At 64.6% G+C, this 112767-nt stretch carries 108 protein-coding genes, 2 tRNA genes, 1 pseudogene and 1 riboswitch (2 of these 112 only partly in view); of the genes and pseudogenes, 38 read left to right on the plus strand and 73 right to left on the minus strand.

The features are described 5' to 3' along the window. Together V1261_RS02830 and V1261_RS02835 are read left to right on the plus strand one after the other, a co-directional pair. Positions 1–210, plus strand: partial view of a PhoX family protein gene (locus V1261_RS02830; protein WP_329769925.1) — the final stretch only. 1632 nt of this gene lie to the left of the window's left edge; only the last 210 of its 1842 coding nucleotides appear in the window; its start codon lies beyond the left edge, outside the window; its stop codon occupies positions 208–210. A 197-nt stretch (positions 211–407) separates the two neighbouring features. Then, positions 408–1319 carry a DUF808 domain-containing protein gene (locus tag V1261_RS02835; protein WP_329769926.1) on the plus strand — a complete coding sequence of 304 codons (912 nt, stop codon included), beginning with the start codon at positions 408–410 and terminating at the stop codon, positions 1317–1319. Positions 1320–1414: 95 nt separating this feature from the next. Here the strand turns inward: V1261_RS02835 and metF are convergent, their stop codons facing one another. The 4 genes from metF to ahcY are packed head-to-tail and all read right to left on the minus strand — an operon-like array spanning position 1415 to position 4744. Then, positions 1415–2245 (minus strand): methylenetetrahydrofolate reductase [NAD(P)H], encoded by an 831-nt coding sequence (metF, locus tag V1261_RS02840; protein ID WP_329769927.1) that lies wholly within the window; start codon positions 2243–2245, stop codon positions 1415–1417. A gap of 31 nt (positions 2246–2276) precedes the next feature. Beyond that, positions 2277–3029 carry a TlyA family RNA methyltransferase gene (locus V1261_RS02845; RefSeq protein WP_329769928.1) on the minus strand — a complete coding sequence of 251 codons (753 nt, stop codon included), beginning with the start codon at positions 3027–3029 and terminating at the stop codon, positions 2277–2279. Continuing rightward, entirely contained in the window at positions 3029–3292 is a 264-nt protein-coding gene (locus V1261_RS02850) for a helix-hairpin-helix domain-containing protein (protein ID WP_329769929.1), read from the minus strand. Before V1261_RS02850 ends, V1261_RS02845 begins: the two co-directional genes overlap by 1 nt. Positions 3293–3307: 15 nt before the next feature. Then, the gene (gene ahcY / locus V1261_RS02855) at positions 3308–4744 is read right to left on the minus strand and encodes an adenosylhomocysteinase (RefSeq protein ID WP_329769930.1); all 1437 of its coding nucleotides are present in this window, start codon (positions 4742–4744) and stop codon (positions 3308–3310) included. A gap of 73 nt (positions 4745–4817) precedes the next feature. Further along, positions 4818–4896: riboswitch (S-adenosyl-L-homocysteine riboswitch) on the minus strand. A gap of 198 nt (positions 4897–5094) precedes the next feature. Between ahcY and V1261_RS02860 the strand changes: the two genes are divergently transcribed. Both V1261_RS02860 and V1261_RS02865 read left to right on the plus strand, forming a co-directional pair. Continuing rightward, positions 5095–5415, plus strand: a complete 321-nt coding sequence (locus V1261_RS02860; RefSeq protein WP_329769931.1) for a DUF485 domain-containing protein — start codon at positions 5095–5097, stop codon at positions 5413–5415. After that, positions 5415–7094, plus strand: a complete 1680-nt coding sequence (locus tag V1261_RS02865) for a cation acetate symporter (protein WP_329769932.1) — start codon at positions 5415–5417, stop codon at positions 7092–7094. The genes V1261_RS02860 and V1261_RS02865 overlap by 1 nt, the downstream gene beginning before the upstream one ends. Before the next feature lie 107 nt (positions 7095–7201). Here the strand turns inward: V1261_RS02865 and ruvB are convergent, their stop codons facing one another. Both ruvB and ruvA read right to left on the minus strand, forming a co-directional pair. Further along, on the minus strand, positions 7202–8278 hold the full coding sequence (gene ruvB / locus V1261_RS02870) for a Holliday junction branch migration DNA helicase RuvB (protein WP_329769933.1): 1077 nt from the start codon (positions 8276–8278) through the stop codon (positions 7202–7204). A gap of 33 nt (positions 8279–8311) precedes the next feature. Beyond that, complete coding sequence (ruvA, locus tag V1261_RS02875) at positions 8312–8890, minus strand: Holliday junction branch migration protein RuvA (protein ID WP_329769934.1); 579 nt, start codon at positions 8888–8890, stop codon at positions 8312–8314. Between the two features lie 42 nt (positions 8891–8932). Between ruvA and V1261_RS02880 the strand changes: the two genes are divergently transcribed. Both V1261_RS02880 and ybeY read left to right on the plus strand, forming a co-directional pair. Further along, entirely contained in the window at positions 8933–9898 is a 966-nt protein-coding gene (locus V1261_RS02880; RefSeq protein ID WP_329770120.1) for a PhoH family protein, read from the plus strand. Next, entirely contained in the window at positions 9895–10386 is a 492-nt protein-coding gene (ybeY, locus tag V1261_RS02885; protein ID WP_329769935.1) for an rRNA maturation RNase YbeY, read from the plus strand. Before V1261_RS02880 ends, ybeY begins: the two co-directional genes overlap by 4 nt. Positions 10387–10417: 31 nt before the next feature. Here the strand turns inward: ybeY and V1261_RS02890 are convergent, their stop codons facing one another. The 3 genes from V1261_RS02890 to V1261_RS02900 form a co-directional block, all read right to left on the minus strand. Then, positions 10418–11281, minus strand: coding sequence for an EamA family transporter (locus V1261_RS02890; protein ID WP_329770121.1), 864 nt, complete (start codon positions 11279–11281; stop codon positions 10418–10420). A gap of 157 nt (positions 11282–11438) precedes the next feature. Next, a complete protein-coding gene (locus tag V1261_RS02895) occupies positions 11439–12734 on the minus strand; it encodes an acetyl-CoA hydrolase/transferase family protein (protein WP_329769936.1) in 1296 nt (431 codons plus the stop codon). Positions 12735–12896: 162 nt separating this feature from the next. Next, the gene (locus tag V1261_RS02900) at positions 12897–14243 is read right to left on the minus strand and encodes an acetyl-CoA hydrolase/transferase family protein (RefSeq protein WP_329769937.1); all 1347 of its coding nucleotides are present in this window, start codon (positions 14241–14243) and stop codon (positions 12897–12899) included. A 188-nt stretch (positions 14244–14431) separates the two neighbouring features. On the opposite strand from V1261_RS02900, the gene ilvD reads away from it, so the two are divergent. After that, positions 14432–16300: a dihydroxy-acid dehydratase gene (ilvD, locus tag V1261_RS02905; protein ID WP_329769938.1), complete on the plus strand. Its 1869-nt coding sequence runs from the start codon at positions 14432–14434 to the stop codon at positions 16298–16300. Between the two features lie 74 nt (positions 16301–16374). Here the strand turns inward: ilvD and V1261_RS02910 are convergent, their stop codons facing one another. The 6 genes from V1261_RS02910 to V1261_RS02935 all read right to left on the minus strand — a co-directional run bounded on the left by V1261_RS02910 (position 16375) and on the right by V1261_RS02935 (position 20987). After that, on the minus strand, positions 16375–16983 hold the full coding sequence (locus tag V1261_RS02910; protein WP_329769939.1) for an IMPACT family protein: 609 nt from the start codon (positions 16981–16983) through the stop codon (positions 16375–16377). A gap of 87 nt (positions 16984–17070) precedes the next feature. Next, a complete protein-coding gene (locus V1261_RS02915; RefSeq protein ID WP_329769940.1) occupies positions 17071–18507 on the minus strand; it encodes a solute carrier family 23 protein in 1437 nt (478 codons plus the stop codon). Between the two features lie 164 nt (positions 18508–18671). Then, entirely contained in the window at positions 18672–19112 is a 441-nt protein-coding gene (dtd, locus tag V1261_RS02920) for a D-aminoacyl-tRNA deacylase (protein ID WP_329769941.1), read from the minus strand. Continuing rightward, complete coding sequence (locus V1261_RS02925) at positions 19109–19741, minus strand: DsbA family protein (protein ID WP_329769942.1); 633 nt, start codon at positions 19739–19741, stop codon at positions 19109–19111. Before V1261_RS02925 ends, dtd begins: the two co-directional genes overlap by 4 nt. A 20-nt stretch (positions 19742–19761) precedes the next feature. Beyond that, positions 19762–20010: a DUF1289 domain-containing protein gene (locus V1261_RS02930; RefSeq protein WP_329769943.1), complete on the minus strand. Its 249-nt coding sequence runs from the start codon at positions 20008–20010 to the stop codon at positions 19762–19764. 38 nt (positions 20011–20048) lie between these two features. After that, positions 20049–20987: a hydroxymethylglutaryl-CoA lyase gene (locus V1261_RS02935; RefSeq protein ID WP_329769944.1), complete on the minus strand. Its 939-nt coding sequence runs from the start codon at positions 20985–20987 to the stop codon at positions 20049–20051. 136 nt (positions 20988–21123) lie between these two features. On the opposite strand from V1261_RS02935, the gene V1261_RS02940 reads away from it, so the two are divergent. After that, positions 21124–21199 (plus strand) — tRNA-Lys (locus V1261_RS02940). Positions 21200–21250: 51 nt separating this feature from the next. On the opposite strand, the gene V1261_RS02945 is transcribed toward V1261_RS02940, so the two are convergent. From V1261_RS02945 to V1261_RS02985, 9 genes are all read right to left on the minus strand, one after another. Then, complete coding sequence (locus V1261_RS02945; RefSeq protein ID WP_329769945.1) at positions 21251–23293, minus strand: acetyl/propionyl/methylcrotonyl-CoA carboxylase subunit alpha; 2043 nt, start codon at positions 23291–23293, stop codon at positions 21251–21253. A 30-nt stretch (positions 23294–23323) separates the two neighbouring features. Then, entirely contained in the window at positions 23324–24061 is a 738-nt protein-coding gene (locus V1261_RS02950; RefSeq protein ID WP_436231775.1) for a DUF4126 domain-containing protein, read from the minus strand. A 94-nt stretch (positions 24062–24155) separates the two neighbouring features. Further along, positions 24156–24938, minus strand: coding sequence for an enoyl-CoA hydratase/isomerase family protein (locus tag V1261_RS02955; RefSeq protein ID WP_329769946.1), 783 nt, complete (start codon positions 24936–24938; stop codon positions 24156–24158). 16 nt (positions 24939–24954) lie between these two features. Beyond that, complete coding sequence (locus tag V1261_RS02960) at positions 24955–25824, minus strand: alpha/beta hydrolase (RefSeq protein ID WP_329769947.1); 870 nt, start codon at positions 25822–25824, stop codon at positions 24955–24957. 15 nt (positions 25825–25839) lie between these two features. Then, a complete protein-coding gene (locus tag V1261_RS02965) occupies positions 25840–27462 on the minus strand; it encodes a carboxyl transferase domain-containing protein (protein ID WP_329769948.1) in 1623 nt (540 codons plus the stop codon). An 18-nt stretch (positions 27463–27480) separates the two neighbouring features. Then, positions 27481–29226 carry an AMP-binding protein gene (locus V1261_RS02970; RefSeq protein ID WP_329769949.1) on the minus strand — a complete coding sequence of 582 codons (1746 nt, stop codon included), beginning with the start codon at positions 29224–29226 and terminating at the stop codon, positions 27481–27483. Positions 29227–29380: 154 nt separating this feature from the next. Then, on the minus strand, positions 29381–30052 hold the full coding sequence (locus tag V1261_RS02975) for an HAD family hydrolase (RefSeq protein ID WP_329769950.1): 672 nt from the start codon (positions 30050–30052) through the stop codon (positions 29381–29383). Beyond that, entirely contained in the window at positions 30049–30486 is a 438-nt protein-coding gene (locus V1261_RS02980; protein WP_329769951.1) for a YchJ family protein, read from the minus strand. The genes V1261_RS02975 and V1261_RS02980 overlap by 4 nt, the downstream gene beginning before the upstream one ends. A 37-nt stretch (positions 30487–30523) precedes the next feature. After that, the gene (locus V1261_RS02985; protein ID WP_329769952.1) at positions 30524–31249 is read right to left on the minus strand and encodes a hypothetical protein; all 726 of its coding nucleotides are present in this window, start codon (positions 31247–31249) and stop codon (positions 30524–30526) included. 133 nt (positions 31250–31382) lie between these two features. On the opposite strand from V1261_RS02985, the gene V1261_RS02990 reads away from it, so the two are divergent. Further along, complete coding sequence (locus tag V1261_RS02990; protein WP_329769953.1) at positions 31383–32006, plus strand: hypothetical protein; 624 nt, start codon at positions 31383–31385, stop codon at positions 32004–32006. Positions 32007–32066: 60 nt separating this feature from the next. On the opposite strand, the gene V1261_RS02995 is transcribed toward V1261_RS02990, so the two are convergent. From V1261_RS02995 to V1261_RS03050, 12 genes are all read right to left on the minus strand, one after another. Further along, positions 32067–32867 (minus strand): HNH endonuclease, encoded by an 801-nt coding sequence (locus V1261_RS02995; RefSeq protein ID WP_329769954.1) that lies wholly within the window; start codon positions 32865–32867, stop codon positions 32067–32069. Positions 32868–32918: 51 nt separating this feature from the next. Further along, the gene (locus V1261_RS03000) at positions 32919–33251 is read right to left on the minus strand and encodes a type II toxin-antitoxin system RelE/ParE family toxin (protein WP_329769955.1); all 333 of its coding nucleotides are present in this window, start codon (positions 33249–33251) and stop codon (positions 32919–32921) included. Between the two features lie 8 nt (positions 33252–33259). Beyond that, positions 33260–33535 carry a type II toxin-antitoxin system Phd/YefM family antitoxin gene (locus tag V1261_RS03005; RefSeq protein ID WP_329769956.1) on the minus strand — a complete coding sequence of 92 codons (276 nt, stop codon included), beginning with the start codon at positions 33533–33535 and terminating at the stop codon, positions 33260–33262. Positions 33536–33646: 111 nt separating this feature from the next. Beyond that, entirely contained in the window at positions 33647–34072 is a 426-nt protein-coding gene (locus V1261_RS03010) for a DUF2442 domain-containing protein (RefSeq protein WP_329769957.1), read from the minus strand. After that, the gene (locus V1261_RS03015; RefSeq protein WP_329769958.1) at positions 34065–34343 is read right to left on the minus strand and encodes a DUF4160 domain-containing protein; all 279 of its coding nucleotides are present in this window, start codon (positions 34341–34343) and stop codon (positions 34065–34067) included. The genes V1261_RS03010 and V1261_RS03015 overlap by 8 nt, the downstream gene beginning before the upstream one ends. A 113-nt stretch (positions 34344–34456) precedes the next feature. After that, a complete protein-coding gene (locus tag V1261_RS03020) occupies positions 34457–35584 on the minus strand; it encodes an acyl-CoA dehydrogenase family protein (RefSeq protein ID WP_329769959.1) in 1128 nt (375 codons plus the stop codon). 57 nt (positions 35585–35641) lie between these two features. Beyond that, positions 35642–36316, minus strand: coding sequence for an SDR family oxidoreductase (locus V1261_RS03025; protein WP_329769960.1), 675 nt, complete (start codon positions 36314–36316; stop codon positions 35642–35644). Between the two features lie 66 nt (positions 36317–36382). Continuing rightward, positions 36383–37564 carry an acetyl-CoA C-acyltransferase gene (locus tag V1261_RS03030; RefSeq protein WP_329769961.1) on the minus strand — a complete coding sequence of 394 codons (1182 nt, stop codon included), beginning with the start codon at positions 37562–37564 and terminating at the stop codon, positions 36383–36385. A gap of 5 nt (positions 37565–37569) precedes the next feature. Further along, positions 37570–39393, minus strand: a complete 1824-nt coding sequence (aceK, locus tag V1261_RS03035; RefSeq protein WP_329769962.1) for a bifunctional isocitrate dehydrogenase kinase/phosphatase — start codon at positions 39391–39393, stop codon at positions 37570–37572. A 48-nt stretch (positions 39394–39441) separates the two neighbouring features. Then, positions 39442–40122 carry a carbonate dehydratase gene (gene can / locus V1261_RS03040; RefSeq protein ID WP_329769963.1) on the minus strand — a complete coding sequence of 227 codons (681 nt, stop codon included), beginning with the start codon at positions 40120–40122 and terminating at the stop codon, positions 39442–39444. Between the two features lie 67 nt (positions 40123–40189). Next, on the minus strand, positions 40190–41371 hold the full coding sequence (locus tag V1261_RS03045; protein ID WP_329769964.1) for an isovaleryl-CoA dehydrogenase: 1182 nt from the start codon (positions 41369–41371) through the stop codon (positions 40190–40192). A gap of 90 nt (positions 41372–41461) precedes the next feature. After that, positions 41462–41878 carry a MerR family transcriptional regulator gene (locus V1261_RS03050; protein WP_329769965.1) on the minus strand — a complete coding sequence of 139 codons (417 nt, stop codon included), beginning with the start codon at positions 41876–41878 and terminating at the stop codon, positions 41462–41464. A 238-nt stretch (positions 41879–42116) separates the two neighbouring features. Between V1261_RS03050 and V1261_RS03055 the strand changes: the two genes are divergently transcribed. Continuing rightward, the gene (locus V1261_RS03055) at positions 42117–42704 is read left to right on the plus strand and encodes a septal ring lytic transglycosylase RlpA family protein (protein WP_329769966.1); all 588 of its coding nucleotides are present in this window, start codon (positions 42117–42119) and stop codon (positions 42702–42704) included. Between the two features lie 71 nt (positions 42705–42775). On the opposite strand, the gene V1261_RS03060 is transcribed toward V1261_RS03055, so the two are convergent. From V1261_RS03060 to V1261_RS03095, 8 genes are all read right to left on the minus strand, one after another. After that, positions 42776–43588: a M48 family metallopeptidase gene (locus V1261_RS03060; RefSeq protein ID WP_329769967.1), complete on the minus strand. Its 813-nt coding sequence runs from the start codon at positions 43586–43588 to the stop codon at positions 42776–42778. Between the two features lie 20 nt (positions 43589–43608). Further along, the gene (gmhB, locus tag V1261_RS03065; RefSeq protein ID WP_329769969.1) at positions 43609–44229 is read right to left on the minus strand and encodes a D-glycero-beta-D-manno-heptose 1,7-bisphosphate 7-phosphatase; all 621 of its coding nucleotides are present in this window, start codon (positions 44227–44229) and stop codon (positions 43609–43611) included. 20 nt (positions 44230–44249) lie between these two features. Continuing rightward, positions 44250–46427 carry a glycine--tRNA ligase subunit beta gene (gene glyS, locus V1261_RS03070; RefSeq protein WP_329769970.1) on the minus strand — a complete coding sequence of 726 codons (2178 nt, stop codon included), beginning with the start codon at positions 46425–46427 and terminating at the stop codon, positions 44250–44252. 11 nt (positions 46428–46438) lie between these two features. Further along, positions 46439–47359: a glycine--tRNA ligase subunit alpha gene (gene glyQ / locus V1261_RS03075; protein WP_329769971.1), complete on the minus strand. Its 921-nt coding sequence runs from the start codon at positions 47357–47359 to the stop codon at positions 46439–46441. 70 nt (positions 47360–47429) lie between these two features. After that, on the minus strand, positions 47430–49070 hold the full coding sequence (gene lnt, locus V1261_RS03080) for an apolipoprotein N-acyltransferase (protein WP_329769972.1): 1641 nt from the start codon (positions 49068–49070) through the stop codon (positions 47430–47432). A gap of 28 nt (positions 49071–49098) precedes the next feature. Further along, positions 49099–49980 carry an HlyC/CorC family transporter gene (locus V1261_RS03085; protein WP_329769973.1) on the minus strand — a complete coding sequence of 294 codons (882 nt, stop codon included), beginning with the start codon at positions 49978–49980 and terminating at the stop codon, positions 49099–49101. Positions 49981–50089: 109 nt separating this feature from the next. Beyond that, entirely contained in the window at positions 50090–50770 is a 681-nt protein-coding gene (locus V1261_RS03090; protein ID WP_329769974.1) for a GNAT family N-acetyltransferase, read from the minus strand. Between the two features lie 242 nt (positions 50771–51012). Further along, positions 51013–51519, minus strand: a complete 507-nt coding sequence (locus V1261_RS03095; protein WP_329769975.1) for a hypothetical protein — start codon at positions 51517–51519, stop codon at positions 51013–51015. A 189-nt stretch (positions 51520–51708) separates the two neighbouring features. Between V1261_RS03095 and hemE the strand changes: the two genes are divergently transcribed. The 4 genes from hemE to V1261_RS03115 all read left to right on the plus strand — a co-directional run bounded on the left by hemE (position 51709) and on the right by V1261_RS03115 (position 57568). Next, positions 51709–52830: a uroporphyrinogen decarboxylase gene (gene hemE / locus V1261_RS03100; protein ID WP_405198025.1), complete on the plus strand. Its 1122-nt coding sequence runs from the start codon at positions 51709–51711 to the stop codon at positions 52828–52830. Positions 52831–53963: 1133 nt separating this feature from the next. After that, on the plus strand, positions 53964–56087 hold the full coding sequence (priA, locus tag V1261_RS03105) for a replication restart helicase PriA (protein ID WP_329769977.1): 2124 nt from the start codon (positions 53964–53966) through the stop codon (positions 56085–56087). A 48-nt stretch (positions 56088–56135) separates the two neighbouring features. After that, complete coding sequence (pip, locus tag V1261_RS03110; protein WP_329769978.1) at positions 56136–57128, plus strand: prolyl aminopeptidase; 993 nt, start codon at positions 56136–56138, stop codon at positions 57126–57128. Between the two features lie 89 nt (positions 57129–57217). After that, positions 57218–57568: a hypothetical protein gene (locus tag V1261_RS03115; RefSeq protein WP_329769979.1), complete on the plus strand. Its 351-nt coding sequence runs from the start codon at positions 57218–57220 to the stop codon at positions 57566–57568. A 9-nt stretch (positions 57569–57577) separates the two neighbouring features. On the opposite strand, the gene V1261_RS03120 is transcribed toward V1261_RS03115, so the two are convergent. After that, positions 57578–58555 carry an AEC family transporter gene (locus tag V1261_RS03120; protein WP_329769980.1) on the minus strand — a complete coding sequence of 326 codons (978 nt, stop codon included), beginning with the start codon at positions 58553–58555 and terminating at the stop codon, positions 57578–57580. Positions 58556–58693: 138 nt separating this feature from the next. On the opposite strand from V1261_RS03120, the gene V1261_RS03125 reads away from it, so the two are divergent. Next, positions 58694–60775, plus strand: a complete 2082-nt coding sequence (locus tag V1261_RS03125; protein ID WP_329769981.1) for an ATP-dependent helicase — start codon at positions 58694–58696, stop codon at positions 60773–60775. Here the strand turns inward: V1261_RS03125 and V1261_RS03130 are convergent. The 3 genes from V1261_RS03130 to V1261_RS03140 form a co-directional block, all read right to left on the minus strand. Continuing rightward, positions 60764–61702: a transglutaminase family protein gene (locus V1261_RS03130; RefSeq protein WP_329769982.1), complete on the minus strand. Its 939-nt coding sequence runs from the start codon at positions 61700–61702 to the stop codon at positions 60764–60766. The genes V1261_RS03125 and V1261_RS03130 overlap by 12 nt on opposite strands. Then, entirely contained in the window at positions 61699–64326 is a 2628-nt protein-coding gene (locus V1261_RS03135) for a circularly permuted type 2 ATP-grasp protein (RefSeq protein WP_329769983.1), read from the minus strand. The genes V1261_RS03130 and V1261_RS03135 overlap by 4 nt, the downstream gene beginning before the upstream one ends. An 83-nt stretch (positions 64327–64409) precedes the next feature. Then, complete coding sequence (locus V1261_RS03140) at positions 64410–65408, minus strand: quinone oxidoreductase family protein (protein WP_329769984.1); 999 nt, start codon at positions 65406–65408, stop codon at positions 64410–64412. A 107-nt stretch (positions 65409–65515) separates the two neighbouring features. Here V1261_RS03140 and V1261_RS03145 point away from each other — a divergent pair, with 107 nt between their 5' ends. Continuing rightward, on the plus strand, positions 65516–66439 hold the full coding sequence (locus V1261_RS03145; RefSeq protein ID WP_329769985.1) for a DMT family transporter: 924 nt from the start codon (positions 65516–65518) through the stop codon (positions 66437–66439). Between the two features lie 15 nt (positions 66440–66454). Here the strand turns inward: V1261_RS03145 and V1261_RS03150 are convergent, their stop codons facing one another. The 8 genes and pseudogenes from V1261_RS03150 to V1261_RS03185 form a co-directional block, all read right to left on the minus strand. After that, complete coding sequence (locus V1261_RS03150) at positions 66455–66775, minus strand: helix-turn-helix domain-containing protein (protein ID WP_329769986.1); 321 nt, start codon at positions 66773–66775, stop codon at positions 66455–66457. Beyond that, the gene (locus tag V1261_RS03155) at positions 66756–67130 is read right to left on the minus strand and encodes a type II toxin-antitoxin system RelE/ParE family toxin (protein ID WP_329769987.1); all 375 of its coding nucleotides are present in this window, start codon (positions 67128–67130) and stop codon (positions 66756–66758) included. Before V1261_RS03155 ends, V1261_RS03150 begins: the two co-directional genes overlap by 20 nt. Positions 67131–67362: 232 nt before the next feature. Next, positions 67363–68064, minus strand: coding sequence for an ABC transporter ATP-binding protein (locus V1261_RS03160; RefSeq protein WP_329770124.1), 702 nt, complete (start codon positions 68062–68064; stop codon positions 67363–67365). A 231-nt stretch (positions 68065–68295) separates the two neighbouring features. After that, a pseudogene (locus tag V1261_RS03165) lies at positions 68296–68721 on the minus strand (hemerythrin domain-containing protein); the annotation flags it as partial. Then, positions 68714–69475, minus strand: coding sequence for an ABC transporter ATP-binding protein (locus V1261_RS03170; protein WP_329769988.1), 762 nt, complete (start codon positions 69473–69475; stop codon positions 68714–68716). The pseudogene V1261_RS03165 and the gene V1261_RS03170, both read right to left, overlap by 8 nt. 2 nt (positions 69476–69477) lie before the next feature. Next, a complete protein-coding gene (locus V1261_RS03175; protein ID WP_329769989.1) occupies positions 69478–70416 on the minus strand; it encodes a branched-chain amino acid ABC transporter permease in 939 nt (312 codons plus the stop codon). Positions 70417–70419: 3 nt separating this feature from the next. Then, positions 70420–71292, minus strand: coding sequence for a branched-chain amino acid ABC transporter permease (locus V1261_RS03180; RefSeq protein ID WP_329769990.1), 873 nt, complete (start codon positions 71290–71292; stop codon positions 70420–70422). A gap of 218 nt (positions 71293–71510) precedes the next feature. After that, positions 71511–72743 carry an ABC transporter substrate-binding protein gene (locus tag V1261_RS03185; RefSeq protein WP_329769991.1) on the minus strand — a complete coding sequence of 411 codons (1233 nt, stop codon included), beginning with the start codon at positions 72741–72743 and terminating at the stop codon, positions 71511–71513. A gap of 452 nt (positions 72744–73195) precedes the next feature. Here V1261_RS03185 and V1261_RS03190 point away from each other — a divergent pair, with 452 nt between their 5' ends. Both V1261_RS03190 and paaX read left to right on the plus strand, forming a co-directional pair. Further along, positions 73196–74008 carry an IclR family transcriptional regulator gene (locus V1261_RS03190; protein WP_329769992.1) on the plus strand — a complete coding sequence of 271 codons (813 nt, stop codon included), beginning with the start codon at positions 73196–73198 and terminating at the stop codon, positions 74006–74008. Positions 74009–74096: 88 nt separating this feature from the next. Further along, positions 74097–75068, plus strand: coding sequence for a phenylacetic acid degradation operon negative regulatory protein PaaX (gene paaX / locus V1261_RS03195; RefSeq protein ID WP_329769993.1), 972 nt, complete (start codon positions 74097–74099; stop codon positions 75066–75068). Positions 75069–75082: 14 nt separating this feature from the next. On the opposite strand, the gene V1261_RS03200 is transcribed toward paaX, so the two are convergent. The 5 genes from V1261_RS03200 to V1261_RS03220 are packed head-to-tail and all read right to left on the minus strand — an operon-like array spanning position 75083 to position 79200. Next, positions 75083–75859, minus strand: a complete 777-nt coding sequence (locus V1261_RS03200) for a class I SAM-dependent methyltransferase (RefSeq protein WP_329769994.1) — start codon at positions 75857–75859, stop codon at positions 75083–75085. 33 nt (positions 75860–75892) lie between these two features. Next, positions 75893–76387 carry a DNA-deoxyinosine glycosylase gene (locus V1261_RS03205; RefSeq protein ID WP_329769995.1) on the minus strand — a complete coding sequence of 165 codons (495 nt, stop codon included), beginning with the start codon at positions 76385–76387 and terminating at the stop codon, positions 75893–75895. After that, positions 76384–77238 carry a TatD family hydrolase gene (locus V1261_RS03210; protein ID WP_329769996.1) on the minus strand — a complete coding sequence of 285 codons (855 nt, stop codon included), beginning with the start codon at positions 77236–77238 and terminating at the stop codon, positions 76384–76386. Before V1261_RS03210 ends, V1261_RS03205 begins: the two co-directional genes overlap by 4 nt. Then, on the minus strand, positions 77235–77954 hold the full coding sequence (gene lolD / locus V1261_RS03215) for a lipoprotein-releasing ABC transporter ATP-binding protein LolD (protein WP_329769997.1): 720 nt from the start codon (positions 77952–77954) through the stop codon (positions 77235–77237). The genes V1261_RS03210 and lolD overlap by 4 nt, the downstream gene beginning before the upstream one ends. Then, entirely contained in the window at positions 77947–79200 is a 1254-nt protein-coding gene (locus V1261_RS03220) for a lipoprotein-releasing ABC transporter permease subunit (protein WP_329769998.1), read from the minus strand. Before V1261_RS03220 ends, lolD begins: the two co-directional genes overlap by 8 nt. Positions 79201–79350: 150 nt before the next feature. Here V1261_RS03220 and bioA point away from each other — a divergent pair, with 150 nt between their 5' ends. The 4 genes from bioA to recJ all read left to right on the plus strand — a co-directional run bounded on the left by bioA (position 79351) and on the right by recJ (position 84283). After that, positions 79351–80718, plus strand: a complete 1368-nt coding sequence (gene bioA / locus V1261_RS03225; RefSeq protein ID WP_329769999.1) for an adenosylmethionine--8-amino-7-oxononanoate transaminase — start codon at positions 79351–79353, stop codon at positions 80716–80718. Beyond that, the gene (bioD, locus tag V1261_RS03230; protein WP_329770000.1) at positions 80715–81419 is read left to right on the plus strand and encodes a dethiobiotin synthase; all 705 of its coding nucleotides are present in this window, start codon (positions 80715–80717) and stop codon (positions 81417–81419) included. The genes bioA and bioD overlap by 4 nt, the downstream gene beginning before the upstream one ends. Positions 81420–81535: 116 nt before the next feature. Further along, positions 81536–82570 (plus strand): phosphoglycerate mutase, encoded by a 1035-nt coding sequence (locus tag V1261_RS03235; RefSeq protein WP_329770001.1) that lies wholly within the window; start codon positions 81536–81538, stop codon positions 82568–82570. Positions 82571–82573: 3 nt separating this feature from the next. After that, on the plus strand, positions 82574–84283 hold the full coding sequence (gene recJ, locus V1261_RS03240) for a single-stranded-DNA-specific exonuclease RecJ (protein ID WP_329770002.1): 1710 nt from the start codon (positions 82574–82576) through the stop codon (positions 84281–84283). Here recJ and V1261_RS03245 read toward each other — a convergent pair. The 4 genes from V1261_RS03245 to rsmD are packed head-to-tail and all read right to left on the minus strand — an operon-like array spanning position 84280 to position 86494. Then, complete coding sequence (locus V1261_RS03245) at positions 84280–84978, minus strand: 2'-5' RNA ligase family protein (protein WP_329770003.1); 699 nt, start codon at positions 84976–84978, stop codon at positions 84280–84282. The two genes, recJ and V1261_RS03245, sit on opposite strands and share 4 nt — an antisense overlap. Positions 84979–84981: 3 nt before the next feature. Further along, positions 84982–85287 carry a DUF1294 domain-containing protein gene (locus V1261_RS03250; RefSeq protein WP_329770004.1) on the minus strand — a complete coding sequence of 102 codons (306 nt, stop codon included), beginning with the start codon at positions 85285–85287 and terminating at the stop codon, positions 84982–84984. Continuing rightward, positions 85284–85772, minus strand: a complete 489-nt coding sequence (gene coaD, locus V1261_RS03255) for a pantetheine-phosphate adenylyltransferase (protein WP_329770005.1) — start codon at positions 85770–85772, stop codon at positions 85284–85286. The genes V1261_RS03250 and coaD overlap by 4 nt, the downstream gene beginning before the upstream one ends. Before the next feature lie 23 nt (positions 85773–85795). Then, on the minus strand, positions 85796–86494 hold the full coding sequence (gene rsmD, locus V1261_RS03260) for a 16S rRNA (guanine(966)-N(2))-methyltransferase RsmD (protein ID WP_329770006.1): 699 nt from the start codon (positions 86492–86494) through the stop codon (positions 85796–85798). A gap of 176 nt (positions 86495–86670) precedes the next feature. Here rsmD and ftsY point away from each other — a divergent pair, with 176 nt between their 5' ends. Together ftsY and rpoH are read left to right on the plus strand one after the other, a co-directional pair. Beyond that, entirely contained in the window at positions 86671–88044 is a 1374-nt protein-coding gene (gene ftsY / locus V1261_RS03265) for a signal recognition particle-docking protein FtsY (protein WP_329770007.1), read from the plus strand. A 278-nt stretch (positions 88045–88322) separates the two neighbouring features. After that, a complete protein-coding gene (gene rpoH / locus V1261_RS03270) occupies positions 88323–89204 on the plus strand; it encodes an RNA polymerase sigma factor RpoH (RefSeq protein ID WP_329770125.1) in 882 nt (293 codons plus the stop codon). A 65-nt stretch (positions 89205–89269) separates the two neighbouring features. Here the strand turns inward: rpoH and V1261_RS03275 are convergent, their stop codons facing one another. Continuing rightward, positions 89270–89926, minus strand: coding sequence for an SCO family protein (locus tag V1261_RS03275; RefSeq protein WP_329770009.1), 657 nt, complete (start codon positions 89924–89926; stop codon positions 89270–89272). Between the two features lie 52 nt (positions 89927–89978). Next, positions 89979–90893 (minus strand): biotin synthase, encoded by a 915-nt coding sequence (locus tag V1261_RS03280; RefSeq protein WP_329770011.1) that lies wholly within the window; start codon positions 90891–90893, stop codon positions 89979–89981. A gap of 215 nt (positions 90894–91108) precedes the next feature. On the opposite strand from V1261_RS03280, the gene V1261_RS03285 reads away from it, so the two are divergent. Beyond that, positions 91109–91741, plus strand: coding sequence for a ComF family protein (locus tag V1261_RS03285; protein WP_329770012.1), 633 nt, complete (start codon positions 91109–91111; stop codon positions 91739–91741). 30 nt (positions 91742–91771) lie between these two features. Further along, on the plus strand, positions 91772–92245 hold the full coding sequence (gene trmL / locus V1261_RS03290; protein ID WP_329770013.1) for a tRNA (uridine(34)/cytosine(34)/5-carboxymethylaminomethyluridine(34)-2'-O)-methyltransferase TrmL: 474 nt from the start codon (positions 91772–91774) through the stop codon (positions 92243–92245). A gap of 9 nt (positions 92246–92254) precedes the next feature. On the opposite strand, the gene V1261_RS03295 is transcribed toward trmL, so the two are convergent. Beyond that, positions 92255–93013: a sulfite exporter TauE/SafE family protein gene (locus V1261_RS03295; RefSeq protein ID WP_329770014.1), complete on the minus strand. Its 759-nt coding sequence runs from the start codon at positions 93011–93013 to the stop codon at positions 92255–92257. A gap of 29 nt (positions 93014–93042) precedes the next feature. Then, entirely contained in the window at positions 93043–93708 is a 666-nt protein-coding gene (locus tag V1261_RS03300; protein ID WP_329770015.1) for a ParA family protein, read from the minus strand. 204 nt (positions 93709–93912) lie between these two features. On the opposite strand from V1261_RS03300, the gene V1261_RS03305 reads away from it, so the two are divergent. The 7 genes from V1261_RS03305 (at position 93913) to V1261_RS03335 (ending at position 104644) form a co-directional block, all read left to right on the plus strand. Further along, entirely contained in the window at positions 93913–94350 is a 438-nt protein-coding gene (locus V1261_RS03305; RefSeq protein WP_329770126.1) for a DUF1841 family protein, read from the plus strand. A gap of 32 nt (positions 94351–94382) precedes the next feature. Beyond that, on the plus strand, positions 94383–95273 hold the full coding sequence (locus tag V1261_RS03310) for a PPK2 family polyphosphate kinase (protein WP_329770016.1): 891 nt from the start codon (positions 94383–94385) through the stop codon (positions 95271–95273). A 51-nt stretch (positions 95274–95324) separates the two neighbouring features. Next, complete coding sequence (locus V1261_RS03315) at positions 95325–96173, plus strand: AAA family ATPase (protein WP_329770017.1); 849 nt, start codon at positions 95325–95327, stop codon at positions 96171–96173. Positions 96174–96272: 99 nt separating this feature from the next. After that, complete coding sequence (locus V1261_RS03320; RefSeq protein WP_329770018.1) at positions 96273–96881, plus strand: GNAT family N-acetyltransferase; 609 nt, start codon at positions 96273–96275, stop codon at positions 96879–96881. A 3-nt stretch (positions 96882–96884) separates the two neighbouring features. After that, complete coding sequence (locus V1261_RS03325; protein ID WP_329770019.1) at positions 96885–98069, plus strand: vWA domain-containing protein; 1185 nt, start codon at positions 96885–96887, stop codon at positions 98067–98069. A gap of 69 nt (positions 98070–98138) precedes the next feature. After that, positions 98139–100229, plus strand: coding sequence for an autotransporter assembly complex protein TamA (locus V1261_RS03330; protein WP_329770020.1), 2091 nt, complete (start codon positions 98139–98141; stop codon positions 100227–100229). Then, positions 100229–104644 (plus strand): translocation/assembly module TamB domain-containing protein, encoded by a 4416-nt coding sequence (locus V1261_RS03335; protein WP_329770021.1) that lies wholly within the window; start codon positions 100229–100231, stop codon positions 104642–104644. Before V1261_RS03330 ends, V1261_RS03335 begins: the two co-directional genes overlap by 1 nt. A 39-nt stretch (positions 104645–104683) precedes the next feature. Here the strand turns inward: V1261_RS03335 and V1261_RS03340 are convergent, their stop codons facing one another. Then, positions 104684–105130 carry a MarR family winged helix-turn-helix transcriptional regulator gene (locus tag V1261_RS03340; RefSeq protein WP_329770022.1) on the minus strand — a complete coding sequence of 149 codons (447 nt, stop codon included), beginning with the start codon at positions 105128–105130 and terminating at the stop codon, positions 104684–104686. A gap of 268 nt (positions 105131–105398) precedes the next feature. Between V1261_RS03340 and V1261_RS03345 the strand changes: the two genes are divergently transcribed. The 5 genes from V1261_RS03345 (at position 105399) to V1261_RS03365 (ending at position 110300) form a co-directional block, all read left to right on the plus strand. Next, complete coding sequence (locus V1261_RS03345; protein WP_329770023.1) at positions 105399–106754, plus strand: MFS transporter; 1356 nt, start codon at positions 105399–105401, stop codon at positions 106752–106754. A gap of 81 nt (positions 106755–106835) precedes the next feature. After that, on the plus strand, positions 106836–108527 hold the full coding sequence (locus V1261_RS03350) for an FAD-dependent monooxygenase (protein ID WP_329770024.1): 1692 nt from the start codon (positions 106836–106838) through the stop codon (positions 108525–108527). Between the two features lie 12 nt (positions 108528–108539). Then, positions 108540–108734 (plus strand): DUF2783 domain-containing protein, encoded by a 195-nt coding sequence (locus tag V1261_RS03355; protein ID WP_329770026.1) that lies wholly within the window; start codon positions 108540–108542, stop codon positions 108732–108734. 80 nt (positions 108735–108814) lie between these two features. Then, positions 108815–110137 (plus strand): fumarylacetoacetase, encoded by a 1323-nt coding sequence (gene fahA / locus V1261_RS03360; RefSeq protein WP_329770027.1) that lies wholly within the window; start codon positions 108815–108817, stop codon positions 110135–110137. Between the two features lie 88 nt (positions 110138–110225). Next, positions 110226–110300: transfer RNA gene (locus V1261_RS03365), tRNA-Arg, on the plus strand. Positions 110301–110379: 79 nt separating this feature from the next. Here V1261_RS03365 and V1261_RS03370 read toward each other — a convergent pair. The 3 genes from V1261_RS03370 to V1261_RS03380 form a co-directional block, all read right to left on the minus strand. Further along, a complete protein-coding gene (locus V1261_RS03370; protein ID WP_329770028.1) occupies positions 110380–110841 on the minus strand; it encodes a hypothetical protein in 462 nt (153 codons plus the stop codon). Positions 110842–110843: 2 nt separating this feature from the next. After that, on the minus strand, positions 110844–111152 hold the full coding sequence (locus V1261_RS03375; RefSeq protein WP_329770029.1) for a DUF4258 domain-containing protein: 309 nt from the start codon (positions 111150–111152) through the stop codon (positions 110844–110846). Positions 111153–111227: 75 nt separating this feature from the next. After that, positions 111228–112767 carry the 3' portion of a heavy metal translocating P-type ATPase gene (locus V1261_RS03380; protein WP_329770030.1) on the minus strand. The gene runs 803 nt beyond the window's last position, so only the last 1540 of its 2343 coding nucleotides appear in the window; its start codon lies off the right edge, out of view; the stop codon is at positions 111228–111230.

The following is a 112767-nucleotide window of genomic DNA, read 5'->3' on the forward strand; positions in this document are numbered from 1 at the left end:
ACCGGTGTGGTGGTCACGCCGGACGGCAAGACGCTGTTCTTCAACGTGCAGCACCCGGGTGAGGACAAGGGCGACTTCGCGACCAACACCTTCACCAGCCACTGGCCGGGCAACCAGCCGGGCATCACCAGCCACCACAAGGGCCACAAGCGCCCGCGTTCCGCAACCGTGGTGGTGACGCGCAAGGACGGCGGCGTGATCGCCCTGTAATCCTGCGTACCTGAAGCTTCAGGTCTGGTAACGCCTGTGTCCCTGCGACACAGGCGTTTTTTCGTGTCCGTGACATCCTGCCGCACATCACGATTTCCGAAGCCGGCAAACACACTATCGGCGCTGGCTGACATGCGCAGCGGCCGCAATCTCCCTACAATTTCGCCAGCAACAAGAATTTTCCAGAAAGGTGCCCCATGGCCTCCAGCCTCCTGATCCTGATCGACGATATCGCCGCCCTGCTCGATGACGTGTCCGCCATGACCAAGGTCGCGGTCAAGAAGACCTCGGGCGTGCTCGGCGACGACCTGGCGCTGAATGCGCAGCAAGTCACCGGCGTCAAGGCCGACCGCGAGCTGCCGGTGGTCTGGGCGGTGGCCAAGGGTTCTTTCGTCAACAAGACGATCCTGGTGCCGCTGGCGCTGCTGATCAGCGCCTTTGCGCCCTGGCTGATCACGCCGCTGATGATGCTGGGTGGCCTGTTCCTCTGCTACGAAGGCGTGGAAAAGCTGGCACACAAGTTCCTGCACGGCAAGGAAGAAGCCGATGCGCATCACGCGGAGGTGGTGGCGCAGAATCAGGCCGTCGACGTGGTGGCAGCCGATCAGGAGAAGATCAAGGGCGCGATCCGCACCGACTTCATCCTGTCAGCCGAAATCATCGTGCTGACGCTGGGCTCGGTGGCAGGCGCCGCCATGAGCACGCAGATCCTGGTGGTGGTCGCCATGGCGATCCTGATGACGATTGGCGTGTATGGCCTGGTAGCCGGCATCGTCAAGCTGGATGATGCCGGCCTGTACCTGAGCCAGAAATCCGGAGCCTTCAGCCAGTGGCTGGGCAACGTGCTGCTCAAGGGCACGCCGTGGCTGATGCGCGGCCTGTCCTTCTTTGGCACGCTGGCGATGTTCCTGGTGGGTGGCGGCATCCTGGCGCACGGCATTGGCCCGCTGGTGAGCTGGCTGCATGAAGTCACGCTGGACTGGGGCGGCATGGTCGGCTCCATCACCGGCATGGTCACCAACCTGGTGGTCGGCATCATCGCCGGTGCCATCGTGCTGGCGGTGGTCACGCTGATCCAGAAGATGCGCGGCAAGCAGCCGGCGCACTGAGTCTGATCCGGCGCTGACCGCCCTCTCCCCATAAACAGACAGGCCGATCCCGTAACGGGATCGGCCTGTCTTCATGGTCGCTCAACCGCGGTGGCTCAGACGCCGACCGCCTTGCACAATTCCGTCACCGGCCCGCTCTGGTTCATGGTGTAGAAGTGCAGCGCCGGGGCTCCGCCCTGCAGCAGCTGGTCGCACAGCTCAGCCACGACTTCATGACCAAAGGCCTTGATGCTGGCGGTATCGTCGCCAAAGCTCTGCAGGCGCAGGCGGATCCAGCGCGGCACTTCGGCGCCGCAGGCATCGGAGAAGCGGATCAGCTGGCTGCTGTTGGTGATCGGCATGATGCCAGGCACGATGGGTGCGCTCACGCCCAGCGTGGCAGCCTCGTCCACCAGACGGAAGTAGGCATCGGCGTTGAAGAAGTATTGGGTGATCACACCATTGGCACCGGCATCGACCTTGCTCTTGAGTGCACGCAGGTCCGCCTCCGGGCTACGCGCCTGCGGGTGGATCTCCGGGTAGCCGGCGACTTCGATATGGAAGTAGTCACCGGTCTCGACGCGGATAAAGCTGACCAGGTCGCTGGCATGATGGAACTCGCCGCCCAGGCCGTGGCCGCTGGGCAGGTCACCGCGCAGCGCCACCAGGCGCTTCACGCCCATCTGGCGCAGCGTTTCCAGCTCTTCGCGCACGCTGTCACGCGTGGCGCCGACGCAGGAGAAATGACAGGCGGCTTCCATGCCTTCCTGCAGGATCTCCTGCACCGTATCGAAGGTGCCCTTCTGTGTCGAGCCGCCGGCACCATAGGTCACCGAGCAGAACTCGGGCTTCAGCGTGTAGAGCTGCTGGCGTGCCACGCGCAGCTTTTCGGCACCTTCGGGCGTCTTGGGCGGGAAGAATTCAAAACTGATGGATGGCGCAGTCATGGCGTCATTCCTTTCAACAAAAGATTCGGGTTCAGGCCTTGCGGCCATGGACAAAAAATTCGCGGTTGCCGTCGCCACCGGCGATTGGGCTATCCAGCCAGTGCAGCAGTTCCACGTTCAGCGCGCTGCAACAATCACGCATGCGCTGCTCCACCTCGGCATACAGGCGCGCATCGCGCACGATGCCGCCCTTGCCGATCTGGGCTGGCTGCAGCTCGAACTGCGGCTTGACCAGCATCAGCAACTGGCCGCCAGGCTTGAGCTGCGGCAGCACGGCCGGCCACACCAGCGTCTGCGAGATAAAGGACAAGTCCCCTACCAGCAAGTCAAAACCATCGTGCTCACCCAGTGCCGCTGCCACGGCAGCGGCATCGCGCGCGTTGAGCTTCTCATGCGCAGTGACGCGGGCATCGGCACGCAGCCGCGGGTGCAGCTGCGCCTGGCCGACATCGATACCGATGACGCTGGCAGCGCCGTGCTGCAGCAGGCAATCGGTAAAGCCGCCCGTGGACTGGCCAACATCGAGACAGCGCAGACCGGTGACATCCAGCCCCACGGCCTGCAAGGCACCTTCCAGCTTGAGGCCGCCGCGCGAGACATAACGCGCCTCGGCCGCGTCCTGCAGCTGCAGTTCGGCGTAGTCAGGCAACTCTTCGCCGTTCTTGCGCACCGCCTGCCAGGCTGCGCCCGGCAAGCGCCATTGCACGCCGGCGGCAATCAGGCGCTGGGCCTGGCTGCGGCTGGCGGCATGGCCGCGCTCGACGAGCAGCTGGTCGGCACGCATCAGGCTTGGCCTTCCTCGTGCAGGTGGTTCGCCAGCCCGATGGCGGCGCTGATGGCGCGGATCGCATGCGGGTTGTTCTTCCAGCAGGAGGAACGCATCATGGCGGCAATCTCGGCCACGATCTCGACCGGATCGGCATCAACCAGCGCGGCCAGTGGCGCGTGGCCAGTGTCTTCCAGCCGCTGGATCACGGCCGGACCGACCCCTTTCAGGGCCAGCAGCTGTTCACGTTCGGCAGCAGAAAACACGGCAACGGGCGACACGGCATGCTCCGGCGATCAGTAGCGGTAGCTGTCGGCCTTGTACGGGCCTTCCTTGGCGACGCCAATGTAGGCGGCCTGGGCATCAGTGAGCTCGGTCAGGTCGGCATTCAGCTTCTTCAGCTGCAGGCGCGCGACCTTCTCGTCCAGGTGCTTGGGCAGCACGTAGACCTTGCCGTTCTCGTAACGGTCAGGGTGGCAGTACAGCTCCATCTGCGCGATGGTCTGGTTGGCAAAGGAGGACGACATCACGTAGCTCGGGTGGCCGGTGGCGCAGCCCAGGTTCACCAGACGACCCTTGGCCAGCAGGATGATGCGCTTGCCATCCGGGAAGATCACGTGGTCGACCTGCGGCTTGATTTCTTCCCACTGGCAGTTCTTTTCCAGCTCGGCAACCTGGATCTCGTTGTCGAAGTGGCCGATATTGCAGACGATGGACTGGTCCTTCATGGCTGCCATGTGCTCGTAGCGGATCACGTCGCGGTTGCCAGTGGTGGTGACGAAGATGTCGGCCTTGTCGGCGGCATATTCCATGGTCACCACACGGTAGCCTTCCATCGCCGCCTGCAGTGCGCAGATCGGATCGATTTCGGTCACCCACACCTGAGCGCTCAGGGCACGCAGCGCCTGGGCACTGCCCTTGCCCACGTCACCGTAGCCGCAAACCACGGCGACCTTGCCGGCAATCATCACGTCGGTGGCACGCTTGATGCCGTCCACCAGCGATTCACGGCAGCCGTACAGGTTGTCGAACTTGCTCTTGGTGACGGAATCGTTCACGTTGATGGCGCGGAACTTCAGCGTGCCCTTGGCGGACATCTCGTTCAGGCGGTGCACGCCGGTAGTGGTTTCCTCGGTCACGCCCTGGATCTCGGCGCTCTTGCGGCTGTACCAGTTCGGGTCTTCTGCCAGCTTGGCCTTGATCGCGGCAAACAGGATGGTTTCTTCCTCGCTGCCCGGGTTGGCCAGCACAGACTGGTCTTTTTCGGCCTGCATGCCCAGGTGCATCAGGATGGTGGCATCACCGCCATCGTCCAGGATCATGTTCGGGCCTTCGCCAGCGGTATTGGCGGCACCAAAGTCGAAGATGCGGTGGGTGTAGTCCCAGTAGTCCTGCAGCGTCTCGCCCTTGATGGCAAACACCGGCGTGCCACCGGCGGCAATCGCGGCGGCCGCATGGTCCTGCGTGGAGAAAATGTTGCAGGAAGCCCAGCGCACCTCGGCACCCAGCGCCTGCAGCGTCTCGATCAGCACGGCGGTCTGGATCGTCATGTGCAGGCTGCCGGCAATGCGGGCGCCCTTGAGCGGCTGGCTGGCCGCGTATTCGTCACGGATCGCCATCAGGCCGGGCATTTCGGTCTCGGCAATGCGGATTTCCTTGCGGCCCCATTCGGCCAGGGAGATGTCGGCGATGGCGCAATCGGCCAGGGCCACGGCGGGTTGTTGTGCGTTCATGTGGTTCGCTCCAAAAGCAAGTTCGGAAAAAACCAGTGACGGGAGGACATAAAAAAGCTCACCGCACCGGATCAGGGGGTGAGCGTCGTTGCAAGATGGTGCCCAAGCCTCACGCCATGCTGTTTGATGGCGCTGCAACGCTCCTTGGGATGTGCCAATTATAGGCGATTCGCCACCATAACGCTATTTGCATTCTCTTACAAGTGCTTCTGATCAGGGTATTCCCTTGAATGTCTCACGACCCCCACAAGCAGGCAAATTTCTTTGCTGCAGTGCACAGTTAGCGCATATTTGAAGCCTATACTCCCGGCCAGCAACGACGCGATTTATATGTAACCAAGGAGAACCTGATGAGCAGTGAACTCTACCAACGGATGCGCTCGCATCCCAAATTCCAGGAGCTGGTGCAGAAACGCAGCCGCTTCGCCTGGACGCTGGCCGCCATCGTGCTGGTGCTGTTTTACGGTTTCGTGCTGCTGGTGGCATTCCGCCCCGAGGCACTGGGCCAGCCGCTCGCCGAAGGCTCACGCTACACCGTGGGCGTGGTCATCGAGCTGTGCATGTTCATCCTGTTCTGGGTGCTGACGGCGCTGTATGTGCGCCGTGCCAACACCGAATTCGATGCCCTGAACCAGGAAATCATCCGCGACGCCCAGAAAGGAATCAAATAATGCTGCGCCAGCTCTCCGCACGCCTGAGCGTGCTCGCCCTGACGGCCGCCCCTGCCCTGGCGCTGGCCAACAAGCCCGGCCTGACCGGTGAAATCCAGAAACAGCCGACCAACTGGCATGCCATCTTCATGTTCATGCTGTTCGTGGCGATGACCATGTGCATCACCTGGTGGGCATCGCGTCGCAACAAGTCGGCTGCCGATTTCTATACCGCCGGTGGCGGCATTACCGGTTTCCAGAACGGCATGGCGATTGCCGGCGACTACATGTCGGCCGCCACGCTGCTGGGCCTGACCGCCATGCTGTACACCTCCGGCTACGATGGCTACATCTACATGATGGCCTTCTTTGCCGGCTGGCCGATCATCCTGTTCCTGATGGCCGAGCGCCTGCGCAACCTGGGCCGCTTCACCTTCTCGGACATCACCGCCTATCGCCTCGACCAGGGCAAGATCCGCACCATGGCAGCCGTGTCTTCGCTGACCGTGGTCTGCTTCTACCTGATCGCGCAGATGGTCGGTGCCGGCCAGCTGATCAAGCTGCTGTTCGGCCTGGACTACAACATCGCCATCTTTGCCGTCGGCATCCTGATGATGGTGTACGTGACCTTTGGCGGCATGACCGCCACCACCTGGGTGCAGATCATCAAGGCCGGCATGCTGCTGTTCGGCGGCACGCTGGTGATGCTGCTGGCCTTCAGCCAGTTCGGCTTCTCCTATACCGATCTGGTCTCCAGCGCCATGAACGTGCACAAGCTGGGTGACAAGCTGATGTACCCGGGCAGCCTGCTGGCCGATCCGGTCACCGCGATCTCGCTGGGCCTGGGCCTGATGTTCGGTACCGCCGGCCTGCCGCACATCCTGATGCGCTTCTTCACCGTGACCGACGCCAAGGAAGCACGCAAGTCGGTGCTGTACGCCTCCGGCATCGTGGCCTACTTCTTCAACGTGATCTTCATCATGGGCCTGTGCTCCATCATCATCGTCGGTCAGAACCCGTCCTTCTTCGAAGGCGGTGACATCTCCGGCAAGCTGATCGGCGGTGGCAACATGGTCGCCATGCACCTGGCCAAGGCCGTGGGCGGCAACATGCTGCTGGGCTTCATGGCGGCCGTAGCCTTCGCCACCATCCTGGCCGTGGTGGCCGGTCTGGCACTGGCTGGTGCTTCCGCCATCTCGCACGACCTGTACGCCCGCGTGATCATGAAGGGCAAGGCTTCCGAAGCGTCCGAGCTGCGCGTGTCCAAGTTCGCCACTGTCGGCCTGGGCTTCCTGGCCATCATCCTGGGCATCCTGTTCGAGAAGCAGAACGTTGCCTTCATGGTGGGTCTGGCCTTCGGCGTGGCAGCGGCTGCCAACTTCCCGGTGCTGATCCTGTCCATGTACTGGAAGGGCCTGACCACGCGCGGCGCGCTGTGGGGCGGCTACGGCGGCCTGGTGTCTGCGGTGCTGTTCGTGGTGCTGTCCAAGTCGGTCTGGGTGGACGTGCTGGGCAACGCCAGCCCGCTGTTCCCGTACACGCAGCCGGCCCTGTTCGCCATGCCGGTGGCCTTCCTGCTGGCCTACATCTTCTCCAAGACGGACAGCAGCGTCCGTGCCAAGGACGAAATCGCGGCCTTCGAAGACCAGTACGTGCGTGCACAGACCGGTTTCGGTGCCGCGACGGCCTCCAACCACTGATCGTCACGCCTGCCCTGCGGCTCCGGCCGCAGCGGCACAAGTGAACAACAAGGCCCCTGCATGGCAACATGCAGGGGCCTTCTGCTTGCGGGATCAGTCATGCAGATTCAGCCAGCGTCGTCAAACAGGCCCTGCTTGCCCTGCGATGGCGTCACGCCCAGATGGCGGTAGGCCGCCATGGTGGCGATGCGGCCGCGCGGCGTGCGCTGCAGAAAGCCCTGCTGGATCAGGTAGGGCTCGATCACGTCCTCGATGGTGTCGCTTTCCTCGCCGATGCTGGCGGCGATATTGTCCAGCCCGACCGGGCCGCCATCAAAGCGGTGCACCACCGCCTCCAGCAGCTTGCGGTCCATCAGGTCAAAGCCCTGCGGATCGACATCGAGCATGGACAGCGCGCCCTGCGCCATCGCCAGCGTGATGCGGCCATCGCCCTTGACATCGGCATAGTCGCGCACGCGGCGCAGCAGGCGGTTGGCAATGCGCGGCGTACCCCGGCTGCGGCGCGCAATCTCGAAGGCGCCGTCTGCGTCGATCGGCGCGCCGAGCAGGCCGGCACTGCGGCGCACGATGCGCGTCAGTTCTTCCGCGGTGTAGAACTCCAGCCGCGAGACGATGCCGAAGCGGTCACGCAGCGGGTTGGTCAGCATGCCGGCGCGTGTGGTGGCACCCACCAGCGTGAACGGTTGCAGGTCGAGCTTGATCGATCGCGCCGCCGGGCCTTCGCCGATCATGATGTCGATCTGGTAGTCCTCCAGCGCCGGGTAGAGGATTTCCTCGACCACCGGCGTCAGGCGGTGAATCTCGTCGATGAACAGCACATCATTGGGTTCCAGATTGGTCAGCAGCGCCGCCAGATCCTTGGGCTTTTCCAGCACCGGGCCGCTGGTCTGGTGCATGCCTACGCCCAGCTCGTGCGCGATGATGTGCGACAGCGTGGTCTTGCCAAGGCCGGGCGGGCCAAACAGCAGCACGTGATCCAGCGCCTCGCCACGCTTGCGCGCCGCGCCGATGAAGATTTCCAGCTGCTCGCGCGCCTTCTCCTGGCCAACGTACTCGTCCAGCAGCTTGGGACGCAGGGCACGCTCCTGCACCTCCTCGCCCGGCGTGGCGGGAGCAGCCGACACCATGCTGCGCGCCGGCTGTGGTGCGGGGTTGGAACTCAGGTTGTCAGTCAGTATCGCCATGGCTGCATTATCCGGTCAGACTGCATCGCCTGCTCAGGCCAGCGCCTTGAGCGCCAGCTTGATGCCGTCGCTCACGCCGACGTCAGCCGGCAGCTTCTTGACCGCCGCCGTGGCCTCACGCTCGCTATAGCCCAGCGCGATCAGCGCCTGCAGGATGTCACTCTGCTGTTCGTTCTGCGCCACGGCGGCACCGGGCACCAGCGGCAGGTCGGCGCCGATCTTGCCCTTGAGCTCCAGCAGCAGGCGCTCGGCGGTCTTCTTGCCGATGCCCGGAACCTTGATCAGGCGCGCACTTTCCTGCTGCGATACCGCCTGCGCCAGATCCGCCACATTCATGCCGGACAGGATCGACAGCGCGGTACGTGCTCCGACTCCGGTAATGCGCAGCAGCTGGCGAAACGTGCTGCGCTCCTCGGCGGTAGCAAAACCGTAAAGCAGCTGGGCATCTTCGCGCACGACGAAGTGCGTCAGCAGCGTCACCGGCTGGCCGACCGCCGGCAGGTGGTAGAAGGTGCTCATCGGCACATCCACCTCGTAGCCGACACCGTGGCAATCCACCAGCACCTGCGGGGGTGTTTTTTCCAGAAGCGTGCCGCTCAGCCTGCCTATCATGGGGTATCCTTCTTTTGCATAACGTGTAAAACTTTTCCCCTGATTATCCGCGTGATCCTTCGACATTCCTTTACCCCGCCCAATAACACCCGGCTGGCCCACCTGTGCGGCCCGCTGGATGAGCATCTGCGCAGCATCGAGCGCGCGCTGGATGTCAAGATCGCGCACCGCCACGAGCAATTCAAGATCGATGGCCACAAGGCCAAGGCCGAGCGCGCCATGGAAGTCCTGCAGGCGCTGTACGAGCAGGCCGCGCGCCCGATCACGCCGGCCATGGTGCAGCTGATGCTGGTGGGCGATCCATCCGACCTGGGCACGCTCGAAGACACGCAGCTGAGCACGCGCCGCACCGACCTGCGCGCACGCACGGCAACGCAAGGCGTCTACCTGCAATCCATCGCCGCCAATGACATCACCTTCGGTATCGGCCCGGCCGGTACCGGCAAGACCTATCTGGCCGTGGCCTGCGCGGTGGATGCGCTGGAACGCGGGAGCGTGCAGCGCATCGTGCTGACGCGCCCGGCGGTCGAGGCCGGCGAGCGCCTCGGCTTCCTGCCTGGCGACATGATCCAGAAGGTCGATCCCTATCTGCGTCCGCTGTACGACGCGCTGCACGAGCTGATGGGCTATGAGCGCGTGCAGAAGGCCTTCGAGCGCAACGCCCTGGAAGTCGCGCCGCTGGCCTTCATGCGCGGCCGCACGCTCAACAATGCCTTCGTCATCCTGGACGAGGCGCAGAACACCACGCCGGAGCAGATGAAGATGTTCCTGACCCGCATCGGCTTTGGCAGCAAGGCGGTGGTCAACGGCGACATCAGCCAGATCGACCTGCCGCGCGGCCAGACCAGCGGCCTGATCGATGCCGAGCGCGTGCTGCGCCGCGTGCAGGGCATTGCCCATGTGCACTTCACCTCCGCCGACGTGGTGCGCCATCCGCTGGTGGCGCGCATTGTCGATGCCTACGATGCGGCAGGCACCAGCAGCCGCCGTGACCAGGATCCCGCATGAGCCGCGCCCTGCCCCCCTTGAGCCTGTCGCTGCAGTTTGGCGATTTTGACGATGCCGAGCAAAAGCAGCGCCACCGCGCCGTGCTCACGCGCCACCGCGTGCAGCGCAGCCTGCGCCACGCGCTGGAGCAGGACGTGGAACAGGCCGAGATCACGGTGCGCATCGTGGACAGCGCCGAAGGCCAGCAGCTGAACCATGGCTACCGCCAGAAGGACTACGCCACCAATGTGCTGACCTTTGCCTATAGCGAGGCACCCTTCGTTGCCGCCGATCTGGTGCTGTGCGCGCCGGTAGTCGAGCGCGAAGCCGCTGAACTGGGCAAGCCGCTGGCCGAGCACTACACGCACCTGCTGGTGCATGGCGCGCTGCACGCCCAGGGCTGGGACCATGAAACCAGCGACGAGGACGCCGACGCCATGGAGGCGGAGGAAATCCGCATCCTGCACGGCCTGGGCGTGGATAATCCCTACCAGCCGATCCCGGACTGAGGCTGTTCGCCGTCCCTGTCTCTGCGCGACATCAACGCGGCATCAGCGCGGCAATCGCCCCCAGCGCCAGCAGTACGCCCAGCAGGTTGAGCTTGCTCAGGCGTTCGCGGAACACCAGCGCCCCGACCAGCGTGCCGAGCACGATCACGCCCATGTTCATCGCCGAAAACACCAGCGAGGGGTTGCCCGGCAAGCTCTGGTGCGCGCGGATATAGGTGTAGATATTGGCAAAGTTGAGCGCACCCAGCAGCACGCCGGTCAGCAGGTGCGATCCGCCCCAGCGCACGCGCACCAGCAGCAGGTAGAGCAGCATCAGCAGGCCGGCCAGCACGAACACCGCCAGCAGGCCGCCCGAGAACGCCGCGCCGGCGCGCGCCATCTGCTTGAACAGGATATCGATCACGCCATAGCCGAGCAGCACCAGCAGCGGCCACAGCCAGCTGCTGCCATCTGCCGCGTAGTGACTTGAACGGCCTGCCGGCTTCCACAGCAGGCAGATCAGCGCGCCGAATGCCAGCCCCATGCCCAGCAGCTTCTGGCTGGTGAGCGCCTCGCCAAACAGGGCAAACGCTGCCAGCAGCGGAATCACCAGCGACAGGCGCTGCGCCGCATCGGTACGCACGATGCCGGCGGTCTGTACCGAGCGTGCCAGCGCCAGGAAGATGGTCGGCAGCAGCACACCCAGCGCCAGGAAGAACAGGACCGGCTGCCCCGGTGACAACAGCTTGCCCAGATCCGGCCGCAGCAGGCCCAGGCACAGCAGCGAGGCCACGATGTAGTTCATGAAAATCGCCTGGCGCACGTCCAGTCCGCGCGAGCGCCCGGCCTTGATCAGCGCGCCGACCGCCACGCTGCAAGTGACGCTGGCCGCCAGAAACATCAAGCCTGTTGTCAGTGCCATCCCGGCCTCCCTGTTCTTTTTCGTTGTCGGCCATTATCGGCACTCCGCGCCATCCGGCCCTTGCGCAAGCACAAAAAAGGCAGATGCGCACCGGGTGCGGCATCTGCCTGTATCAACCAGACCCGCCTTGCGGCAGGCCGGTTTGCGCTGCTTACAGCAGCTTCATCTTCTTCGCGTCTTCGGTCAGCTGGTCGCGGAACTTGGGGTGCGCGATGCTGATCAGCGCCTTGGCACGCTCCTTGGCACTCTTGCCGCGCAGCTGCGCCACGCCGTACTCGGTCACCACGTAGTTGACGTCGTTCTTGCCGGTGGTGACATGGGTACCGGCGGTCAGCGTCGGCACGATGCGGGAGATGGTGTCATCCTTGGCGGTGGACGGCGTGACGATGAAGGCCTTGCCGCCCTTGGAACGGTTGGCGGAACGCACGAAGTCGGTCTGGCCACCGGTACCGGAGTAGGCACGCGCACCCTGCGACTCGGAGCCGCACTGGCCGATGAAGTCGATCTGCATGGTGCCGTTGATGGCGATCAGGTTGTCGTTCTGGCCGGCCAGGTAGGGATCGTTGGTGAGGTCTACTGGATGCATTTCCAGCATCGGGTTGCGGTCCATGAACTGGTACAGCTTCTTGGAGCCCAGTGCAAAGGTGGCCACCATCTTGCCCGGCATGTAGTTCTTGCGGCGGTTGGTCACGCTGCCGGCCTCGACCAGGGTCATGATGCCGTCACCGATCATCTCGGTGTGGATGCCGAGGTCGCGCTTGTCGGTCAGCTGCATCACCACGGCATCGGGAATGGCACCGTAGCCGATCTGCAGCGTATCGCCATCGTTGATCATGTCGGCCACGTACTTGCCGATCGCCTGTTGCACCGGACCGATCTTGGGCAGGCCGACTTCCAGGATCGGGGTGTCGTCCTCGACCAGTGCCGCCACCTGGGAGATGTGGATCTGGTTGTTGCCGAAGGCATACGGCACGTTCGGGTTGACTTCCAGCACCACGGCGCGCGCCTTCCTGATGGCCGCCATGGTGTAGTCCGGGCCCAGGCTCAGGGAGAAGTAGCCGTGCGCGTCCATCGGCGACACCAATGCGAACACCACGTCAGCCGGCATCAGGCCACGGTCGATCAGGTCTGGCATTTCGGAGAAATAGCTCGGGATGAAGTCGCCCCAGCCCTCATCGGTACTGGTGCGCGAGGTAGCGCTCAGGAAGTACGGCTTGGGGCGGACGTGCTGTACGGTTTCGGGATCGAAATAGCCGAACTTGCGCACCGACAGGATCTGGGAAACCTTGACGTCCTGGTAGCTGCGGCGCTGCTCGGACAGTGCGTTCAGCAGTGCGGGCGGCTCGCCAACACCGGTGGGCACCACGATGGTGTCACCGTTCTGCACGACGCCCACGGCATCGGCGGCAGACAGGCGTTTCTCTTGGTACTGCGTCTGGAATGACATTCTGGCTCCTCATATTTCTTGTGTACTGGACAAGTAATCATCCTACTATGCAAATTGCACAGGACTGCCGATCCGCCCAGGCAATGGACCGTGCCATCGCAAAAAAGCCACGCCTGCCCGGAACGGGGCAGACGTGGCTGGCTGCAGGAGCCGTTACCGGCCTCAGGCGAGCTTGTTGGAACGACGCCAGATGCCCATGGCTTCGGCATCCTTGATCAGCTGCTCGCGGAAATCCGGATGGGCGATGTTGATCAGGGCCTCGGCACGCTCCCAGGTGGACTTGCCCTTCATCTGGGCGTAACCGTACTCGGTCACCACGTAATGCACCAGCGAACGCGGGCAAGTCACGATGGATCCGGGCGACAGGGTCGGCACGATGCGCGACGCCAGCGTGCCATCCTTCTGGCGGAAGGTCGAGCTGATGCAGATCAGGCCCTTGCCGCCTTCGGAGTTGAAGGCACCCATGATGAAGTCGAGCTGGCCGCCGGTGCCGGAAATCTGGCGAACGCCGGAAGACTCGCTGGACACCTGCGAGAACAGGTCCACTTCAATGGCGTTGTTGATCGCCATGACCTTGGGGTTGCGGCCAATGACACAGGGGTCGTTGGTGTAATCCACCGGATAGATCGCCGCCGCCGGGTTGTTATCCAGGAAGTCGTACAGCTTCTGCGAGCCCATGGCAAAGGTATAGACCATCTTGCCCTTGTCGATGCCCTTGTTGCGGCCGGTGATGCGGCCGGCTTCGTACATGTCCACATAGGAGTCGGCCAGCATCTCGGTGTGCACGCCCAGATCCTTGAGGTCACTCTGGGCGATCAGTGCACCCACCGTGTTGGGCAGCGCGCCAATCCCGAGCTGGATGGTGGCGCCGTCTTCCAGCAGCTCCATCACATAGTTGGCGATGCTCTTGTCTGCATCGCTGGCCTGGGTTTCAGGCAGCTGCACCAGGGCGGTGTTCGGGCCTTCGATCACCATGTCCACTTGGGAAATATGAATGCCTTCATCGCGTCCGCCGAGGCAACGCGGTACGCTGGTATTCACCTCCACCACGACCTTGCCCGCCTTGCGCAGATAATCCGGCGTCATGGAACAGCTGGTGGAAAAGTTGAAAAAGCCATTCGCATCCATGGGAGCCACCTGGGCGACTGCCACTGCAGGCGCTTCATAGAGGCGCACGGCCTCCGGACCCTGGTGGTAGGCGAATGGAATATAACTGGCCAGGCCTTTTTCGGCGCATTTGCGCGCCAGACCGGAAAAGTGCCAGTCATTCCAGATGAACGATTCCCTGGCCGGATCAGCTTCCACACACTTCAGGGGCTTGACGCGGGTGGTCGTGACCAGAATCACGTCGCGCAACTCGTTCTTGCGCAAGGCCAGTGCTGCATCGAACGCCTCGACGTTCTGCACAAACTCCCCCATGAAAACCTTGTCTCCCGACTTCACCAGCGCAGCAGCTGTTTCGGCCGACACCTTTTTTTTCTGATACAGGCTATTTACGTCCATTCCCATCGTCAACACTCCTTTTTTATCCTTGAAAAAATTCTACCATTGTCAACAAGGGTATTCCATGAATCGAGCCAGCCAATGTCCTTTCCGGACCCCGTGCATCGCACTGCCCGTCGAGAAAGGGGTTTTGGCATAATCTCATTCCATGCCATGGCCGCTGCATGCCATGCACTGTTTACAAGGAATTTGCCGTGCCCAACTACCGCTCCAAGACCTCCACCCATGGCCGCAACATGGCCGGTGCCCGCGCCCTGTGGCGCGCCACCGGCATGACCGATGACGACTTCGGCAAGCCGATCATCGCCATTGCCAACTCCTTCACCCAGTTCGTGCCGGGCCACGTGCACCTGCATGACATGGGCCAGCTGGTGGCGCGCGAGATCGAGGCCGCAGGCGGCATCGCCAAGGAGTTCAACACCATCGCGGTAGACGACGGTATCGCCATGGGCCACAGCGGCATGCTGTACAGCCTGCCCAGCCGCGACCTGATCGCCGACAGCGTGGAATACATGGTCAACGCGCACTGCGCCGACGCGCTGGTCTGCATCAGCAACTGCGACAAGATCACCCCCGGCATGCTGATGGCCGCCATGCGCCTGAACATCCCGACCATCTTCGTTTCCGGTGGCCCGATGGAAGCCGGCAAGGTGATCGCGATTGCCAACGGCAACCAGGTCGAGCGCAAGCTGGATCTGATCGACGCCATGATCGAGGCCGGTGACGACAGCGTCTCCGACGAGGCCGTGGCCCAGGTCGAGCGCAGCGCCTGCCCGACCTGCGGCTCCTGTTCCGGCATGTTCACCGCCAACTCCATGAACTGCCTGACCGAGGCCCTTGGCCTGTCGCTGCCCGGCAACGGTTCGCTGCTGGCCACGCACGCGCTGCGCAAGGAACTGTTCCTGGAAGCCGGCCGCACCATCGTGGACCTGGCACGCCGCTACTACGAGCAGGACGATACCAGCGTGCTACCGCGCAACATCGCCAGCAAGGCAGCGTTCGAGAACGCCATGAGCCTGGACATTGCGATGGGTGGCAGCACCAACACCATCCTGCACCTGCTGGCTGCTGCGACCGAAGCCGGCGTGGACTTCAAGATGGCCGATATCGACCAGCTCAGCCGCAAGGTGCCCTGCCTGTGCAAGGTGGCACCGGCCACACAGCAGTACCACATGGAAGACGTGCACCGCGCCGGTGGCGTGATGGCCATCCTGGGCGAACTGGACCGCGCCGGCCTGCTGCAGACCGATGTCAGCACCGTGCACGCGCCGACGCTGAAGGATGCGCTGCAGCAGTGGGACGTGATGGTGAATGCCGAGGGCAGCCCGGCACACCAGCGCTTCCTGGCCGCTCCGGGCGGCGTGCGCACCACGCAGGCCTTCAGCCAGAGCCGCCTCTACCCGCGCCTGGATACCGACCGCGCCAATGGCTGCATCCGCAGCAAGGAACACGCCTACTCGCTGGAAGGCGGCCTGGCGGTGCTGTTCGGCAACCTGGCCGAGCGCGGCTGCGTGGTCAAGACCGCCGGTGTCGATGAAAGCATCTGGAAGTTCACCGGCCGTGCCCGCGTGTTCGAGAGCCAGGACGAGGCGGTGGAAGCCATCCTGGGTGACCAGGTGGTGGCCGGCGATGTGGTGGTGATCCGCTACGAAGGCCCCAAGGGCGGCCCCGGCATGCAGGAAATGCTCTACCCGACCAGCTACCTGAAATCCAAGCACCTGGGCGCCGCCTGCGCCCTGCTGACCGATGGCCGTTTCTCCGGCGGCACCTCCGGCCTGTCCATCGGCCACGCCTCACCCGAAGCAGCCGAAGGCGGCGCCATCGGCCTGGTGGAAGAAGGTGACGCCATCGAGATCGATATCCCGAATCGCAGCATCCACCTGGCGGTATCCGACGCGGTACTGGCCGAGCGCCGCGCCGCCATGAACGCCAAGGGCAAAGGCAAGGCCTGGCGCCCGGTCAAGCGCGAACGCGTGGTGTCGGCCGCGCTGCGCGCCTACGCTGCCATGGCCACCAGCGCCGATACCGGTGCCGTGCGTGACGTGAGCCAGGTCGAGCACTGATGGACCTGCATGCGGCTGCAATATACATAGCCGCATGACCACTGCCTCGACGGCCCGCCCCTGGCGGGCCGTTGTCATTCCAGCGGCGTGACGTCCATCTGCCGCGTCTGCGCCCATGCTGCCAGGCAGGCATCGCGCTGCGCCAGCGGCACCGCCAGCGTCAGCACGCAGTCTTCCAGCAGCTCCTGCTGCAGCACCTCGGCCTGGTGCTGGCGCGCGATGCGCAAGGCGTCGCTCAGCACCGGGTAGCCGCATTGCAGGCGGTACAGCGCCCGCACCTCCTGCTCATGGATGCTGGCACCCGCCAGCGCATCGGCGGTGACGCTCTTGTAGGCCTGGATCAGGCCCGGCACACCCAGCAGCGTGCCACCAAAGTAGCGCACCACGACCACCAGCACCTGCGTCAGACCGGCGGAATCGATCTGGCCCAGGATCGGCCGGCCGGCGCTGCCGGAAGGCTCGCCATCGTCATTGGCGCGGTAGCGTGCGCCATCGGCACCCAGCCGCCAGGCGTAGCACCAGTGCACCGCCTTCGGATGGTCGGCGCGCAGCTGATCCAGCAGCGGCCTGATGTCGGCCTCGGACTGGATCGGCCAGCCATAGGCCAGGAAGCGGCTGCCCTTGTCCTTGAATTCGGCCTGTGCCGGCGCTGCCAGCGTGCGGTAGGAAGTGATCTCTGCCATGGGCTGATTATCGGCGCTGCGGGCGGACACAAAAAAACCGGAGCGGCTTGCGCCAGCTCCGGTTGCAGCGATTACTGGGCAGTCAGCTTATTGGCCGTTCTGCTTTTTGACCGGCATGCCGTGTTCGTCTGCTGCCTCAATGGAAGCGGTGTCGTCAGCCAGCATGCTCAGGCCGTCCTTCTTGCGCTGGGCCGCGTTCGGGCGCTCGATCAGCCAGTACAGCACCAGGCCGATCACCACCGCGTACACAGTCGCCTTGGCATCGGGCATGGCCAGGGTCACGGCCACGATGCCGGCGACGCCACGCTCGGCCGAGTTCTTCAGCTCTTCCATGCCCACCATGATGCAGATATAGGCCGTCAGCACCAGCGTCAGCGACAGTGCAATCGGCAGCACCGGCTTGAACACGCTCACCAGCGGCAACATGAACACGGCGATCAGGCCGGTGATCCAGAAGGTACCACCACCGGAATAGATCGAGTCCATGGACTTGCGACCCAGCGCATAGCGCTCAGCCAGCGTGGCATGCGCCGCCGTCCACAGCGGACCGGCCAGACCGGGCCAGGGTGCCAGCAGGGCATGCAGGCCATTGCGCAGCGCTGTCACCAGGTGGACACGCGTCACGTTCAGCTCGATCACCTCGTCCGTGCGCTGGTGATCCGCGCGCTTGCACAGGGCAAAGCCGACCAGGATGTCACCAAAGGCGATCACGTAGGCGATGATGGCAGTCGGAATCGCCAGCAGGAACATGTCGGCGCTCGGCATGCCGATGTCGCTGTTGAACACCAGGAAGTTCATCAGCAGACCAAAGTCGGGCTGGGTAATGCCCCACTCGATCTCGGGCAGCGGGTACTCGCCCACGATCCAGCCGATGATCATGGCGATGAACATGCCGGGGATCATGCCGAAGTTGGAGATCATCTTGGCAAAGCGGTTGTTCTCGACAATGTGCTTGAACGACAGCGAGAACAGGATGTAGGCCGACACGATACAGCCGATCAGCAGCGAGATCGGCGTAGCGTCGATACGGCCGCCCACTTTCAGCTCACCCATCATGGCTGCAATACCGGCACCGATGATGATGCCGGCCTTGAGCGAGTTCGGGATCAGCTTGACCAGCTTGTCGCCCAAGCCGGTCAGTCCCAGGAACAGGAAGATGATGAATACTTCCAGCTGCAGCGCGAACATGGCGCGCACCGCCTCCGGTCCGGGCTCAAAGTTCTGCAGGTACAGCAGCACCACCGGAATCGCCGGAGTGATCCAGCCAGGTACCAGCGGCACGCCCATCAGGGCCGGCAGCAGGTAGCCGATACCGGCGATGACACAGCCGGCCAGGGCGGCTTCATACGGCATGCCCAGGTACTTGGTCAGCAGCGGGATCATGCCCAGGCTGACGACGAACATGAACAGGCCCTGCACCATTTCCGGGAATTCCCAGCGGTAGTGGATGAAGGGGAGTCGGATCTTGAAAGGGCCGGCTTTCCAGAAGGGATGCTCGGCACCATATGCGCGTTCAATGGCCATAAAGGTGTCCAATTGTTGTTGGTGTGACAAAGTACGGTTTTATACCGACAGTTGACGTCAGCGTCACGCAGGGTTTACCCTAGTGCGACTTTGTCATATGACAGCAACAGACATGAAAAACGCGGCCAGGGCCGCGCTGTTCGTGAGGCCTTTTGACCACGATGTCAATGCATCTCGAGCCAGATCGTCACCGGGCCATCGTTGACCAGTGCCACCTGCATGTCGGCACCGAAGATGCCGGTAGCCACCTGCGCATGCAGGGCTCTGGCACGTTGCACGCTGTAGTCGAACAGCGCCTGCCCCTGCGCAGCAGGCGCGGCAGCGGTAAAACTGGGCCGGTTGCCGCCGCTACAATCGGCGGCCAGCGTGAACTGGCTTACCAGCAACAGGCCGCCCTGCACATCCTGCACGCTGCGGTTCATCTTGCCGGCCTCGTCGGCAAAGATGCGCAGCTTGAGGATCTTGGCCAGCAACCGGTCTGCCACCGCCTCATCGTCCTGCGGTTCGGCACACAGCAGCACCAGCAGGCCACGGCCGATCTCGCCGGTGACTTGCCCCTCCACCGTGACGCTGGCCTGGCTCACGCGCTGCAGCAGGGCTTTCATGCGCCAGCGGCTCCGGGCTGGCGCGCCTGCACCGCCTCGCGCAGCAGCGGCAGGCTTTCCAGACCCCAGAACAGCTCGGCGGCGCCGCCCTCCTCTTCCGGCATCAGCACCAGCGTGGGCACGCCCCAGACGCCATGCGACAAGGCCTCCTCGCCGTTGGCGATCAGCTGCGCCTTGACTTCCGGGCTGGCCGGATCGCGTACCTCGGGCAGCAACCCGGTCAGCTGCTGCCAGGCCTGCTGTTGCAGCGCGGCATCATCCGCCACTGCACCAGCGCGCCAGATGCTATCGAACAGCGCGCCGCAGACCTGACGACCGGGCTCGCCTTGCGGGCTGGCGGCGAGCGCCATGCGCAGCCAGGGAAACGGTGCAAACGGGTGCTGCACCGGCCAGTCAAACGGCAGCCCCGCCTGCTCTGCCAGCCAGCGCGTGTGCTGGCGCGACCAGGCCATGCGCTGCGGCATGTCGACCGGCGCCGGCGTGCCATGCGCCTTCAGCAGGCCACCCAGCAGCACCGGGCGATAGCGCACCTGGTAGGCCAGGCCATCGAGTACCTTGGGAAGCTGATGGAAAGCCAGGCAGGCATAGGGCGAGACGAAATCGAAATAGAAGTGGATGACGGGCAGCATGGTCGGGTCTCCGTGAATGATCAGGATTGGCCGCGCTGCAGCAGCAGCTGCCAGAGCGCACGGCGCTCCTCGTCATCGTACAGCGACCAGGCCTGGATTTCATCGAGCGTGCGACGGCAGCCGCGGCACAGGCCGCTGCGCTCGTCGATCTGGCAGATATTGATACAGGGAGATGCCACCGGCGTACTGGCGATGGCGCAGGCGCCGCGTTGCGCGAAGGCCGCAGCCTCGGCTGCAGCGCCGGAAGAAGAACGGGGGGAAGAGGACATGGCGGGATTGTGCCGCACAAGCCCCCGTTCCGCTGGCGTCAGGCCTTGGCAGCCGACTCCGCCAGCATGGCGCGGCGGTTCAGGATGGCACGCGCCACGCGCGAGCTGTTGGGGCGCTCCAGGTAGTTGCTGATCATCTCGCCGGCGTCGATCAGGGCATCCAGGTCGATGCCGGTTTCGATGCCCATGCCGTGCAGCATGTAGACCACGTCTTCGGTGGCCACGTTGCCGGTGGCACCGCGCGCGTACGGGCAGCCACCCAGGCCGGCCACGGAGGTGTCGAACTGCCAGATACCCATCTGCAGCGCGGCCAGCGTGTTGGCCAGCGCCTGGCCATAGGTGTCGTGGAAGTGGCCGCTGACATCGTCGATGTCATAGTACTGCAGCGCGGCATCGATGGCGCGCTGCACGCGGATCGGGGTACCGACGCCGATGGTATCGGCCACGCCCACGTGCTGCACGCCAATATCCTTCATCAGGCGCGCCAGGTAGGCGACGCGCTCGGGAGCAATATCGCCCTCGTAGGGGCAGCCCACGGTGCAGGACATGGCGCCGCGCACCTTGATGCCGGCCGCCAGGGCGGCTTCGACCACCGGGGCAAAGCGCTCGATGCTCTCGCCGATCGAGCAGTTGATATTGCGCTGGCTGAAGGCCTCGCTGGCGGCACCAAACACCACGATTTCATCGGGCTTGCCGACCAGCGCCGCTTCCAGGCCCTTCATGTTGGGCACCAGCACCGAATAGCAGACGCCAGGACGGCGCGTGATGGCGTTCATCACCGCCTCGTTGTCGGCCATTTGCGGCACCCACTTGGGCGAGACGTAGCTGGTGGTTTCCAGCTTGCGCACGCCGGCATCGACCAGACGGCGGATCAGTTCGCTCTTGATCGCGGTCGGAACCTGGGTTTTTTCATTCTGCAGGCCGTCACGCGGCCCCACGTCCACAATCAGTACCTGGGAGGGGTAATCGAACGCCATGTCTGTCTGCTCCTGCTATCAGCTGCCTGCCGGCAAATGGGACTGTCCTGCATGCCGGATGCGTCAGATTGACAGCAATCTGCTGGCTACGCTACAAGACAAACCCGGGGATTTTCCGTTATACTTTCGCTCTTTCGGGCTCTTAGCTCAGTTGGTAGAGCAGCGGACTCTTAATCCGTTGGTCGTAGGTTCGAATCCTACAGGGCCCACCAAACCATTCTGAAAAGCCGGCAAGTCATGTGACTTGCCGGCTTTTTTTCTGCTTACGCGGTCTTCAGCGTCAGCAGTTCGTCGCCATCCTGCACCTGGTCGCCCGGCGCGAACAACAGCTCGACCACCTCGCCATCGGCGGGGGCGGCAATGGTGTGCTCCATCTTCATGGCTTCCATCACGGCCAGCGGCTGGCCCTTGGTGACCTTGTCACCGGCCTGGACGGCAAACGACACCACCTTGCCCGGCATGGGCGCGGTCAGGCGGCCGCCTTCACTGCTTTCGCCGGAGTGGAACAGCGCATCCACCACGGTGATGCTGCTGGCTCCCCGCTGGCTGAACACGTTCAGCTCCTCGCCGTCCAGCCAGGCCTGCAGCGTCTGGCGGTCATCGCCATAGCGCACATCCATGCGGCCGTCATCACGTTCTTCCACGATCAGCGGACCTTCGGTCAGTACCTCGGGGTGCAGCGTGCCGTCCGGCTTGGCGATCACGATGTAGTACGTGCCATCGTGCTCGTAGCGCAGGTCGGCCTGCAGCGGCTCGCCCTTGTACATCAGTTCGAAATGGCGGCTGAAGCTGCCATAACCACGCCAGCCGTCGCGGCGGCTGAACGGATCCTTGCCCTGCAGCAGCTTGTTCTCGCTGAAGATGCGGTGGCCAATGGCAGCCGCCACGGTCATCGGCATGCCCAGCTTGTCCTGGCCGAACAGCGCATCGGCTTCACGCGGGATCAGCGCGGTGTCCAGCTTGGCCTGGCTGAAGGAATCGGTTGCCAGGATCTGGCGCAGGAACTGCACGTTGGTGGTCAGGCCGACGATGCGCATGTGGGCCAGCGCACCATCCAGACGCGCCAGCGCCTGCTCGCGGTCCTCGCCCCAGACGATCAGCTTGGCGATCATGGAGTCGTAGAACGGGCTGATGGCATCGCCTTCACGCACGCCGGAGTCGACACGGGCATCGGCGCGCTGGAAGTCCACGCTCCAGTCGGGCGTGCGGTAGACCTTGAGCGTGCCGGTGACCGGCAGGAAGTTGTTCTCCGGGTTCTCGGCGTTGATGCGCGCCTCGATCGCGTGGCCGCGCATTTCCAGCTCGTGCTGCTGCCTGGGCAGCGGCTCGCCGCTGGCGACGCGCAGCTGCCACTCGACCAGGTCCTGGCCGGTGATCGCTTCAGTCACCGGATGCTCCACCTGCAGGCGGGTGTTCATTTCCATGAAGTAGAACTTCATCTCTTCCGGCCTGTCATAGCCACCCGGCTGCTCGACGATGAATTCCACCGTACCGGCGCCGACGTAGTTGACGGCGCGGGCCGCGGCCACGGCGGCCTCGCCCATCTGCTGGCGCAGCTCGGGTGTCATGCCGGGAGCGGGCGCCTCTTCCAGCACCTTCTGGTGGCGGCGCTGCACCGAGCAGTCACGCTCGAACAGGTAGACGTAGTTGCCATGCGTGTCGCCAAACACCTGGATCTCGATGTGGCGCGGACGCAGCACGTATTTCTCGACCAGCACGGCGTCATCACCAAAGCTGTTGATCGCTTCGCGCTTGCAGGATTCGAGCGCGGAGGCGAAGTCTTCGGACTTCTCGACCAGGCGCATGCCCTTGCCACCGCCGCCGGCGCTGGCCTTGATCAGCACCGGGTAGCCAATGCGATCGGCCTCGCGGTGCAGCATCTCGGGATCCTGGTCGGCACCGTGGTAGCCCGGCACCAGCGGGACGCCGGCCTCTTCCATCAGGCGCTTGGATTCTGCCTTCAGGCCCATCGCCTGGATGGCGCTGGCCGGCGGGCCGATGAAGACCAGGCCGGCATCGGCACAGGCCTGGGCAAATTCGTCGTTCTCGCTCAGGAAGCCATAGCCGGGGTGGATCGCCTCGGCACCGCGCGACTTGGCGGCGTCGATGATGCGCTGCCACTGCAGGTAGCTGTCCTTGGGCGCACTGCCACCGACGTGCACGGCCTCGTTGCACAGCTGCACGTGCTTGGCGCGGGCATCGGCATCGGAATACACGGCCACGGTCTGCACGCCCATGCGACGTGCGGTAGAAGCCACGCGGCAGGCGATTTCGCCACGGTTGGCAATCAGGATTTTCTTGAACATGGTCTTGTCTCCTTGGTTTTCAGAAGGGCCTTACAGCACCTGGATATCGGGGTCCTGCGCGCCAAACCAGCTCTTGAGGCGGCGTATGGCGCGGCGCAGGTAACGGATGAGTAAAAAAGTGACCAGCAGCATCAGCACGACGGCAATCGCCAGCACCACGGCAAACAGCAGCGGATAGGCGGTTGCCAGCCAGACAATACCGATCACCAGCCCGTCCTCGGCAAAGCTCGCCGCCACGTTGCTGAACGGTTCGGGCGAGGTATTGATGGCAGCGCGCGTAGTAGTCTTGGCTGCCTGGCTGGTCGCCGCCAGCGTGCCACCCAGAATCGTGGCCACCAGCGTCATGGTGCCGCCATCGGCGCCAAACACGCTGCCCGCCAGCGCCGCACCCGCAGGAATGCGGATCACGCTGTTGGCCAGATCCCAGATGCTGTCCAACCCCGGGATCTTGTCGGCAAAGAATTCCATGAACAGCATGAAGCCGCTCGCGATCAGCACCAGCGGGCTTTGCAGCAGCTGCATGCTGTCCGGCAAGGGCACCCAGCCCACCAGCCCCAGCATGCCGGTGAGAAACACCACCGCATACAGCCGGAAGCCACTGGCCCAGCCCAGCGCACCAGCCAGCGCCAGCATGCCGGTCAGGTCCATGGTGCCCAGCGCCCGCCCGGCGACCGCTCCGGCCGAGTGGCCGGCATCGCCCAGCACCGCGCTGGTCTGCTGCAGAAAGGGTAACCATTGCTGGAACCATTGCGTCAAGGTCTCGATCATTCCATTCTCCTGGCATTGCGTCAGCACCCATGGTACGAGTGCATGGCAGGATTGCCATCAGCGCACATGCCGGGAAAACGGTACTTTGTCATGCTCAGGCGTCCAGCCAGGACGGCTTGCGCTTCTGCAGGAAGCTCTGCACGCCTTCGCGGCCTTCATCGCTGGCACGGATGTCGGCAATGCCAGCCACGGTCGATGCGATCAGCTCGGCATCGATCTCGCGCTCGGCCACGTCCTGCACCAGGCGCTTGCAGGCCTTGACCGCAGCCGGGCTGGCACTGACCAGCGCCTTGGCGATCTCGGCGACCTTGGCTTCGAGCTGGTCAGCCGGCACCACGGCATGGACAAATCCGATGCGATGCGCCTCGGCCGCATCGAAACGCTCGGCGGTCAGGAACCAGCGGTGCGAGGCGCGCGCACCCATGGCACGGATCACGTAGGGGCTGATGGTGGCCGGGATCAGGCCGAGCCTGACTTCGCTCAGGCAGTAGAAGGCGGTATCGACGCTGATGGCCATGTCGCAAGCGGCCACCAGGCCCATGCCACCGGCATAGACATCGCCCTGCACCTGCGCGATCACCGGCTTGGAGCAGGCATAGATCACGCGCAGCATCTCGGCCAGCTTGCCGGCGTCCTGCAAGTTTTCGTCACGCGTGTAGTCGGCCATGCGGCGCATCCAGTTCAGGTCGGCGCCGGCGCAGAAGGCCGGGCCTTGCGCTGCCAGCACCACCACGCGCACATCGCTGCGCTGGTCCAGATCGGTGAAGGCCTGCGTCAGTTCGGCGATGACCTCGTCATTGAAGGCATTGCGCACGTCGGGGCGCGACAGCGTCAGGGTGGCGATATGGCCGTCAACAGCCAGGGTGAGAGCAGACATGGAGTCTCCGGGATGATCAGGGCCGACCGGCGGCGGGCAAGCGGTTCAGGAACCGGTTGACCTGCGGCTGCCAGACCGACGGGAAATGGGTGAACAGGGTGTGGCCATCCTGGCCCACGGCACGCGTCTGCACGAATTCGCCCACGCCACCGATGCGGGTGTAGGCGGCAAACCACTGGCGTGGCACCTCCTGGCCCAGATAGCGGTCATTCGGCGCGTAAAGCCACAACGTGGGCATGCGGTTGCGCAAGCCCTGCTGGCGCAACTGCTGCGCCAGCGGGAAGGTGGAACAGGGCTGGCCCGGGCGGGCCACCGGATCGGCTCCGGCACCCCCCGAGAAGTTGATCACCGCTGCCACGCCCTGCGGGCGCATGGCGGCTGCTTCCAGCGAGGCGATCGCGCCATAGGAGTGGCCAAGCAGCAGCGTGCCGTTGCGGCGGACCTGCGGCTGCTGCTGCACGGCATCGACCACAGCCAGGATCTGCGTTGCGGCGGCACGCAAGCCCGGGCCGTATTCGCGGCGATCGCAGTTGCCGGACGCCTCGACATCGGCCCCGCCAGTCACGCCGTAACCGATGCGCGTGGGTACCGCCACCACATAGCCCTTCTGCGCCAGGTAGCGCGCGGCAGCGCCGTAATGGGCACGCCCCATGCCGGTCTGGCCGGCACGCGTGGCCGGACGGCCATGGCTGATCACGGCCAGCGGCAAGGCGCCGCGCCGGGCATCGTCACGGAACACGGTGACCTGCAGCGCCCGCTGCACCACCTGGCCGGCACGATCCGTCACCTGCACCGGCACCTGGGTGCGGGTTTCGACCACGCGCGCCTGTGCCGCCGATGCCAGCAGCAGCGCGCACAGGGCGAGGAGCAGGTGACGACGCAGCACGATCGCTCTCCGTCCTTACATGCGGAAGATACCGAACTTCGGCTCTTCGATCGGGGCGTTGTAGGCGGCAGACAGGCCCAGCGCCAGCATGCGGCGCGTATCGGCCGGATCGATGATGCCGTCGTCCCACAGGCGCGCGCTGGCGTAGTAGGGGTGGCCCTGGTCTTCGTACTGCTGGCGAATCGGAGCCTTGAAGGCCTCCTCTTCCTCGGCGCTCCACTGGCCGCCCTTGGATTCGATACCGTCACGGCGCACCGTGGCCAGTACGCTGGCAGCCTGCTCGCCGCCCATCACGGAGATGCGGGCGTTAGGCCACATCCACAGGAAGCGCGGGCTATAGGCGCGGCCGCACATGCCGTAGTTGCCGGCACCAAAGGAGCCGCCGATCACCACGGTGAACTTCGGCACGTTGGCGGTGGCCACGGCCGTCACCATCTTGGCGCCGTGGCGCGCAATGCCCTCGTTCTCGTACTTGCGGCCGACCATGAAGCCGGTGATGTTCTGCAGGAACACCAGCGGGATCTTGCGGTGGCAGCACAGCTCGATGAAGTGGGCGCCCTTCTGTGCGCTCTCGCCGAACAGGATGCCGTTGTTGGCAATGATGCCGACCTTCATGCCCTCGATACGGGCAAAGCCGCACACCAGCGTGGTGCCGAAGCGGGCCTTGAACTCGTCCAGCTCGGAATCGTCCACGATGCGGGCAATGATCTCGCGCACGTCAAACGGCTTGCGCGTGTCGGTCGGGATGATGCCGTACAGTTCCTTGGCGTCGTAGCGCGGCGGCTTAGGCTCGGCGTACTGCGGCAGCGGCTGCTTCTGGTGGTTCAGGTTGTCGACGATGCTGCGCGCCAGTGCCAGCGCATGGGTGTCGTTCTGCGCCAGGTGGTCGGCCACGCCGGACAGGCGCGTGTGCACATCACCACCGCCCAGGTCTTCGGCCGTCACCACTTCACCGGTTGCAGCCTTCACCAGCGGCGGGCCACCCAGGAAAATCGTGCCCTGGTTCTTCACGATGATGGTCTCGTCGCTCATCGCCGGTACGTAGGCACCGCCAGCGGTACAGGAACCCATCACCACGGCGATCTGGGCGATGCCCAGCGCACTCAGGTTGGCCTGGTTGAAGAAGATGCGGCCAAAGTGGTCGCGATCCGGGAACACCTCGTCCTGGTTCGGCAGGTTGGCACCGCCGCTGTCCACCAGGTAGATACAGGGCAGATGGTTCTGCTGGGCGATCTCCTGGGCGCGCAGGTGTTTCTTCACCGTCATCGGGTAGTAGGTGCCGCCCTTGACGGTGGCGTCGTTGCAGACGATCATGCAGTCCACGCCGGAGACGCGACCAATGCCACAGATCACGCCAGCGCCGGGAGCGGAATCGCTGCCGTCACGGTCCGGGTACATGCGGAAAGCGGCCATCGGCGCGATTTCCAGGAAAGGCGTGCCCGGATCGAGCAGCATTTCCACGCGCTGGCGCGGCAGCAGCTTGCCGCGCGCCACGTGCTTGTCGCGGGCGGCCTCGGGACCACCCAGGGCAATCTGCTCGACGCGGGCGCGCAGGTCATCGACCACGCTCTGCATGGCAGCCGCATTGGCCTGGAAATCCGCCGAACGGGCATTGAGTTTGGAAACAATCACTGGCATCGAAATTCTCCTGGAGGCTTAGGCCGTCTTCTGCTCATTCAGGTTGAGCTCTTCCTTCATCAGTTCGCGAATCTTGAACTTCTGGATCTTGCCGGTCACCGTCATCGGGAACTCGTCCACGAAACGCATGTACTTCGGCACCTTGTAGTGCGCAATCTGGCCCTTGCAGAACTCGCGGATCTGGTCCTCGTCGAGCTGCTGGCCGGGCTTGGCGATGATCCAGGCGCACAGTTCCTCGCCAAAACGCTCGTCGGGCACGCCCACCACCTGCACGTCCTGCACCTTGGGATGGCGGTAGAGGAATTCCTCGATCTCGCGCGGGTAGACGTTTTCGCCACCGCGGATCACCATGTCCTTGATGCGGCCGACGATCTTGACGTAGCCTTCCTCGTCCATCGTGGCCAGGTCACCGGTGTGCATCCAGCCGTCGGCGTCGATTGCCTCTTCGGTCTTGGCCGGATCGTTCCAGTAACCATGCATCACCGAATAGCCCCTGGTGCAGAACTCGCCGGTTTCGCCGCAAGGCACGACCTCGCCGGTTTCCGGGCTGACAATCTTGATCTCCAGGTGCGGCTGCACCTGGCCCACGGTGGATACGCGACGCTCCAGCGGCGTGTCCATGCCGCTCTGGCAGCTCACCGGGCTGGTTTCGGTCATGCCGTAGGCAATCGTCACCTGCGACATGTGCATCTCGCCGACCACGCGCTTCATCACCTCGATCGGGCACGGCGAGCCGGCCATGATGCCGGTACGCAGCGAGGACAGATCGAACTCCTTGAAACGCGGGTGGTCCAGTTCGGCGATGAACATGGTCGGCACGCCCTGCAGTGCGGTACAGCGCTCTTCGGCCACGGTTTCCAGCACCAGCAGCGGGTCAAACGCATCGTTCGGGTAGATCACGCAGGCGCCATGCGTCAGGCAGGCCAGGTTGCTCATCACCATGCCAAAGCAGTGGTACAGCGGCACCGGGCAGCACAGGCGGTCCTGGTCGGTCAGGCCGATGCACTCGCCCACCAGATAACCGTTGTTGAGGATGTTGCGGTGCGTCAGCGTGGCACCCTTGGGAAAGCCGGTGGTACCGCTGGTGAACTGGATGTTGATCGGGTCGGTGTTGGCCAGCGTCTTCTGCATGGCTTCCACCTCGGCATCGTCCACATCGCCGCGCTCGATCCAGTCGCTGAAGCGGCGCATGCCCGGAATCTCTTCGCCCTGGCCGGCTTCGTCAATCCAAATGATGCCGCGCAGGTGCGGCAGCTTGGACAGCGCCAGCATGCCCGGATGGCAGTTCGGCAGCTCGGGCGCCAGCTCCTGCAGCATGCCGATGTAGTTGCTGGTCTTGAAGCTCGGCATCGTGATCAGGGCCTTGCACGCGACCTTGTTCAGTGCGTACTCGACCTCGGCCGTGCGGTAGGCCGGGTTGATGTTGACCAGGATGATGCCGACCTTGGCCGTAGCCACCTGGGTGATCAGCCATTCGGCATTGTTGTGCGACCACAGGCCGACGCGATCGCCCTTGGTCAGGCCGCTGCGCAGCATGGCGCTGGCCAGCTGGGTGGCCTTCTGCTGCAGTTCGCGGTAGGTCAGGCGGATGCCCTGGTGGCGGCTGACCAGTGCCTCGTGATCCGGGTAACGTTTGGCAATCGCATCAAAGTGGTCGCCAATCGTGGTTTCCAGCAGGGCTGGCGTGGTCGCGCCACGGTCGATACTGCTGGTCAGCAGTGCAGAGCGGGTTGGCACGGCAGTGTGCTGCGTGTCGGCGGTCATGGCTGGTCTCCTCGGTGGTGGTGTGTTCAGTAGCCTACCTGTACGCGTGATCTTGATGTCACGTTTACGTAAACGTCAATTCAAGATTCTAGCCAGCCACCCCGGGATTGGCGACCCCCGAATCGCAGGATTCAGGGTAAGCCCCAATACGAAATCAGTGCAGCCAGTCGCTGATCTGCGACAACTCCGAGACCACGGCAAAAGCACCCGCCTGCAACAGGGCTTCAGCCGTTACCACCGGGTTGTGCGGACAGGCATAGCCTACCACCCGCGCCCCGGCCGCGGCACCGGCTCTAACCCCAGTCACGCTGTCCTCGATCACCAGACACTCCCCTGCCGGCACCTGCAGCTGCTGCATGGCTGCCAGATAGATATCAGGGTACGGCTTGCTGCGCGCAAACTCGTGGCCGCTGAAGATGCAGTCGGCGCGAAACCAGTCGGTCAGGCCGGTCAAGGCCAGTTGCAGCTTGATCTTGTTGCGGTCGGCGCCAGACACGCAGGCGATCTGGCCTTGTGTGTGGGCGTGCGCCAGCCGCACCAGCTCGGGCGCGCCCGCCACCGGCTGCAGCTGCGCGCGCAAGGCCACATCGCGCGCGGCCCAGAAGCCGTGCAGCCACTCGGTAGTGAAAGGCTGGCCGGTTTCGCGCTCGATGCGCGCCGCCTCGTCGCGCGTGGCCTTGCCGACGAAAATTTGCATGCATTCCTGCAGCGTCAGCTTCCAGCCGCGCTCTTCGAGCAGATCCCGCAGCACGCCCATGGTCAGCGGCTCGCTGTCCACCAGCACGCCATCGCAATCGAACAGCACGGCGGCGAAGCGCTGCGTCACAGCTGCTCTCCGTCCACGTAGATCCAACGTGACATTTCGCCGTCTTCCAGCCGGACAAAGCGGCTGCGTTCGTGCATGCGCTCGGCGCGGCCGTTGACGCGCCAGCGCGCGACGAATTCGACTTCAGCGTGTTCGGCATCGATCAGCTGGTGGTCCTTGACCTCCAGCCCCAGCCATTGCACGCCCTGCTCCGGCTCCAGCATGTCCGGGCGCTTGTCGCGCTGCCAGGTGGCCAGCAGGTAGGCGGTGCGGCCCTGCACAAAGGCGGTATAGCGCGATCGCATCAGGCTTTCGGCATCAGGCGCCGGCAGGTCCATGAAGTTCTCGATATAGCGGCCACAGCATTCACCGCCCGTCAGGGGCTGCTGTTTCGGGGACAGGCGGCCGCAGGGGCACGAGGCCTGCAGCCAGTCGGTATTCTTGCGTTTGCTCACGGGGTCATCGCTCAGGAAATCAGGTTGCGGAATAGGCTTATTTTGCCAGCCGGGGCGCATCGATATGGAATACGCAGCGTCCCCGGAAGCTGGCCGGCGGCTGCCAGCGCTTGCCGCCCTGTACCCGCACCTGCTCGATGCCGAAACGGCGCATCATGTCCAGGCTGTAGCTCCAGCCGATGCAATCACGGTAGCGGGCAAACTCCGGTCGCTGGCCCCAGGTGGTGCTGGCCTGATCGACGCCAATGCGCTGGAAGAAGGCACGCTCCAGCGGCGCCACGCGCTGCACATAGTTTTGGTACTGCTGGCACGCCTCGGGCGGGATGCTGTCAGCCATGTCCTGCAGCACGCCGCCATGCCAGCCCAGCAGGCTGTGGCGCTGCAGCAGCTTGCGCTGGCCGGCCGGAAACACGTAGTTGGCACAGGAGGAGAGACAAACATCGCGCACCTCCACATCCATGCCATGTTGCGCCAGCACATCGCCCAGTGCCATGCCCAGCTCCACATCGCCACCACGCGAACTGATCGACAGCACATGCGCGCCACGCCCGGCATGGAAGCGCACATGCTGTATCGCATCGGCATCCATATAGCCATCGTAATGGACGGTATCGCCCATGCGCCAGACCGTGGCGGTGGCCTCCTGCTGTGCCTGGGCCGGCCATGCGGACAGGCCCAGCAGGGTCGTCAGCACGCAAGCGGTGACACGGACCAGGCCGCTGTCACGGCCTTGCAAGAGTGAGGGAAGATGATAGCCAAGCATGCCTGCATCTTAGCGGCACGGGCGCTGCGCGCTACGGTTGCAATTCCCTGTTTCTGCTTACACCTTGCCGCTTGAAGCTGCCCAAAATAGCAGCATCTGTACATCATTACCACAGCAGTCAGAGGATCGCCTCATGGATCAGAACCAACAACCTATCACTCCCGCCTCGCAGCCCGAACAGGACGACGTGCAAGCCCTGCGTGACCGCGTGCGCCAGCTGGAAGAAGAACTGGCCCGCAAGCAGGCCCAGGCCGATGCCCGCCCCCACGCCGAGGTACCACCGCAGCAGACCCAGCAGGAACAGCACGCCTTTGTGCGCGACATGGTGTCCCGCATGAACGATGTGGATCGCACTGCCCTGCACGACTGGGCCGCGCGCCTGCTGCAACTGCGCCAGTCTGGCGACACCCTGTTGAACAAGGCCAGTCAGGCCCTGAGCGCCACCCTGAACAACAAGGCCGCCCTGCCCAGCATCAAGCTGCTGGCGCGTGAAGCCAAGCGCCGCGCCTGGGACCAGCAAGGCACCGGCGGCCGCGTGGCAGTGGGTGCCGGCCTGATCGCCGCGCTGATGATGGGGCCGGGAGCCATCATTGTCGGTACGGCAGGCGTGGCCGCCGGCTTCCCGCTGTGGGCAGTATTTGGCAGCGGCGGCAGTCTGCTGCAAGCCGTGGTCGATGCCACCACGCCGCTTGCCACGACGCCGGTGCACGTGCCGGTGACGGTGGTGGATCGCGAGGATGAGCAGCCGCCGGTGTGATGATTCGATTTGCCTAGTGACAGGAATGCCCGCGATTGCGGGCATTCTTGCGTCTATACGTTACCCAGAGACCCGCATCTGCTCTCGATGTCGCCGAATAAATGCCTGCTCCGGCTCAAAACGCTCGGGCAGCTCAATCTGTTTGTCTTCGATTGGCCAAAAGGTCTGCTGCAGAAATACGTCGGAAGTCTGACGCATCTGTTTAGACAATACGACCCTGCAATCGTCCGTCAAGGAGAACAGGTACTGATCAAACGCTCTATCGTGCAGTGCAGACAAGCACAACCCATTGCCTGGGTGCAATCGAATAGATGCATCTTCACGCCAAGGCACGATATGGCTGGCAACCAACAAGCGCGGCTCGGACACCGCGCTGATACAACAACGATAACGGTAGCCACTCAAAACAGTTTGACGAAAAAAGGACTGTTTCCGACGCTGCGCCACCATGGTCAAGCGCACGTCACCGGTAAAGTCTTCACTGACTACAAGCGCATCTGCTGGATCTTCTCGCAAGGGAAGCCCTTTAGTCTCCCGCAACGCAGTGAGATGCGCTTCACACAGGTCGGCCAAAGCGTCCCAATTGGCATGGAAGTCATTCCAAACTTTCTGCACCAGCTTACCTGCATTGCCCAAACCCGACACGCCTCGTGCTGCCATAGCTGGATCTAAACTTGCAAAATTACAGCATTTCATGGCCAAGGCACTAGGCGTACGACCTATCCAAGCCGCCATCTCTATGACTTTGAGGTTGCGTTGATGCAGCTGACCAAACGGCGTCTGGCAATAAAAGTAAAACGCTAATTGCGTTTGCGCTTCAGTCCAGTTGCCACTGTCAGGAAAATCGATGACGGTACTCATCTTGTTACTCAAGTGTGGGTAGATAAAATCGTTCTTGAACTCTTACTTGGCTCAGCCCAGCAATCGCCGCTGCAACAACCCCTGCATATCCCTGCGCCCATCCACCACCAGATACACCACCACACGCTGCGACTCGGTGATCCGATAGATGCAACGCCAGGGCTTGAACAAGAGCTGGCGGTACTCTCGGATTCCCAATACAAGCAATTCCTTGGGAATACTGCCGCGTTCTGGCATGTGCTCCAGGCTGGCAAGCACCTCTGACAATTGATCCAGAACCCGTTCCGCGTTGGCAGGACAGTCGTGCTCGGCGATGTAGCCGATGATCGCCTCCAGATCCTGCTCTGCGCCTGGAGTCAGGACCACCTCATAGTGATTGGCCATCGCAGGGCTCAGCGCTTGGCCAGTTTGTCACGCAGGCGCGCAAGCACGGCTCCGGCAGGCGCGATTCGCCCTGCTTCCTCGTCTTGACGACCCAGCGCAAGAATCTTCAGCAATGCCAGCGTTTCCTGTGTTTCCTCATAACTGGCTACATCCTGCAGCACTGCCTTGGCCATGCCGTTCTGCGTGATGACCAGGGGCTGGCGCTCTTCCACCAAGGTGTTCAACACCTCTGCAGCATTGGCCTTCAGATAGCTCACCGGTTTGACTTGGGTTGAATAACGCATGGCCCCCTCCTTGAGACCAAATATAGACTGTATTTAATCTTCTCACAAGTGCAAAAAAAATGATCTGATCCTTGGAGTTTGGACAGTTCAAGCTACCAGCATCTCTTTATTTCAGGAGTCTGCCAAAGGCCTGGCCTTGCGTGGTCGACCACCCAGACGCCCATTAGCCCGCGCTGCTACCGCCTTGGCCGGCGAGCTGACGCGACCGCCCACAGCACCGATCTGCGCCATCCAGCGCTTGCTGCCGAACACCCCTTTGATCAGATGCGGTACATACAGATCCACATCCAGATCCGGCCAGTAGAGACCCAGACCAGCGCCCGTCACCTCGATCCTTGACAAGGCCGTAGGTGCTGCATCTGCCAGCCCTTGGGCATGCGCCACCGGAAATGCAAACGCACAGCCATTATCCAGTTCGATGCAGATACGACCCTCTTCATGACGCGCCGACAAGGCCAACGGGCCATGCGCAAGCAACTGCTCGCCACGCGCACTGGCCTGCAGGTAGTCGCTTTCGGTGATCAGGGATTCAGCCATGGATGTTCTCCCATTGTTGGCATAACTGTCCGATATGCCGTGTCAGATAGGCCGCCAGTTGCCGCAACTGCTGCAACGTAAATCCTTTCTGGCTGTACAGCTTCACTCTGGCCAGATCACACAGCAACTCGAACCTGGCATGTTCCTCCACACCCAGCACATGCACATGTGGCGGGCGATGGTCATTCGGATAAATCACGATACGCCAGGCCCGGAAGGGCGGAAGTACAGCAGGCATGTTCAATATAACCCAAGCAATCTTGGGTTTCAAGAATTCAGACAAGCCGCATGATAACAAATATGAATTCTTTTTTATTAACTTTCATGAGGCGAGCACAAAAAAGCGGCCCGCAGGCCGCCCCATCAAATCACCTCACCAGCCACTCACAGCGCCCGGGAAATGATGATCTTCTGCACATCACTCGTGCCCTCGTAGATCTGGCACACGCGCACGTCGCGGTAGATACGCTCCACCGGGAAGTCGGCCGTCACGCCGTAGCCACCCAGGGTCTGGATCGCCACCGAGCAGACCTTTTCGGCCGTTTCGCTGGCAAACAGCTTGGCCATGGCCGCTTCCTTCAGGCAGGGCTTGCCGGCATCGCGCAGGCTGGCGGCGTGCCAGATCAGCTGGCGTGCCGCTTCCAGTTGCGTGGCGCAATCGGCCAGGCGGAAAGACACCGCCTGGTGCTCGATGATCGGCACGCCGAAGGCCTCGCGCTCCTTGGCGTACTGGATGGCAAAATCCAGCGCGCTGCGCGCCATGCCCACGCTCTGCGAGGCAATGCCGATACGGCCGCCTTCCAGCGCGCTCAGGGCAATCTTGTAGCCCTCGCCTTCCTCGCCGATCAGGTTCTCGGCCGGAATGCGGCAGTTGTCAAACAGGATCTGTGCGGTATCGCTGCTGTGCTGGCCCAGCTTGTGCTCCAGGCTGGCGACTTTCCAGCCCGGGTTGTCGGTGCCCACCATGAAGGCGCTCAGGCCCTTCTTGCCGGCAGCCTTGTCGGTCACGGCGATCACCACCGCGGCCTGGCCATGCTTGCCGCTGGTAATGAACTGCTTGGTACCGTTGATCACGTACTCATTGCCGTCCTTCACCGCCGTGGTGCGGATGGCGGAAGCGTCGGAGCCCACGTGCGGCTCGGTCAGGCAGAACGCACCCAGGATATCGCCACGCGCAGCCGGCACCAGCCACTGCTGCTTCTGCTGCTCATTGCCGTAACGCATCAGGATCGCGTTGTACGGGCAGTTGGTCACGCTGATCGCCGTGCTGGTACCGCCGTCACCGGCAGCGATCTCTTCCAGCACCAGGGCCAGCGTCACGTAATCCAGGCTGGCTCCGCCGTACTCTTCCGGTACGCAGATACCATAGGCACCCAGCTCGGCCAGGCCCTTGTGTGCTTCCTTGGGGAAGGTGTGCTCCTTGTCCCACTGGGCGGCATTGGGCCACAGCTGTTCTTGTGCAAAGGCGCGAACGGCATCGCGCACCATTTCCTGGTCCTGGGTCAGCAGCATGGCTTTCTCCTCGTGTTCTGTTCTTGAAAAATTCTCGGGATGACAGGCAGGTGCGACTTACCAGTCCAGCGCCTGGCCATCGTATTGCAGGAAGCCGCCATTGGCCGGATGGTTCTCCAGCACCTCGCGCATGCCACGCGCACTGTCCTCGACCTTCACCGGCGCCTCGGCACCGCCCATGTCGGTCTGCGTCCAACCCGGATGCAGCAGCACCATGGTGCTACGCGGGTAATCAAAACGGGCCGATGCCACAGCCATGTTGAGCGCCGTCTTGCTGACACGGTACAGCCAGCTGTGGCTGCTGTCGGCAACGGCAATGCTGCCCAGAATGCTGGACACGAAAGCAAAGACGCCACCCTGGCCGCCCCGCCCTGCTTCTACCAGCGGCGCCACCTGAGGAATCACCTGCATCGCACCGAGCACGTTGGCGTGCATGACCTGGTCAAAGTCCTGTTGCGTTGGCGGGCTCAGTGCATCACCGCGGCCGGGCACTCCCGCCACATAAATCGCCACATCCAGCGCTACACCATCCAGCTGCCAGCTCAAGCCGCTGACACTGGCCGGATCAGCCACATCCACACGCAAGGCCTGGGCCACGCCCAGTGCTTCCAGCCGGGCCAGTCCGGCATCATCCCGCGCGGTGGCAATCACCTGATCGCCATTCGCCACATACTGGCGCGCCATCTCGTAGCCAATGCCACGCGAGGCACCTATCAGCAACACCTGTGCCATGCTGTCTCCTGTCACCTGTCTCACAGGCAGGGCGCTACCCCATGGCAGCCACCCTGCGGTCTGGCATTACACCAGTTCGATACACATGGAAGTGCCTTCACCGCCGCCGATACACAGCGTGGCCAGGCCCTTCTTCAGGCCGCGCGCCTTCAGCGCGTGGATCAGCGTCACCACGATACGGGCACCGGAAGCGCCGATCGGGTGGCCCAGCGCGCAGGCGCCGCCGTTCACGTTGACCTTGTCATGCGGCACGTTCAGCTCGGCCATCAGCGCCATCGGCACCACGGCAAAAGCCTCGTTCACTTCCCACAGGTCCACGTCCTCGACCTTCCAGCCGGCCTTGTCCAGCGCCTTCTTGGTAGAACCAACCGGAGCGGTGGTGAACCAGTTGGGCTCCTGCGCGAAGGCGGCGTGGCTGACGATGCGTGCCAGCGGCGTGCAACCCAGCTCCTTGGCCTTGGATTCGGTCATCAGCACCACGGCGGCAGCGCCGTCGTTGATGCTGGAAGAAGCGGCAGCGGTAATCGTGCCGTCCTTCTTGAAGGCGGGACGCAGCGTCGGGATCTTGTCGATCTTGATCTTGCCCGGACCTTCGTCGGTGTCGATCACGCGCTCGCCCTTGCGATCAGCCACGGTCACCGGCACGATCTCGTCCTTGAAGGCGCCAGCAGCGATGGCGTCCTGCGCGCGCTGCACGCTGGCCATGGCAAACGCGTCCTGCTGCTCGCGCGTGAAGTTGTACTTCTCGGCACACTCTTCGCCGAAGGTACCCATGCTGCGGCCTTCCTCGTAGGCATCTTCCAGGCCGTCCAGCATCATGTGGTCATACACCTTGTCGTGACCGATGCGGTAGCCGCCACGTGCCTTCTTCAGCAGGTAGGGGGCGTTGGTCATGCTTTCCATGCCACCGGCCACCAGGATGTCGGCGCTGCCGGCCTTGATGGTGTCGGCAGCCATCATGATGGTCTGCATGGCAGAGCCGCACACCTTGTGCACGGTCACGGCAGCGGAAGACTTGGGCAGGCCAGCCTTCAGCGTGGCCTGGCGCGCCGGCGCCTGGCCCTGGCCAGCCATCAGCACGTTGCCGAAGTAGACCTGCTCGACCTGCTCGGGCTTCAGGCCGGCCTGCTCGACGGCAGCCTTGATCGCCACGGCACCCAGATCGCTGGCAGACAGATTGGCAAAGTCGCTCTGGAAAGAGCCCATGGGGGTGCGCTTTGCGGCGACGATAACGATGGATTCAGCCATGCTTTTTACTCCTGTGGGGTTGGCAGGTCCTGCTGGCGGGAAAACCGCCGATCCTGCTCATAGGGAAATACATCCAGCACTTCACCACGCTGGATGCGCTCTTTGTGCGCCTGCCAGAACTGGGGGTCCAGCAGGTCGCCGTGGTATTTCATGAAGACTTCGCGCACGGCATCGTTGCCGAGCAGGAAGGGCCCGAAGGTTTCGGGGAATACGTCCTTGGGTCCGACGTGATACCAGATCTCGCCCGACATCTCGTCTTCCTCGTTGCGTGGCGCTGGCACCTTGCGGAAATTGCAGTCGGTCATGTATTCGATTTCATCGTAATCGTAAAACACGACCTTTCCATGACGCGTGACGCCAAAGTTCTTCCACAGCATGTCGCCCGGGAAGATGTTGGCCGCCACCAGATCCTTGATCGCATTGCCATATTCGATCACGGCATGCTCCATCTGGTGGCGCGCCTTCGGGCTGTCCAGGCCGGAATCGAAGGATTCCTGCAGGTAGATATTCAGCGGCACCATGCGGCGCTCGATATAGACGTGCTTGAGGATGACCTCCTGCTGGCCATTGCCGTCGCGGTCGGAAATCTCGATCTGGCTCGGGGCGAACTTCTGGATTTCCTCGATCAGCTCGTCCTCGAAACGGTCGCGTGCAAACGCCACCAGGCTGTACTCCATGGTGTCGGCCATGCGGCCCACGCGGTCGTGGTCGCGTACCAGCTTGTACTTTTCCTTGATCAGTTCGCGCGAGGTGTCCTTCTGCGGCGGGTAGTAGTCCTTGATCACCTTGAACACATAGGGGAAGGACGGCAGGTCGAACACCAGCATCACCATGCCCTTGATGCCGGGGGCGATGCGGAACTTGTCGGTGCTGTGCAGCAGGTGGAACAGGAAGTCGCGGTAGAACAACGTCTTGCCCTGCTTGGCCAGGCCGAGCGCGTTGTAGATCTCGGCGCGCGGCAGGCGCGGCATCAGGCTGCGCAGGAAGTGCACATAGGCCGAGGGGATCTCCATGTCGACCATGAAGTAGGCCCGCGCAAAACTGAACAGCGACTGCAGGTCGTTCTCGCCAAACAACGCGGCGTCGATGTACAGCTTGCCGTTCTCGTTGAACAGGATCGGCAGCGAAAACGGCACCTCGCGGAAGCTGTTGACGATCTTGCCCACCACATAGGCGCCCTTGTTGCGGAAGAACAGGTTGGACAGCACCTGCACCTGGAAGTTGGAGCGCAACCGGCCATCGCCGATCTGCGCCAGGAACAGCGGCTCGATGCGGCTGATGTCGGCGTCCAGGTCCTCGAACGGGGCATGCAGGCCGTAGTCCAGGATCAGCGTTTCCAGGCAGCCGCGCAGCTCGCCAGCGCTCTTCGGGTAGTAGGCACGGTAGGACGTGACCTTCACGTCCGGCTGGCATTCGATGTACTCGGTGCTGATGGCAGGCAGCACGAAGACGAAATCGTTGTGGAAATAGCTGCGGTGCAGGATCTTGGTGGTGACCGAGTTGAAGAAGGTCTCGGCCAGCTCGGGCTGGTGGTGGTTGACCAGCAGCCCGATGTAGATCAGCTTGGCATGTAGCCAGACATCCATCGGCAGGTGCTGGGCGCGGAATTCGCGCTCCAGCCGCAGCACGCATTCGCGCACGCGCATGTCGTAAAAGGCAATGCGTTCGCGCTGGGCGCGTTGCTGACCATGCCAGTCCTGGATCTCGAAACGCTGCTTGGCGCGCGAGGATTCGGCACGGAACAGGCGGTAGTGGCGGTCAAAACCGTCCACCATCGCCTGGGCGATATCGGTGGCCAGGGTGGCGTCGTCAGTGGTCTGCGGGATCATGCTGTCTCCGGATGTCCTGCTATTGTCATGAAATGGCTTGTATAGCCATTATCCGCAGTATTTCTGCTCCCAGTGCTCCAGCGCCGCCAGATAGGCTTCCTTCATGTCGGCCGCATCGCCAGCCGTCATGTGCATGTCGTGGATCAGGCCATCGCTGATGCCATAGACCCAGCCGTGCAGCGTCAGGTCCTGGCCGCGCGCCCAGGCATCGGTTACCACGGTGGTCTGTGCCACCTTGATCACCTGCTCGATGGTGTTGAGCTCGCACAGGCCGTCGAGCTGACGCTCCGGCACCACGCGTTCCATGCGGCGGATATGGCGATCGTAGACATCGCGCACGTGGCGAATCCAGTTGTCGGCCAGGCCGACGCGCTGCTCGTGCAGCGCCGCCGCCACGCCACCGCAACCGTAATGGCCCACCACCAGCACGTGCTTGACCTTGAGCTGGTCAACCGCGTACTGCAGCGTGGACAGACAGTTCAGATCAGTCGGCACTACCACGTTGGCCACGTTGCGGTGCACAAACACCTCTCCCGGATCCAGACCGGTGATCTGGTTGGCCGGTACGCGGCTGTCGGAACAGCCAATCCACATGTATTCGGGATTCTGCTGGGCCAGCAGGCGCGAGAAGAAGCCGGGGTTTTTGACGACCTGCTGCTCCGCCCAGCGCCGATTGCTCTCGAACAGGTTTTCCAGGTTATCGACTTTCTTCTTGGCTGTGTCTGTCATGTGTTTCCTTGTTGTTCCATGGAAAAAAGCCCTGTCCGGGGGGACAGGGCCTGGCTGCATGCCGGTCTTACATGGTTTCTGCGAACAACTCGCGACCAATCAGCATGCGGCGGATCTCGCTGGTGCCGGCGCCAATCTCGTAGAGCTTGGCATCACGCCACAAGCGACCCAGCGGGTACTCGTTAATATAGCCGTTGCCACCGAAGATCTGAATGCCGTCACCGGCCATCTTGGTTGCCATTTCCGCCGTCCACAGGATAACGGATGCGCAGTCCTTGCGCACCTGGCGGGCATGGCCGCCACCAAGGGCATCGAGGTTTTTGCCGATGGTGTACAGGAAGGAGCGGCCCGCCTGCAGCAGTGTGTACATGTCGGCGACCTTGCCCTGGATCAGCTGGAATTCGCCAATGCTCTGGCCAAACTGCTTGCGATCGTGGATATAGGGCACGACGTTGTCCATCACGGCCTGCATGATACCGACCGGGCCAGCGGCCAGCACGGCGCGCTCGTAGTCCAGGCCGCTCATCAGCACCTTCACGCCGCCGTTGAGCTCACCCAGAATGTTCTCGGCCGGCACTTCCACGTCCTGGAACACCATCTCGCCGGTATGGCTGCCGCGCATGCCCAGCTTGTCCAGCTTCTGTGCCGTGCTGAAGCCCTTCATGCCCTTCTCGACCACGAAGGCGGTGATGCCGCGTGCGCCCAGCTCGGGCTCGGTCTTGGCATAGACCACCATGGTGTCGGCGTCAGGGCCGTTGGTGATCCACATCTTGCTGCCGTTGAGCAGGTAGTAGCCGCCCTTGTCCTCGGCCTTGAGCTTCATGCTCACCACGTCGGAGCCGGCACCCGGCTCGGACATGGCCAGCGCACCGATGTGCTCGCCGCTGCACAGCTTGGGCAGGTACTTCTGCTTCTGCGCCTCGTTGCCGTTGCGCTTGATCTGGTTCACGCACAGGTTGGAGTGCGCGCCGTAGCTCAGGCCGATGGCGGCGCTGGCGCGGCTGATTTCTTCCAGCGCGATCATGTGCGCCAGGTAACCCATGTTGGTGCCACCGTATTCTTCGGGCACGGTCATGCCCAGCACGCCCAGCTCGCCGAATTTCTGCCACAGGTCCATCGGAAACTGGTCCGTACGGTCTGCCTCGGCAGCGCGCGGGGCGATTTCAACCTGGGCAAAGGTGTATACGGCGTCGCGCAGTGCGTCGATGTCTTCGCCGAGCTGGAAGTCGAGTCCGGGCATGTTGCTCATGGGTGTCTCCTGTGTGGTCAGTGGTGTATGCCGAAATTGTATGACGTTGACGTAAACGTCAAATACAGGTTTCCCCTAATACCTGCGGGGTCAAGTGCTTTTTTTTGTCGAGGCCGGCTCCATCTGCTGCAGCACGGTGCGCGCCTCGTCCTCGTGCGCCTTCACCTCATCGAGGTTGGCCTGCAGCTCGGCCAGCTGTGTCTCCAGCTGGCAACGGTGGTGCGCCAGCGTCTGCAGGTACTTGCGCAGCTGCGGGGCCGTATCACGCGGGCTTTCGTAGAGATCGATGATTTCCTTGGCCTCGGCCAGGCTGAAACCGAGGCGCTTGGCACGCAGCGTGAGCTTGAGATGGATGCGGTCACGCGGGGAATAGATGCGCACGCGCTGCCCTGCCCCTTCGCGGCGGGGGTTCAGCAAGCCCATGTCTTCATAAAAACGGATGGCACGGGTCGTCAGGTCAAATTCCTTGGCCAGATCGCTGATGGTGTAGGTGGTGCCGCTTGCCATGTCTTGTCTCACTCCTGGATCTGCCCGCAGATCTTGTTGTATTTATCGTCTGTATTTATGGATTGGGATTGTAGGTCGCGCATGGCCGGAAGCAAGTCCCCGGGCGCTAGCCGTTTTCAGGACAAAGCTGTCAATAGGCTGAAAAATGCATGAAGATCGCATCTTTTATGCCATTTTTTCGTGTCAAACGCCACAAAAAAGTTGCGAAGTCCTTCAACGCGGGGTAAATTTTGCCCCTATGACTATTTCCACCACTCTTTCCGGCGCCCGTATCGTGCTGTCCCGGGTGCTGAAAACCGCTGCTGCCGTGGCGCTTTCCACCACCCTGATGGCACCGGCCGCCGCCCAGTCCGACAAGTTCGAACTGGCTGCCCCCGCCGCCGACAGCTTCTCCAAGGCCCAGAACCTGCGTGACCGCAAGGCCGAGGCCGTGCTGCCGAACGAGAAGACCGTCACCTCCCTCAGCAAGCCGACCGAGCTGCACGCCGACACCCAGGTGGCGTCGTTCCAGCAAGGCAGCGCCTCCTGGTACGGTGCGCAATTCCACAACCGCCTGACCGCCAACGGCGAGCGCTACAACATGAACGCCATGACGGCTGCCCACAAGACGCTGCCCTTTGGCACGCTGGTGCGCGTGGAAAGCCCGACCACCGGCAAGTCCGTGATCGTGCGCATCAACGACCGTGGTCCCTACGCCAAGGGCCGCATCATCGACCTGAGCCGTGCCGCTGCCACGCAGCTGGGCGTGAAGGACATGGGCGTGTATCGCGTGAAACTGTACAAGGCCGGCCAGAACGGCAAGAAGGGCAAGCGCATCAGCTCCTGATCGCGTCCTGCACCCGACAAGCGCCCTGCGGCTGATCGCCCAGGGCGTTTTGTTTTGGCTGCTTCAGGCGTTCACCACTGCGGCAGGCGTGCGCGTGACAGCCAGTCGCGCTGTTCGCGATAGTCGGGCATCAGCTGCTCGACCAGCGCCCAGAAGCGCGGGCTGTGGTTCATCTCGCGCAGGTGGCAGAGTTCGTGCACCACCACGTAATCGAGCACTGCCGGCGGAAAATGCAGCAGGCCCCAATGCAGGCGAATCACGCCGCGCGCACTGGCACTGCCCCAGCGCGTACGCGCATTGCTCAGGTGCAGCGCCGTGCAATGCACGTCCAGCATCGGCGCATAGACGGCAACGCGCTGCTGCAAATGGCGCAGCGCCTGCTGCTGGAACCAGGCCAGCGTGACGCGCCGCATGTCGGCTGCCGTGGCCTGCGGCGGCAGGCTCAGCGTCAGGCTGGCGGACGCATCCTGCACGCCGGGCTGCCAGTGCGCCAGGCTGGCGAGCCGGGCCTGGGCGCGCGCCGAAGGCAGTTTGCCAGCCGATGCCGGCTGTTCGCACAAGAGCACCCGGGCCGGCTGCCCCAGCACCTGCAACTGCATGCCGTGCTGCCAGTGCAGCGGCTGCATGGCCGCCTTGCCAGCCAGATAATGCTCGCGCAGCTTGCGCAGGATCCAGGCAGCCTTGGACAGCAGCACATGCTCGACCTGGCCCCGCGTGACCCAGAAAGGTGCTGATACCGCCAGACCGTCCTGGGTGATGCGCATGCCCAGCGTGCGGCGGTGGCTGCGCTGCAGCCGGTAGCCAATGTCCTGACCCTCCAGCACCAGCTGGCAGTTGGCCTGCGGGTGCTGCAGCAGCGGTTCGGAGCGGGTGGACTCGGTCATGCGGATGCTGCAGCCGGTGTTCAGGGTGTCAGGCCAGCCGGACTGCCGGCGGCCACCTCAGCCTGTGCTGCTTCTTCTTCGAGCAGCAGGGTGCGGGCAAAATCGAGGAAATCGCTGTGCACGCGCGTATGGGGCGGAAACGCCGGGTCCAGCGGCTGGTCACGCCAGATTTCGCCTTCACCGGTGCAGACCAGGTGCACCATGCAGCCGGCCGCCGAGGCTGCCTGCACGTCACGCAGCGCATCGCCCACGGCATGGATGGACGACAGCTCGACGCCGTAGCGCTCGGCAATCTCCAGGAACATGCCGGATTCGGGCTTGCGGCAACTGCAGGCTTCTTCCAGGCTGTGCGGGCAGAAGAACACGGCGTCGATACGGCCGCCATGCGCCTGCACCTGGCGGTGCATGACCTCATGGATCTGGTTGAGCGAGGCCATGTCCATCACGCCGCGCCCCAGCGCCGGCTGGTTGCTGGCCACCACCACATGCCAGCCGGCACGCGCCAGCAGGCCAAGCGCTTCCATGGCACCGGGAATCGGCTCCCACTCCTCCGGGCCCTTGATGTAGCCCTTGCGGTACACATTCAGGGTGCCGTCGCGGTCAACCACGATCAGCTTGAGGGGGGCTCTGCGCGGTGCCATGGCGGTGCTCCGGAATCCGTTCAGACGGCCAGGCGCGCCAGGTCGGCCACGCGGTTCATCGCCTGGTGCAGCATTTTCAGCAGCCCCTGGCGGTTCATGCGCAGGTCGTCCTGTTCGGCGTTGACCATCACGTCGTCAAAAAAGGTATCGACCGGCACGCGCAGCGCGGCCAGCGCCTGCAGCGATTCGGTGTAGCGGCCCTGCTCCACATGGGCATCGGCCTCGGGCAGGATCTGCTGCATGGCGGCAAACAGGTCTTTCTCGGCCTGTTCCTGCAGCAGCATTTCGCTGACGTGGGCATCGACCACCTGGCCGACATCGCCAGCCTTGCGCAGGATGTTGCCGATGCGCTTGTTGGCCGCAGCCAGCGCCTGGGCTTCGGGCAGTTGCGCGAAGGCGCGTACCGCATCCAGACGCGCCGGGATCTCGCCCCAGGCCGGACGCACGGCGATCACGGCATCGGCCTCCTGTGCGCTGTAGCCCTGCTCGCGCAGGTAGCCGCCGATGCGCTCGTAGATGAAGTCCAGCAGCTGCTGGTTGCTGCTGGCCGCATCGGGCAGCAGCGTGCCGAAGATACCGCCAACGGCGGTGACCAGCGTGGACAGGTCCAGCGGCAGGCGCTTTTCGATCAGGATGCGGATCACGCCCAGCGCGTGGCGGCGCAGCGCGAACGGGTCCTTGTCGCCGGTCGGCAGGTTGCCGATGCCGAACATGCCGACCAGGGTTTCCAGCTTGTCGGCCAGTGCCAGCACGGTACCGGTCTGGTTACGCGGCAGCAGGTCGCCAGCAAAGCGCGGCTTGTAGTGGTCCTCGATGGCCACGGCCACGCCGTCACGCAGGCCTTCGTGGCGCGCATAGTACTGGCCCATGATGCCCTGCAGCTCGGGGAATTCGCCGACCATATCGGTCAGCAGGTCGCACTTGGCCAGCTGCGCCGCCTGCTGCACCTTGCTGTCGAGCACATCGAAACTGTCCTTGTCTTCCAGCGTGTAGGGGTGGGTACCCAGACGCAGCTGGTTGACGATGGCGTGGGCGATCTGGCGCACGCGTTCGCTGCGCTCGGCCTGGGTGCCCAGCTTGTTGTGGTAGACCACCTTGGCCAGGCCGGGAATGCGCTCTTCGAGCTTTTTCTTGCGGTCCTGGTCAAAGAAGAACTTGGCATCGGCCAGGCGCGGACGGATCACGCGCTCGTTGCCACCGATCACGGCCGAGGCGTCATCGGGATTGATGTTGCTGACCACCAGGAAGCGGTTGGTCAGCTTGCCCTCGGCATCCAGCAGCGGGAAGTACTTCTGGTTGGCCTTCATGGTCAGGATCAGGCATTCCTGCGGCACTTCCAGGAATTCGGGTTCGAATTCGCAGACCAGCACCTTGGGACGCTCGACCAGCGCCGTGACTTCCTCGAGCAGCGCGTCATCGCTGATCGGCGTGTAGCCATTGCCCAGCTGGATCGCGGCCAGCTCCAGCTGGTGCGCGATATCGGCCTTGCGCTCCTCGAAGCTGGCGATCACGGCGCCCTGCTCGCGCAGCGTATCGGCGTAGCTGTCGGCATGGTCCAGCTCGATCGGCTCGGCCTTGCCCTCGAAACGGTGGCCGTGCGTCTGGCGACCGGACTGCAGGCCCAGCGCCTGCACCGGCACCACGCTGCTGCCATGCAGCGCCACCAGGCCGTGTGCAGGGCGCACGAACTGCACGCTGCTCCAGCCCGGCATCTCGCAGCCGGTTTCGAGCTGGTAGGTCATGACCTTGGGAATCGGCAATTTGGCAATCGCTTCTTCGAGCGCCTTCTGCAGGCCGCTGTCGAGCGTGGCACCGTCGATCACGCTGTCCAGGAACAGCGATTCGGCCTTGCCGTCCTGCTGGCGCTTGAGTTGCGGCACCGCATCAGCGCCTTTGCCGAGCGCCTGCAGCTTTTTCAGCAGCGCAGGCGTGGCCTGGCCATCGGCATCGAGGCCGACCGTGACCGGCATCAGCTTGAGTTGCACCGGCTTGTCTGCCGCCTTGGCCACCACGCGGGTGACATGGGCGGCCAGGCGGCGCGGGCTGGCAAACGGGGTGGCCACGCTGTCGCCATTGGCCAGGCCTTGCGCGCGCAGCGCGGCCAGCAGGGAATCGGCAAAGGACTGGCCCAGCTTCTTCAGCGCCTTGGGCGGCAGTTCTTCGACAAACAGTTCTACGAGCAGATTGGGAATCGTCATGGTGTTCTTTCTCAGGCGGCCTTCTTGTCCTTGGTGGCGGCTTCCATCTGGGCCACCCATTCACGCGGTGCCATGGGGAAGCCCAGGCGCTCACGGCTCTCGTAATAGCTTTGCGCCACGGCACGCGCCAGGTTGCGGATGCGGCCGATGTAGGCTGCGCGCTCGGTGACGGAAATCGCACCGCGGGCATCCAGCAGGTTGAAGGTATGCGCGGCCTTGAGCACCTGCTCGTAGGCCGGCAGCGCCAGCTGCTGTTCGATCAGGTACCTGGCCTGCTTTTCGTGTGCGGCAAAGGCCTGGAACAGGAAATCGGCATCGCTGTGCTCGAAGTTGTAGGTGGACTGCTCCACCTCGTTCTGGTGGTAGACGTCGCCATAGGTCAGCTCATCGGTCCACTGCAGCTTGTAGACGTTGTCCACGCCCTGCAGGTACATCGCCAGGCGCTCCAGGCCGTAGGTGATCTCGCCGGTGGCCGGCTTGCAGTCGATGCCGCCAACCTGCTGGAAATAGGTGAACTGGGTCACTTCCATGCCGTTGAGCCAGACTTCCCAGCCCAGACCCCAGGCGCCCAGCGTCGGGTTTTCCCAGTCGTCCTCGACGAAGCGGATGTCGTTCTTCTTCAGGTCGAAGCCGAGTGCTTCCAGGCTGCCCAGGTAGAGCTCGAGGATGTTGGACGGCGCCGGCTTGAGCACCACCTGGTACTGGTAGTAATGCTGCAGGCGGTTCGGGTTGTTGCCATAGCGGCCATCCTTGGGGCGGCGGCTGGGCTGCACGTAGGCGGCCTTCCAGGGTTCGGGACCGATGGCGCGCAGGAAGGTGGCGGTGTGGCTGGTGCCGGCACCGACTTCCATGTCATAGGGTTGCAGCAGCGCGCAGCCCTGGGCGTCCCAGTATCGCTGCAGCTTGAGGATGATTTGTTGGAATGTCAGCATGAAATGTCCTGTCTGCCCGCGAAGGGGCCAATAAACCATTTTAGCGGGGGAATATGGCGCAGGGGTGGCATCAGCCGCGCGGGCGCGGCAGACGCAGGGCAAACAGCGCCAGCAGGGCCGCACCCAGCAGCCACAGCGGCCACAGGCCGAGCTGACCGGCCCAGCGCGCAAACGGCGTCAGGCCCTCGCGGCCCTGCACCTGGCCACGCAACACGCCACGCTCCAGCCGCGGCAGCTCCTGCTGCACCTGGCCCAGATGGTCGATGATGGCGGTGGAACCGGTATTGGTGGCACGCAGCATCGGGCGACCCAGTTCCATGGCGCGCATGCGGCTGATATGGCGGTGCTGGTCGATCGCCACGCTGTCACCAAACCAGGCGATGTTGCTGACGTTGGCGAGGATAGTCGGGGCCTGGCCGGGATCGGTAAAGCTGACTGCCAGCTCTTCACCAAACAGGTCTTCGTAGCAGATATTGGGCTGGATGCGCTGGCCCTGCCAGAGCAGGCGCGGCTGGTTGGCATCGCCGCGCAGGAAGTTGCCCAGCGGCATCACCATCATGTCGACAAACCACTGGAAGCCGTAGGGCACGAATTCGCCAAACGGCACCAGGTGCTGCTTGAGATAGCGGTATTCGGGCTGGCTGGACGGCGGCATCAGCACCTCCGACAGCGGCTGGCTGCCGGACAGCACGGCACCTCCCGGCACCATGCCGACCACGGCATTCGCCAGGCCAGTCTCGAAGGTCCCAGCCGGCGTGCCGATCAGCGCCGCCTGCTCGCCCGTGGCAAAGCGCTGCTGCATGGCCTGCCAGTAGCCCGGCGGCAGCTGGGTCGGCAGGATCGGCAAGGCGGTTTCAGGCAACAGCACCAGTGGCGCCTGCGCCGCAGCCAGCTGCTCGCCGTACCAGACCAGCGCCGCTTCGATGCCGCCGCTGGGCACGAATTTCTCGTCCTGCGGGATATTGCCCTGCATCAGCTCCACGCCCAGCGGCTTGTCGCCCGCCGGCGTAGTCAGGCCGGGATTGACACCTTCACGCAGCGCGATGCCGGCAAACAGCAGCAGCACCACGGTGGCAGAGGTCAGCAGGCCCTGGCGCACCGAAGCGTTGCGACCGTGCAGCTGGCGCAGCGCCAGCAGCGCCGCCAGCCAGCAGGCCAGGAAGCCGATGCCGTAGACGCCGATCCAGGGTGCCCAGCCGGCCAGCGGGCCTTCGACATGGGCGTAGCCCAGCGCGCCCCAGGGAAAACCGGTGAACAGCACGCCTCGGCAAAGCTCGGCCAGCAGCCAGAGCGCGGCAAACAGCAGGCTGCCGCCCGCCCGCGTCGGCCCCTGCAGTGCCAGCCAGAGCCCGCAGGCCAGCGCGTAATACAACGCGAGCGCGCCGGCCAGCAACAGCACCGCCAGTGCCGCCACTCCCGACAGCATGCCGCCATAGACGTGCATGGAGATATACAGCCACCAGAAGGTACTGGCGAGCCAGACCGTGGCCAGCAGCCAGCCACGGCGGAAGCCACGGCGGAAACGCTGGCGTGGCGAATCGGTAGGCGAAACGGAGCACGCCAGCAGCCAGACCGCCAGTGCCAGCACCAGCGGCTGCAGCCACCACAAGGGCATGCCGCCCCAGGGCCAGGCGGTGGACCAGGCCAGCAACACGCCGCACAAGGCCAGCAACAGCAGTCCGAGGCGTCCGGCAGGCAGCGTGTGTGTCATGGTGTCAGGGGATAACCGTGGAACCGGCTCAGTATCCGGCTTCGGGATTGACCGCGCGCGAGACCTTGAACCAGCGCACCGCACCGCCACGCGTGTGCATGACGACGAAGTTCAGGCCGTCCAGCGTGATGTACTCGCCGCGGCGCGGCACATGGCCCATTTCGTGGGCAATCAGGCCGCCAATGGTGTCGAAGTTGTCCGCATCTTCGGGATCGCTGCTGGTGATGCGCACCTCGAAATCCTCGTTGATGCGCTCGACCGGGGTATCGCCACTGACGCGGTAGGAGCCGTCGGCCAGGCTGTAGATATCGCCCTCTTCCTCGTTCTCGTCGAATTCGTCCTCGATCTCGCCGACGATTTCCTCCAGCACGTCCTCGATCGTGACCAGGCCGGCCAGGCGACCGAATTCGTCGATCACCATGGCCTGGTGGTTGCGCTTGACGCGGAATTCACGCAGCAGCTCGTTCAGGCCCTTGCTCTCGGGAATGAACAGCGGCGCGCGCAGCAGCACGCGGATATTCAGGTCGGGGGCGCGCTGCAGCTTGAGCAGGTCCTTGGACATCAGCGTGCCGATGATGTTGTCGCGCTCGCCTTCGAAGACCGGGAAACGTGAGTGCGCGGTGTTGATGACGGTCTTGAGCAGCTCGTCATAGCTGGCATTGATGTCCAGCAGGTCCATGCGCTTGGTTGGCACCATGACATCGCTGGCGGTCATGCCGGCGATGCGCAATACGCCCTCCAGCATGATGCGGCTGTCGGGGCCGATGACATCGTTGCTTTCGGCCTGGGCCAGGGTGTTGTAGAGCTCTTCCGGGGAGTCGGGTCCGGGATGCAGGAATTCGGCGATTTTTTGCAACAGGCTGCGTTTGTCCTCATGTCCCAGACTGGGGGAAGGCGAAGGGTCACTCACGGAATTGAAAGCACTGGCGTGCAGATGGTTGCGATCCCCCTAGGATACACAAAATCCGGGTCACCCGAATGTCAGGTGTGCCCGGATTCCTTCCGTCTGGGCGGCAGACTCAGAAATGCTGGCGCAGCAGCGGGTTGCCGAGCATGCCGAAGCCCTGCAGACGCTGCAGGAATTGCTGGTAGTTGCGCAGCTGCTTTTTCATGCGGTAGTCGGTATCGGCCACGCGCTCGTCCAGCGCTTCTTCCAGACGGCTGGCGCTGGTGGCTGCCGGCAGCGTCAGGTAGGCTTCGGACTCCTCGCCATCGCGCTCGACGCGGGCGCCGGCCTTGCGCGCGATGCGCAGCATCGGGCGGTTTTCGGTCAGGGCGTGGATGTAGAGCAGGTTCAGGCCACGGTTGCGACAATGCAGCACGGCACGATCGAACAGTTGCTGGCCCATGCCCATGCCGCGCAGGCTCTTGTTGACGGAGCCACCAAATTCGGCTGCCTTGCCATCGGGGCTGTAGCCCAGGTGGGCCAGCGCAACCAGGTTCAGGTTTTCGTCGTAATAGCCGTAGAGCTCGTCGCTGCCAAACTGCAGGCCGTTGACATAACGCTCGATATGGCGGTCACCGGCCAGCAGGCCGAACCGCAGGTAGCGGTCACGCTCGTCCAGCGCCAGCAGGTGCTCCAGCACCTTGTGGCGATGGTGTTCGGGCACTTCACGCAGCGGCACCTCGGTGCGGGCGCGCAGCGGTTGACGCGGGGGTTGCGCCAGTACGGCTTCAAAATCGGCAGCGGTAGTCGTCATGGAGGCTCCCTTGGCTGGCAGCGCGCCGGGTGGGCCGTGCTGCTCAGTGGATACGGTCGCGCGGGTTGGCAACCGGACGGGATGAAGTATAGGGTTATCCCTGAATGCGATTCATGGAACCGACATAAACCCCTACGCAACGTAAGAAATCGCACACTTGTGTGATTCTGCTGTGGACCTGACGCCACAAATGACAAGGGGCACCCCGCAGGGTGCCCCAGTGACTATGCAGCTGACCGGGATCAGTTGCGCTCGGAATACTGCTTCATCTTGATCGCTGCGGCCAGCAGGGCCACGCCACCCAGCGCCTTCAGCAGGCCGGAGTTGTCGGCGTAGAACTCGCTCAGGCGCTGGCTCAGCTCGGGCTGCTGCTGTTGCGCCTCGTTCACGACCTGGGTCACCTCGGTCGGCGACAGCTGGGTCACGGCATCGGCATCAATCTGCTGCTCACCGGGCTTCATCACCTTCTGCAGCACACCGCCTGCCAGCGCTGCGGCTGCGGCCGGGCCCAGCGCCTGGATGACCTGGTTGATCAGGCCGGCCTGCTGCTGGTTGCTGGACTGGCCGAACATCTGGCCAACCTGCTCGCCAAGGCTGGGCGTGTCGTTGGCATCGAATGCCTCGCGCAGGCCTTCGCGCACGGTATCGCGCGGGGCTTCACGCACGATCTCGTCCACGTGGCTTTGTTGCGGCTGGCTGTTCTGGTTGATGGCGTTGGCAATTTGCGAAAGCGCGTCTAGCAGTCCCATGGCGATCTCCTGGTCAATCAAAGAATGCGCCTGCCACGATGGCAGGGTTCAGGATCATTATGGGCAAGAGTTCATGACCGCCCGGCGAAATGGACGGCAAATCTGGCAAGTGTCTGTAACAGGCGCGATGCCGCGGTGCCGCACCGGGATGCTGCCGCTTTGCCGCCAATCCCTGCGACAATGCTGTGCATGAACGCTACGACTGCTTTTGCCCCCCTCCAGAACGATACCTTTCTGCGTGCCTGCCGCGGCCAGGCGACCGAGTACACGCCGCTGTGGCTGATGCGCCAGGCCGGCCGCTACCTGCCGGAATACCGCGAGACCCGCGCCCGCGCCGGCAGCTTCATGGACCTGGCCATGAACGTGGATTACGCCACCGAGGTCACGCTGCAGCCGCTGGACCGCTTTGCGCTGGATGCCTCCATCCTGTTCAGCGACATCCTGACGATTCCCGATGCCATGGGCCTGGGCCTGAGCTTCCAGCAGGGCGAAGGCCCGAAGTTCGAGAAGAACGTGCGCGATGAAGCCGCCGTGGCCGCGCTGGACGTGCCGGACATGGACAAGCTGCGCTACGTGTTTGACGCCGTGACCAGCATCCGCAAGGCGCTGAACGGCCGTGTGCCGCTGATCGGTTTCTCCGGCAGCCCGTGGACGCTGGCCTGCTACATGGTTGAAGGCGGCAGCAGCAGCGACTACCGCGCCGTCAAGAGCCTGATGTACAGCCGCCCGGACCTGATGCACCGCATCCTGGAAGTCAACGCACGCAGCGTGGCAGCCTACCTGAACGCCCAGATCGATGCCGGCGCCCAGGCCGTGATGATTTTTGACAGCTGGGGCGGCGTGCTGGCCGACGGCAAGTTCCAGGAGTTCAGCCTGGCCTATACCGAACAGGTGCTGGGCCAGCTCAAGCGCACCGGCCCGGACGGTGCCGACATCCCGCGCCTGGTGTTCACCAAGGGCGGTGGCCTGTGGCTGACGCAGATGAACCTGCTCGATTGCGACGTGCTGGGCGTGGACTGGACCGTCAACCTGGGCGCGGCCCGTGCCTCGCTCTGGATGCATGGCGAAGGCAAGGCACTGCAGGGCAACCTGGACCCGAACGTGCTGTTTGCCTCGCCCGACAAGGTGGCGGCTGAAGCGCGTGCCGTGCTCGACAGCTTTGGCACGCCGCACACCGGCGAAGGCCGCGGTCCGACGCACATCTTCAACCTGGGCCATGGCATCAACCAGTTCACCCCGCCGGAGAACGTGACGGCGCTGGTGGAAGCGGTGCACAGCCATTCGCGCGCCATGCGCGTGGCCGCCGCCTAAGCGCGCCCTGCTCCCCTGGACAACCGCTGGCCTGTGCCAGCGGTTTTTTGTTGTCCGTGGACAAGTGCAGCGCCACCTGGGGAAAACCGTGGCTGTCAAGCCCGGAAAATCCGGTTTCGAGACTTGACAACGCAGGGTTATGCACAAATGCCGCTCCGCGGATCGATGTCGGCCATGCTGCCACGGCACTTTCAACTTGGATTTGCAAGTTCTTGAAATTCAATCATTTTTTGATGGCTGCCCAGAATCAGCAAGTGGCTGCAAGTGCGCGATTTACCGTCTTGTCCAGTGTCTGCCCAAGGGATACCCACAAAGTTATCCACAGGGCACCAACAACATCCGGAAAGGCCAATCAGGACAAGCACTTGGGACCATCTGATGGAGCAGAATGACAAGGAAGCCGTTTAACTGTCATTCAGCCGTCATCCGTGCATTTCCACAACAGCCTGGGGCAGGCAAATCCGAGCATGGCTGGCGGATTTATGCACATCTGCCAGCACTGCCTCTGAACTGTCATTTGTGTTGCAGTGCAGCAGAATCAGCCCTTGACAGATTCCGTAAGTTGTTGATTTTCATGAAATTCGTTTTTTGCCACTTATCTAGGCAAAACGCTGGAAGCCATGCAGGACGCGGACTTGGCGCATCGCTCCCAAGATCATCCACAAAGTTATCCACAGGAGCTGTGGGTGAGGCCCGGCCCTGTGGAAAGCCAGCAGATACGCGGCCTGCCAGCCACCCCCTCCCGCAAGCCAGCAAGGGCGCGGGTTGGCGGGGAGCCTGTGCGCGAGGCCGCGTCCTTGCTGGCTTGCCGCCAGGCTGGATAAACGCACAGCCCTGCCAGGCAAAAAATTGCCGGCAACGGCTGCTCCCGCACGATTTATCCCCATTTTTGTGCTAGCCCCTGCCGCGGCACAGAAAAAGCCCGGCAGATTCCTGACGCAAACGCAAGTTATTGATTTTTATCAAATTTGTCTTTTTGCCCATTTTTGCCGCAAAGTGCTCAAAGCCTTGAAGGACGCGCACTTGCGCGCTTCACCCCCAAGACATCCACAAAGTTATCCACAATTGCTGGGGAATGTGCACAACTGTGCTTTTTGCCTCTGGAGCGGGTCGGAACGGGTAAAGTACCGGCCATGTCTTCCCTGCTTCCTGACGCCGCTGCCGGCGTCCCGGTACCGGTGCTGGTGGCGCTGCCGGCACACAGTCCGCTGTCCGCCCGGCCCCTGCACTATCTGCACCCGCACGCCTTGCCTGCCGGCACGCTGGTGCGCGTGCCGCTGGGCGCGCGCCAGGTGCTGGGCGTAGTCTGGGACGGGCCGGAGCAGCCGGAATCAGACAGCGTGCAGCTGCGCGCCATCGGCGAAGTGCTGGAAGCGCTGCCGCCGCTGGATGCCGGCTGGCGCCAGCTGGTGCAGTTCACGGCGCGCTATTACCAGCGCAGCATGGGCGAGGTGGCCTTGTCGGCGCTGCCGCCACAGCTGCGCGACATGGATGGCACGCAGTTGGCGCGTCGGCTGAAGAAGCTGGACAAGGCAGCTGTTGGCTCCGCAACAGAGCCGGCCGAAGCTCCGCTGCCCTTGTCGGCGCAACAACAGGCGGCGCTGGCCACGCTGCAGCATCAGCGCCTGCAAGCCCAGGGCCAGCCATTGCCACCGGCATTGCTGTTTGGCAGCACCGGCAGCGGCAAGACCGAGGTCTATCTGCAAGCTGCTGCGGCGCTGCTGGATGAGGATGCACAGGCCCAGGTGCTGGTGATGGTGCCCGAGATCAACCTGACGCCGCAACTGGAGCAGCGCTTTGCGCGGCGCTTTCCGCAACACCGCATGGTCAGCATGCACAGCGGCATGACGCCGGCGCAACGGCTGCAGGCCTGGCTGGCGGCGCATTTCGGCCAGGCGCGCATCGTGCTGGGCACGCGCATGGCGGTGCTGGCCTCGTTGCCGGGGCTGCGCCTGATCGTGGTGGACGAGGAGCACGACCCGAGCTACAAGCAGCAGGAAGGTGCGCGCTACTCGGCGCGGGATCTGGCGATTTACCGCGCCCACCATGCCGGCGCCGGCGTGCTGCTGGGATCGGCCACGCCCTCGCTGGAAAGCTGGCACCACAGTCGTCCTGCCGGTGATGGCGACGCCGGCGGACGTTATCTGCGCCTGTGCATGCCGGATCGCATTGGCGCGGCACCGCTGCCCAGGGTACGGCTGGTGGACATGCGGCAGCAGCCCTGGCAGACCGTATTCAGCGCCGCGCTGCTGGCGGCCATGGAAGAACGCATCGCGCGTGGCGAGCAGTGCATGGTGCTGCTGAACCGGCGCGGCTATGCACCGGTGTTGCACTGCGGCGATTGCGGCTGGAAGAGCGAATGCCCGCATTGCAGCGCCTACCGGGTATTCCACAAGCTGGATCGCACCTTGCGCTGCCACCATTGCGGCTTTACCGAACGTGTGCCTTTTGCCTGCCCGAGCTGCGGCAACCAGGATCTGCGCACGCTGGGCCAGGGCACTGAACAGCTGGAAGAGGCGCTGGCGCAGCAGCTACAGGACTTGCAGCGCCCCGATGGCAGCGCGATCCGCATCCTGCGCATGGATGCCGACACCACGCGCCATGCCGGCAGCCTGGAACAGCAGCTCGGCCAGGTGCATGCGGGCGATGTGGACGTGCTGGTGGGCACGCAGATGATTGCCAAGGGGCACGATTTCCGGCGTATCACGCTGGTGGCGGCACTGAACCCGGACAGCGCGCTGTTCAGCAGCGATTTCCGCGCACCGGAACGCCTGTTCAGCCTGCTGCTGCAGGCCGGTGGCCGCGCCGGGCGCGATGCCGCCATCGGCAGCCGCAGCGAGCTGTGGATCCAGACGCAGTTTCCCGAGCACGCCTTGTTTGCCGCGCTGCAGGCGCACGATTACCCGGCGTTTGCCGCGCAGCAGCTGGAGGAGCGCGCCGCCGCCGGCATGCCGCCGTTCAGCCACCAGGCGCTGGTGCGCGCCGAAAGCCGCGACCAGCAGCAGGCACAGGACTTCCTGAATCTGGCCTTGCACAGCCTTCAACAGTACGATCCGCAAGGTCTGGTGTTTGGCTATCCAGCGATTCCGATGACGCCGCAGCGCGTGGCGAACCGAGAACGCGCACAGATGCTGCTGGAAACCGACCAGCGCCAGGCCCTGCTGCGGCTGCTGCCGATCCTGTCCCAGCTGCTGCAACAGCACCGGCCACGCGGCATCCTGCGCTGGGCGATCGACGTGGATCCGCTGGCGATCTGAGCGGAGGCGTTACAGTAGGACCTTGTCCGAATCTCCCTGTAGCCTGCCATGACGATTTTCCAGCACAACACCAGCCACGACGATATCCACGCCGACAAGCGCGAACTGTATCCGCCGATCGAGCCGTTCCAGACCGGTTTTCTCGATACCGGCGATGGCCACCAGGTGTACTGGGAGCTGGTCGGCAACCCGGCGGGCAAGCCGGCCGTGTTCCTGCATGGCGGCCCGGGTGGCGGCTGCAGCGCCGACCATCGCCGCCTGTTTGATCCGGAACAGTACTGCGTACTGCTGTTCGACCAGCGCGGTTGCGGCCGCTCCACCCCGCATGCCAGCCTGGAGGCCAACACCACCTGGCATCTGGTCAGCGATATCGAGCGCCTGCGCATGATGCTGGGCGCCGAGCTGTGGCTGGTGTTTGGTGGCTCCTGGGGCAGCACGCTGGCGCTGGCCTATGCCGAGGAATTCCCCGAGCGCGTGAGCGAACTGGTGCTGCGCGGCATTTTCACGCTGCGCGAATCGGAAATCGCCTGGTTCTATCAGGCCGGTGCCTCCTATGTGTTCCCCGACCTGTGGCAGGACTACCTGGCGCCGATCCCGGAAGACGAGCAGGATGACCTGGTTGCCGCCTACCACCGCCGCCTGACCGGCGACGATGCCGAGGAGCAGCTGCGTTGCGCGCTGGCCTGGACCAATTGGGAGAACCGCACGATTGCGCTGCTGCCGCGCCCGCAGGCGGAGGATCCGCACCACGCGCTGGCCTTTGCCCGCATCGAGAACCACTATTTCACCCACGGCGGCTTTCTGGACGAAGCGCAGCTGCTGGTGCACGCCGACCGCCTGCGTGAGATCCCGACCGTGATCGTGCAGGGCCGCTACGATATGTGCACGCCGGCCACCAGCGCCTGGGACCTGTACCAGGTGCTGCGCAGCGTGGAAGCGCCGGTGGAGCTGCACTGGGTCGGCAATGCCGGCCATGCCTACAACGAACCCGGCATCCTGGACCAGCTGATTGGGGCGACTGACCGCTTTGCTGCCGGCTGAGGCAGACAGGCGCTTCAGCGAAATTCCTACATGCGAGCGGACGGCACCGGGTCGATACTGGGATCATTCCACCCCTCAAGGAGAATCCCATGAAAACCACCATCCTGACCCGTGCCACCCTGTTCGCCGCCTCCCTCGGCATGGCAGCTGCCGTGTCGGCACAGACGGCTCCGTCCGCTCCGTCCCCGAGCGGCGCGCAGAAAGGCTACCCGACGGCACAAGCGCATGAAGCCGCAGCCGCCCGCGGCGCCCCGGGCCAGCTGGAATCCAAGCCGCTGACCCAGTACCAGATCAACGCCCAGAAGCGCTGCGATCGCCTGCCGGAGCTGTACAAGCAGGCCTGCCTGGATCGCGTGAGCGGCAATGGTGAAGCGACTGGCAGCGTGGCTGCCGGCGGCATCCTGCGCAGCAGCGAAGTCATCATCGTTCCGGCGCAGTAAGCGCTGCGTTCAGGGGCGCATCCACTGCGTCACCAGCGCAAAGCTGACAAACGAGGCCAGCGTACTGAGCAGGATGACGCGCGCTACGCGCGTGTTGTCCGCGCCCAGACGCTCGGCCAGCAGCGAGACATTGCTGGCGCTTGGCAGCGCCGCCGCCATCACCAGCACTTGCATCGCCAGATCGGACAATGGCAATCCGGCTTGACGCGCCAGCACGCAGGCCACGAACACCAGCAGCGGATGCAGCAGCAGCTTGATCGCGGCGATACCAGCCGGATCTCGCCAGCCAGTGTCGGCATGCTGGCCGGACTGCGGCGCCATATTGGCGCGTGCCAGCACCGCACCAATCGTGAACAAGGCGACAGGCGTAGCGGCGTTGGCCAGCAGGCCGACCGTCTTGTCCAGCACCTCTGGCAGCACCCATTGCTGCGCCGTGAACCCGGCGCCCAGCAGGATCGCCCAGGCCATCGGATTACCGAGTACGCCGCGCAAGGCCTTGCCCAGCGCCTGGCGCATCGCCTGCAGGCCGCTGCCTTCGGCGCCATCCAGCCGCGACAGCGCAATGCAGATCGATGAGGTGACTACCATGTCGGCCGCCACCAGCAGGATGATCGGGCCGCCGGCAGCTTCGCCCAGCAAGGCCACCAGCAAGGGCACGCCCATGAAGCCGCTGTTCGGGAACACCGCCACCAGTGCCCCCATGGCGGCATCGTTCCAGTTGCGGCCCTGGCGCCGGGCGATGGCCACGGCCAGCGTGACCAGCACCGCGGCCACCAGCAGATAACAGGCCAGCAGTACGCCATCCAGCAGCTGCTGCAGCGGCGTGCGTGCCGCCAGCTGGAACAGCAGCGCCGGCAGGGCAAAAAACAGCACAAAGCTGTTCAGACCCGGAATCGCGGCCAGCGGCAACAGCTGGCGACGTGCCGCCAGATAGCCGCACAACACCAGCGCAAAGAACGGAAAGGTAACGGCAAGAATCGACAGCATGGACAGCACCCGGGAAGCGTTCCATTCTGCCAGAGTGCCGATGCCGCCCTGCCCCCGGCTTTCCCGCTTTGGGCGATAATGGGCCATCCCTGATCGACCCGCTGCGGCGGGTCTTTGCATTTGTCTTTCTGGAGTTCCATGTCGTCTGATGGCCTGAATATCGCGCAGCAGGAAGCGGTCAACTACCTGCACGGCCCCTGCCTGGTGCTGGCGGGAGCGGGCTCGGGCAAGACGCGCGTGATCACGCACAAGATCGCACGGCTGATCCAGGCCGGGCTGGAGCCGAAGCGCATTGCCGCCATCACCTTTACCAACAAGGCCGCCGCCGAAATGCGCGAGCGCGCCAAGGGCCTGATCGGTGCGAAAGCCGCGCGCGAGGTGGTGATCTGCACCTTCCACGCGCTCGGCGTGCGCATGCTGCGCGAGGACGGCCAGACGATTGGCCTGAAGGAGCAGTTCAGCATCCTGGACAGCGATGACGTGCTCTCGCTGCTGAAGGACTGCGGCAAGACCACCGATGCCGCCGTGGCACGTCAGTGGCAGTGGACCATCAGCCTGTGGAAAAACCAGGGCCTGACACACGCGCAAGCCTTGGAGCAGGCCAAGGGCAACGAGGAACACCGCAGCGCCGCCATGGTGATGCAGCTCTACCACGAGCGCCTGCAGGCCTACCAGAGCGTGGACTTTGACGACCTGATCCAGCTGCCGCTCAAGCTATTGCAACAGCATCCCGAAGTACGCGAGAAATGGCAAAAGCAGCTCGGCCACGTGCTGGTGGACGAGTACCAGGACACCAACGCCACCCAGTACGAGCTGCTGCGGCTGCTGGTGGGGCCGGACCGGACCGATGCGCGCTTTACCGCCGTGGGCGACGACGACCAGAGCATTTACGGCTGGCGCGGCGCCACGCTGGACAACCTGCGCAAGCTGCCGGAAGACTTTCCCAAGCTGAAGGTGATCAAGCTGGAGCAGAACTACCGCTCCACCAGCACCATCCTGCAGGCCGCCAACAACGTGATCGGCCCCAACCCCAAGCTGTTTCCCAAGACGCTGTGGAGCGCGCTCGGCGATGGCGAGCCGGTGCGCGTGATCGACGCCGACAACGAGGAGCATGAAGCCGATCGCGTGGTGGCGCGCATCCAGAGCCTGCGCTCCACCTCCAGCTACAAGGAGTTCCGCGACTTTGCCATCCTGTACCGTGCCAACCACCAGAGCCGGCTGCTGGAAACCGCACTGCGCCGTGCGCAGATCCCGTACAAGGTCTCGGGTGGCACCAGCTTTTTTGATCGCGCCGAGATCAAGGACTTGTGCGCCTGGTTCCGCCTGCTGGCCAACAACGATGACGATCCGGCCTTCCTGCGCGCCATCACCAGCCCGAAGCGCGGCATTGGCCACACCACCATGCAGCAGCTTGGCGAGTTTGCCGGAAAGTACCGCATCAGCATGTTCGAGGCACTGTTCAGCCCCTCGCTGCCGGCCGCCCTGCCCAAGCGGGCGGTGGACAGCCTGCACGAGTTTGGCCGCTACCTGAATGACCTGGAATACCGCGCACGCCACACCAACGGCGCCGAAGCGGCGCGCACCTTCCTGGGCGACTGGCTGCGCGAGATCCAGTTCGAGAAATACCTCTACGACAGCGAGGACAGCGAGAAGGTGGCCGCCGCACGCTGGAACAACGTGCTCGAATTCATCGACTGGATGGCGGGACGCGCCGGCGGCTCGCTGGACGACACCGCCGGCGTCACCACCCAGAGCGAGATCAGGAGCGTGCTGGAAGTGGCGCAGACGATTGCGCTGCTCTCCACCATTTCCGAGCGTGAGGAAGACCAGAACGTGGTCACGCTGTCCACGCTGCACGCTTCCAAGGGCCTGGAGTGGCCGCACGTGATGATGATTGGCGTGGTCGAGGGACTGTTGCCGTTCCGCGTGGATGATGAGGCCAGCGGTGCCGAAGCCGAAGGCCTGCTGCAGCGCATCCAGGAGGAGCGCCGGCTGATGTATGTGGGCATCACGCGCGCGCAGCGCTCGCTGGCGGTGAGCTGGACGCGCCGGCGCAAGAAGGGGCGCGACATCATCAGCGCGCAACCGAGCCGCTTCATCAAGGAAATGGCGCTGGACAGCGCCACCGTCAAGGAAGATCCGCGCGAGAAGCTGAAGGCCTTGCGCGCCGAATTCGCCAAGAAGGCCGCTGCCAGCGCCGAGGCGAAATCACGCCTCTGAGCGATTCCGTTCGTGCTCCGGCTCGACCGTGACCGCCACCTCCAGCGCGCCGCCACGGCTGCCGTTGATAACGCCGCGCAGCGGTGACACATCGCTGAAATCGCGGCCCAGCGCCACCCGCACATAGTCCTCGCCCGGCGTGTCCCAGCCCCAGCGATTGTTGGTCGGGTCCAGGTCCAGCCAGCCACCGGCTGGATGATCCGCATCGGCATCGACCGGCTGCAGGTCCGGCAGCCAGACCGAGGCCCAGGCATGGGAAGCGTCGGCACCGCGCAGGCGCGGCTGGCCCGGTGGCGGCTGCGTCAGCAGGTAGCCGCTGACATAGCGCGCTGCCAGCCCCTGCGCGCGCAGGCAGGACAGCAGCACATGGGCAAAGTCCTGGCAGACGCCGGCGCGCTGCTGCAGCACCTCGCTGGCGGTGGTGCCGGTGCCGGTGCTGCCGCTGCGGTAGATGAAATCCTGGTAGATGCGCTGCATCAGCTCGATGGCGGCATCGTGCAAGGAACGGCCTGCCGCAAACGAGGGTCGGGCATATTCGGCGGCCAGCGCATCGGCCGCCGCATACTGCGAGGCAAACACGAAGATATGCGCCGGATCGTAGGGACCGCCGCTGCGGTAGACAAAGCGCTCTCGCACCTGCTCCCATGGCAGCTGGCTGCGGGCGGCGCGTGACGGCTGCGTCTCCACCACGGCCTGCGATGTCACCGAAAGCACATCGTGCGGTGCCGTGAGTGCAAACCAGGAGGTGCTGTTGCCAAAAATATCCTGCTGCGTCTCGATGTCGCCCGGATCAGGAGCTATCAGCAGCTGGTGCTGCAGGCACTGCTGCGCCGGCGTATCGGCCGGGCGCAGGAACACTTGATGCAAGGCATTGTCGACCATGTCGCCATAGCGGTAGTGCGTCTCGTGCGTGACATGCAGCTTCATGCCAGCCTCCCTTCGCGCAGGCCGTGCAGGGTCTGGTGCGTCACCACGCTGGTGTGGGTGAAATAGCGCTGCGACAGTGCGGCCGACAAGGCCAGCCCGCCTTGCATGCACTGCTGCAGCAGCACATGCAGCGCGCCGTGGTGGCCATCGCTATCGGCCTGGGACAGCTGCGCCAGCGGCACTTCGCCGGGCTTGGGCAGTAGCAGGCGCAGATCGGCCATGTCGGCATCGCGCCTACCACGCTGCAACCGCTCCATGCGTCGCTCCAGCGTGTAGGCGACCCAGCCGAGCGCGCGCGGGTTTTCCCGGCTGTGTACCAGCAGCTGCAGCAGGTCGGTCAGATCGTGGCTGTGCTGGTAGTAGGCGTGGAAGGTGATGGTGCTGTCAAACAGCGCCAGCACCGCTTCAAAACCGTCCTCTTCCTGCACCACGCGCGCGGCAAAGGCCTGGTCCAGCGCATGCGCCAGGAACACCAGGCGCTCGATCATGCGGCCGCTCGACAGCACGATCCAGCCGTCATCGCGCGTCATGCGGTCGAGCTGCGAACCGGTGATCGCCGTCATGCGCTGGCTCAGTCGGCGCAGCATGTGCTGTGCGCTATCCAGGCGGTAATCCTGCTCGCGCAGCAGCCGGTCACCGTCCTCGACAAAGCCCTGCTCGGCCGCACGCAGCTCCTGCCAGTGCTCATTCGCCAGCCGGTCACGCACGCGCGATGCCGTGCCGTGCAGCCAGGCCAGCTGCTGGCGGATCATGCCCTGCCCATCTGCACCAGCCAGGCCATCGATCAGGCTGCGCAGGCAGCCGGCCGGATCGTCCGCCAGCAGCGGCGCGCCGGATTCCGGCAGCAGCCCCTGGTCGCGCAACAGGCCATCGAGCCAACGCAGCAGTGCGGGCGAGGCACGCTCCTCGCCGGACAGCAGGTTGAGCACCAGCTGTACAGTGGCCACGCTGTTCTCGACGCGCTCGGTATAGCGCCCCATCCAGAACAGGTTGTCGGCGGCACGGCTGGTTACCAGCCAGCCACGCAACGAGGTCGGCATGCCGCTGGAAACCGGCTGCAGGATGCCCGACGGATGGCCAGTCTCGGTCGCATCATCCGGCGCCTGCACCCAGACGTCGGCACTGGAACCGCCGGAGCGCATCGCCGACAGGCCGCTGCTCTCGCCCACCAGCCGCACCAGGCCGCCCGGCACCACGCGCCATTCTCCCGGCGCATCGGCCACGCAGAACACGCGCAGCAGCGCCGGTCGGAAGCCGGCTTGACCGTCCTGCCCCGGCGCACCCGCGTGCCAGACCGGCATGCTGGACGGCTGCAGGTAGCGCTGGATGGTGTAATCCTCGCCCCGCGCCAGGATGCGCTGCACCCATTGCTGGCGCTGTTCCGGCGTCAGCAGGCGCGACAGGACCGGATCAAAAGCCTTGCGCTGCGGCACGCCACCAGGATGCGCAGCCGGATAGGTCGCCTTGATCACGCAGTCATCGATCTGTGCCAGCGCTTCGGGCAGCACCGCCTGCTCGCCACACCACCAGGTGTGCAGCGCCGGCAGCTGCAGCTCCTCGCCCAGCAGCCGCGGCCCCAGCGCCGGCAAAAAGCCGAGCATGGCGCTGGATTCGAGAAAGCCGCTGCCCGGCAGGTTCGACACGATCACGCTGCCAGCGCGGATCGCCTGCAGCAGGCCCGGCACGCCCAGCTGCGAATCGGAGCGCAGCTCCAGCGGATCCAGATACTGGTCGTCGACGCGCTTGAGCAGCACATCGACCTGCTCCAGCCCGTGCAGGGTCTTGAGATAGAGCTTGCGCTCGCGCACCGTCAGGTCGCTGCCCTCGACCAGCGAAATACCCAGATAGCGCGCCAGATAGGCCTGCTCGAAATAGGTTTCATTGAGCGGCCCAGGTGTCAGCATGGCGATATGGGCGCGCTCGCCAACCGGGCTGCGCCGGCGCAGGCTGGCCACCATGGCGCGGTAGACCGTGGGCAGGCGCTGCACGCGCATGCGGTCCAGCGCCTGCGGAAACTGCTGCGCCACCACATGGCGGTTTTCCAGCATGTAGCCCAGGCCGGCCGGCGCCTGCAGCCGCTGCGACACCACCCACCAGGCACCGTTCTCATCACGCGACAGGTCGAAGGCCGCGGTGTGCACATGCATGCCGCCAGCCGGTTGCACGCCATGCATGCCCGGGATGTAATCGGGATGGCCCAGCACCAGCGCCGGCGGCAGCAGGCCTTCGTGCAGCAGGTGCTGCGGACCGTAGACGTCGGCCATCACCCGGTCCAGCAGGCGCGTACGCTGCAGCACGCCTTGCTCGATCTGCTGCCAGTCGGCCGTGGGCAGCAGCAGCGGAAACAGGTCGAGCGACCAGGGCCGCTGCACCTGGCCATCGTGGGAGTGGACGTTGTAGCTGACGTCGTTGTCGCGGATATGGCGCTGCAGCGCCTGCACACGCTCGTCCAGGCTGGCCGGCGTGTGCGGCTGGCTGGCAAAAAAGGTCTGCCAGTACGGCGCCAGGCCACCCGGTGCCGCCAGCAGCGCTGGCAGGCTGCCGCCACTACTGGCCTCGGCGTCTGTCACGGCACGGCCGTGCAACTCGCTGAAGTGCGGCTGCGCGATTCCGGCCTGGCTCATGGGATCTGTCTCTGTCACGCTCTGTCCATCATCCGTGCTGATGGCCCCATTGTGCCGCAGGCATGGCCTGCGGACCGGCAGGCTCAGAGCGTCAGCACGCTGGAACCGGTGGTCTGGCGGGCTTCCAGCGCACGGTGCGCCTGCTGCACGTCTTCCAGCGCGAAACGCTGGTCGATATGGATCTTGACCTGACCACTGCGTATCACGTCGAACAGGTCGCCCGCCATCGCATCCACCGTGGCGCGGCCCTGCTTCAGGTGCGTGAACAGGGTCTGGCGCGTCAGGTAGGCACAGCCGGCCTGGGCCAGTGCCAGCGGTGCCACCGGCGGTACCGGGCCACTGGCATTGCCGAAGCTGACCATCAGGCCAAACAGTGCCAGGCTGGCCAGCGAACCTTCGAAAGTGTCCTTGCCGACCGAGTCGTACACCACCTTGACGCCAGCGCCGCCCGTGATCTCGCGCACGCGCTCGGCAAAATTCTCTTCGCGATAGTTGATGGCATGGGCAGCCCCATTGGCCAGTGCCAGCGCGCACTTCTCGGCGCTGCCAGCGGTAGCAATCACCTGCAGGCCGAGCGCCCTGGCCCACTGGCAGGCGATCAGGCCGACGCCGCCAGCGGCGGCATGGAACAGGATGTGGTCACCGGCCACCAGCTCATGCTGGCCACGCACGCGGCGCAGCAGGTATTGCGCCGTCAGGCCCTTGAGCATCATGGCCGCACCAGTTTCAAAGCTGATGTCGTCCGGCAGCTGGCAGACGGTATCGGCCGACAGCGTGCGCAGGTCGGCGTAGCTGCCCGGTGCGGCGGCCACATAGGCGACACGATCGCCCGGCTGGAAGCCGCTCACGCCCTCGCCCACCGATTCGACCACGCCAGCCGCTTCCATGCCCAGCGTGGCCGGCAGCGCCATCGGGTACAGGCCGGTCCGGAAATAGACATCGATATAGTTCAGTCCGACCGCCTTGTGCTGGATGCGCAACTCGCCGGGACCGGGTGCCGGCACCTCGATCTGGCGCAGTTGCATGGTCTCGGGGCCACCGGTGGCATCGATCTGGATGGCGCGGCTGGAAATGGCGGTCATGGGGAATCTCCTGACAATCGGAATATGGGAATACGATGGCCCATGCTACCCGAGAGCCTGTTGCCCCTGTCAGCAACGCAGGGATTTTCTTGCTACAGTGGCACCCCATGTCTACTCCCGCCACACCAGCCGGCCGCATTCCGCTGACCGCCATCCTCCTGTTGACGCTCGCCCCGATGATGTGGGCCGGCAATGCCGTGGTCGGCCGCCTGCTGGCCGACCTGATCCCGCCGGTCACGCTCAACCTGGTGCGCTGGTCGCTGGCGCTGCTGGTATTCCTGCCGTTTTCCTGGCGCACGATTGCACCATCGAGCCCGCTCTGGGCGCACTGGAAGCGCTACGCCATCGTCGGCCTGCTCGGCATTGGCTGCTACAACATGTTCCAGTACATGGCGCTGCACACCTCCACCCCGGTCAACGTCACGCTGGTGGCGGCCAGCATGCCGCTGTGGATGATGATCATCGGCCGGCTGATCTACAAGGTGCCGATCACGCTGCCGAAACTGTTCGGTGCCGGGCTGTCGCTGGCCGGCGTGCTGTTCGTGCTGTCGCGCGGCTCGCTGGCCAACCTGCTGCAGCTGCAGCTGGTGGTGGGCGACCTCTACATGCTGGCCGCCACCGCCTGCTGGTCCATGTACAGCTGGATGCTGCTCTACACGCGTGAGCCGGTCGAGATCCGCAGCGACTGGAAAGGCATGCTGATGGCGCAGCTGTGCTTTGGCGTGCTCTGGTCGATCTTCTTCACCGGCCTGGAATGGGCAGTGATGCCCGATCTGCATGTGGACTGGCAGAACCCGACGCTGATCATCGGCCTGGCCTTTGTCGTGCTCGGCCCGGCGCTGCTGGCCTACGCCTGCTGGGGCATCGGCATCCAGCACGTGGGCCCGACGATTGGCGGCTTCTTCACCAACCTGACGCCGCTGTTCGCCGCCGTGCTGTCAGTGCTACTGCTGGGCGACATGCCGGCCTGGTACCACGGCGTGGCGTTCCTGCTGATCGTGGGCGGGATTGTGGTGTCGTCGCGACGCTAAGTCAGACCCGATTCCTTATGCGCTACGGCCAGCGTCATCGAGTGAGTGCAGCAGGAAATCCTGTTCCGGGAACGATGCGATCAGCTTCAGCTCCCCTCCCAGGGCCCGCACATATTCACGCAGTGTGCTGACATACATGTCTTCTCGCCGCTCCAGCTTGGAGACTGCCGCCTGTTCCACCTGCATATGGCGAGCCACCTCGACCTGGGTCAGCTGGCGGTTCTTGCGCAACGCCTGCAACTGGATTTCCAGCAACATGGCTTCGGCACGCGCAGCAGAACGCGCCTGTGCTTCCGGCGACATGGCCGCCCGCAAGTCATTGAATTTTCTGGTCATTGATCAGTCCCTCCTTTCGCAACAGTGTCAGATGCTCGTCGTACAGGGCATCTGCCTTGGGAACATGGATGTCATACCAGCGCGTGTTCCCACTCTTGTCACCACCCAGCAACAGGATGGCAGCCCTGCGGGGATCGAAGGCATACAGGATCCGATAGGGCCTCCCTGCATGCTGTACCCGCAATTCACGCAAGTGACTATGTCGGGAGCCCACAATACCCGAGCTGTGAGGAAACTCCAGCTGCGGGCCTCTGGCTTCCAGCAAGCTGACCGAAGCCGCTATCGACTCCTGCTCGGCTTCGTGCAAATCTGCCCACCAGGCTCCAAACGTGTCCGTGTACTCCACTTCCCACATGTCAAATTATTCCCGCCAAAGAATATTCCGTCAAGGATATATTTCGACATGCAAGAACGTCACTAGTCCAGCCGTACCACTACGGCAAACTGACATGCATCAGACAATGCCGAAATACTAAAATAGTATTTTAGTATTATTTTTTATTTAGATATCAAAAAAAACACCTCATCTCGCATAAGGTGCTCCAAAGTGGAAAAACCCAGGTCATTGCAGACCTGGGTTCTGCAGCTTACATCCCCAGATACGCCGCCCGCACATCCTCGTTCTGCAGCAGTTCCTGCCCCGGCCCGGTCAGCGTGACGGAGCCGGTTTCCAGCACATAGCCGCGATCGGCAATGGCGAGCGCGGCGGAAGCGTTCTGTTCCACCAGCAGGATCGTCATGCCCTGCGCCTTGAGCGCCTTGATGACGTTGAACACCTCTTCCACCAGCAGCGGCGCCAGGCCCATGGAAGGCTCATCGAGCAGCAGCAGCTTGGGGCGGCCCATCAAGGCGCGGCCGATGGCCAGCATCTGCTGCTGGCCGCCAGACAGGGTACCGGCCGGCAGCGCACGCTTTTCCTTGAGGATGGGGAACATGCTGAACACCTTCTCCATGTCCTCGTTGACGGTGGCGCGCGACTGGGTAAAGGCGCCCAGGCGCAGGTTGTCCTCGATCGACAGCGGACCGAACACCTGACGCCCTTCCGGGCTCTGGCAGATGCCGCGGCGCACGCGCAGGTCGGCACGCAGGCGCGAGATATCCTCGCCGGCAAACATGATCTTGCCGGCCGACATCGGCTGCACGCCCGACAGCGTGCGCATGAAGGTGGTCTTGCCAGCACCGTTGGCACCCACCAGCGCCACCAGTTCACCCTGGTGCACTTCCACGTCCAGACCCTTGAGCGCTTTGATGCGGCCGTAGCAGCTTTCCATGCCCTGCACCGACAGCAGCAGCTCGCCAGTGGGCTTGTGCGCCTGACCGGCCGGCGCCACTGGCAGCTTGCCGCCTTCGCTGGCTCCCAGGCCAACCGATTCCGGGGCCAGGCTGCTCAGGCGGTGGAACTGCTGGGCAAACTCGGCCTGCGCCTCGTCGCCAAACAGCGGATCGGCGTTGTTGGCAAACACGGCGTTGATGTGCGTCCAGTCGTCCTCGGTAAAGCTCTTGCGCGCCAGCGCCATCACGTCCTTTTCTTCGGTACGGATGTGGTCCTTCAGCAGCACGGCATAGGAGCGCAGGTGCGCGACAAAGCTGGCACGGCCCTGGGCATCACCCTGCATGGCGCGCGCCATCGAGGCGCGCAGCTCGCGCACCGATTCGGTACCGTGGCGGTGGTCGGCTTCGAGGCGGTCCAGCACAGCGGCCGCTTCCGGGCTGCGCTCACGCAGCAGCGGGAAGAAGTGGGCGTCTTCCTTGCCGTGGTGGCTGCCGTCCACGTACTTGTCGAGGTAATCGAACAGGACGACAAAGAAATCGTCCTCGATCGGCTTGCCTTCGCCGATCTCGTTGGCCAGCAGTTCGAGCGTGGCGGCGATGCGCCACAGGTTCTGGTGTTCTTCGGTAATGATGCGCAAGGCTTCCATGGGGTTTCCTTCGGGCGTCTCAGGCATGTACGCCCAGGTAGGCAGCAATCACGTCGGGATTGTTGCGGACTTCTTCGCGCGTGCCTTCGGCCAGCTTGCGGCCATAGTCCAGCACCAGGATGCGCTGCGACAGGTTCATCACCATCTTCATGTCGTGCTCGACCAGCACGCAGGTCACGCCGCTGTCGGCCACCTTGCGCACCAGTTCATCGATTTCATGGGTTTCGGTGTGGTTCAGGCCGGCTGCCGGCTCGTCCAGGAACAGCAGCTTGGGCTGCATGGCGAGCGCTCGCGCGATTTCCAGGCGCTTGAGCGCGCCGTAGGACATGGCGTCGGCACGCATGCCGACCTGCTTGCCGAGGCCGACGAATTCCATCAGGCCGGCCGCCTCCTCGCGCAGTTCGGCATCGCGACGCGTGATCGACGGCAGGTGCAGCGCACCCTTGATCAGGTTACGGTCCAGGCGCAGGTGCGCACCCACCATCACGTTTTCCAGCGCCGACATGTTCATGCAGATCTGCAGGTTCTGGAAGGTGCGCGCCACGCCACGGCGTGCCAGCTCGTCCGGGGACTTGCCCTGGATTTCCTCGCCGTTGAGGCGAATCTTGCCGCTGGTCGGCTTGTAGACGCCGGTGATCAGGTTGAACAGCGTGGTCTTGCCGGCACCGTTCGGGCCGATCACGGCATAGATCATGCCGGGATCGATGCTGAAGGACACATCGTTGACGGCCTTGACACCGCCGAACTGGATGGAGAGGTTCTGTACGTCAAGCATGGACATGCTCAATCCTCCTTCTTGGCGAACTTGCTGGCCAGGGTGGGCACGATGCCCTTGGGCAGGAAGATCATGAACATCATCAGGATGGCACCGAAGATCACCGTCTCCCAGCCTTCCAGAGTGGCCAGCGCCTGCGGCAGCGCCGTCAGCAGCGCCGCGCCCAGCAGCGAGCCCCAGACCGAGGCCATGCCGCCCACCACCACCATGGTGATCAGCTCGACCGAGTGGAAGAAATCGGCAAACGACGGCGTGACCATGCCAACGTAATGCGCAGCGACGCTGCCCATGATGCTGGCAAATACCGCCGACAGGGTGAAGATGGCGACCTTGTAGCGCACCACGTTCACGCCAACCACGCGCGAGGCCACTTCAGAGCCATGCAGTGCACGCAGCGCGCGGCCAAACGGCGAGTCGATCAGGTTCAGCGAGGCCCAGACGCTGACCACCAGGAAGGCAGCCACGACCCAGTACCAGTGGCGGTCGGTGGACAGCGCGAAGCCGAACAGCTCCATTGTCGGCACCACGATGCCGTCCGGGCCACCGGTCAGCTGCGATTCGTTGCGCAGCACGATGTTGACCAGAATGCCCAGGCCGAGCGTGGCCATGGCCAGGTACTGGCCCTTGAGGCGGAAGATCGGCCGCGCGATCAGCGCCGCCAGCCCGGCACACAGCACGGCACCGGCGATCAGCGCCAGCAGCGGATGCCAGCCAAAGTGCGTCGGCAGGATCGCCGAGGCGTAGGCACCGATGCCGAGGAAGCCGGCATGGCCCAGGCTGATCTGGCCGGCAAAGCCGACCAGCAGGTTCAGCCCCAACACGATGATGGCGTTCATGGCGATGCGGATCAGCAGGTCCAGGTAGAAGGCGTTGCTGATCACGAACGGCGCCACGATCAGGCAGGCCGCCAGCACCAGCAGGGAAATCCAGGTCGTTGTCTTGCGCATGATTTACACCCGGTCGGTAGACTTGCCGCCAAACAGGCCGCGCGGCATGAAGAACAGCACCAGCAGGATCAGGATGAAGGGAATCGCATCCTTGTAGGCGGAAGAGATATAGCCGGCCCCCATGGATTCGAGCACGCCGACCAGCAGGCCGCTGATCACGGCACCCAGGCCGTTGCCCAGGCCGCCCACCACGGCAGCGACGAAACCCTTCAGGCCGAGCATGATGCCGACGTCATAGGAGGTCATGGTCACCGGCGTCAGCAGGATGCCGCCGAGCGCGCCCAGCGCTGCCGACAGGCCGAAGCTGATGAACAGCACCTTGCTGGTGTTGATGCCGACCAGCTGCGCCGCAGTCTGGTTGAACGAGGTCGCCAGCATGGCCTTGCCGGACAGCGTACGGCTGAAGAAGTACCACAGCGCCACCACCACCAAGGCGGTCACGCCCAGCACCCACAGGCTTTGCGGCTGGATCGCGGCACCCAGGATGATGATCGGGGTCTCGCCCGAGAACGCCGGCAGGCTGAAAGTACCCTTGCCCAGCCAGACCTGGATCAGGCCACGGATGAACAGCGAGGCACCGATGGTGATGATGATCAGGGTCACGGTTTCGGCGCCCTTGACCGGCTCGATGGTGAGCTTTTCCATCAGGATGCCGACCACGGCAGGAATCAGGATCGCCAGCAGGAAGGCGACCGGCATCGGCAGGCCGGTCTGGCTGAAATAGACCGCCAGCATGCCACCCAGCATGATGAACTCGCCCTGGGCGAAGTTGATCACGTTGCTGGAGTTGTAGATCAGGGTAAAGCCGAGCGCGGCCAGGGCATAGGTCGATCCGACCGTGATGCCCGAAAACAGGAATTGCAGGAACTCTGCCATGGTGAATACTCCCTGGTGTCAGATGAACTGGGGCGGGTCGGTCATGCAGACCGGGCGATCCAGTGCGGCGGTGCTTGTTATGTGGTGTATGCGCCAGGTTGGCGCTGGCCGCCTGACAATGCAACCGGAGGGGAACAGGATCCTGCCGCCAGCCTGGCGACAGGATCAAGAGGAAAACAGGCCGCCAGGTCAGGCTGACACCGGCAGGCCGGAAGGCATTACGGAACCAGAGTCCACTTGCCGTCCTTCACCTCCAGCATGTTGAAGGCGTGCATGTCCAGGCCGTTGTGGTCGGTCGGGGACATGTTGAAGATGCCACTGGTACCGACCAGGCCCTGGGTGCTCTCGATGGCATCACGCACTTTTTCCTTGTCGGTGGTACCGGCACGCTTGATGGCGTCCACGGCGATCATCAGGCCGTCATAGGCGTAGCCGCCGAAAGCCGAGGTTTCCTGGTTCCACTTGGCGCGATAGGCGTTGTTGTAGGCCTCGACCACCGGCTTCTGCGGGTCATCCGCCTTCAGCGCGGTCGGGTCCAGCTGCGGGGAAGCAGGCATGCGCACGCCGTTGGCAGCGTCACCGGCCAGCTGCAGGTAGGCGTTGGAAGATACGCCATGCGACTGGTACAGCGGCTGCTTGATGTCGAGCTGGCGGTAGTTCTTGGTGGCCACGGCCGGGCCCTGGCCCATGCCGAAGATGAACACGGCCTGCACGCCAGGGGTATTCTTGATCTTGGTGAGCTGGGCGCTCATGTCGGTGTCCTTGGGACCATAGGTTTCGTTGGCCAGGATCTCGATGCCCATCTTGCCGGCCACACCCTCGGTTTCCTTCTTGCCGGACTGGCCGAAGCCGCTGGTCTCGGACAGCAGGCCAATCTTGGTGATGCCGTTCTTCTTCATGTCATCAAAGACTTTTTCGGCAGCCATGCGGTCAGTCTGCGGCGTCTTGAACATCCACTTCTTGATCGGCTCGGTGACCACCACGGCGCCCGCCAGGGAGATCATCGGCACACCGGCCTTGTCGACCAGCGGCGCCATCGCCATGGTGGAACCGGTGGTGGTGCCACCAACAATCACGTCCACCTTGTCGTCCTCGATCAGGCGCTTGCCGAAGCTGTTGGCCTTGTTGGCATCGCCGCCATCGTCATAGTGCACCAGCTGCAGCTGGCGACCCAGCACGCCGCCCTGCTTGTTGATGTCTTCCACGTACATCTGCAGCGTCTTCAGCTCCGGATCGCCCAGGAAAGAGGCCTGGCCGGTTACCGACAGCACGCTGCCGATCTTGATCGGGCCGGTGGCGTTGGCAGCTGCCGCGCCGGAAGCGCCGCTGGCCGCCGTATCGCCGGAGCTCTTGGAGTTGCACGCCGTGAGCAGGGTGGCAGCGCCAGCCAGCATGACGGCCGTGACCGCCAGGGAAGTACCTGTTTTCAGGCTGTTGAAGGCGAATTTCATGTGGGGAGTCCTCTAGGTTCGTGGTTGCACATGGTGTCGGGTCGACCAGTCCGGCAGCTGGGGAAAGGGGGCTGCCGGACCCGGGTGTTGCCGCCTGCAGCTACTGACCTGGAACAGGCGCAGTCTTGCTACAGATGGTCACTTCGTGGCGGATTATAGGTATCGTTCTCCAGCTCTCACACTAGGGTTTACGATTGGTGTAATTCGTTTTGCATGGAGTAAAAACAGGCTTTCCATCCATCAAAATCATGGTGTTAGCGCAAGTACACGGTTCTGTCACGGCCCCCAGGCTGGCCCGGAATTCGCGCTTTTCCGTGTTTTTGCAACACCTTCATCTCGTCACCTGAGCAAACAAGAAACATGTATCACGTCAACCCGATTGCCGGCACCTCCGCCCCGGCGCCCTGCCCCACGGCGCGGCCAGCATGGCCTCTGCACGGAAAGTGCCAGCCATGAGCGTGCTGGAGAAAGACAGCCGCAGCGGCGTGCAATCCATCGAAACCGGCATGGCGGTGGTGCGGGTCCTGGTCAACAGCCAGGGACCGATGATGCTGCGCGATATCGCCCTGCAGGCCGACATGCCGCCGGCCAAGGCGCACCGCTATCTGGTCAGCCTGATCCGCGCCGGTCTGGTCACGCAGGATCCGGCCAGCTCGCACTATGACCTGGGGCCGTTCGCCCTCAGCATCGGCATGGCCGCCGTCAACCGCATCGACCGCGTCCGGCTTGGGCTGGAAACGATCTCGGACTTGCGCAACAGCATCAACGAAACCACTGCGCTGTCGGTCTGGACACCGGGCGGGCCGGTGATCGTGCGCTGGGAACGGCCGCGCCGGCCGATTACCGTCAACGTGGTCACTGGCGTGCAAGTGGACCTGCTCAGCAGCGCCAGCGGCCTGGTATTTGCCGCCTGGCTACCCGAGGCGCGCATCCTGCCGATGATCCAGGACGAACTGCGCCGCCAGCCAGCCGATGCACCGCCGCGCACCCTGGCCGATGTGCGCGAGCAGCTGGCGCAGATCCGCCAGCAGGGCGCAGTGAGCGTGCGCGAGAACTACTTTGCCAGCGGCGTGCAGGCGCTGGGGGCACCGGTGTTCAATTTCCGCAACGAGATCACCATGGCGCTGGTGGTGGTCGGCATTGCCGGCATGAGCGACCTGGGCGAACACAGCGCGGCCATGCAGGCCTTGCAGCAGGCGGCACGCACCCTGTCTACCCGGCTCGGCTCCACCCTATATGGCCAGCAAGCACCAACTGACATCTAGCTGACGTCATGACACGCCATACTCACGGGAGCCTGGATACCTTCCTATAATCCCCTATTTACCTGCTTCCCCCTCACGCGGCTCCCGCATGCCTGTTTCCCTCGCCCAAGCCCATATCGATGCGTTCAGCCAGCAAAGTCGCGTACGCGCCGGCTCCGTCATCATTTCCGTATTCGGCGATGCCGTCCATCCGCGTGGAGGACGCATCTGGCTGGGCAGTCTGATCCGCCTGCTCAAGCCGCTGGGCATCAGCGAACGCCTGATCCGCACTTCCGTGTTTCGACTGGTACAGGAAGGCTGGCTGCGCACCGAGGCGCATGGCCGCAAGGCCGACTACCTGCTGACGCCCGGTGGTCAGCAGCGCATCGAAGACGCCGCGCGCCACATCTACGCCTCCAGCGCGCCCGCCTGGGATCGTCGCTGGCGCCTGATGCTGACGGTGGGCGAGCTCAGCGCCCGTGAACGCGAGCTGCTGCGCCGCGCCATGTTCTGGCAGGGCTTTGGCCTGGTCGGTGGCGATTGCTTCATCCACCCGAGCGCCGACCTGACCGCCGCCTCCGACGCCCTGCTCTCCGAAGGCCTGGGCGAACTGCTGCACAAGCTGATGCCCTTGCTGGCGGTAGAAAACCATTTTGGCAATTCGGCGCGCAACGTGGACATGATCCTGCACGCCTGGGATCTGGAACACCTGGGCGCGTCCTATACCGCCTTTGTCAACAGCTACCGCCCGCTGCTGGAGGCCTTGCGCCAGCAGTCAGCCGATGCGCTCACCGACGAACAGGCCTTTCTGCTGCGCACGCTGGTAGTGCACGAATACCGCCGCCTGCTGCTGCGCGATCCGGAACTGCCGGCCGAACTGCTGCCGCATGACTGGCCGGGCAACGAGGCGCGCATCATGTGCCGCGAGTTCTACCGCCGCCTGCTGCAGGCCTCCGAGCGCCATCTGGACAAGCAGCTGGAATGCGCCAACGGCGATATCCCGGCCGCGCAGGAGCTGCTGCACCAGCGCTTCCAGGCCGAGGATCCGTTTGCCGACCTGACCCAGCCGAACGCCAGCTGACCCAGCCTGCCGCTTCAGGCCAGTTCGGCCACCGGTCGCAACACCTTCGGCCACTTGTGCGCCGGCAGGCCCCAGCGTTCCTTGATTTCCAGCGCGCGCTGTTCCAGCAAGGCCCGCTCAGGGTGCGTTGCCGTGGCCTGCGCCAGCACCACGGTATTGCCCTCGCGCGTCGGCTTGAACGTCCAGACCGCCGTCTCGCCAAAGGCTTCGCAGATCCTGGTCAGGCTGGCATCGAAACTGCTGTCGCGACCAAACAGGTTGACCGTCATGCAGCCATCGGGCGTCAGCAGCGCCTTGCAGTCACGGTAGAAATCGGCATGGTCCAGCACCGGGGCGGCCGCCTCTTCGTCATACAAATCCACCTGCAGCGCATCGATCGCGCCCTGCCATTCGGGCTGGCGGATTTCCTCGGCGGCATCGCCCAGAATCACGTTGAGCTTCTCGTTATTGTCCGGCAGACGGAACCACTGGCGGCAGGCGGCATAGACCTGCGGGTTGAACTCGATGCAGGACGTCAGCATCTCGAGCTTGCGGTAGCTGAAGCGCGTCAGGCTGCCTGCACCCAGGCCGAGCTGCATGGCATGGCGTTCGGCTACGCTGTCGGGATCGACAAACAGCAGCCAGGCCATCATGCGCTGCACGTACTCCAGCTCCAGCTTCACCGGGTCCTTCAGCCGCATCGCGCCCTGCACCCATTCGGTGCCCAGATGCAGGTAACGGCAGACGCCGTCTTCGGAGAAATTCACTTCAGGCCAGTACGGCTCGGGCTGGGGGGTGCGTTGCTTGGACATGCGGCATTGTAGAACGCCGCTGCCATCTGGGACTCAGGCCAGGCCATGCGCCGCCAGCACCTCGCGCCAGGCCTGCAGCTTGCGTTCGAAGCTCCAGCTGGCGTTGGCCGGGCTGGTAGATGGCAATCGATATACCGGCAGACCCAGCGTGCGCGTATGGCGCTGGTGGCGCCAGCTCTCGCCACCGTTGTGCGCGATCGCCTCCAGCTGCGGACTGCGCTGCGTCAGCCCGACAAAATCATTCACCGTGGCGTTGCGGATCGCACTGTCCAGGCTGCCTTCGCGCTCGCAGCTGGCGTAGACATCCCAGATGCCCAGGCCGTGCGCCAGTGCCTGCTGGCAGCGCCCGGCATAGTCGAGCTGTTGCAAGGGCTGATCCCACAAGGTACCGAGAATGCGCCAGAACTGGTTTTGCGGGTGTGCATAGTATTGCTGCAGCTGCAGCGACTTGACGCCGGGAAAACTGCCCAGCACCAGCAGGCGCGTGTGGCTATCGGCAATGGGAGCCAGACCCGACAGCAGGCTCATGGCTGACCCTGGGGCAAAAGCGCTTGCAGCCGCGGCAACACCTGCAGCGTATTCGCCAGCACCTGTTGCTGCAGCTGCGCCAAGGGCTGCCCGCGCAAGTCGGCCAGCACCTGGGCGATGCGCGGGATTTCTTCCGGGGCATTGCGGCCCTGTTGCTGGCCGGCGGCGCGTTCGGCGGCGGTGGCGTAGAGCCAGCTCGGGGCGATATCGGGGGCATCGGTTTCGAGCACGATGGCATCGTCGGGCAATTCGGCCGCCAAGGCGCGCAGGCGCGTGGCGCGGTCAAAAGTCATGGCACCGCCAAAGCCGAGCTTGCAGCCTAGCCCCAGAAAGGCATCGGCCTGCTGCCGGCTACCGACAAAGGCATGGGCGATGCCGCTGGCCGGCGGCAGCTGGCGCAGCGCCTTGAGCACGGCATCGACCGAGCGGCGCACATGCAGCAGCACTGGCAGCTGGTGCTGGCGCGCCAGCCGCAGCTGTTCACGCAGCAGCCAGTCCTGGTGCGCACGCATTTGTGGCGTGCACAGTTCCGGCACAAAAAAGTCGAGGCCGATTTCGCCCACCGCCACCAGATGCGGATCATCACGGGCTGCATCGAGCTGCTCGGCCAGCTGCTGCAGTTCACGTTCGCCGGCCGTTAGGGCGCACATCGGGTGGATGCCGAGCGCATAGGCATCGCCCCACTGGCGTGCCAGCTGCTGCACCTGCGCCACATGCGATGCATGCACGTGCACGGCGGGGATCACGCACAGGCCGACGCCCTGCCCGCGCGCACGCTGGCGCATGGCGTCACGGTCGGCATCGAACTCGGCCGCGTCCAAATGGCAGTGCGTGTCGATCCAGAAGCTCATGCCATGGGCAGCGGCGGCGTCGGGTCGGTGGTATGCAAGGGCTCGAGCACGCCCTGCGTCATGCGGAACTGGCGGTCGCAGCGGGCGGCCAGTTCCTCGTCGTGCGTGACCAGCACAAAGGCCGTGCCCTTGTCCTGCGCCAGTTGCAGCATGCGCTGGAACACCTGGTCGGCGGTGCTGCGGTCCAGGTTGCCGGTCGGTTCGTCGGCCAGCACGCAGGCCGGCTGCGTCACCAGCGCACGCGCAATCGCCACGCGTTGGCGCTCGCCGCCGGAGAGTTCTGCCGGGCGATGCTCGGCGCGCTCGGACAGGCCGACCTGGGCCAGCATCTGCAGCGCCTGCTGCTGTGCACTGGCGCGATCCTGGCGGCGGATCCAGAGCGGCATGGCGACGTTCTGCGCCGCGGTGAACTCGGGCAGCAGGTGGTGGAACTGGTAGACAAAGCCGAGATACTGGTTGCGCAGCTCGCCCTGCTTCGCCAGCGAGAGCTGTGCCAGGTCCTGGCCCATGATCTGCACGCTACCGCTGGTGGGCGCATCGAGCCCGCCCAGCATGTGCAGCAGCGTGCTCTTGCCGGAGCCGGAGGCACCGACGATGGCCACCGTTTCGCCCGCGTGCACCGTCAGGTCGATGCCACGCAGCACGGTCAGGTCAATATTGCGACCCTCATGGAATCGCTTGGTCAGGCCTTGCGCCTGCAGGACGATGTTACTCATAGCGCAGGGCCTCCGCCGGGTTGACGCGGCTGGCACGCCAGCTCGGATACAGGGTCGCCAGGAAGGACAGGATCAGCGACACGACCACGATCGGCACGATATCACTGGCCTGCGGATCGCTCGGCATCTTGCTGATCAGGTAGATGTCCTGGGGCAGGAAGCTGGTGTTGAACAGGCGCTCGAAGAAAGGCACGATGACATCGATATTCACCGCCACCGCCAGCCCCAGCGCCAGGCCGGCCAGCGTGCCGATGATGCCGGCGGTGGCACCCTGCACCATGAAGATGCGCATGATGCTGCGCGGCGATGCGCCCAGCGTGCGCAGGATGGCGATATCGGCGCGCTTGTCCTGCACGCTCATCACCAGCGTGCTGACCAGGTTGAAGGCCGCCACTGCCACGATCAGCGTCAGGATGATGAACATCATGCGCTTCTCCACCTGCACGGCGGCAAACCAGCTCTTGTTCTGCTGCGTCCAGTCGCTCACCAGCAGCTGGCCCTGGAACAGGCCGGCCAGTTGCGCCGCCACCGTGGGTGCCTCGTTGAGGTCGCGGATCTTCAGGCGCACGCCCATCGGGCCTTCAAGCTGGTAGATCAGCGCGGCATCCTGCACGTTCAGCATCATCATGCCGTTGTCGTATTCGAAATGGCCGGATTCGAAGGTGCCGGCCACGGTCAGCTGTTTCAGCCGTGGCATCACGCCGGCCGGGGTGACGTTGCCGCTGGGCGCGATCATCGTCACCTTGTCGCCCGGCAGCACGCCGAGAGAACGTGCCAGCTGCACGCCCAGCACCACGTTGAAGCTGCCCGGCGTGAGCGACTTGAGCGCCGCCGCCTGCTGCTCGCTGATATTGCTGACCTCATGCTCCAGGCCCGGCTCGATGCCGCGCACCAGCACGCCACGCATGGTGTCGCCCAGGCTCAGCAGCGACTGGCCGGAAACAAAGGGCGCGGCGCCGATCACCTCGGGGTTGGTGCGCGCCTGCTGCACCACCGCCTGCACGTCCTGCAGGCCGGTGCCGTCCGGGTTGTACAGCTCGATGTGCGAGACCACGCCCAGCATACGGTCACGCACCTCCTTCTGGAAGCCGTTCATGACCGAGAGCACGATGATCAGTGCTGCCACGCCCAGCGCGATGCCGATGATGGAAGCTGCCGAAATAAAGGAAATGAACCCGTTGCGTCGGGTTGACCGGCCGGCGCGTGTGTAACGCCAGCCAATCAGGAGTTCGTAGGGACTTTGCATAGCTCTTGTAGTAACGGGTCTCCCCGGGGCAGCAGCTATTGTGTCACGCCAGCTTGCAGAGACCTGTCAGACGGTATCCCAGGTTGTGACAACACGTGGCCTGGCCCCAAGGCTTACACTTGGGCGGTGTGTGACTTTTTACCGGCCGACATGACGAACCCAGCCCTGTCCCTGAGCCAGCGCAGCCTGCGCAGCGTCTGGCACCCCTGCACGCAGATGAAGCAGCACGAACGCCTGCCCCCGCTGGCGATCGCGCGCGGCCAGGGCGTCTGGCTGTACGACGAGGCTGGCAATCGCTACCTGGACGGCATCAGCAGCTGGTGGGTCAACCTGTTCGGCCACGCCAACCCGCGCATCAATGCGGCGCTGATCGACCAGCTCGGCACGCTGGAGCACGCGATGATTTCCGGCTCCACCCACGCGCCGGTGGTGGAACTGTCCGAGCGGCTGTCGGCGCTGACCGGCGGCGTACTCGGCCATGCCTTCTATGCCTCCGATGGCGCATCGGCCGTGGAAATTGCGCTGAAGATGAGCGCGCAATACTGGCGCAACAGCGGCCAGCCAGACAAGCACCAGTATGTCTATCTGGCGCAGAGCTACCACGGCGAAACCATGGGCGCGCTCAGCGTGACCGATGTCGATATCTTCCGCCACGCCTACCAGCCGCTGGTGCGCCAGACGCATATCGCGCCCAGCCCTGATGCACGCCTGGCCGCCACGCCGCAACAGGCGGCCAACCAGGCGGCACAGGCGATGGAGGCGCTGCTGCAACAGCATGGCAGCACAATAGCCGCCGTCATCGTCGAACCGCTGGTGCAGTGCGCCACCGGCATGGCCATGCACGATCCCGACTACCTGCGCCAGCTGCGCGCGCTGTGCGACCGCTACCAGGTCCACCTGATTGCGGACGAGATTGCCGTTGGCTGTGGCCGTACCGGCACTTTCTTCGCCTGTGAGCAGGCCGGCATCTGGCCGGACTTCATCACCCTGTCCAAGGGCATCAGCGGCGGCTACCTGCCCTTGTCGCTGGTGCTGACGCGTGACAGCATCTACCAGGCCTTCTACGACGACGATGTGCGCACTGCCTTCCTGCATTCCCATTCGTACACCGGCAACCCGCTGGCCTGCCGCGCCGCGCTGGCCTGCCTGGACATTTTCGAGAGCGAGGACGTGCTGGCGCGCAACCAGGTCCTGGGCCAGCAGCTGGATCAGGCGCTGCAGCCGCTGGCGCAGCACCCAGCGGTGCGCCACGTGCGCCGCCAGGGCATGATCTGGGCCTGCGATATCGATCCCGCTGCCATTCCCGACCAGTCGGCCGATGATGCGCGCAACGGCATGGCCGGTGGCACTTTTTCGCAGCGCTACCATCTGGCGGCACGCCAGCGTGGCCTGCTGCTGCGCCCGATCGGCAACACGATCTACCTGATGCCGCCTTATGTGCTGCACGCAGTCGAGCTGCAGCATCTGGCTGATGGCGCGCTCGGCAGCCTGCTGGATGTGCTGGAGCCAGCCGCATGAGCATTCCCGCCTCTCTCGCACACGGCGTATTCGTCACCGGCACCGATACCGAAGTCGGCAAGAGCCTGATCGCCGCGGCGCTGATCCACCGCTACAACGCCAGCGGCCAGCCCTGCATCGGCATGAAGCCGGTCGCCGCCGGTGCCGACTGGCGCCAGGACGACGCCGGCGGCTACTGGCACAACGACGACGTCGCCCTGCTCGATCAGGCCAGCCCGATCCGCGCACCACAGGCACTGCGCTGCCCCTACCTGTTCGAGCCGCCGATTGCGCCACATGTGGCGGCGCGCCAGGCTGGCGTACAGATCAACCTGGACACGCTGCGCGAGCGCTACCTGCAGCTGCGCGATTACGCCCCGACCGTGGTCGTCGAAGGCGCGGGCGGCTGGCTGGTGCCCGTGGATGACAAGCACACCCTGGCCGATCTGGCGGTAGCGCTGCGGTTGCCGGTGGTGCTGGTGGTCGGCCTGCGTCTGGGCTGCATCAGCCACGCCCTGCTCACGGCACAGGCGATTGCCGCCAGCGGCCTGCCATTGGCCGGCTGGGTCGCCAACCATATCGACCCGCAGATGCTGGTACAGCAGGACAACATCGCCACGCTGCAGCAGCGCCTGCAAGCGCCCTGCCTCGGCATCATGCCGCGGCTGGAGACGGTGGACGTGGCGCGGGCAGCCGGGTATCTGGGCTGGCCAGCCGCGTAATATTGCCGCAAGACAGGCAACAACCTGAAACCAGTCCCAATGCCGCACGCCGGGACAGTCCGGTGCCACCCCTCTAGAATAGAGTCAAGCCTACGTGCAAGCACCAGAAAGTTGTCATGTCGTCCACCCAATCCCACCATCTCGTCATTCCCTTTGCCCTGACCCGCTCGGCCGGCTGTCTGCAGGCCGTGCAACAGCTGCAGTTGCAGCACCTGCCCGCCCTGCTGGACCGGCTGCAGCCGTTGCCGGTGCGCCACTGGGATGAATACAACTACAGCACGCCGCACGAGCATGCGCTGGCCGAGGCCCTGCAATGGCCGGAGGCGCTGCGCCAGGACGGCCAGATGCCCTGGGCCGCACACATGGCACGCAGTCATGGCATGGCCACGGCGATTCCGGTCGCCTGGGGCCTGGTCACGCCCTGCCACTGGCAGATCCAGACCGATCACGTCACCATGGCGCATCCGCAGGAGCTGGAGCTGACGCTGGAAGAAGGCAATGAACTGCTGCAGGCCATGCAACCCTGGTTTGCCGAAGAAGGCCTGTACCTGGTCGCCGTACCGGGCAGCAAGCCCGGCAACATCCAGTGGCTGGCGCGCGGCTCGCTGCTGGAAGGCCTGCGCACGGCCTCGCTCGATCGCGTCTGTGGCCGCAATGTGGAAAGCTGGATGCCCTCGCAGGTCAAGGCCGCCACCAGCCCGACCGCTGCCCGCGCCGCGCCGCTGCAGCGCCTGCAGAGCGAGATGCAGATGCTGCTGCACACGCACCCGGTCAACGATCGCCGCCAGGCCGCCGGCAAGCTGCCGGTGAACTCGTTCTGGGTCAGCGGCACCGGCGTGCTGCCGGCCGACATCCCGCTGTTTCCCGAAGATGAGAACGCACTGCAGCCACACATGCTGCGCCAGCTCGCCACCGCCGCCCAGCGCGAGGACTGGGACGCCTGGCTGACCGCCTGGCGCTGGCTGGACGAGCACGTGTTTGCACCGCTGCTGCAAAAGCAGCGCGAAGGCACGCTGAAAGGCCTGCAGCTCACGCTGTGCAGCGAGCAGCGCGCCGCCAGCTGGCACAGCGCGCCGGTATCGCTGTTCGACAAGCTGATCCGCAGCATGCGTCCGACCCAGCTGCCTGCACTGCTGCAGAAAACCCTGTAAGCCATGCGCCTGCTGACCCGTGACATCCCGCCCCGCGCCTGCTGGGCGCTGGAACAGGCTGGCCTGCATCCGCTGCTGGCGCGCCTCTATGCCGCACGCGGCGTGCAACCGGACGAACTCGACGAGGGCCTGGCCCGGCTCACTCCGCCGGACCAGCTGCTCGGTGCGCAACAGGCTGCCGTGCTGCTGGCCGACAGCATCGCTGCCGGTCGCAACATCTGCATCGTGGCCGATTACGACTGTGACGGTGCCACCGCCTGCGCCGTGGCATTGCGCGGCCTGCGCATGCTGGGTGCCACGCAGGTGCAGTTCCTGGTGCCCGACCGCGTGGTCGACGGCTACGGCCTGACCGGCCCGATTGCCGAACGCGTACGCGCTGCCGGCGGCGACCTGCTGGTCACGGTAGACAACGGCATCGCCAGCGTGGAAGGCGTGGAGGCCGCCCATGCGCTCGGCATGCAGGTGCTGGTGACCGACCACCACCTGCCCGGCGACACCCTGCCGGCCGCCGATGTCATCGTCAACCCGAACCAGCCCGGCTGCAGCTTTCCCGGCAAGTCCATGGCTGGCGTGGGCGTGATGTTCTACGTATTGCTGATGCTGCGCGCCGAATTGCGCCAGCGCGGCCAGTTCACGGCGCAGAACCAGCCGCGGCTGGACACGCTGCTGCCGCTGGTGGCGCTCGGCACCGTCGCCGACGTGGTGAAACTGGACGCCAACAACCGCCGCATGGTGGCGCAAGGTCTGAAACGCATCCGCCAGGGCGCGATGCCGGCCGGCCTGCACGCGCTGTTCCAGGTCGCCGGCCGCGACTGGCGCGCCGCCACGACTTTTGACATGGGTTTTGCGCTCGGGCCGCGCATCAACGCCGCCGGCCGCCTGGCCGACATGACGCTGGGCATCGAATGCCTGACCACCGACGATGCCACGCGCGCGCTGGAGCTGGCGCACCAGCTCGACAGCATCAACCGCGAACGCCGCGAGCTCGAAGACGGCATGCGCGAGCAGGCCCAGGCCAGCGCCGAGGCCCTGTTTGCCACCGATGCCGCCCCGCCCTCGGCGCTCAGCGTGTTTGGCGAGGATTTCCATGAAGGCGTAGTCGGCATCGTCGCCTCACGCCTGAAAGACAAGCTGCACCGGCCGATCTTTGTCTTTGCCCCGAGCGCGGCGCCAGGCCAGCAGCAGGAGCTGAAAGGCTCGGGCCGCTCGATTCCGGGCTTTCACATGCGCGATGCGCTGGACCTGATCTCCAAGCGCCATCCGGAGGTGATCCTGCGCTTTGGCGGCCACGCCATGGCGGCCGGCTGCACCATTGCGCGCGCGCATTTCCCGACCTTCGAGCAGGCGCTGGTGCGTATCGCGGAGGAATGGCTGGACGAGGCCACGCTCACCCGCACGCTGGAAACCGATGGCGCGCTGCCGCCCGAATTCCGCCGCATCGATATCGCCAGCGAGCTGCAACAGCAGGTCTGGGGCCAGGGCTTTGCGCCGCCGGTGTTCTGCGAGGAACTGGACATCGTGCAGCAACGCCTGGTGGGCGAGCGTCACCTCAAGCTGCAGCTGCGCCACCACGGTGAATTGGTAGACGGCATCTGGTTTGGCCGCAGCGAACCGCTGCCGCCACGCGCCACGCTGGCCTACCGGCTCGACGTGAACAGCTGGCAGGGCCGCGACAACGTGCAGCTGGTGGTGGAAGGCATGGCCGGCGACTAGACGCCAGCCGCCGCCAGCACCCCGGCCGCGATCGGGCCAAGCAGGTGGCTGTCGTGCCAATGCAGCGCCTGTTGCTGCAAGTCCCATGCTGCCACCGGCAGCAGCCGGCCACCGATATCGTGCGTGGCATAGGCCACCAGCCAGAGCTGCTGCACCGGCAACGCCGTCACCTGTTCCGGCACCCGTGCCCGGCATGATACCAAGGTCGCCAGCGGCCAGGCGTCGGCATAGTGGCCCAGCGTCAGGTGCGGCACATGGGCTTCGGCCAGCGCCTCCTGCGTCAGCAGCGCCTGGCGCGCATCCGCATAGCCAGTGGAATCAGCATGCACCTGCAGATACGGCACGCTGGCAAAGCTGTCCAGCCGGCCGATCTGCAAGGTGAACGGCGCAATCGCCGCCTGGCGCAGCCCTTGCAACTGGGCCAGTAAACCGGCGGCATTGATCGCCTGGGGCTCCGCCTGCGTCTGCGGAAAACCGCCCAGCGCGATCGTCACATGCGGCTGGCGCCCATAAGCAGGCAATAGCAGCTGCTGCAGCGCCGTGCGCGCCTGCTGCCAGCGCGCCCGCACGGCAGGCGTATCGGCATTAATCACCCAGCACAGGTAGTACGGGCGGCCACGGTGCCATTCGGGGAAATCACGCGGCTCACAGCGCAGCGTGTGGCCGCGCTGCAGCAGCCAGGGATCGGACCACATCGCTCAGGGCAGGCGCGACAGGTCCCAGTAGAGCAAGCCGCCCAGCGCCATCATGTTCAGCATCACCGTGAGCCAGAACACGGTCTGGAACGCCGGCTTGACGGTCTTGTGGCGGAACAGCCGCTGTCCGAGCCAGCCACCCGGCCAGCCGCACAGCAGTGCCAGCGTGTGCAGATACGATTCCGGAATGCGCGGCTTGTTGGCCCTGGCCGCCAGCTTGTCCCAGCCGTACACCAGCAGCGTGCACAGGCTCATCGCCACATAAATGCCGATCAGCCACTCGAAGTGGGTGACGACCGAGACGTTCATAGACGTCCGCTCTTGGCCATCAGGCGCTCGAACACGCCCGGCGATACCAGCTGGTGCACTTCGCCGCCCAGGGTGGCAATCTCGCGCACATAGGTGCTGCTGACAAACTGGTACTGGTCGCTCGGCGTCAGGAACACGGTCTCGACATCGGGCATCAGGCGGCGGTTCATGCCGGCGAGCTGGAATTCGTAGTCAAAGTCGGTCACCGCGCGCAGGCCGCGCACCATGGCGCGCGCGCCACGCGCCACGACAAAGTCGCGCAGCAGGCCGTCATAGCTCTCGACTGTGACGTTGGGGAAACGCGCCACCGCCTGCTGCACCATGTCCAGCCGCTCTGCCAGGTCGAACATCGGCTTCTTGTGGTGGCCGGCCGCCACTGCCACGATCAGGTGGCCAAACAGTTGGGAAGCGCGGCGCACCAGTTCCTCGTGGCCCAGGGTCATCGGATCAAAGGTGCCGGGATAGACGGCGATCACGGGGTTCATGCGCGGAAATCTCCTGTACAGATTCAGTCAGCCGCCTGCAGCGGACGCAGCAGGTGGGCGTGCACGGCGCCAGCCTGCAGATGGCGCCAGCACTGCCAGCCCAGCGGCTGAAGAGCGGCATCGTCCCAGGCCTGGCCGGCTTCCAGATAGAGGTAGCCAGTGGGACGCAGCAGCGGCAGCGCCAGCTGCAGCGCCTGCTGGTACCAGTCGGCGTCATAAGGGGGATCCAGCAGGATCAGGTCCTGGCTGGCGGGATGTTGTCGGGCCTGGTCGCGCAGCAGTGCCAGCGCATCACCCTGGCGCACCTGCACGGCATCGGCCTGCAAGCTGGCCTGCAACTGGCGTAGCTGCTTCACCAGTGCCGCGTGCGATTCCAGCATCAGCACGCGGGCGGCACCGCGCGAGGCGGCCTCGAAACCGAGCGCGCCGGTGCCGGCACACAGGTCGATGCAGTGCCAGCCTCCCAGGTCCTGGCCGAGCCAGTTGAACAGGGTCTCGCGCACGCGGTCCGGCGTGGGGCGCAGGCCAGGCGGCACGCCGGGGCCGGCGGCGACCGGCAGCAGGCGGCGGCGCCACTGGCCCCCGATGATGCGGACCTGGCCGGCACCGCGTTGTGCCGCTACGCCCTTGCCCGGGCGCTTGCCCGCCGGGCGCGCGGCCTCGGCCGGCTTGGCGCGCAGGCTGGCATTGATGGCTTCGAGTGACATGGCAGAGCGTCCCATGCCGCGATCATAGGGGAAAAGCCCGCCAGACAACGCGATCTGCCGGCTTTTTGCCGCCTGCCGGCCGCCAAAGTCGCGCATCGCGCAGCCGCTTGCATGGATATTCACGGGACGGACAGGGCTTGTCCTTACAATCAGGGGCACTGTCTGCCCTCCTACCGGCCTCCCTACACCCCATGTTCAGCTTTTTCAAGAAAAAACCTGCCGCTGCGCCTGACGCAGAGCTGCCTGTCGATAGCGCTCCCGACAGCGTTACCGAGGCGACACCTGCCGTCGTCCCGGAACCCGAACCCGCCGCCGACGTGGCTGCCAAGCCCGCTGCCGAAGCCCCCAAGGGCTGGCTGAACCGGCTGCGCCGCAGTTTCGGCAGCGACGAGGAGCCGGCTGCATCCACGGTCGAGGCCGAGACGCCTGCTGGCGAAACGGCAGCCGCCGAACTGCCGCCCATCGACGAGGAAGAGCTGGAGCGCGCCGCCATGGAAGCGGCCACCGAGCATGAGCTGCCGCCGGAAATCATCGAGCCGGTGCCGCCGGTCGTCGCGCCCGTGGCTGCTGTTCCTGCACCTATGGACAGCCCGGCCGAGGCCATCGCCAGCGACAGCTACGCCCTGTCCGCCCCGCCCCAGGAGCGGCCCGAGTCGCTGGATCCGGATCGTGCCGGCTGGTACAGCCGCCTGAAGACTGGCCTGCGCCGCACCGGCAGCAATATCAGCACCGTATTCACCGGCACCCGCATCGACGACGAACTGTACGAAGACCTGGAAGCTGCACTGCTGATGGCCGATGCCGGCGTGCAAGCCACCGAATTCCTGCTGGAAGACCTGAAGCAGCGCGTCAAGAACGCGCGCGCCAGCGATCCGGCCCAGGTCAAGGCGCTGCTGGTCGATGCGGTTGCCGACCTGCTGGCACCCCTGCAGAAGCCGCTGGTGATCGGCGAGCACACGCCGACCGTGATCATGGTCGCCGGTGTCAACGGCGCCGGCAAGACGACCTCTATCGGCAAGCTGACCAAGCACCTGAGCGACCACCAGCAGCAAGTGCTGCTGGCGGCTGCCGACACCTTCCGTGCCGCCGCGCGCGAGCAGCTGGCAATCTGGGCCGACCGCAACACGGTGGAAATCGTCAGCAGCTCCGGTGGCGATCCGGCCGCGCTCAGCTTTGACGCCGTGGCCGCCGGCCGCGCGCGCGAGAAGGACGTGGTGCTGGTCGATACCGCCGGTCGTCTGCCGACCCAGCTGCACCTGATGGACGAGCTGAAGAAGATCCGCCGCACCATCACCAAGGCCTATGTCACCGCGCCGCACGAGGTGCTGCTGGTGATTGACGGCAATACCGGCCAGAACGCGCTGGCCCAAGTCAAGGCGTTTGACGAGGCACTGGAACTTACCGGCCTGATCGTGACCAAACTGGATGGCACGGCCAAGGGTGGCGTGCTCTGCGCCATCGCCCGCGAAAAGCCGGTACCGGTCTACTTCGTCGGCGTCGGCGAAAAGCTGGAAGACCTGCAGACCTTCAACGCGCGCGAATTTGCCCAGGCACTGCTGGGCTGATCCGCCCCTGTCCTACACGCCGTCCCCGCCCTGCTTTCCATAATGGACATCAGGGCGGCCTGCCAGCGGGCAGACGGCAATCCTTCGGTTTGTTACGTCTTTCACGCCCTGACTTAGCACTCGTAACGTCAGAGTGCTAATATTTGAGGAACGAACGGAACATTCCTTCCAGGAATGACTCCAACCCTTAAAGGAGTAAACGATACGTGGCAGACAACGCTGTGGTTTCCAACAAGACTGACCTGGCCCTGGCCCCCAACTGGTCGGCCGTGGCCACCATGCCCCCGCTGGGCAATCTTGACGCCTATATTTCTGCGGTCAACCGCATGCCCATGCTCACCTCCGAGCAGGAGCAGGATTACGCCAAAAAACTCAAGGAAAACAATGACCTGGACGCTGCCGGCCGCCTGATCATGTCGCACCTGCGACTGGTGGTTGCCGTGTCGCGCCAGTACCTGGGCTACGGCCTGCCGCATGGCGACCTGATCCAGGAAGGCAACGTCGGCCTGATGAAGGCGGTACGCCGCTTTGACCCGTCGCAGGGCGTGCGTCTGGTCAGCTACGCCATGCACTGGATCAAGGCCGAGATCCACGAGTACATCCTGAAGAACTGGCGCATGGTCAAGGTGGCCACCACCAAGGCGCAGCGCAAGCTGTTCTTCAACCTGCGCAGCAAGAAGCAGGGCTTCCGCGCCGCCGCTGACCTGGACGACGTGATGGCGCATCGCGACGGTCTGACCGAGCAGGAAATCGACATCATCGCGCAAGACCTGAACGTCAAGCGCGAAGAAGTGATGGAGATGGAAACGCGCATGTCTGGCGGTGACGTGCTGCTGGATCCGGCTCCGTCCGATGACGGCGAGCAGGCCTTTGGCCCGATCGCCTACCTGTCCGACGCCAGCCACGAGCCGACCGCCATGCTGGAAGCGCGCCAGCGCGACACCATGGCCACCGACGGCATCGCCGCCGCGCTCGATACGCTGGATGCGCGCAGCCGCCGCATCGTCGAGCAACGCTGGCTCAATGTCAACGACGACGGCTCCGGCGGCATGACGCTGCACGAGCTGGCCGCCGAGTACGGTGTCAGCGCCGAGCGCATCCGCCAGATCGAATCGGCCGCGATGAAGAAGATGAAGACGGCACTGGTCGAGTACGCGTAAGCGCCTCCGGCATGCGCCAGCAAAAAACGCCCCTCGGGGCGTTTTTTGCGTCTGGAGAGAAAGGATCAGGCTTCGCCGAGCAGCGTCTTGATATCCGCCGCAATCGAATCGGCCGGCGTGCCATAGCTGCAGTGCACGCGGATCTTGCCCTTGGGATCAAACAGCAGCACACCGGCGGTGTGGTCCATGGTGTAGCTGGTGGGCGTGCTGCCCTCGACTTTCTTGTAGTAGACCTTGAAGTCCGGCGCAACCTTGGTGCGCAGTTCTTCGGGTGTGGGCAGCAGGGCCACGAAGCTCGGGTCGAAGTTGCCCAGATATTCCTTCAGGATCTGCGCCGTGTCGCGCTCCGGATCCACCGTGACGAACAGCACTTGCAGCTTGTCGCCATCGGCACCCAGCAGCTCCTTGACCTGCACCATCTCCGCCAGCGTGGTCGGGCAGACGTCCGGGCACTGCACAAAACCGAAGAACATGGCCACCACCTTGCCGCGGAAATCGGCCATGCTGCGCTGCTGGCCGTTCATGTCGGGCAGGGAAAAATCCTGCGCGTACTTGGCACTGCTGATGTCCAGACCCTTGAACTGGCTGGACTTGCTGCCGGCCGAGCTGCCGTTTTCACAGCCGGCCAGCATCAGGGCGGCACCGCCCAGCATCAGCGAAGAAACGATCTGGCGGCGCGTCAGGCCAACAGCCCCGGAAAATGCGTGCGTGGTGTGTGTCATGCACACATTCTACAAGTCGATCAACACAACGGTCCATGAAGACCGTCCGGGTTCAGGGCTGTTGCTTGCGCAGCATGCGCTGCATCTGCTCCAGCGTGATCGCCGTCGTACCTTCGACCTTGTGGCGCGGTTCCGGCTGCAGCGCATGGCCGTAGATCACCTCAAAGGTCAGCGCGATGCTGCCATCGCGCTCCAGCGTGCGCAGGCCGTGTTTCAGCTGCTGCAGCCAACCGCGACCATGGGTGCGGGTATCGCGCTGGCTGGACAGGTTGCGACCCAGCTCGCGCAGCTCCTGCAGCAGGCGCTCAGGCGTGGCAAAGGTCAGCGTGATGCGCTCCATGTCCATCACCGGTTCGGCAAAGCCGGCCTGGATCAGCATGTCGCCCCAGTCATGCATGTCGGTGAACTGGTGTGTTGGTGCCGGCCAGCCGAGCGTGCGGTAGAGCGCATCCAGCTCACGCAGCGTGTCCGGGCCGAGCGCCGAGAACATCAGGAAGCCGTTGACCGCCAGCGCCTCGCGCCACTGTGTCAGCAGCGCCTGCGGATCGGCGGCGTTGTGCAGCGCCATGTTCGCCCACAGCATGTCGATGCTGCCGGCTTCCGGCAAACCAAATTGGGTCGCCACTGGACCGCCCAGCAGGCCACCCAGCGTGCGGCGCAGCCAGCCACTGCCGCCCTCTTCCGCACCCAGCTGTTGCAGTGCCTGCTGGCTGGCAGCATCGGGCTCATGGGCCCAGGCCTGCGCCTGCGGATAGCGCTGGCGCAGCAGCGCATGCGCCTGCTGACCACCCTTGAGCGGCTGCCAGTGCAGCCAGCGCTGCGGTTGCAGCGTGATCAGCGACAGGCGGTCTTCCATGCGGCGCGCGATCTCTTCATGCAGCCAGGGGCTCTGCGGCAACGGCAGACGCTGCCAGCGGCGCGCAGCCACGGGATCGATACTGGGGGGGAGTTGGGTCTGGGTATGCACGCGGGCAGTATATAGCGCCGCCCCAGCCCTGCGCCAACGCGGGATTTGCATGGCTGGATGCAACAGACGCGTCATCCGCTACAATATAAAAATTAATTCTTTTATCTTATATTTTGAACTGGTTTACCCGCCTGATTCCGGCCCGCTGCGGCATTTGCCAGAGCTGGCCAGCACAGCCGCTGTGCGCCGATTGCGTGCAGCGGCATGCCCAGCCCATGGAACGCTGCCGTGGCTGCGCCCTGCTACTGCCACCAGACGAGGACGATGGCCATGGCCTGTGCCACGATTGCAGCCAGCACCCGGCCCCGCTGCTGGAAAGTTGCCATGCCGCGCTCTCCTACGTCTGGCCCTGGCAGGGCAGTATCGATGCCTTCAAGTTCCATGGCCAGCCGGCGCTGGCCGGGCTGCTGGCGGCACGTATGGCCGCCTGTCCGGAGCTGGTCGCCACGGTGCGCGACAGCGACCTGCTGGTGCCGCTGCCCTTGCACCCGCATCGGCTGGCCGAACGCGGCTTCAGCCAGACCTGGCTGCTGGCACAACAGTTGCGCCGGCTGGTCCGCCCGATGCCCCAGAAAGCCCTGCTGCGTCATGACTGGCTGGCGCGCAGCCGCCATACACCGCACCAGAGCCGGCTGCCGCATGCCGAGCGCGAGCACAATATCCAGGATGCCTTCGAGGTGCCGGCACGACTGGCAGCGCTGGTCGAAGGCCGCCATGCCGTGCTGCTGGACGACGTGATGACTACCGGTGCCACGCTGGAAGAAGCGGCGCGCGTGCTGCTGGCCGAAGGCTGCCACCGCGTCAGCGCCGTGGTGCTGGCGCGCACCGAAAAACCCCGGTTTGATTAGCGGCACGGTTTGGCGCGACAATGCGCGACCATGTTTCACATCGTCCTGGTTCACCCCGAAATTCCGCCGAATACCGGCAACGTGATCCGCCTGGCGGCGAATACCGGCTGCACGCTGCACCTGATCGAACCGCTTGGTTTCAGCCTGGACGACAAGCAGCTGCGCCGAGCCGGGCTGGATTACCACGAGTACGCCACGCTGCAAGTGCATGCCAGCTGGCAAAATTTTCTGGAACATGCGCAACCAGACCCGGCCCGGCTGTTTGCCATGACCACGCGTGGCAGCCATCCGGTACCGGAGCAGGCCTTCCAGCCGGGCGACTGGCTGGTGTTTGGCTGCGAGACTGCCGGCCTGCCAGCCGCAATCCGTGACAGCTTTCCGGCCAGCCAGCGGCTGCGCCTGCCGATGCTGCCAACGCAGCGCAGCCTGAACCTGTCGAATGCGGTTGCGGTGACAGTCTATGAGGCCTGGCGCCAGTGCGGCTTTGCCGGAACCAGTGCCTGAACGCCATCGTCAAAGCAGGGTCTTGAGCCCGTCCCAGACCAGCTTGATGCCGGTCAGCAGCATCCCCAGGTAAATCAGGCGGTAGAACCAGGTCGGGTCAATGCGCCTGGCAATGCGCACGCCGATCCAGACGCCCAGCGGTGCCAGCGGCAGCAGCACCAGCGAAGTGGCCAGGTTTTCCCATTTCAGCAGGCCGAGATAGGCATATGGCAGCCACTTGCTCAGGTTGATGCAGAAGAACAAATAGGCCATGGTGCCGGTGAAAATCAGCGGCGGCAGGCGCATCGGGATCACGTAGGCACCCAGCGGCGGGCCACCGGCGTGCGCGACAAAGCTGGTAAAGCCGGAGGTGGTGGCCAGCACGCTGCCCAGCCAGCGCGGCGGCAGTGCCGCATCGGCACGCGGCGGAAACAGAAGACGCTGCGCGAGGAACAGCAGCGTTAGCACGCCAACAATACCCGCCACCACCGGCGCACTCAGGAAGCGAAACAGCAGCGTGCCGATCACGGTACCAAGCAGCGCCCTGGGCAGCAGGCGCTTGAACAATGCCCAATCGACATGGCGGCGAAAGGCATGGATGCCCATCAGGTCCATCGCCAGCAGCAGCGGCATCATGATGGCTGCCGCCTGCGGCACGCTGACGCTAAGCGCCATCAGCGGCACGGCCAACGCGCCAAAACCGGCACCAAAGCCACTCTTGCTGATGCCGATCAGCAGCACCGCCGGGATCGCCACCAGATAGAACTGCCAGTCGCTGATCAGGGCCAAGCCCTCAGGCAGCCAGCCTGCCCAGGCCATCAATAGCGTGCGTCAGGATCGACCCTGGACGGCGGCTGCGGGCGCGCCGGCTCGTCCAGCCAACGGCAAATCGGCTCCCATTGCTGCAGATCGCGCTGCACGCGGCCCGGCGGCACGTCAAACAGGGTCAGGCCTTGCGCCGCCAGGTGCACGTAGTTTTGCGTGTCACGCACCACGCCCAGCAGCGGGAACGGCAGATGCTCGCAAAAATCGCGCAGGTGCTGCAGCGAATGCGTGTTTTCCTTGACGCGCATCGCCAGCAGGGCAATATCGATGCGGCCCAGCTTCTTGTACTCGACCAGTTCGCGCATGAAATCGACTGTGGCGCGCATGTCAAACACGCTGGGCTGCAGCGGCACCACCGCCTTGGTGGCCATCTTGAGCACGCCCTTGAGTTCCTTGCCGTCCAGGCCGGCCGGTGTGTCGAGCACCACATGGGTGACGCCCTTGGGCACCTTGACCTTGCCGGCAGAGGCGGTTTCCCAGGGCACGATCTTGCCGGCAGCAGCCGGGCGATCAGCCAGCCACTGGCGCGAGGATTGCTGCTTGTCCACGTCTCCCAGCATGACACGTGCCCCACGCGCGGCAAAATAGCCCGCGATATTGGTAGAGACGGTGGTTTTTCCCACCCCTCCCTTGGGGTTGACGACGACAACTACGGGCATGGCAACAAGCTCCTTTGGCAAATCAGCGCGCCGCAAGTGGCTACGCCTGGACAAGGCAAAGAAAGACTGTACCCTGTTTGAACTTGCACGCCCATGGTTTTAGCCGTGGTTTTGCCGCAAAATCCTGCAAAATGGCTTGTAGAAACCTGATTTTCGGTGTATGTCATATTTTCGTCATAAATCTGGAACCACTTTTATCCCATGTTGATGCAACCCAGCCAGGCCGATGTGCGCCGCTATTTCTGTGCCACCTACGCCAAGTGGCGCGCCAACCAGCCCATGGACGCCATGGAGACGCTGATCGCCGGCTGGATGGAGCAGCACCCTGAATACCATGCCGATCTGGCCGATGTCGATGCCGCCCTGGCGGCCATGCAAAAGCCGGATCTGGCCGGCCAGGCCAACCCCTTTCTGCACCTGTCCATGCACCTGACCATCAGCGAGCAGTGCAGCATCGACCAGCCGCGTGGCATCCGCCAGGCGGTGGAACTGCTGGCGGCACGCCGGCATGACCTGCACGCCGCCCACCACGCCGTCATGGACTGCCTGGGCCGCATGATCTGGGAAAGCCAGCGCAACGGCCGCCCGCCGGATGGCGAGGCCTACCTGGCCAGCGTGCAGCGCCTGGCCACGCAGGATTGAAATCACACAACCACAAGCACAAGGAGTCACCCATGAGCAAGCGCGACAAGCACCCCGCCAAGCCGACCCCGCTGCTGCGCCAGTGGCAGCCGCCGGTCACGCGTTCCGTGCATGCTACCGATGGCAGCGGCGCCTACAACGCCGACCACAGCGTCAAGATCAGCGATTTTGATCCGGGTGCCCAGCCCTACTCGATCGGCACCAAGCTGGAGAACAAGGCGGCCGTCAAGGCACTGGCCGAAGAGATCGACCTGCTGCAGGACGTGCTGCTGGCCGATCGCCGCCATGCGCTGCTGGTGATCCTGCAGGGCATGGACGCATCGGGCAAGGACGGCACGCTGCGCGGCGTGTTCAGCCATACCAGCCCACTCGGCGTGCGCACCGTCGGCTGGAAGGCGCCCACTTCGCTGGAGCTCAGCCACGACTACCTGTGGCGCATCCATGCCTCCATGCCGGCCAAGGGCGAGATCGTGGTGTTCAACCGCAGCCAGTACGAGGACGTGCTGGTGCCGGTGGTGAACCGCAACATCAGCGCCGAGCAGACGCGCCAGCGTTACGCCCAGATCAATGATTTTGAGCGCATGCTGACCGAAAACGGCACCGTGATCCTAAAGTTCATGCTGCACATCAGCAAGGACGAGCAGCGCGAGCGCCTGCAGGAGCGCATCGACGACCCGAGCAAGCATTGGAAATTCGAAGCCGGTGACCTGGAAGTGCGCCGCCACTGGGACGACTACCAGCAGGCCTATGCGCAGTTGCTGACCCACACCAGCACGCCCTGGGCACCATGGACCGTGGTGCCGGCCGACAGCAAGACGCACCGCAACCTGATGATCGCCACTGTGGTGCGCGATACCCTGCAGGCGATGGACCTGCGCTACCCGCCGCCCAAGCCCGAGCTCAAGGGCGTCACCATCAAGTAGGATGCCGGGCATCCCCCTTTCTTGTTTTTGATTAGACCAACCGGATACGACATGCAGAAATTCCAGGGTTCCGACCAATACGTTGCTACCGATGACCTGAAACTGGCCGTGAACGCCGCCATCACGCTGCAGCGCCCGCTGCTGGTCAAGGGCGAGCCCGGCACCGGCAAGACCATGCTGGCTGAGGAAGTCGCCAGCGAGCTGGGCATGCCGCTGCTGCAGTGGCACATCAAGTCCACCACCAAGGCGCAGCAAGGCCTGTACGAATACGATGCGGTGAACCGCCTGCGCGATTCGCAGCTGGGCGACGACCGCGTCAAGGACATCCAGAACTACATCGTCAAGGGCGTGCTGTGGCAGGCCTTTACCGCCGACGAGCCGGTGGCGCTGCTGATCGACGAGATCGACAAGGCCGACATCGAATTCCCGAACGACCTGCTGCGCGAGCTGGACCGCATGGAGTTCTACTGCTACGAGACGCGCGAGCTGATCAAGGCGAAACACCGTCCGCTGGTGTTCATCACCTCCAACAACGAGAAGGAGCTGCCGGACGCCTTCCTGCGCCGCTGCTTCTTCCACTACATCCAGTTTCCCGATACCGAGACGCTGGAAAAGATCGTCGGCGTGCACTTCCCCGGCCTGAAGGAAGAGCTGCTGCGTGCCGCCATCGAATCCTTCACCACGCTGCGCACCATCCCTGGCCTGAAGAAGAAGCCTTCCACCAGCGAACTGCTGGACTGGCTGAAGCTGCTGCTGGCCGAAGACGTGCCGCCGGCCGCGTTGCAGGCCACGGAATCCGGCAAGATGAAGATCCCGCCGATGCTGGGCGCGCTGCTGAAGAACGAGCAGGACCTGTCCCTGTTCGACAAGCTGGTGGCGATGCAGAACCGCAACCGCTGAGCCGGCGGGCGAAGTGGATGGCTGCGTCACAGCACCGTCATCGCTGCTGAGCAGGATGCGCTGACCAGCCACCCGTTTCGCCATCACCGGAGCCGCGCCATGCACAACGCCACGACCTGGACCTTCCCCATCACGCTGCGCCGCAACGGCGTGCGGCTGGAACCGCTCGAACCCCGGCACGCCGAGGGGCTGGCAGCCGCTGCCCGCGACGGGGAGCTCTGGAAGCTGCGCGTGACCAGCGTGCCGGCTCCAGGTGACGAAGCGGCCTACATCGACACCGCCTTGCAGATGCTGCAGGGCGGTACGCGACTGCCGTTTGCCGTGGTCGATGAGGCCAGCGAACGCGTGCTCGGCACCAGCAGCTACCACGACATCGACGCCCCCATCCGCCGCCTGTGCATCGGCCACACCTGGTATGCGCGCAGCGTGCAGCGCAGCCATGTGAACACCACCGTCAAGCTGATGCTGATGGAGCATGCCTTCGACACGCTCAAGGCAGCCGTGGTGGGCTGGCGCACCGACAACTTCAACCATGCCAGCCAGCGCGCCATCGAGCGGCTTGGCGCGAAAAAGGATGGCGTGATCCGCCACCACGCGCTGCGCCGTGACGGCACCGTGCGCGATACCGTCATGTACAGCATGACGGCTGGCGAATGGCCCGAGGCGAAGGCGCAGCTGCTGTACCGCCTGGCCATGTATACGGAGTAAGCCATGCTGATCCCCTTTTTCCAGGCCTTGCGCAAGGCCAAGGTACCGGTATCGGTACGTGAATTCCTGACGCTGCTGGAGGCGCTCAAGGCGCAGGTGGTCGGCCCGGCCACCGAGCACGCCAGCATCGACGATTTCTATTTCCTGGCACGCACCTGCCTGGTCAAGGATGAGCGCCATTTCGACAAGTTCGACCAGGCCTTTGGCCTGTACTTCAAGGGCATCGAGCATGTCGGCGAGATCCTGAAGGAGATTCCGGAAGACTGGCTCAAGCAGACCTTCGAGAAATTCCTGACGCCCGAGGAAAAGGCCAAGCTCGAAGCAATGGGTTGGGACGAGCTGATGGAGACACTGAAAAAGCGCCTGGAAGAACAGCAGGGACGCCATGCCGGTGGCAACAAGTGGATCGGCACCGGCGGCACCAGCCCGTTCGGCCATGGCGGCTTCAACCCGGCCGGCATCCGCATCGGCGGCACCGGACGCAACCGCAGCGCGGTCAAGGTCTGGGAAAAGCGCGCCTTCCGCGACTATGACGATTCGCTGGAGCTGGGCACGCGCAACATCCAGATCGCGCTGCGCAAGCTGCGCAAGTTCGCACGCCAGGGCGCGCATGAGGAACTGGCGCTGGACGAGACCATCCGCGCCACGGCCGCCAACGCCGGCTGGCTCGATATCCGCATGCGGCCGGAACGCCACAACGCGATCAAGGTGCTGCTGCTGATGGACGTGGGCGGCAGCATGGACGACCATATCCAGCGCGTGGAAGAGCTGTTCAGCGCCGCCAAGAGCGAGTTCAAGCACCTGGAGTTCTACTACTTCCACAACTGCGTCTATGACTACATGTGGAAGAACAACCGCCGCCGCTATGCCGAGAAGTTCCCGACCTGGGACATCATCCGCAAGTACAACAAGGACTACAAGCTGGTGTTCGTCGGCGATGCCACCATGAGCCCGTACGAGATCCTGCAGCCGGGCGGCAGCGTGGAATACAACAACGAGGAAGCCGGCGCGGTCTGGATGCAGCGCCTGCTGCAGGCGTTTCCCAAGCACATCTGGATCAATCCGGAGCCGCAAGGCGTGTGGCAGTATCGCCAGAGCATCGACATCATGCAGCAGCTGCTGGGCCAGGGAAAAATGGTACCCTTGACGCTTCAAGGACTGGAGCAGGGCATCCGCACCCTGCTGTAACCGCGTTTGCCACAAGCCAAGCACCCCCTCCTGCCCTTCTCCCTGTTGTCCGGCCCCAGCCACCCTGTCGTGGCGGCCTGTCTGATCCTGTGCGCCAGCAGCGTCTGGGCGGCGTCGCCGGCCGGATCGCCCGGCGCGGCCGATCTGGCACCGGGCTGGCAGGCGCTGGATACCGCCAGCAGCCAGCCGGTACCGCAGACGCCTGGCAACAGCGCACCGGCCACCGATGACGCCAGCCCCGCGGAGACGGACGCGACAGACCCGCCAGCCGACGCCGAGGCCGCCGATGACCGCTTTGCCCCGATCACCGAGGGCAAGTCCTTCGATATCCGCATTGAGGCACCGGATGACATCGCCAAGTTCGTCGAGCGCTACCTGGAGCTGAAGCGCTACCAGAAGGTCAGCGACATCAGCTTGCCGGAACTGCGCGACCTGCTGGCCTTGTCCGAAACGCAGATCCGCCAGCTGCTTGGCACGCGTGGACTGTTCACGCCCGTCATCACGCAGCAGCTGGAAGAAGCACCGGCCGATGGTTCCGCGCTGCCGCAGGTCGTCATCACGATTGATCCCGGCCAGCAGGCCCAGGTCAGCAGCGTCGATCTGCAGTTCAGCGGCCCGGTCACCGACTACGCACCGGCGCAATCGCAGCTGGCGCAGGCGCGCGACCTGTGGACACTGCAGGAAGGCGAAGGCTTTACCCAGGACGCCTGGAGCAAGTCCAAGAGCCAGACCCTGCGTGGCCTGCAGGCGGAACGCTTCCCGACGGCGAGGCTGGACAGCAGCCGCGCCGAGATCGATCCGGACCACAGCACGGCAAAACTGCAGGCGCTGTACGTATCCGGCCCCTTGTACCGTTACGGGCCGCTCACCATCGAGGGCACGCAGCGCTACGACCCGGTCATCATCGAGCGGCTGGCGCAGGTGCGTACCGGCGAGGACTACCGCCAGCAGGACCTGCTGGAGGCGCAGGAACGGCTGCTGGACAGCGGCTACTACGACAGCGCCATCGTCACGCTGGACACGCGCCCGGAAAGCGATCCCGACAACGCTCCGGTGAACGTCAGCGTGCGCGAGGCGCGGCTGAAGAAGCTGGTGCTGGGCGTCGGCTTCAGCACCGACCGCGGGCCGCGCACCTCGGTCGATTTCACCCACAACAAGGATCCGCTGCTGGGGCTGCGCAGCGTCAGCCGGCTGCAGCTGGACCAGAAGCTGCAGGCCTTCAGCAGCAACCTGATGTCGATTCCGGACGAGAAGCTGTGGCGCTGGACCGGTGGCGTCAACGTGGTGCGCGAGGATCTGGATGACCGCATCCAGCGCACCGAGCAGCTCAAGTTTGGCCGCGCCAAGGCCGGCCGCAGCATCGACCGCTCCTACTACCTGCAGTACGACCACAGCAAGACCACCTATGAAACCGGCGATCCGGTCAGCGCCCAGGCCCTCAGCGGCCATTACACCTGGACCTACCGCCGCTTCAACAGCACCACGCGGCCGACCGGCGGTTTCGGCATCGGCCTGGAAGCCGGCGCCGGCATGACGGTGCAGCCGACGCAGGAACCGTTTGGCCGTCTGGTGGGACGCTACCTGGGCTTTCTGTCGCTGGACCGGCCGATCGGCCAGGCCTTCAGCGAAGCGCTGCCGAGTGGCAGCCAGATCAAGGCCGCTGCCGTCGGTGATGCCCCCGCGATTGCCGATGCGCCGCTGGTGGTGGCTCCCACGGCCGAGACCTACGCACGCCGCCGCAATGGCGAGCTGGTCGTGCGGCTCGATGCCGGCGGCGTGTTCGCGCGCGATGGCCTGGTAATTCCGCACAACCTGATGTTCCTGGCTGGCGGCAACGCCACCGTGCGTGGCTACGGCTACCAGGAGCTGGGCATTACCAATGACGAAGGCTATACCGATCCCGGCCGCTTCCTGCTCGCCGGCAGCCTGGAATACCGCCGTCCCTGGCTGCGGGATGGAGAGCCGACCGATTTCGACATCGTCACCTTCGTCGATGCCGGCACCGTGGCCAACAAGGCCAGCGAGCTGAGCAAGGTGAAGGTGGGCGTCGGTGCCGGCATGCTGTGGAACAGCCCGGTCGGCCCGGTACAGGCTGCGCTGGCCTATGGCGTGGACGCCAAGCAGTTCCGTCTGCACCTGAACCTGGGATTCAACTTCTGATGACAGCGGCAGATCCTTCCCGCCCCGACAGCAGCGCGCCTGACACCCCGGCCACCCCGGCGGCGGTCACGCTGACGCGGCGCCAGCGCCTGGGCCACGCGGCCCGCCGTGGCGCACGCTGGAGCGCCTGGGGCCTGCTGGCACTGATCATCGCGCTGCTGATTGGCGGTACCGCACTCTGGCACTGGAGTGCCAACGACCAGTCGCTGGCCACCGTGATCCGCATCATCCGCGGCTACCTGCCCGAGCACATGACGCTGGAAGCCGAAGGCGTGAGCGGATCGGTGCGCCGCGGCGGCCATGTGGAACGCCTGATCTGGACCAGTCAGGGTGTGGAAGCCACCGGCCATACCGGTGGCGAAATGGTGGTAACGCTGGACACGGTCGATGTGGAGTGGGACCTGGCGACGCTGTGGGACCGCGCCACCCGCTTCAGCCTGGTGCATGTGCACACCGCCACGCTGCAGGACACGCGCGAGAAGATCCCGCCCACCGAACCCGAACCGCCGCTGCAGGACTTCACGCTGCCGGTGAACGTGGAGCTGCCGTTTGTCGTCGATACCCTGCGCATTGTCGGCAAGCCAAAGGAGCAGGAAGACATCCGCTACCAGTCGCCCGATGAAGCCGCCGCTGCCGCATCGGCGGCCAAGGTGGAACAGCAGCAACAGCAGCGCGAGTCCCGCCAGCAGCGCATGCAAAAGCCCGCCGGATCGGCCAGCGACCCGGCCGCCGCCGTGGCCGAGCTGGCGGCATCGGCGGCGGAAGTGGCGGCCTCTGCCGCGCGTGGCGACGAGATCGTGCTGGATGGCGACCTGGTCACCGCACCGACGAATGACACGGTCATCACCAACCTGCGCGGCCTGTACCGCTATGACCGCGTCACGGCAGTGCATGATCTGAAGCTGGATTCGATCCAGGTGGCCAATGGCCGCTACCAGGGCACGGCACGCATCGAGGGCCGCGCCCCAATGAACAGCCAGCTGCAGCTGCACGGCACGCTGGAACTGCCGGCCAGCCAGAACATGCCGGCACAGCGCCTGCAGGCCGAAGCCAGCGCACACGGCACGCTATCCGGCTTTGACGCCTTGCTGCACGTGGAAGCCAAACTGGCGCCATTGGCGGTAGAGCCGGACGTCAGCGCCAGCAGCGCGCCGCAGCCGCGCCAGCCACAAGCGCCCTCCTCCACCCAGGTGCAGGATGTGGCCCAGGGCACGCGCCTGCAGCTGCAGGCCGATGTGCACCCCTGGCGCACGCAGCCATTGGCGCGCGCCCAGGCCAGCTGGCAGCAGCTGGACCTGCAGGCCTTCCTGCCCTCGCTGCCGCGCAGCCGGCTGCAGGGTTCGCTGAGCCTGGAGCCCGATGCGTCCCAGCCCGATGGCGCAGCTTCCACCGCACGCGTGGCCAGTGCACCGGCCACCGCGGCTTCGGCCACCGTCACGACGAACGAGGCGCCCGGCATGCTCGGTTTCCTCGGCAACACGCGCTGGCTGGCGCGCACCGATATTCGCAACGATGACAGCGGCCGACTCGACAAGGGGTTGCTGCCGCTGGCCCGCCTGCAGGCCGAGCTGCGCTACGACCATGGCGCACTCGACATCACGCAGCTGCTGCTGGACCAGGGCCAAGGCGGCGGCACACTGCAGGGGCAAGGCCGCTACCTGCCCGATACCGGCTGGCTCGGCGATTTCGAGATCCGCCACCTGAACCCGGGCCTGATCGATACACGTTTTGCCGCCGCGCCGCTCAGCGGCACGATCACGGCGCGCTCCGAATTGCAGCCCGGCCAGGCCATCGTCCAGGCACCGATCCGCTTCTCGGCGCAGCTGCGCTCCGCTGGTGGCAGCCGCGCCATGGCACGCGGCCAGGGCCTGGCGCTGGACCTGCTGGATGTGCAGGGCCAGTGGAAGGACCGGACCGTGGAGCTGCCGGTGATCCAGCTGCGCACGCTGGATGCGGCGCTGCAGGGATCGGCGCGTTATGCCGTGGACACGCAGGCCGCCAGCGGCCAGCTCGCACTGCGCCTGCCCGGTGGCAGCGCCCAGCTGCAGGGCACGCTGTCCGAGGCCAGCGGCCAGGGCACGGTCCAGGCACGCGTACAGCGGCTGGACCAAACGCTGGCCTGGCTACGCCAGCTGCCCGGCATGGGCTCGCTGGGCGCCGGCCAGGCGATCGGCGGCGCGGCCACGCTGGACGCACGCTGGAACGGCGGCTGGGGCAACCAGGGCCGCAACATGCGCCTGGACGGCACGCTGGAAGCCCCGTCGATCACGCTGCGCTCCAGCGGCCAGACGGCGGCACAGCAGATGCACATCCTGGGCACGCGCCTGACCGTGCAGGGCACGCTGGCGCAGGCCCAGGTCAGCGGCCGCACCCGCATCGAGCAGCAGATGCGCCGCATGCAACTGGCCCTGAGCGGCACCGCCGGCAAGCAGGCGCAGGGCTGGCAGGCACGCCTGCAGGCGACCGAGCTGAACGTGACTGACCAGCTGCAGAACAAGCAATGGCAGGCGCAACTGGCCAGCCCGACACAGATCCAGATCACCCAGGGCAACGGTACGCTGCAAGTACAGACCAGTGCCATCACCATCAACCTGAGCGGTGCCTCGGTCGCGGGCCAGGCGCAGATCCTGGCGGAACCGATCCGCTTCGTGCAGCGCGCCGGCGGCTACACCCTATACAGCAAGGGCCGCCTGAGCGACATCCCGCTGAGCTGGCTTGATGCGCTCGCCAGCAGCTCTATCAGCGGAGCCGGTTTCAGCGGCGACATGGCCATGGCCGGCAACTGGGATGTGGAGCTGGGCAACGCCATGCGCGTGCGTGCCACGCTGGCACGCAGCCGCGGCGACCTGGAGATGCTGGTCGATGGCCGCACGCTGCGCACCGGCGTGCGCGATGCGCGACTCGAGATCGAAGGCAGCGGCGGCCATCTGCAAACCCGCCTGTTGTGGGACAGCAGCCAGGCCGGCAGCGCCAACGCACAGATCAGCACGCGCCTGAGCCGCAGCGGTGGCGGCTGGACGCTGTCGCCGGCGGCCCCGATCCAGGGCACGCTGCGCGCCGACATGCCGCGCGTGGGCGTGTGGAGCATGTTTGCGCCGCCGGGCTGGCGCATACGCGGCACGCTGCAGGCCGATCTGGCGGTGGGCGGCAATCTGCGCCGCCCGCTGATCAACGGCACGATCGCCGCGCGTGAGCTTGGCGTGCGCTCGGTGGTGGACGGCATCGAGTTTGACCATGGCCGCATGCAGCTGCGGCTAGCCGGTGAGCGCATGGTGATCGAGGAGCTGACGCTGCAAGGCCCGACCGTGAACCGCCAGCCGGGCGGCAGCGCCCGCGTCACCGGCACGGTGGACTGGAGCGGTGCCAGCAGCGGCCGTCCGCTGCTGCAGGCGGTGCGCATGTCGCTGCGCACCGAGCTGCAGGGCCTGCAACTGTCCTCCATGCCGGAGCGCCAGATCACGCTGTCCGGCATGGTCACCACCACGCTGGCCGACATGCGCCTGACCGCCCGCGGCGAGCTGAAAGTGGATCGTGCCCTGATCGAGATTCCGAGTGACAGCACGCCGCAGCTGGACAGTGACGTGGTCGTGCTGCCGAGCAAGAAGCACCCCAAGGCCACGCTGGCGATGCGCAAGCCGAACGCCGAAGCGCAGGCGATCGCCAATGACCCCAAGGTCAAGGCGGCCACGGCGCGCACCAACAGCAGCATTACCCCCGACATCCAGATCAAGGTCAGCATGGGTGATGATCTGCGCGTGCGCGGCTTTGGCCTGAACACGCGCCTGCGCGGCGAGCTGGAGGTGCAGAACGGCCCGACGCTGCAATCGCTGCCACTGCTGGTCGGCACCATCCGCACCGATCGCGGCACCTACCGTGCCTACGGCCAGGAGCTGGACATCGAACGCGGCACCATGCGCTTTACCGGCCGCGCCGACAACCCACTGCTCGACATCATGGCGATCCGCCCGAACCTGGGTGACCTGCGCGTGGGCGTGCATATCCGTGGCACGGCGCAGCGCCCGCTGGTGCAGCTGTTCTCCGACCCAGCCATGCCCGATTCGGAAAAGCTCTCCTGGCTGGTGCTGGGGCGCAGTGCGGCCAGCGCCTCCGACACCGCCCTGCTGCAGCAGGCCGCGATGGCGCTGCTGGCTGGCAGCGGCCCCGGCATCACCGGCCAGCTTGCCGATGCGCTGGGCCTGGATTCGCTGTCCTTTGCTGGCGACGGCCTGGAGAACTCCAGCGTGATGCTGGGCAAGCGCTTCTCGCGCAACTTCTATGTCGCCTACGAGCACGGCATCAACTCGGCCATGGGCACGCTGTACTTCTTCTACGACATCAACCGTCGCCTGAAGCTGCGCGGCGAAACCGGCGCCGAAAGCGCGATCGACCTGATCTATACGATGAGTTTTGATTGAGCGGCTGCGCGCCGGCCGCCCATCAGCGCTGCGACCGCCTCAGTCGCGGCTGTCGCTGTCGCGCGCGTGCTGCACCAGCAGGTCCAGCAAAGCGTCAAACTGTGCCTGCTGTTCGGCATCCAGGCAATCCACGATCTGCTGGTTGCGCTCGTCAATCACGTGCATCAGGTTGTCCCAGATCGTCTCGCCCTGTTTGGTCAGTGTCAGGTCCACGCCACGCGCATCGCTGGCATTCACCACCTTGTTGACCAGGCCCTGATCCACCAGCGATTGCACCGCGCGGCTGGCCTGGCCCTTGTTGACATTGGCCATGTGCGCCACTTCATTGAGTGACAACGGGCTGAAGGAACCAATCGCAGCCAGGCAGCGCCCTTCTCCCGGGGGCAATCCGGTGCCATCGAGATAGGCCTGCTGCGTGGCCCGATCGGTCAGCTTGGACAGGGTATGCAGCCGGTGGGTATAGGAGCGATCGAGTGGGTACTTCACGGCAAAAGGCCCAGGGAAACGGGCTCCGTGATCACGCAGCCTTCCTGTCTCATTGTATCTGAGGGTTTAACACTATTAAGTTGCGTACGCAACTAGAATTTCCCCTAGTGCACGCCGGCCATGCAGGCATTACCATTCGTTGCGTTGGCAACTATTTACTTGACTCAGATCAAACATTGCTGGCGATTCCTGTCTGGCAGTGGCTGTTGTTGCTGCCGGATATTCCCGATCCGCGCCGCACCCGTGCGGGTGCACAAGAGACAACAATATGAGCGCTTCCTCCATCCCACAGATCAACCTCGTGCTGCACCCGGTAGATCCCGTCGCCTCGCAGCAGGTCACCCAGAAAGTGGCCAGGCATCTGCTGTGGTTCCTGTTCATCCTGTTCGTATTTTCCTTCCTGGACCGCATCAACATCGGCTTTGCCGGTCTGACCATGAAGAGCGACCTGGGCCTGACCAACACCCAGTTCGGCATGGCCACCTTCCTGTTCTACATCGCCTACATCGCCTGTGGTGTGCCGAGCAACCTGGCGATTGCACGCTGGGGCGCACGCCGCTGGATCGGCAGCATCATGATTGCCTGGGGCCTGGCCTCCACCGCAACCATGTTTGCCACCGATGCCACTTCGCTGTACTGGCTGCGCATCCTGGTCGGCATCACCGAAGCCGGCTTTCTGCCGGGCATGCTGCTGTTCATGACCTACTGGTTCCCGGCCGCCTACCGCGCCCGCGCCAACGCGCTGTTCATGATCGCCATGCCGGTGACCGCCGGTGTCGGTTCCGCCATCTCCGGCCTGATCCTGGGCATGGACGGCATCTGGGGCCTGAAGGGCTGGCAGTGGCTGTTCTTGCTGGAAGGCATGCCTTGCGTGTTCCTGGGCATCGCCGTCTATTACTACCTGCAGGATCGCCCTGAGCAGGCACCCTGGCTGACTGCCCAGGAAAAGCAGACGCTGGACCACACCCTGGCCAACGAGCGCGCCCAGGCCCTGGCGGCCCAGCCGGCCAGCGCCAAGCAGACCAGCCTGCTGAAGGAGCTGAGCTCCGGCACCGTGCTGAAGTTCTGCGCCGCCTACTTCTTCCTGGTGAACAGCCTGGCCATGGTCGCCGTGTGGACGCCGCTGATCGTGAAGAGCTTCAACGCCAACGCCAGCAACACCACCATCGGCCTGCTCGCCGCAATTCCGCCGGTCTGCACCATCATCGCCATGCTGTTCTGGGGCCGCCGCTCCGACCGCACCCAGGAGCGCCGCTGGCACCTGATCATCCCAATGCTGTTCGCCGCTGCCGGCTGGCTGCTGACCGCTTATGGCGACGGCGCCGTGCTGAAACTGGCCGGCGTCTGCATGGCCTCCGCCGGCGCCTACACCGCCATGTCCATCTTCTGGACCACGCCTGACGCTTCGCTGAGCTTCGAGGCACGTGCCCTGGGCATTGCCGTGATCAACGCCATCGGCAATATCGGTTCCGCCACCAACCCGCTGATGGTGGGCTGGCTGAACGACCTGACCAACACCTTTACCTCCGGCCTGATCGTGTCTGCCGTGATGCTGGTGCTGGGTGCCATTACCGTGCTGTTCCTGCCCATCCCCAAGATGATCAAGAGCAAGGCCGAACTCTGACCAGAGCCATGGCGCGGCAGCCGCGAGCACCGCGCTACCCCCGAATTTCCGCACACCCATTTCTATTGCAGGAGACACACCATGCATACCCCCACCACGGAAGCCCGCCCTTCCATCTATTACACCTACGAGGTGTTCCAGCCCTGGCTCGCCAGCCAGCACCCGAAGCAGGAGCGCAAGCCGGTCGTGATCGCCGGCTCCGGCCCGGCCGGCATGGTGACGGCGCTGGAACTGGCGCGTCACGGCGTGCCCTCGGTGGTCGTCACTTCCGAGTTACAGTTCTCGCAGGGCAGCCGCGCCATCGTGTTCACGCGCCGCTCGATGGAAATCCTGCAGCAGGTTGGCGTGGCTGACCGCATGACCGAAGGCGGCCTGCCTTGGCTGTACGGCAACTCCTACTACCGTGGCCAGCGCGTGTTCCGCATGGAAAGCGTTCAAGATCCGGACGACCGTTTCTACCCGATGATCAACGTGCAGCAGCAGTACATGGAAGAGTATCTGCACGATGCCTGCAAGGCGAATCCGCTGATCGATTTCCGCTGGGGCAACAAGGTCGCGGCCGTGGCGCAACAGGACGGCTACGTCGACATCACCATCGACACGCCCGAAGGCGAGTACCAGCTCGAAGCCGACTGGCTGGTCGATGCCACTGGCGGCCGTTCCAGCATCCGTGACAACATGGGCCTGTGGATGGAAGGCTCCTCCTACGAGGGCTTCTTCGTCATCGCCGACATCAAGATCGACCTGCCGCTGCCGACCGAGCGCCTGGCCTTCTTCGACCCCGAATGGAACCCGGGCAACACGATCCTGATGCACCGCGAACCGCACGGCATCTGGCGCCTGGACTACCAGCTGCCGCCAGGCGAAACGCCCGAGCAGGCACTGCATGTCGATTCCCTGACCGAGCGCATCAACGCCCAGCTGGCCATGATCGGCCATGCCGGCGTGCCGTGGGACATGGACTGGTGCTCGGTCTACTCCGCACGCACGCTGACGCTGGCCGACTATGTGCACGGCAACGTCATCTTCACCGGCGATGCTGCCCACCTGCTGCCGATCTTCGGCGTGCGCGGTGCCAATACCGGTTTCCAGGATGCGCAATCGCTGGGCTGGCACCTGGCCCACGTGGTCAAGGGCCTGTCCAGCCAGCAGCTGCTGGCCAACTACAGCGCCGAGCGCGTCGGTGCCGCGCGCGAGATCATCGACGAAGCCGGCAAGAGCACGCGCTTCATGACGCCGCCCAGCCGTGGCTTCCGCCTGCTGCGTGACGCCGTGCTGTCGATGTCGCTGACAGTCGATTTCGTGCGTCCGCTGTACCACTGGCGTACCTCTCGCCCGCACGAGTACACGCACTCCATGCTCAACAGCGTGGGCGATGACAACGCACTGTTCAAGGCCGGCCCGGCACATGGCGCGCCGCCGACCAACATCCGTCTGGCACCGAACGACTTCCTGCTCGACCATCTGGGCGGCGGCTTTGACCTGATCTACTTCACCACCGCCAGCGCGATTCCGGAATCGCTGCAGCAGGTCGTGGCCGCTTTCCGCGCCCGCGGTGCCCAGCTGCGCGTGATCGCCGTCGGCGCTGCCGAGCCGGTCGCCGGTGCCGACCTGACATTGGCCGATGCCGATGGCCACTTCCGCCAGCGCTACGGCGTGCGCGCCGATGGTGGCGCTTACCTGCTGCGCCCGGACCAGCACGTGTGCGCGCGCTGGGTCACGCTGGACGCCGTCCGTCTGCAAGCCGCCCTCGATACCGCCCTGCCCCAGTAAGGAGAGATTTCCATGACAACGCAACAACAAGCCCTCACCATCGGCGGTCTGGAGACCGTCTACGATCAACTGGCCCAGGCCATCGACCAGGCCGGCGAAGACAAGACCGAGCTGTTCCTGGTCAAGCTGGCACTGCTGAACGCCAACGCGCTGGCGGATCCGGAACTGTTCGGCCGCCATATCGCCTCCGCCCTGCAGGACCTGTAAGTCCTGCCGGATTCCCGCTTGAGCGGGTCGCCCGGCGCGATCCGCCCAGTGGCATGCTGTACGTCTCACAAGGAACCACCATGTACACCCTGAACGAAACCCATGATCCGGCGCTGCGCAGCTGGGTCGCCAGCGCCAACGATGCCGGCGCCGATTTCACCATCCAGAACCTGCCGTTTGCCGCCTTCCGACGCAAGGGCAGCGCCGAAGCCTTCCGCGGCGGTGTCGCCATCGGCGACCAGATCGTCGACCTGGCTGCGGTCGCGCAAGCCGGCATTTTCAGCGACGCCGCCGCCGAAGCCGCCCAGGCCGGTGCCGAAGAGCGCCTGAACACGCTGATGGGCTTGGGCCAACCGGCCTGGTCGGCGCTGCGCCTGGCGCTGTCGCGCGGCCTGCGCGAAGGCTCCGAGCAGCAGTCTGCGCTGCAGGCCTGCCTGGTGCCGCAACAGGACGCCGAATACAGCGTGCCGGCGCGCATCGGCGACTACACCGACTTCTATACCTCGGTCTACCACGCCACCAATATCGGCGCGCAGTTCCGCCCGGACAACCCGCTGCTGCCCAACTACAAGTGGATCCCGATCGGCTACCACGGCCGCGCTTCCAGCGTGAACGTCTCCGGCACCGATTTCCGCCGTCCACAAGGCCAGACGCGCCCGTCCGAGGGCAGCAGCACGCCCAACTTCGGTGCCAGCCAGCGCCTGGACATCGAGCTGGAACTGGGCATCTTCATCGGCTGCGGCAACGCCCAGGGCGAACCGATCGCCATGGCCGATGCCACGCAGCACGTGTTTGGCCTGTGCCTGCTGAACGACTGGTCGGCGCGCGACATCCAGCCCTGGGAATACCAGCCGCTCGGCCCCTTCCTGTCGAAGAACTTCGCCACCACGATCTCCCCGTGGGTCGTGACGATGGAAGCGCTGGCGCCCTACCGCACCGCCTTTACCCGTCCCGAAGCTGATCCGCAACCGCTGCCCTACCTGGATACGCCGACGCTGTGGACCCAGGGCGCAGTGGATGTGCAGCTGGAAGTGCTGGTGCAGACGCAGCAGATGCGTGATGCCGGCCAGGCGCCGGAATCGCTGATCACCACCAACTACCGCCACGCCTACTGGACGATCGAGCAGATGGTGACGCACCACACCGTCAACGGCTGCAACCTGCAACCGGGCGACCTGTTCGGCAGCGGCACCCTGTCCGGTCCGACGCTGGACCAGGCCGGCGCGCTGATCGAGCTGACCACCGGCGGCAAGAACCTGGTCACGCTGGCCAACGGCGAAAGCCGCACCTGGCTGCTGGACGGCGACAGCATCGTGCTGCGCGGATGGTGCCAGAAGGATGGCGCGGCCCGCATCGGCTTCGGCGAGTGCGAAGCCACCATCCTGCCGGCACGCCAGGGCTGATTCCCGCGCCTCGGCTACAATAAGCGGCTGGCCTGCGCACGTGGGCTGGCCGCTTTTTGTCCTGCGGCAGCGCTGCTGCAGGACGGTGCTCTCCGTAGTTCAATGGATAGAACGGGGCCCTCCTAAGGCTCAGATGCAGGTTCGATTCCTGCCGGGGAGGCCAGTTAGACCTATGTGAAAAGCCGCTTTCCTGCTGGAGAAGCGGCTTTTTATTGTCTGGATGGATCCAGTTCAGCTACAGTTCACGCACACATCGCATCACAGTCCTCGATCGTGCTCTCCCAGCCCGCACGCGATTCCTGCACGACGATCTTCTGGTGCATCAGCCGCTCCACCTGGCTGGCGCGTTCCATGGCCTTTCGGATCGGTACATTACCCTCGGCATGCGCGGCGTACAGCAAGCGCATCAGCTTGTCTGCCCAGCGCGGCACCTTGCCGGTCTTTTCCCAGCGCGCCACGGTCTGAACATCTACGCCGAGTTGCGTCGCCAGTGCAGACTGCGAAACCAGCATGCCGGCACTGCGGATATAGCGGAACTCCACGCCTGTCAGATGGCCGGTCTTGCGCGTCAGGGCCAGACAGATGGCGCGCGTCAGACCTTCCTGATCACGAATCGACACGGCTTCGCCATGGCGCGTCTGACGCACCTCGTATCCATTGGCCAGCCAGACATTGCGCAGGCCACCGTCCTTGTACTGCAGCATGGCTACTCCTTCGTAATGTCAATCACGGTCACGACGATCAGGTCAGGCTCAGGATATTCCACATGCACCACCACCGCGACATTCATGCCAGCCACGTAGCGGCCCATGCGACAGTTCAGTCCTCCATGGCGGATATCCGGCTCCGGCGGCATCGCTATCTTTCCTTTCAGCAAGACATCAAACACCATGGGCCGGTTGATCTTTCGCCCCCACATGCGTACTTCGGCATGCCGGGTGATCAGCACGTTGGAACTGTCAGCAGCCATCTTCCGGATGTGCTTCTCAAGCTGATGAATGCTGGGTTGGCGCACGTGATCTATCTATCAAAATGATAGGTTATCATACCGCAGGGCCAATGCTGCAGCAACCTCTGTTTGTCCCCCTCATCAGACAGATGGCCGCCACCGCAACATCCGCAACCCGTTAAACACCACCAGCAGCGCCGCCCCGACATCGGCAAACACCGCCATCCACATGCTGGCGTTGCCAAACACCGCCAGCAGCAGGAACACCGCCTTGATGCCCAGCGCCAGGCTGATGTTCTGCCAGAGCACGCCATGGGCGCGGCGTGACAGGCGGATGGTTTCGGGGACGCGGCGCAGGTCGTCGTTCATGATGACGACATCAGCTGCTTCGGTGGCGGTGTGGGTGCCGGCCTGGCCCATGGCAAAGCCGACCTGGGCCGCGGCCAGGGCCGGCGCATCGTTGATGCCGTCGCCGACCATGCCGATCGCCTGCTGCGGCTGCGCCGCCATGGCCTGGATCGCTTCCAGTTTTTGCTGCGGCAACAGGCCGGCCTGTACCTCGCTGATGCCGGCTTCGGCGGCAATCGCCTGCGCCGTGGCCGGGTTGTCGCCGGTCAGCATCACCGGGGTGATGCCGAGGGCGCGCAGTTCCCGGATCGCCTGCTGCGAGCTGGGCTTGATCGCATCGGCCACGGCAAACAGGCCGAGCACGCCCTGCGCATCGGCCAGCAGGCTGATGCTGCGACCCTGCCGCTCGTGCACGGCCAGGCGTTCGGCCAGCGCCGGCGTCAGCTGGCCACGCTCCTCGATCCAGCGGCGGTTGCCCAGTACCAGCGCCTGTCCGGCGATGCTGCCCAGCGTGCCACGGCCGGCTTCGGCGGCAAACGCCTCCACCTCGGGCAAGCTGGTGGACACGGCCAGTCCCTGCACGATGGCTTTCGACACCGGATGGTCGGAGCGCGCCGCCATGGCAGCCGCCAGTTGCCAGATCTGATCGGCTGGGATATCGGCACGCAGGCTTTCCTGCGCCACCAGCCGCGGCTTGCCTTCGGTGATGGTGCCGGTCTTGTCCAGCGCCATCTGCGTGATCTTGCGCGCTTCTTCCAGGTAGGCACCACCCTTGATCAGGATGCCTCGCCTTGCCGCTGCCGCCAAACCACTCACCACCGTCACCGGCGTGGAAATCACCAGCGCACACGGGCAGGCAATCACCAGCAGCACCAGCGCCTTGTACAGGCCGGTCAGCCAGCTCCAGCCGCCCAGCCAGGGGCCGAGAATCGCCACCAGGATCGCGATGATGAACACGGCCGGCGTGTAGACCGCGGCAAAGCGATCAACAAAGCGCTGGGTTGGCGCACGCGAACCCTGTGCCTCTTCCACGGCGTGGATGATGCGCGCCAATACGGTATCGGTGGCCGGCGCGGTGACTTCGAATTCCAGCGCGCCGTGCTGGTTGATGGTGCCGGCAAAGACCTCGTCGCCCGGGCCTTTTTCCACCGGCACGCTTTCGCCCGTCACCGGTGCCTGGTCGATGGCGCTGTGGCCGGCCTGCACGCGGCCGTCCAGTGCCAGCCGCTCGCCCGGCTTCACGCGCACGATGGCACCCACGCGGATCGCTGCCGCCGGCTGGCTGAGCCAGCTGCCATCCGGCTGGCGCACCTCGGCCACCGAGGGCGCCAAT

The organism is Brachymonas sp. J145 (assembly GCF_036312245.1).
Lineage (GTDB): Bacteria > Pseudomonadota > Gammaproteobacteria > Burkholderiales > Burkholderiaceae_C > Brachymonas > Brachymonas wangyanguii.

Coding starts and splice junctions, on each gene's coding strand:
- V1261_RS02835 (WP_329769926.1), top strand. CDS start 408: ATGGCCTCCAGCCTCCTGATCCTGATCGACGATATCGCCGCCCTGCTC.
- metF (WP_329769927.1), bottom strand. CDS start 2,245: ATGACTGCGCCATCCATCAGTTTTGAATTCTTCCCGCCCAAGACGCCC.
- V1261_RS02845 (WP_329769928.1), bottom strand. CDS start 3,029: ATGCGTGCCGACCAGCTGCTCGTCGAGCGCGGCCATGCCGCCAGCCGC.
- ahcY (WP_329769930.1), bottom strand. CDS start 4,744: ATGAACGCACAACAACCCGCCGTGGCCCTGGCCGATTGCGCCATCGCC.
- V1261_RS02860 (WP_329769931.1), top strand. CDS start 5,095: ATGAGCAGTGAACTCTACCAACGGATGCGCTCGCATCCCAAATTCCAG.
- V1261_RS02865 (WP_329769932.1), top strand. CDS start 5,415: ATGCTGCGCCAGCTCTCCGCACGCCTGAGCGTGCTCGCCCTGACGGCC.
- ruvB (WP_329769933.1), bottom strand. CDS start 8,278: ATGGCGATACTGACTGACAACCTGAGTTCCAACCCCGCACCACAGCCG.
- ruvA (WP_329769934.1), bottom strand. CDS start 8,890: ATGATAGGCAGGCTGAGCGGCACGCTTCTGGAAAAAACACCCCCGCAG.
- ybeY (WP_329769935.1), top strand. CDS start 9,895: ATGAGCCGCGCCCTGCCCCCCTTGAGCCTGTCGCTGCAGTTTGGCGAT.
- V1261_RS02895 (WP_329769936.1), bottom strand. CDS start 12,734: ATGTCATTCCAGACGCAGTACCAAGAGAAACGCCTGTCTGCCGCCGAT.
- V1261_RS02900 (WP_329769937.1), bottom strand. CDS start 14,243: ATGGGAATGGACGTAAATAGCCTGTATCAGAAAAAAAAGGTGTCGGCC.
- V1261_RS02910 (WP_329769939.1), bottom strand. CDS start 16,983: ATGGCAGAGATCACTTCCTACCGCACGCTGGCAGCGCCGGCACAGGCC.
- V1261_RS02915 (WP_329769940.1), bottom strand. CDS start 18,507: ATGGCCATTGAACGCGCATATGGTGCCGAGCATCCCTTCTGGAAAGCC.
- dtd (WP_329769941.1), bottom strand. CDS start 19,112: ATGAAAGCCCTGCTGCAGCGCGTGAGCCAGGCCAGCGTCACGGTGGAG.
- V1261_RS02925 (WP_329769942.1), bottom strand. CDS start 19,741: ATGCTGCCCGTCATCCACTTCTATTTCGATTTCGTCTCGCCCTATGCC.
- V1261_RS02930 (WP_329769943.1), bottom strand. CDS start 20,010: ATGTCCTCTTCCCCCCGTTCTTCTTCCGGCGCTGCAGCCGAGGCTGCG.
- V1261_RS02935 (WP_329769944.1), bottom strand. CDS start 20,987: ATGGCGTTCGATTACCCCTCCCAGGTACTGATTGTGGACGTGGGGCCG.
- V1261_RS02945 (WP_329769945.1), bottom strand. CDS start 23,293: ATGTTCAAGAAAATCCTGATTGCCAACCGTGGCGAAATCGCCTGCCGC.
- V1261_RS02950 (WP_436231775.1), bottom strand. CDS start 24,061: ATGATCGAGACCTTGACGCAATGGTTCCAGCAATGGTTACCCTTTCTG.
- V1261_RS02955 (WP_329769946.1), bottom strand. CDS start 24,938: ATGTCTGCTCTCACCCTGGCTGTTGACGGCCATATCGCCACCCTGACG.
- V1261_RS02965 (WP_329769948.1), bottom strand. CDS start 27,462: ATGCCAGTGATTGTTTCCAAACTCAATGCCCGTTCGGCGGATTTCCAG.
- V1261_RS02970 (WP_329769949.1), bottom strand. CDS start 29,226: ATGACCGCCGACACGCAGCACACTGCCGTGCCAACCCGCTCTGCACTG.
- V1261_RS02985 (WP_329769952.1), bottom strand. CDS start 31,249: ATGCTTGGCTATCATCTTCCCTCACTCTTGCAAGGCCGTGACAGCGGC.
- V1261_RS02990 (WP_329769953.1), top strand. CDS start 31,383: ATGGATCAGAACCAACAACCTATCACTCCCGCCTCGCAGCCCGAACAG.
- V1261_RS02995 (WP_329769954.1), bottom strand. CDS start 32,867: ATGAGTACCGTCATCGATTTTCCTGACAGTGGCAACTGGACTGAAGCG.
- V1261_RS03000 (WP_329769955.1), bottom strand. CDS start 33,251: ATGGCCAATCACTATGAGGTGGTCCTGACTCCAGGCGCAGAGCAGGAT.
- V1261_RS03005 (WP_329769956.1), bottom strand. CDS start 33,535: ATGCGTTATTCAACCCAAGTCAAACCGGTGAGCTATCTGAAGGCCAAT.
- V1261_RS03010 (WP_329769957.1), bottom strand. CDS start 34,072: ATGGCTGAATCCCTGATCACCGAAAGCGACTACCTGCAGGCCAGTGCG.
- V1261_RS03020 (WP_329769959.1), bottom strand. CDS start 35,584: ATGCTGCTGACCCAGGACCAGGAAATGGTGCGCGATGCCGTTCGCGCC.
- V1261_RS03025 (WP_329769960.1), bottom strand. CDS start 36,316: ATGGCACAGGTGTTGCTGATAGGTGCCTCGCGTGGCATTGGCTACGAG.
- V1261_RS03030 (WP_329769961.1), bottom strand. CDS start 37,564: ATGGCTGAATCCATCGTTATCGTCGCCGCAAAGCGCACCCCCATGGGC.
- aceK (WP_329769962.1), bottom strand. CDS start 39,393: ATGATCCCGCAGACCACTGACGACGCCACCCTGGCCACCGATATCGCC.
- can (WP_329769963.1), bottom strand. CDS start 40,122: ATGACAGACACAGCCAAGAAGAAAGTCGATAACCTGGAAAACCTGTTC.
- V1261_RS03045 (WP_329769964.1), bottom strand. CDS start 41,371: ATGAGCAACATGCCCGGACTCGACTTCCAGCTCGGCGAAGACATCGAC.
- V1261_RS03050 (WP_329769965.1), bottom strand. CDS start 41,878: ATGGCAAGCGGCACCACCTACACCATCAGCGATCTGGCCAAGGAATTT.
- V1261_RS03055 (WP_329769966.1), top strand. CDS start 42,117: ATGACTATTTCCACCACTCTTTCCGGCGCCCGTATCGTGCTGTCCCGG.
- V1261_RS03060 (WP_329769967.1), bottom strand. CDS start 43,588: ATGACCGAGTCCACCCGCTCCGAACCGCTGCTGCAGCACCCGCAGGCC.
- gmhB (WP_329769969.1), bottom strand. CDS start 44,229: ATGGCACCGCGCAGAGCCCCCCTCAAGCTGATCGTGGTTGACCGCGAC.
- glyS (WP_329769970.1), bottom strand. CDS start 46,427: ATGACGATTCCCAATCTGCTCGTAGAACTGTTTGTCGAAGAACTGCCG.
- glyQ (WP_329769971.1), bottom strand. CDS start 47,359: ATGCTGACATTCCAACAAATCATCCTCAAGCTGCAGCGATACTGGGAC.
- lnt (WP_329769972.1), bottom strand. CDS start 49,070: ATGACACACACGCTGCCTGCCGGACGCCTCGGACTGCTGTTGCTGGCC.
- V1261_RS03090 (WP_329769974.1), bottom strand. CDS start 50,770: ATGACGACTACCGCTGCCGATTTTGAAGCCGTACTGGCGCAACCCCCG.
- V1261_RS03095 (WP_329769975.1), bottom strand. CDS start 51,519: ATGGGACTGCTAGACGCGCTTTCGCAAATTGCCAACGCCATCAACCAG.
- hemE (WP_405198025.1), top strand. CDS start 51,709: ATGAACGCTACGACTGCTTTTGCCCCCCTCCAGAACGATACCTTTCTG.
- priA (WP_329769977.1), top strand. CDS start 53,964: ATGTCTTCCCTGCTTCCTGACGCCGCTGCCGGCGTCCCGGTACCGGTG.
- pip (WP_329769978.1), top strand. CDS start 56,136: ATGACGATTTTCCAGCACAACACCAGCCACGACGATATCCACGCCGAC.
- V1261_RS03115 (WP_329769979.1), top strand. CDS start 57,218: ATGAAAACCACCATCCTGACCCGTGCCACCCTGTTCGCCGCCTCCCTC.
- V1261_RS03120 (WP_329769980.1), bottom strand. CDS start 58,555: ATGCTGTCGATTCTTGCCGTTACCTTTCCGTTCTTTGCGCTGGTGTTG.
- V1261_RS03125 (WP_329769981.1), top strand. CDS start 58,694: ATGTCGTCTGATGGCCTGAATATCGCGCAGCAGGAAGCGGTCAACTAC.
- V1261_RS03130 (WP_329769982.1), bottom strand. CDS start 61,702: ATGAAGCTGCATGTCACGCACGAGACGCACTACCGCTATGGCGACATG.
- V1261_RS03135 (WP_329769983.1), bottom strand. CDS start 64,326: ATGAGCCAGGCCGGAATCGCGCAGCCGCACTTCAGCGAGTTGCACGGC.
- V1261_RS03140 (WP_329769984.1), bottom strand. CDS start 65,408: ATGACCGCCATTTCCAGCCGCGCCATCCAGATCGATGCCACCGGTGGC.
- V1261_RS03145 (WP_329769985.1), top strand. CDS start 65,516: ATGTCTACTCCCGCCACACCAGCCGGCCGCATTCCGCTGACCGCCATC.
- V1261_RS03150 (WP_329769986.1), bottom strand. CDS start 66,775: ATGACCAGAAAATTCAATGACTTGCGGGCGGCCATGTCGCCGGAAGCA.
- V1261_RS03155 (WP_329769987.1), bottom strand. CDS start 67,130: ATGTGGGAAGTGGAGTACACGGACACGTTTGGAGCCTGGTGGGCAGAT.
- V1261_RS03170 (WP_329769988.1), bottom strand. CDS start 69,475: ATGTCCATGCTTGACGTACAGAACCTCTCCATCCAGTTCGGCGGTGTC.
- V1261_RS03175 (WP_329769989.1), bottom strand. CDS start 70,416: ATGCGCAAGACAACGACCTGGATTTCCCTGCTGGTGCTGGCGGCCTGC.
- V1261_RS03180 (WP_329769990.1), bottom strand. CDS start 71,292: ATGGCAGAGTTCCTGCAATTCCTGTTTTCGGGCATCACGGTCGGATCG.
- V1261_RS03185 (WP_329769991.1), bottom strand. CDS start 72,743: ATGAAATTCGCCTTCAACAGCCTGAAAACAGGTACTTCCCTGGCGGTC.
- V1261_RS03190 (WP_329769992.1), top strand. CDS start 73,196: ATGAGCGTGCTGGAGAAAGACAGCCGCAGCGGCGTGCAATCCATCGAA.
- paaX (WP_329769993.1), top strand. CDS start 74,097: ATGCCTGTTTCCCTCGCCCAAGCCCATATCGATGCGTTCAGCCAGCAA.
- V1261_RS03200 (WP_329769994.1), bottom strand. CDS start 75,859: ATGTCCAAGCAACGCACCCCCCAGCCCGAGCCGTACTGGCCTGAAGTG.
- V1261_RS03205 (WP_329769995.1), bottom strand. CDS start 76,387: ATGAGCCTGCTGTCGGGTCTGGCTCCCATTGCCGATAGCCACACGCGC.
- V1261_RS03210 (WP_329769996.1), bottom strand. CDS start 77,238: ATGAGCTTCTGGATCGACACGCACTGCCATTTGGACGCGGCCGAGTTC.
- lolD (WP_329769997.1), bottom strand. CDS start 77,954: ATGAGTAACATCGTCCTGCAGGCGCAAGGCCTGACCAAGCGATTCCAT.
- V1261_RS03220 (WP_329769998.1), bottom strand. CDS start 79,200: ATGCAAAGTCCCTACGAACTCCTGATTGGCTGGCGTTACACACGCGCC.
- bioA (WP_329769999.1), top strand. CDS start 79,351: ATGACGAACCCAGCCCTGTCCCTGAGCCAGCGCAGCCTGCGCAGCGTC.
- bioD (WP_329770000.1), top strand. CDS start 80,715: ATGAGCATTCCCGCCTCTCTCGCACACGGCGTATTCGTCACCGGCACC.
- V1261_RS03235 (WP_329770001.1), top strand. CDS start 81,536: ATGTCGTCCACCCAATCCCACCATCTCGTCATTCCCTTTGCCCTGACC.
- recJ (WP_329770002.1), top strand. CDS start 82,574: ATGCGCCTGCTGACCCGTGACATCCCGCCCCGCGCCTGCTGGGCGCTG.
- V1261_RS03245 (WP_329770003.1), bottom strand. CDS start 84,978: ATGTGGTCCGATCCCTGGCTGCTGCAGCGCGGCCACACGCTGCGCTGT.
- V1261_RS03250 (WP_329770004.1), bottom strand. CDS start 85,287: ATGAACGTCTCGGTCGTCACCCACTTCGAGTGGCTGATCGGCATTTAT.
- coaD (WP_329770005.1), bottom strand. CDS start 85,772: ATGAACCCCGTGATCGCCGTCTATCCCGGCACCTTTGATCCGATGACC.
- rsmD (WP_329770006.1), bottom strand. CDS start 86,494: ATGGGACGCTCTGCCATGTCACTCGAAGCCATCAATGCCAGCCTGCGC.
- ftsY (WP_329770007.1), top strand. CDS start 86,671: ATGTTCAGCTTTTTCAAGAAAAAACCTGCCGCTGCGCCTGACGCAGAG.
- rpoH (WP_329770125.1), top strand. CDS start 88,323: ATGCCCCCGCTGGGCAATCTTGACGCCTATATTTCTGCGGTCAACCGC.
- V1261_RS03275 (WP_329770009.1), bottom strand. CDS start 89,926: ATGACACACACCACGCACGCATTTTCCGGGGCTGTTGGCCTGACGCGC.
- V1261_RS03285 (WP_329770012.1), top strand. CDS start 91,109: ATGGAACGCTGCCGTGGCTGCGCCCTGCTACTGCCACCAGACGAGGAC.
- trmL (WP_329770013.1), top strand. CDS start 91,772: ATGTTTCACATCGTCCTGGTTCACCCCGAAATTCCGCCGAATACCGGC.
- V1261_RS03300 (WP_329770015.1), bottom strand. CDS start 93,708: ATGCCCGTAGTTGTCGTCGTCAACCCCAAGGGAGGGGTGGGAAAAACC.
- V1261_RS03310 (WP_329770016.1), top strand. CDS start 94,383: ATGAGCAAGCGCGACAAGCACCCCGCCAAGCCGACCCCGCTGCTGCGC.
- V1261_RS03315 (WP_329770017.1), top strand. CDS start 95,325: ATGCAGAAATTCCAGGGTTCCGACCAATACGTTGCTACCGATGACCTG.
- V1261_RS03320 (WP_329770018.1), top strand. CDS start 96,273: ATGCACAACGCCACGACCTGGACCTTCCCCATCACGCTGCGCCGCAAC.
- V1261_RS03325 (WP_329770019.1), top strand. CDS start 96,885: ATGCTGATCCCCTTTTTCCAGGCCTTGCGCAAGGCCAAGGTACCGGTA.
- V1261_RS03335 (WP_329770021.1), top strand. CDS start 100,229: ATGACAGCGGCAGATCCTTCCCGCCCCGACAGCAGCGCGCCTGACACC.
- V1261_RS03345 (WP_329770023.1), top strand. CDS start 105,399: ATGAGCGCTTCCTCCATCCCACAGATCAACCTCGTGCTGCACCCGGTA.
- V1261_RS03350 (WP_329770024.1), top strand. CDS start 106,836: ATGCATACCCCCACCACGGAAGCCCGCCCTTCCATCTATTACACCTAC.
- V1261_RS03355 (WP_329770026.1), top strand. CDS start 108,540: ATGACAACGCAACAACAAGCCCTCACCATCGGCGGTCTGGAGACCGTC.
- fahA (WP_329770027.1), top strand. CDS start 108,815: ATGTACACCCTGAACGAAACCCATGATCCGGCGCTGCGCAGCTGGGTC.
- V1261_RS03370 (WP_329770028.1), bottom strand. CDS start 110,841: ATGCTGCAGTACAAGGACGGTGGCCTGCGCAATGTCTGGCTGGCCAAT.